The organism is Acetobacter sacchari (assembly GCF_017377715.1).
Classification (GTDB): domain Bacteria; phylum Pseudomonadota; class Alphaproteobacteria; order Acetobacterales; family Acetobacteraceae; genus Acetobacter; species Acetobacter sacchari.
Genome location: NZ_JAFVMF010000001.1, coordinates 115,344 through 230,686, shown reverse-complemented (window position 1 = coordinate 230,686; position 115,343 = coordinate 115,344). Strand labels below are relative to the sequence as shown.

The window sequence follows — 115,343 nt, the reverse complement described above, 5'->3', positions numbered from 1 at the left end:
AAGTGCTGGGTCTTGAGGACGGCGGCGGCGCCACGCTGCGCTTCAGCGCCGAAGGCGACGCCTTCGACGCCTTCCTTCAGGCCGCAGGAGCACTGGCGCTTCCGCCCTATATCCACCGCCCGGCAGGTCCGACCTCCGAGGACGAGCGCGACTACACGACGATTTTCTCCGCTCACAAAGGCGCGGTCGCCGCCCCGACCGCAGGGCTGCATTTCACGCCGGACCTACTGCGACGTATCGACGCCGCCGGGATCGAGCGCCGGACTCTCACGCTGCATGTCGGCGCGGGCACGTTCCTGCCGGTGCGGGCCGAGACGTTGACGGGTCACAAAATGCACGCGGAACGGGGCGTCGTGACGGCGGAAACGGCGGACGCGATCAACGCCGCGCGCACGCGCGGCGGTCGGATCGTCGCGGTCGGCACAACGACATTGCGTCTGCTGGAAAGCGCCGTGGATGAGCACGGGGTGGTCCGCCCCTTCGATGGGGAGACCTCGATCTTCATCACGCCGGGCTTCACGTTCCGGGCGGTGGATATGCTGCTCACCAATTTTCATCTGCCGCGCTCGACACTGTTCATGCTTGTCAGCGCCTTCGCCGGGACCGAACGCATGCGCGGGGCCTATGCGCACGCAGTGCGGGAAGGCTACCGTTTCTATTCCTATGGCGACGCGAGCCTTCTGCGACGCGAGGACAACCGATGATTGGCGACCGATGACCAAGGCCTGCCCCCTGCCTGCGACCCGCACGACCGCCCCGCTTCGTCTTGAGCGCTCTGCCGGGAGGCCCATATGACCGCTTTCAACTGGCGGTGCGAGGCGGTTGACGGCCGCGCCCGCGCAGGCGTTCTAGAAACCGCTCATGGGCCGGTGGCGACGCCGACCTTCATGCCCGTCGGCACGGTCGGCACGGTGAAGGCAATGACCATGGACGCCGTGCGCTCCACGGGCGCGGGGATCGTGCTGGGCAATACCTATCACCTGATGCTGCGACCCGGCGCCGAGCGGGTCCGCGCCCTGGGCGGACTGCACCGGATGATGGACTGGCCGGGTCCGATCCTGACCGATTCGGGCGGGTTTCAGGTCATGTCGCTGGGCGCGCTGCGCAAGCTCGATCAAGACGGGGTGACGTTCCAGTCGCATATCGACGGCTCGAAGCACCGCCTCGATCCGGAACGCTCGACGGCGATCCAGCATGCGCTCGACGCGACCATCACCATGTGTTTCGACGAATGTCCCGCCCTGCCAGCCGAGGCCGCCGCCATCGCCGCCTCGATGCGGCTGTCAATGCGTTGGGCGGCGCGGTCGCGCGAGGCGTTCGTGCAACGCGAGGGGTACGGGCAGTTCGGCATCGTGCAGGGCGGCGTCGAGCCGGAGCTGCGCGCCGAGAGTGCGAAGGCGCTGTGCGAGATCGGATTCGAGGGGTATGCGATCGGCGGTCTGGCCGTCGGCGAGGGACAGGAACTGATGTTCGCGACGCTGGACGTCACGACGCCGCTGCTGCCGGGCGACAAGCCACGCTATCTGATGGGCGTCGGCACGCCAGACGATCTTCTTGGCGGCGTCGAGCGCGGCGTGGACATGTTCGACTGCGTCATGCCGACGCGCGCTGGCCGCACGGCCCGCGCTTACACCGAACGCGGCACGCTGAACCTGCGCAACGCCCGCTTCGCCACCGACGCACGGCCGATCTCGCCAGATTGCGACTGCCTCGCCTGCTCGCGGCATTCCCGCGCCTACCTGCACCATCTGTTCCGCGCCGACGAGATTCTCGGGCCGATGCTGCTGACCTGGCACAACCTTGCTTATTACCAACGCATGATGCGCGGTCTGCGCGCCGCGATCGTCGCGGGCGACCTCGCAGCGCACGGCGCGGCACTGCGCGCGGCGTGGGCGCAGGGCGACTGGACGGAGGACGAATGGCCGCAGCCTTCGATCCCGCCGGTTCCCTGAGCGGAGACGCCAAAGGGAACAATCCGCACACGGCCGCTTTGGCGGACCGTCTGCGCGACAAGGCTTTCGCGCTGGGTTTCGACGCGTTCGGCATATGCGACACAGCTCTGGGGGGCGAAGCGCGGGAGCGGTTGCGCGCCTTCCTCGAGGCCGGACGTCACGGCGCGATGACGTGGATGACCGAACGGACGGAAGCGCGGTCGCATCCGAACGGATTATGGCCCGAGGCGCGAAGCGTCGTCGCGCTCGGCCTGAATTACGGCCCGGATGGCGACGCACTCGCCACACTGGATCGTCCTGATCGCGGCAACATCTCCGTTTACGCCCGCAACCGGGATTATCACGACATCATCAAGGGGCTTCTCAAGCACCTGGCGCAGTTTCTGGTCGCCGAGGCGCGCAGGCGCGACCTTCCCGCCGAGGTCAAGGTGTTCGTCGACACGGCGCCCGTGCCGGAAAAACCTCTGGCGGAACGGGCGGGACTTGGCTGGCAGGGCAAGCACACCAATCTGGTGTCGCGCACGCATGGAAGCTGGCTGCTGCTGGGCGAAATTTACACGACGCTGGACCTGCCGCCGTCGTCGCTTTCGGGTGGACGATGCGGCAGCTGCACGCGGTGCCTCACAGCCTGCCCGACAGACGCGTTTCCAGCGCCATATCAACTGGATGCGCGGCGATGCGTATCTTATCTCACCATCGAACACCCGGGGCCGATACCGCATGAATTTCGCGAGGCCATGGGCAACCGGGTTTACGGTTGCGACGATTGCCTCGCCGTCTGTCCGTGGAACCGGTTCGCCTCGGCGTCTCGTCAGGCGAAGCTTCAGGCCCGCGAAGATCTGACCGCGCCGCGCCTCGCGGAACTCGCCGCTCTGAACGACGCCGGGTTTCGGGCGCTGTTTTCAGGATCTCCTATCAAGCGAATCGGGCGAAACCGCTTTGTCCGCAACGTCATGATCGCAATCGGCAATTCGGCCGAAGCTTCGCTGCTGCCCGTGGCGCAGATGGGATGCGACGATGGAGATCCCGTCGTGGCCGAAGCCGCGCGCTGGGCCTGCGTTCGGCTGGAGGAACAGGTATGAGCCGCCATCTTGTAAAGCGGAGTCTGGTTCTTTCGGGACATGGAACCAGCGTGGCTCTGGAGCCCGAATTCTGGCGGGCGATCGACGCCATCGCGATGGAGAATAAGCTCGGGATATCTCAGGTGGTGGAGGCGATCGACGCCACGCGCGACCCACAGCGACCTTTGGCGTCCGCCTTGCGGGTGGCGGCGCTGCATCATGCATCCGGCGAAGGCGGAGCGATCTGGAGACAGATTACAGTAGGAGCGCCATCGGCCAGCGCTCCTGACGCGGCGGTGGATGGCGATCCGGATCTGGCTGACGCGTGATCGACACGTCTGGGGCGGCCTGATCTTCCCATGCCCCCAATCGGGGGCGTCACCGCTGGCGATACGAAATCTGACTAACAAAATGACAATTTCTGCAAGTTTAACCAAAGCCATTAACCTATCGGAAACATCAAACCCTCTAGCGTCGGAAGGATCGCGGGCACACGCCGCCCCGCCCCCAAGCCCAGGCAGGAACTCCATGGCCGCCAACGTCCTTCGTCTCCCGCACTGTCCGCAGACCAGCCCCCTGCTCATCTCCCATTCGTTGCTGCAAATGGCCGACGTGGTCTGGGAGGCCGGAATGACCAACATCGCCAACGAGTTGATCGCTCTGGCGCATTCGGCCTTCGACCGCGCGCCGGACCTGACGACGAGCTGACGCCGACGTGGCCCCTTGGGAGCGTCGCTTTCCGGTGCTAGGCTTTTCACATGGCGATATGGGGCAAACTGTTTGGTGGAGTGGCCGGGTTCGCGGTCGGCGGTCCGATGGGCGCCGTCGTTGGCGCGGCGCTGGGGCATGCGGCCGACAACGGCGCGATCCTCGAGGGTCCCGGAACAGGGTGGAGCGACAATTGGGGCGCCCGCATAGCCCCGGACCCCAACGGGGCGGCGACGTTTGTGGCGGCGAAAGTCGCATCGGTGGCGGGGCGCAAGGATCAGCTCTACGCCCTGTGTACGGTGATCCTGTCCGCCAAGGTCGCCAAGTGCGACGCCCCCGTTAACCGGGCGGAGATCGACGCCTTCAAGAGCCGTTTCCGCGCTCCGCCCGAGAGCATGACGGAAATTGGTCGCCTGTTCGACATGGCGCGACAAAGGACGGACGACTACGAATATTTCGCCCGCGAACTGGGGCACGCCTTTCGCGACGACAAGGCGCAGCTTGAGGATCTTCTGGCGGCGCTCTTCACGATCGCGCGCGCCGACGCTCGCAAGGGAGAGTCTCTGCACCCGGCGGAACTGCGCTTTCTGACCCGAACGCATCAGGCGTTTGGCCTCGGTCGCGGCGCGTGGGACCGGGCGGAGAACGGGCGCTCACGTCCCGCGTTGGGCGAGGACGACGCCTATACGATTCTCGGCGTATCCGTTGAAGCTTCGGACGACGAAGTTCGTACGACGTGGCGTCAGCTCGTTCGCACCCATCACCCGGACGTTCTTTCGGCGCGCAACGCTTCTCCCAAGGAAATGGAAGTCGCGGCGGCGACGATCGCGCGGATCAACGCTGCGTGGGACGTGGTGAAACGTGAACGCGGCCTGTAGGGCAAATTCCGCGTTATGCCTGAACCGCGCATTGAGCAGACGGGTCGTCACGGGGCCGCAAGATTGCATCACCGACGCGACATGCTAGAGAGTGGCGACGTCCGGAGGTCTTGACGCGTTGTAACGGCGCTTTCCTGCCCTGCCCCTTCGGCTGTGCAGGGAGACGCGGGCAGCATTGGGGAAGTCTTAGGTATGAGTTCAGAAACAGGCGATCAGCAGCGGATCCTTCACTCGCGGACGCGCCGGCTTCTGAGCGATGGCCCCGAACACACGAGCCGGCGCACGGGTCCGACAGGACGAATCGGCTCGCTGCTCATCGCCACGCTGACCCTCGCCGGATGTGGGTCTCTGACCACGCCCAAGCCGAAAGACCCGGAAGCGCTCGCGGAATACAACGAGGCGAACGACAAGTTCGAACCGATGAACCGCAAGATGTACAACCTGTCGATGACCGTCGACAAATACACGCTCAAGCCGGTCGCCAAGGCTTATGTCTGGGCCGTTCCCCGTCCCGTGCGCTCGTCGCTGGCCAATATGGCGCAGACGATGAACGAGCCGATCGTGTTCTTTAACGACGTCGGCGCGGGCAAACCTCGCCGTGCGGGCGACGCGTTCGTGCGCTGGTGCATCAACATGACGGCAGGCGTCGGCGGGTTGATCGACGTGGCGAAATACGCGGGTTACCCGCATCATGATAATGACGCCGGCCTGACGCTTGCGACGTGGGGCGTGCCTTCCGGCCCCTATCTGTTCCTGCCCATGATGGGCCCGTCCTCCGTGCGCGACGGCATCGGCTATGGTATCGATACGGGCCTGATGCCGCTGAACTACGTTCCGCGCGGGTATGGCCTGCTGACCTTCAACTGGGCTTACAACATCGTCAACACCATCAACTCCCGCGCAGATCGTATCGACGATCTGGACAATCTGGAGAAAGATGCGCTTGACCCCTACGCCACGATCCGAAGCGCTTACCAGCAGCAGCGGAAGGCGTTGGCGGACTCGATCAAGAACGATCATCGGGCGACTGTGCCTGATTGGTACAACTGAACCGATGCAATAAAAAAGGGCAGACCAGAATGATCATCAGCCTCGGCCGTCGGCGTCTGTTTGGCGCTCTTGCAGCGCTTGCGCTCGGCGTTACGCTTTCCCGACCCGCCGCAGCCGCCGAAAAACCTGCGGATTTCGTGCGTCAGCTCGGCTCCCAGCTTGTCGCCATCGTCAACAGCAATCTGTCGCCCGCAGAGAAGAAGCAGAAAGTCCTGCCGTTGCTGCAGCAGGACGTCGACGTGGATGCGATCGCCCGCTTCTGCCTCGGTCGTTACTGGAATGTGGCCACCGACGCGCAGAAGACGCGCTATCTCGGGCTGTTTCATCAGGTCCTGGTCAACGCCATCACCGACAAGCTGGGCGATTATCGCGGCGTCAGCTTCACCATCGGCGCCACCTCCCCCGTCGGCGAAGACAAGGCGGTCGACGCCATCCTGATGCGGCCAGGACAGCCTGACGCGAACATGCAGTGGGTCGTCAGCTCGGCCTCCGGCGCACCGAAGGTTGTGGACGTGGTCGGCGAAGGCGCCAGCCTGCGTCTGACGCAGCGTCAGGACTACGCCTCCTACATCTCCCGCTCCGGCGGCACTGTCGAAGCGCTGCTCAACGCCCTGCAGCGTCAGATCGACAAGCACAACACCGTGGCGAGCCACTGATCCACTATACAGGTTGAGCAAACCTCGGCCGTTTCTGAGAAAGCCGTCGCGTGACAACACGCGGCGGCTTTTTTACGTCCAGCCGCCTTCTGTCATGCATGTCGTGTCGAAACCACGTGCTTCCATGGCGACTGAACACTCCCCGCGGGCATAATCACTCCACACACGGGCCACGAGAGGCAGCGCCCTCCCCGACCGATAAGCCGCGCACGGCAGAAAGCGCGGAGCTTGATGCTTACAAACGCCTTCATTGTTTTCCCTGACCCGCGCTGCGGGTAACGTCGCGGACTGAACACGAGGACGAAACACGATGCTGACCATCTGGGGAAGGAGCAATTCCTCCAACGTGCAGGCGGTGATGTGGTGCGTAGGCGAACTCGGGCTGCCCCATGTGCGTCACGACGCGGGACATCGATACGGTGGCCTCGACGCGCCCGAGTTTCTGGCGATGAACCCCAACGGAACGATACCCGTGTTGCGTGACGGCGACGACGAACCGCTTTGGGAGACCGGCGCCATTCTGCGCTACCTGGCGTCACGTTATAGCGCTGCGCCGTTCTGGCCGACCGACGTCGCCGCGCGGGCGCAAGTCGACAAATGGGCGGAATGGGCGAAGATCAACGTCGCGCTGAATTTCACGTCGGCGATTTTCTGGCCCGTGGTCAGAACAGCGCCCAAGGATCAGGATCCGGCCGCAATCGAACGCGCCATTGCGATACTGGATCGTTTTCTGTCAATCGCTGACGCACGCTTGTCGCGCCACGCCTATCTGGCGGGCGACGACTTCACGCTCGCCGACATCCAGTTCGGCCACACGTTGTTCCGCTACTACGACATCGCTATTTCCCGCGCCGAGCGACCCGCTCTGCGCCGTTATTACGATGCGCTCGTCGCCCGGCCCGCGTTCCGGGAACACGTCATGGTCTCTTACGATGAGCTCAGAGCCGTCGGGTAGGAGCCTTCGGTTCAGCGCCTTGCCCTGTCGTCGTTCTCATGCCGGATCATACGATACGAAACCGACCACATACGCGTGATTGAAATGGCTGCTCGGCGCAACGTTACCGACTGACGGGTGGTCGGGGGGGATAACGGGCGCTAAGGTTCCCGCCAACTAGTACCGGACTGTGAGCGCGCCGTGCATCCGAGCCTTCTCTCTCTTGTCACCTACCTCCCTCTGGCTGGCGCACTCGCCATCCTCCTGACGCGCAACGCGGGGGAAGCCGCAGACCGCGCCGCGCGGTGGATCGCATTGTGGACCAGCCTGCTGGTTCTGGCGCTGAGCGTGGTGATCTGGAGCGAGTTCGATCCGCTGCAGGCAGGTGCGCAGTTCGAGCAGCAACTGATGTGGATGCCCAGTTTCGGCGTGTCCTATCACGCGGGACTGGACGGAATCAGCCTCGTCTTCGTTCTGTTGACGGCGTTCCTCACGCCGCTGTCCATCGGCGCCGCGTGGCGCTCGGTCAGCGGTCGCGCCTGCGACTTCATGGCGGCGATGCTGCTGCTGGAGACGGCGTTGATGGGCCTGTTTTCGGCGCTCGATCTGGTGCTGTTCTATGTGTTCTACGAAGCGACGCTGATCCCGGCCAGCCTGATGATCGGCGTCTGGGGCGGACCCAGGCGCATCTGGGCTTCGCTGCAGTTCTTCCTGTTCACGTTCGGCGGCTCGCTGTTCATGCTGGTGGCGCTGGTCGCCATGTGGAGCGCGGCCGGCACCACCGACATTCCGTTTCTGGCGCAGACGCATTTCTCTCCGGAAATGCAGTGCTGGCTGCTGATGGGCTTCGTGCTCGCCTTCGGCGTGAAGCTGCCGCTGTTTCCGCTGCACGCCTGGCTGCCCGACGCCTATACCGAGGCGCCGACGGCTGCGTCCGCCATGCTGTCGGGCGTGCTGTCCAAGACCGGCGCCTATGGTCTGCTGCGCTTCGGCGTCCTGATGTTCCCCGATGCGGTGCATCGTTTCGCGCCGTATATCCTGCCGCTGGGCGTCATCGCTATCGTCTACGCAGCCTTCGTCGCCTTCGCACAGAAGGACGCCAAGCGGGTCATCGCGTATTCCTCCTTCTCTCACATGGGCATGATCGCGGTCGGTCTGTTCACCCTCAATCCGGAGGGCGTGGACGGCGCGATCTATCAGATGCTGTCGCACGGCGTGGTCATCGCGGCCCTGTTCTTCTGCGTCGCCGCCATCGCATGGCGCGCCGAGACGCGCGACATGTCGGCTCTTGGCGGTGTGGCCATGCGGATGCCTGCGCTGGCGACGCTCGCCATGCTGTTCACCATGGCGAATGTCGGTCTTCCGGGCACCGGCTCTTTCGTCGGTGAATTGCTGATCCTGATGGGCGCCGTGCATGTCTCCCTGTGGCTTGCGCTGCTGGCGGGAACGACGATGATCATGGGCGCGGTTTACATGCTGGTCCTGTATCGCGAGGTGCTGTTCGGGCACGTGCGCGGCGCGGTCGGGCTGCTGCGCGACCTGACGGCTGCTGAAATCGCCGTGCTGGCGCCGCTGGCGATCGTCACGCTGTGGATGGGCGTGCACCCCGGTTCGTTCACGCGGCTGTTCGATCCGGCGATCACGCACATGCTGTCGTCCGACGGCGGTCCCGCCACAGCTTCCGCCGCGCACGCCGCCGTAAAACTGGCGGCGCGCTGAGCGGACCTCCGCCGGTCTTCGGCGCCGTCAGGAGAGCGTGTTACCCTCCCCCGCTGCGGCTCGCCCGCGGCGGGTTTTTTGTATCGAGAGGCAGACATGAACGACGTGACGGGCGTTAAGCTCGACGAGCGGTGGAAGACCGCTCTGAAGGATGAGTTCGAAGCGCCTTACATGACGGCGCTGAAGAGCTTTCTCCTTGAGGAAAAGCGTCTCGGAAAAGCGATCTTCCCCAAAGGCTCCGAGTATTTCCGGGCGCTGGATCTGACGCCGCTGGGATCGGTGAAAGTCGTCATTCTCGGCCAGGACCCGTATCACGGCGAAGGGCAGGCGCACGGGCTTTGCTTCTCGGTCCGCGAAGGCGTGCGCGTGCCGCCGTCGCTGGTCAATATCTATAAGGAAATGAACACCGACCTCGGCATTACGCCCGCGCGACACGGCAATCTGGAGGGCTGGGCGCGACAGGGCGTTCTGCTTCTCAACAGCGTGCTGACCGTCGAACAGGCGCGCGCAGCGTCGCATCAGGGCAAAGGGTGGGAGAAGTTCACAGACGCGGTGATCGCGCGAGTGAACGAGCAGGAACAGCCCGCGGTGTTCATCCTGTGGGGCGCGTATGCGCAACGAAAGGCTGCGTTCGTCGACGCCACAAAGCATCTGGTTCTCAAGGCGCCGCACCCGTCGCCGCTATCCGCACATAACGGCTTCTTTGGCGGTCGGTATTTTTCGAAGGCGAACGCATTTCTTGAAGAGCATGGAATCGCGCCGGTGAACTGGGCCCTGGGATAAGGGACCGGTGCGGCACGGAGGTGCGTGCTTAGGCTCCGAGCAGGAATCTGGTTTCGACGCACAGGTGGAACGAAGCCGGATTGTCGCCCCTGGTTTTGCCGCCTCCCACGAGAAGACGCGCGATCAAGTGGGGAGTTGTCGATAGATCATCTTCGATAAGCCACGCCGCAGGGACGCCAACGTCTGCGGTCTGTTCGGCTGTGGGATCGTAACGTTACAGCCGCACTGACATGAAATCGCATGAGGTCACCCGCGCCGCCTCCCGCCATATTCCACAGATCGCATAAAGGCAGAAAAACCGCCGACCCGACAATGAGGAATAGCCTGTGTTGCGAATTTCCATGTGTCACCAGCGGCGCATCATAACGACCGGCGCAAGATCGCCTCTAAAGCGGGAACAACTGAGCACGCCATCCGAATGCGGCGAAAACGCATAACTGTTTCGGGAGCAATTATTTAGCCCGTGAGCGTTTCCGTTTAGGTGCCTTGCACTTTGACGTTGGAGTCTTCTTTTACAATTGACGGACCTGTCGGACGTCACTCAGCGCGGGAAGAAATTCACCCTGCTCAGCGCGTCGGCAGAGGGCGCGCCCATGGCGCTTCCCTGAAACGTTCGGCCAGAAAATCGAGCAATACGGACACGCGCGTTGGCCGCAACGGGCTCGGAGGCGTCAGAAGATGCAGTGCGATCGGCGGGATGTTCCAATCGGGCAGAACGTGGACCAGTTGGCCCGATTGCAGTTCATTCCAGACCATGAACTCGGGCAGAAACGCCAGCCCAAGGCCACGTAGCAGCGCTGGCGCAAAGGCTTCCGCGTTGTTCGCGCTGAGGCGCGCCGATTGCTGGACTACAAATTCCTCGCCATCGACATGGCGCATCTTGAACACGCCGGGCGCTGCGACATTGGTGTAGACCATTCCCTGGATGTCAGAGAGTTGAGCCGGATGGGTCGGTCCGCCCTGGCGATCCAGAAAATCGGGCGCTGCGACCAGCAGCAGTCTGACGGCGCAAAGCCTGCGCGCCCGCAATGAGGAGTCAGTCAGAGACGCAATTCGCACCGCGACATCGTAGCCGCCGCCGACGAGGTCGATCAGGGAATCGCTGAAATCGACCGCCACGTCGATTTCCGGATAAGCCTCCAGAAAATCAGGAAGAATGGGCGCCAGATGCTGGACGCCAAACGTCATGGGCGCCGCGATCCTGACCAGTCCGCGCGGCGCCGAGGCGCCTTCCCGCGCCTCCATTTCCGCCCGCTCTCCCTCGGCCAGAATGCGGTTGGCGTGCTCCAGAGCATGGCGTCCGGCCTCGGTCAGCGCCAGTTGTCGAGACGTCCGGTTCAACAGGGAGACGTTCAGGTCCCGCTCCAGCCTCGACACCGCTTTCGAGACGGTCGGCTTGGAGAGACGCAGTTCGTTCGCGGCACGGGCGAAGGAACCGAACTCCACGACTTTCGCGAAAATCGCCCAGGCTTCGAAATCAGGCAGCTTCATCGTTTGGCCTCCGGCGAATGCAACGTCCGGGAGCCCCACACGCCAAAATTCATTATCCCATCTTCGTCGCCGCACCAATGCAGCCACCGTCGCGGGGTTGCGCGCTGCGACACGATGGGCGAGCTTCGCCGGGATACCGAGGCTCTGTCGGCAGCCCCGTTGGACCAGGGAGAAAACCCATGACCCGCCGGGCCGGAAGCGCCGATTTGCCGCTGCACGGGGGGCGCGTTCCAGCGTGGCTCGGCGCGCGAATGAGCAAGCTCGGCGCCGTGATCGCACAGGCGATCATCCACCACTACGGTCGGGACGAATTCCTTCGACGACTCGCGCACCCCTTCTGGTTCCAGTCCTTCGGAGCCGTGATGGGCATGGACTGGCACTCCTCCGGCATCACCACCAGCGTCATGGGCGCGCTCAAGCGCGGCCTTGAGCCGCTGTCCGAGGAACTCGGGCTCCATGTATGCGGCGGCCGAGGACGGCATTCGCGGCGAACTCCCGACGAACTCGCCGCCGTTGGCGAGCGAACCGGGTTGGACGGGGGCGCGCTGGCTCGCGCAAGCAGGCTGGTGGCGAAGGTGGACAGCGCCGCCCTGCAGGATGGTTTCGAGCTATATCTGCACAGTTTTGTCGTGGCGGATGACGGGCGCTGGGTCGTGATCCAGCAGGGCATGAACGACGCGACCCGCTATGCACGCCGCTATCACTGGCTTTCAGAGGGTTTGAGCAGTTTTCTGGATGACCCGCACGCCGCGATCGATGGTCCCTCGCGCGGCGCGATCGTCAACCTTGCTGACAGGCGCGCCGACGCATCCCGCAACGCACAACTTTCACTGTTGTCCGACCTCGGCCCCGACGGACTGACGCGAGAGGTCGCCTTGCTGCGCGGAGAAACCGGCGCGACGACAGCGCGCCACGATGAACCGCAGCTTCTGCTGCCGCACCTGACGATGCCGGAGCGCCACGACGTCAGGGAGACGGACGTGGTCATGCGCCGCCTTCACGGTGCGCTGGCTGCAGCCGCCGACAGGGGGCCTCAGGATTTCCAGGAACTGCTGCTGACCCCCGGCGTCGGCGCACGAACGGTGAACGCGCTCGCCGCAGTGGCGGAGGTGATCCACGGCGCGCCCTGCCGCTTTTCCGACCCTGCCCGCTTCTCGCTCGCACATGGTGGGAAAGATCGCGATCCTTATCCTGTTCCGACCAGAGTCTACGATCACACGCTTGCGGTTCTGAAAGCCGCAATGGAATCGGCGAAGCTTGGGCAGGACGAGCGTCTGGAGGCCCTCCGGAGGCTGGATGAACAAGCGCGACGACTGGAGCGGCGCGCATCGGGACCGGACTTCAACACATTCGTGCGAGCCGAACGCGCAGCGTCGCATGAATACGGCGGCCGCAGCGTGTTCGGATGGGAGCCGGCTCAGGAAAAAGGCCGTGATTCGACTGCGATTGAACCTCGCACGATGGCGTCGGGTTCAAACTCTTCGAGAACGGGTAATTAACTGTCTATTATCTGGTCCAGAATAAGATACAGTCATCAAAATTCATTTCTCATCGGGGCCGGAATGACAGGCCAGAACGTTCGTTTCCGTAACGTATTGTCGCAACGCGCCTCTCCCGCGAGACGCGGATGAGACTGATCGCCATAACTGCAGACCAGATCGCCAACGAAGATCGCGCCCGCGATTTCGTCATGAATTTTGAGGCGAATTCCGAAATATCGGAATTTTTTTCAGAAAACGACGCAATTTCTCATTTTAGGGATACAGAAAACCTCAACCTCCTGCTTGTAAACTTGCGTTCTCCCCATCTGGATGGGGCCGCAGTTATCGCTCGCATCCGGGCCCAGGCCTGGGGAGAAGGAATACCCATCATCGTCATTTCCGGCCGTCAGGACCGAGAGATGCGACTGAACGTGCTTCGCGCCGAAACCACGGATTTCTTACATTCGCCCGTAGACCCAGAAGAATTCCTCATACGCGCCCGCAATCTCATTACGCTCGTCGCCTGCCGGAATGAGGCGCGACGAAGCACCGATGCGCTGGAGCGTGAGAAGAAGGCGAACCACCGCGCCCGAGATGAATTGCTGCGTGCAAGCCATGAGCGACTGTTGCAGGTCATCGATACGGCGCCGATCATGATCAGCGCCGTGGACGCCGAGGGACGATATGTCCTCGTAAACCGCCGTCATGCGGAAATGGTGGGGGCGCCCGCATCCGCCCTGATGGGCACAATCGCCCGGTCATGGGGCGACGATGAACAGCGGTCCGAGCAACAGGCGCGTCTGGTGATTGAAACCGGACGAGCCGGCCCGCACTACGAGGAGACTTTCGTCGACGCTGAAGGCGTGGAGCGCACGCTCATGACGACCAAGGCGCCGCTGCACCTTACGCCTCCCGGAGAATCCTCCAGTAAACCACTCGTTTTGATAACATCGCTTGACATCACCAAGCGCAAGGCGGCGGAGCGAGAGCTGCATGTCCTCGCATACTACGACCAGATCACGCGCCTCCCCAATCGGCTGAAGCTGGAGATCGACCTCCTGCGGCTGAATCGTAAGAATCAGCATCAATCGTTTGCTTTGTACGCAGTCGATCTCGACCGCTTCAAGGCTATTAACGAAACGTTGGGCCATCAGGCTGGCGATGGTCTGCTGCGGGCGGTCGCAGAACGCCTTGTCGCGACTCTTCCCGCCGCCATTGTGAGCCACATCGGCGGCGACAGATTTGCGATCGTCAGCCCGCTCGACATCGGCGCGTCCAGAGACGCTGTGGAGCACAAGGCGAAACAGATACTCAGCGCTTTCAACGAACCGTTCGAGCTGGCCGTCTCTCATCCTGAGCGTGAGGAACCTGGCACCGTCCTTTCTACGTGCAGCCTCGGCGTCGTGATTTATCGGGGGGGCGCTCTCCGCTTTGAAACTCTTCTGAAGCGCGCCGATATGGCGATGTATCGCGCCAAGGCGCGAGGCGGCAGGGGCTATGCTTTCTTCCAGCACAACATGGAAGACGCGCAGGCCGCGTCCATGCGTATCGAGCTCGATCTGCACAGTGCGGTGCGACGCAACGAACTCCGGTTGCATTATCAACCGGAATTCGACCTCAAATCCGGAAAAATTTTCGCTGTAGAGGCACTCCTCCGCTGGGAACGTCGCGACGGAACCCTTCTTTCCCCCGGCTATTTTCTGACCGTCGCCGAAGAAACGGGCCTGATAGCACCCATCACAGCATGGGTTCTCGACGAAGTCTGTCGTCAGATTGGCGTCTGGCGCGCACAGGGGCTAACCCCCCGGGTCGCGGTGAATATTTCCGGCGTCCTGTTCCGCCTTGCGGACGTGCACCAGATGGTTACCTCCGCCATCGAAAAATCGGGCGTGGATCCGGCGTCTCTGGAACTCGAATTGACGGAATCGGTGCTCATCGAAAACGTGGACTCCACCAACAGACAACTGGCGGCCCTGCGCGATCTTGGCGTGTCCATCGCAGTGGACGATTTCGGCACGGGCTATGCTTCGCTCAGCTACCTGACCAAATTCGCCGTGGATAGAATAAAAATCGACGCCTCTTTTCTCAGGCAGATTGAGGAATCCACCAACGACCAGTTCGTGGTGCGCTCGATACTAAGCCTGTGTCGTAATCTTCGCCTGAAAGTTTTGGCCGAAGGCATAGAACGCGGCGAACAGGCTCTCTGGCTTGCACGCCACGGCTGCCGCGAGGGACAGGGATTTTATTTTGCGCGCCCGAGATCTGCTGAAGACATCACGAACCTGCTTAACGCCCCCGCGATGCAGCCGCCCCGCATAATAACGCGTATATTGACGACCGAACGGACGGAACACGAAAGAACACTGCGAACAGCAGAGTCATAAAGAAACAATGCGAATTTCACTCAGCGATCAAGCGCCTTCCAAACCAGTGTCGGGCGGGCGTTGAAAACGTCTTTTCAACGATTGAACCTAGCCGTAACGACACAAAGAGGGCGAGAGCCGTCCACAGCCACACATATCGGAGCCCGCAGCCGCTCCATGCGTAAACACGAATCAGCGTGTAGACGACGAACATATGCGTCAAATAAATCTCATAACTCAGCACGCCGCATCTGCGGACCCAACCTGTCCAGGGCGTAAGCACAGCATTCCCCCAGCCCCCCTGAAACGCAATGAGGAGCAGTGCGACGCCCGTCGTCAGGACCAACATGCAGCCCGCACCGAGATACGCGCTCAGGATATCGTCAGCCAGGAACATCAGGATTGTCATGCAAAGTCCTGCCCATCCCGCGAGATGGAACAAGGCGCTGCTTTTCATACCGGGACATTTCCGCGCCAGAAGCGCAGCGCTCACTCCCATGGCGATAGCGGACATTCCCGGCGCATAGGCCTTGTGTCGCCATATACGCGGTTCATGTGAAAGCGCGTCGAGCAGAAGCGGAAGCGACAACGCGAACGCTCCGACAAGCACAGCAAAGATCGCCGGGCGTTTGCCGACCGTCAGGCAGATCAACGGAAAAAACAGATAGAACGCTTCTTCGATCGACAATGACCACAAAACGTCCCAATTCCCCGGAAGATAACCGGTATGCCCCTCGTACCAGTTCATGTGCATGAACAGGGCTGCGAAAATAGCGCGAGGCAAGCTCTGATCTGGTCGTGTGATGACGTAATCCGGCTCACCCATCAGATCCAGCAAGGCCAGCACGGCGACGAGCGCGACAAGGCACGGCAGTATCCGTGCGGCGCGGAGCGCGTAGAACTGGGCGAGACGAACGCCACCCAGACTCTTCCAACGGCCCAGCACGGTTTGGGTGATCAGAAAACCGGAGATAACAAAGAACGCGAACACGGCGGCATGGCCGCTCGACCCGACCGCCTCCAGCAAGCGGGAGGGCAGAATCGATGCAAGATTTGTACGGGCGAGAGGGATACGCAATGCCATGTGATTAATCACCACAAGAATGATCGATAAGCCGCGAATCACGTCAACGCCCTGATTCCGCCTTTTGTTTCCAGTGGCCGGCGCACTGCTGACAGTCTCGAACCGGCGAATGGTTTTCAGCATTGCGGCATCCGTATCCCCGCGCGCGGGAGCGAAAAGTCCTCAACCGTCCAGAGGGACGATGCTCATCGTTACGGAACTGCATCTGTCAGAGCATTTCGTCATTTTCATGACGCGCCTGAAACGTCGGAGGCGCTCGCCAGCTTGACGCGTATCCGTTATCCGCGCTGTTCCAGGCGCGTGACCAGAAGCTGGTTGATACGGAAGCCCTCGACGTCGACCACCTCGAACCGGAAGCCAACCGCGTCGATGCGATCAGCCTTGCGGGCCATGCGGCGAAGACGGTGGGTCACGAAACCGCCGATCGTGTCGAAGATGTCGCTGTCTGGAAGATCGAGCGCGCCAAGTTCGCGGATGACGTCGCCGATCGGCGCCGCGCCGTCGATAAGCCACGAATTCTCATCGCGCCGGACGATCGCCTGCTCATCGAACGGGTTGGCGAGCCCATCCATGAGTGCGCCCATGATATCCTTGAATGTGATCAACCCGACCACGAGCCCGTATTCGTTCACCACGATGGCGAAGCCCGCCCCGTGCGTGTCGAACTGGGCCAGCGTGTCCCACAGATTCAGCGTCTCCGGCACGGAGAGGACGTCGCGGCGAAGCCGCGATATCGGACTCACCGCCTGTTCGCCGGTCTGTATGATTGTCTTCGGTTCATCAACGACCGTGACCAGCACATCCTCTGCGCGGATCGAGCCAATCACCCTGTCGAGGCCGCCATTGCACAGCGGATAGCGGGAATAGGGTCGGACGCGAACTTTGTCGCGCTGCGCCTCGAGCGTTTCCTGTACGTCCAGAAAGACGATTTCGTCACGGGGCGTCATTGCGGACGTGACGGAGCGGTCCTGCAGGCCCAGCACGTTCTGGATCATCTGATGTTCCTGCTCGAGCAGGACGCCGGACGCCGTTCCGGCGGCGAGGATGGCTCTGAGATCTTCGGGCGTCACCGGCTCGACAGCGGAGGCGGCGGGTATTTTCAGGGCGCGCAGCAACGCGTCGGAGATTTTCGAGAACACCCAGACGACCGGATAGAGCGCCCGCAGAGCGCCTGCCGGAAACCAGCCGATCGCAAGCGCGATCCTGTCTGGCGCGTTCATCGCGATCCGCTTTGGTAGCAGGTCGGCGAACACGACAAACAGACCCGTGGTTGCGACGAACCCGATCGCAGAAGCGATGCTGCTGGCGGACGCTTCGACGAATCCCCAGCGCATAAGCATGTCGGTCAACGGCGGCGCGAGCATTCCCGAACTGATCATGCCGCCAAGCACGCCGACCGAATTGAGCAGGATCTGCAGGACCGTCATCACCTGCCCGCTGTTGCGACGCAGGGCGAGGAACGCTGTCGCACGTTCATCGCCCGCGTCAGCCCGGGCGCGCAGCCGCACATCACGCGCGGCGGCGAACGATATTTCCGACATCGAGATCAGGATGCTGACAGCGATGAGCAGAACGAGGGCGATCAGGCCCAGAAACAGGAGAATCACAAGAACGACCGTCGGTTTAGCTGCTCGACGCGTCGAATGACGTACGCCGCCGGGCAAGCATACCCCGTCCGCGCGGTCAAAGGCCAGCGTTCAGGTATTTTACCGGGTCCCGGGGATCCCGTTCCCGGCGACGCTGATTGAGGTTATGTTCAACAATCTGTGAATTGCGCCATGTCGTTTCTCCATGCGGAGGTAAGAGCCATGTATATCGGACTCGATCTCGGAACCTCCGGCGTCAAAGCCATTATCGTCGATGACGAACAGGCAGTGGTCGCGACCCGTACGGAGCCTCTGACAGTGTCCCGGCCCCGCCCGGGCTGGAGCGAACAGTATCCCGAGGCATGGTGGACGGCCACGCAGGCTGCGCTTGCCGCTCTCCGGCGCGAGGCGCCGGAGGCCATGGCGAAAGTTCGCGGCCTCGGGCTTTCAGGGCAACAGCACGGCGCTGTCCTGCTGGGTGCGAATGGCGAGGTCCTGCGGCCGTGCATCCTTTGGAACGATACGCGCTCCACGGAAGAATGCGCCGAGTTCGAACGACGCTTTCCGGAAAGCCGCTCGGTCTGCGCCAACATCGCGATGCCGGGCTTCACTGCGCCCAAGTTGATCTGGGTCGCAAGGCACGAGCCTGAAATCTTCGCGGCGACCCGTCATGTGCTGCTGCCCAAGGCATGGCTGCGCTATCGCCTGACCGGCGAGATGATCGAAGACATGTCGGACGCCTCAGGTTCGCTCTGGTTGGACGTCGGCGCCCGTCGCTGGTCGGACGAGGCGCTGGCGGCCTGCGAATTGCGTGAGACGGCAATGCCCGCGCTTTTCGAAGGAAACGCCCCCGCCGGGCGCGTCAAGGCCGACCTTGCGCGTGAGTGGGGCATGACGGATCAGCCTGTGGTCGCAGGCGGCGCGGGCGACAACGCCGGTGGGGCTGTGGGGCTTGGCGCGATCCGGTCCGGAAACTCATTCCTTTCGCTCGGCACCTCCGGCGTGTTGTGGACGACCACGGACGGTCTTCGCGTGGGAACGGAACGCGGCGTTCACGCTTTCTGCCACGCAGTGCCCGACATGTGGCACCAGATGGGCGTCACCATGTCGGCGGCGGCGTCACTGGCGTGGTGGTCGCGCGTGTGCGGGATTGACGAGCCAGACCTTCTTGCCGAGTTGCCCGAACGGATCGAAGAACCGTCAAAAGCTGTCTTTCTGCCCTATCTGTCCGGAGAACGGACGCCCCACAACGACGCAGACATCCGGGGCGGTTTTCTCGGACTGTCGCAAGATTCCGATCGCGCAGCCATGACGCAGGCAGTGCTCGAAGGCGTTGCGTTTTCTTTCCGCGACGCCCTGGACGGTTTGCGGGCGTCAGGCTCTGTGGTGAGCGAGGCCGACGTGATCGGCGGCGGCTCGCGCAGTCCGCGCTGGGTACGCATCCTGGCGGCGGCGCTAGACATTCCATTGCACCGGCTAAAGAACGGTGAGCTTGGCGGCTCCTTCGGGGCAGCGCGACTGGCGCGCATGGCGGTGACGGGCGAGGCGCCGGAAACCGTATGCCTCCCGGCGGAACGTTCCGAAACCGTGAATCCCGACGCCGCTCTTCGGGACGCCTACGCTGAGCGTGTAAAAATCTATCGAGCACTCTATCCGGCGGTCAAGGCGATGTCCGGACGGGCGTAGTAAGTGTGACACACTCACTCCGCTGAAAGACTGCATGTTGTCCATCCCCGCGCATCGTCAGTCGACATATCTGCATTGCTCCGGTTTTTAAGCCCGGAAGATTGTCTTCCGGACTTTTCTTCCCCAGGAGCGTCGCCCTTACGCCGTTGTTTTCAGATACAGTCGCCTGTCGTAAGTGATGTTTCTTAAAAAATACGCTCTCCGATCGGCGTGGGCGGTCTTTTGGGCGTTGCCGCCGACCATCCGCCGCCGAGCGCCTTGTACAAGGTCACGCTGTTCGACATCATCTGTAGCCGCGCAGTTATTCCGCCCAACTGTGCCTCATAAAGCGAACGTTGCGCGACGAGCGTGTCCAGGTACGGATCGTAACCAGCATCAAAACGTTGCCGCGCGAGCGAGTATTGCCGCGCATTGGCGCCAATCAGATTGTCCTGCGCCTCAAGCTGCAGGCGATAGGTGTCACGCCCGACCAAAGCGTCAGCCACTTCCTTGAAGGCCGTCTGGATGGTTTTCTCGTAGCGCGCAATTTCCTCCTGCTTGCGCGCTTTCGCCTGCTTGAGCGCGGCGGTAAGGCGTCCCGCGTCAAACAACGGCAGCGTGATCTGCGGCGCCACGTTCCATGCGCCCATGCCGCTCTGGAACAGCCGCGTGATATTGTTGCTCGCCGTTCCGTTGGTCGCCGTAATTTGAATCTTCGGGAAAAACTCGGCTCGTGCAGCGCCAATATCGTCGTTGGCCGAACGAAGCGTGTCCTCCGCCGACAGGATGTCCGGACGACGCCCGATCAGGTCGGACGGAAGGCCAGCCGGCACGTTCGGAAAGTCCACGACATCGCCCAGCTTCGTCTTCGCTTGCAGCGCCTGTGTCGTTGACGCGTCCAACGGCGTGCCGATCAGAAGCGTCAACTGGTCGAACGCCTCCGCGCGTTGTCTTATGTAGACTTGCAGATTCGCTTCGGCCTCGTGCACCGGAGCTTCCGCCTGCGCCAGATCCAGTTGCGTGCCGGTTCCGCGCGCAACCGTCTGGCGGACGAGATCGTATGTGTTCCGGCGGCTTTCCAGCACATGCTGCGTCACCAGAGTAGCCTCGTTGTTGGCGACCCAACTCAACATCGACGACGCGACGCCAGCGATGACGCTGAGGCGCATGCTTTCGCGGCTGAACGCGCCGGCCATGTAACGGTCGAACGCAGATTGGGAAGCGCTGCGGATACGGCCCCAGAGATCCACCTCATACGCCGACAGGCCGAAACCCACGGCGTACTGGCGTGTGTAAAATGGCCCATCCGTCGTCGCCAGACTCAGAATTTTCGAATATTCTTTCTGGATATTCGCCCCGGCGCTGCCGTTAAGCATCGGGAACAGCGCAGCGTTCTCGATGTCGAACTGCGCGCTCGCCGCTGAAACCTGCTGTCTGGCTATACGCAGGTCACGATTGTTCTCCAAAGCCAAAGCGATCAGGCGTTGCATCAGCGGGTCGCGATAGAACGTCGTCCAGTCGCGCATATCCGCTGCGGCTGAGGGGTCCGTCCCGGAAGCCCCCGGCCAGGTAGCCGCCACCGGCGCCGCAGGACGATGATAGTTCGGGATCATCGTGCAGCCCGAAAGCGCCAGCGCGACCGCGCTGACGGCATTTCTCATGACAACCCGCATTTTACGCACCTTTCGCCGGGGCGTCGGCGACCGGTTTCACGTGGCTGCCTTCGCCCAGAAAGGATGGCGGGCGAACGATCAGGCGGCTGCCGTCCGGCAACCCGGACAGAACCTCCAGACGGTCTCCAAAATCGCGCCCCACCTTGATGCTGTGCAGACGCACTTTGTCGTCGCTATCAACTGTCGCGAGGGAAAGACCATCCGCTTCGTAAATCAATGCTTCCGAAGGGATGACAATCGTTGGCGTGGGGCGCGGCAACGCGAACCGCGCCGCGACGTACAGACCGGAGGCAAGCTTTCCGTCGCGGTTGTCCAGCTCAACCTCCACAGGCAACATCCTGCTGCCCCGCTCAAGCGCGAAGCCCGTACGCGTGACGACGCCCGAAAAAATTTCCCCCGGCCGGTCCGGCGTCGTCACCGTCACCGGTGCGCCCATCGCAACCCCCGCCGCATCTGTCTGCGGCACGTGGACGCGCACACGCAGCCGGTCCGTACGCGCCACGACGAACAGCGGCGTCGCCTGTGCGTTGTCCGCGCTGACCAGATCGCCAGCTTCGACGTTGCGAACAGTCACGACGCCGTCGAACGGCGCCACGACCGTCGTGTAAGCCTTGCGTTGCGCCGTTTCGGCCAGCGCCGCGTCCGCCGCCGCCTGCTCCGCCGCCCGCGCATCCTGTGTAATGCGGTCAACATCGAAATTCTGGCGGCTGACGGCGCCGCCGCTGACCAGTCCGCCTGAACGTTGCGCCGTCACCTTGGCGAGCGCGAGGTTAGCCCGCGTTTGCGCAAGGGACGCCTGCGCACGTGCGACCTGCCGGTCGAGTTCCGGCGCGCGGATGATCGCCAGGACGTCGCCCGCTTTCACCACGCTGCCGATATCGACGTTTCTTTTCTCGATATAGCCGGAAGCGCGGGCCCCGATCGCCGCAGTCTCCAGCGGAGCGGTCTCGCCGGGCAGCTCCAGCGTCACGGGCTTTTCGTCAAAATGCACCGTCATGACACGCACGTCCGGTGCCTGTGTCGCCCGCGTATTGGCCAGCGCGCGAACGCTGACGGAACGTTCAACATGCCCGTAAACGCCATAGGCGAGCAGGACCAGAACCCCGACCCCGACCAGCGGCGCTATGCGGGAGCCACCAACGGGAGCCTCAGAAGAATGTTTAACCGGCTCAGACATTCTCATAATCCTCAAGAATGCGGCTCTCACGCCGACGTAAACGGCTATATAGCCAGGGAACCACAAACAGCGTGGCGCAAGTTCCGGCGAGAAGGCCGCCGATCACCGCGCGGCCGAGCGGCGCATTCTGTTCACCGCCGTCGCCCAGCCCGAGCGACATCGGCAACATGCCGATCACCATCGCCATGGATGTCATCAGAATGGGGCGCAGACGCGCGCGCCCCGCTTCGAGCGCCGCCGCCGTCGCATCCAGCCCTTCCGCCCGCCGTTCTTTTGCAAAGGTGACAAGAAGGATCGAATTGGCGCTGGCGACGCCGACGCTCATGATCGCACCCATCAGCGAGGGCACCGAAAAAGTCGTTCCTGTGACGAAGAGCATGAACACGATGCCACACATTCCTCCGGGAAGGCCAAGAACGATCACGAAAGGATCGGTAAAAGACTGGAAGTTGACAACCATCAGCAGATAGACCGCGATCGCCGCCACCAGCAGACCTATGCCGAGCCTGCCGAACGCCGAGTGCATGCTTTCGATCTGCCCCTGCACCACAACCGTATTTCCCGCCGACAGCTCATGACGGTGCCGGGAAACGACACGATCTATCTCTCGCGCTATGGAACCGAGATCCCGACCTTCCACGCTTGCGTCGATATCCAGCGTCGGCTGGATGTTGCTGTGCGAAATCACGTTCTGCGCCACGCCGCGTTCGATGGAGGCGACATTGCCGAGCAGGGCCGACGTCTTGTCCGCCCCGACTGCCGACGCGATGACGGTGTTTTGCAGATCCCTGACGTCTCCGACTTTATATTGCGGCGTCTGTACCGCGAGCGGATACTGGATGCCGGTCTTCGGATCGACCCAGAAATTGGGCGTGACCGTGTTCGAGGACGCCAGCGACACCATTACGTTGCGCGCGACGTCGTCCATCGTCAGGCCAAGATCTTCCGCGCGCTGCCTGTCGATCGCAACCTTGAGTTCCGGCGCGGAAAGCTGCTGATGCAACCGCACGTCCACAAGACCCGGGATGGTCGCAACCTCCTTGCGGATTTCCTGCATGACTTTGCTGTTATTGACTGCGTCGTAACCGGCGATACGGATATCGACCTGCGCAGGAACGCCGAAATTCAGAATCTGCGTGACGATGTCGGCTGGCTGGAAATAGAAGACGCAATCCGGAAACCGGCGGGCAAGTTCCGTCCGCAGCTTACGGACATACTCCGCCGTGGGACGGTGATCCTTCGCCAGTTCCACCATGACCTGTCCATCGTTCGTGCCAACAGTGGAGCCGTCGTCGAACGGCATCGAGTAACGGAAGGGAATGCCGATATTGTCCAGAAGCAGGACGCGTTCTTCAGCCGGAACGACCTCCCGAATAACGTTCTCGACCTGATCGAACAGTTTCTCCGTCGTCTCGATCCGCGTGCCCTCCGGCGCGCGGATGTGCAGCTTGAACTCCCCGGCGTCGATGGACGGGAAAAAATCCTGCCCGACCTGAGTCGCCAGCACGCCAGCAGCGACAAGCGCTACACCGCCAATTGCCGGCACTTTCCAGGAGCTTGTGATCAGAAGCTCCAGTGTCGCCAGATAGCGTGCCCTCAACCGTTCGAAACGGGCGTCGAACCAGACGCCAAATCGCGCGAAACGATCGGGCGGCAAGCCCTTTTCGCGTCTGCGTTCCGCCGCTTCCTCCTCTGATCGCAGCAGCAGGGCTGCGAAGATCGGCGCGAGCGTGCGGCTGACCGCGTATGAGGCGAGCATGGCGTAAACCACCGCCAGAGCCATCGGCGTGAACAGAAATTTTGAGGGTCCAGTCAGGAACTCGACCGAGATGAACACGCAGGAGATCGCGAGAGTCGAGACCAGGGTAGGCAACGCGATTCCTGCCGCGCCTTCAAGGACTGCCTGCTGAAGGGCCAATCCCTCGTGTCGCAGGCGATGAATATTCTCGATCGTCACCGTCGCGTCGTCGACCAGAATGCCGACCGCAAGAGCAAGCCCGCCCAGCGTCATCAGATTCAGCGTCTGGCCTGTCCATGACAGCACCGCGATGGACGACAGGATCGACAGCGGAATGGAGATCGCAACGATCAATGTCGAACGCCAGCTGGCCAAGAAGGCCAGGATCATTGCGGCCGTCAGGAGCCCCGCGATCACCGCCTCCGAAGCGACGCCCGTGATGGCCGCCTTCACAAACACGGACTGGTCAAACATCTCGTCGATAGCCATGCCTTTCGGCGCGGCGGCACGCGTGACCGGAAGCACCTTGTCACGGATCGCGTTCACGACGTCGAGCGTCGAGGCGTTGCCCGCCTTCATGATCGACAGCAGGACCGAGCGTCGCCCCTCTTTCCGGACCACGTTCTGCTGCACGGCCCATCCGTCACGCACCGTCGCCACATCAGCGATACGGGTCAGTGCGCCCGTCGACAGATCCCGCCTGAGCGGCACGTCGTTCAGGCGCGCGGCGGCGTCGGGCATCCCATTCACGTGAATATCGTATTGCGTCGCACCGAACTTCACTGTTCCACCCGGCAGGGTAAGATTCTGCGCCATGATCGCGTTCGACACGTCGAGCGGGGTCAGCCCGAGACCGGCGAGACGCATGGAGTCGATATCGACCATGACCTGCCTGATCTTTCCGCCATAGGGCGGCGGCAGCAGGGTTCCCGGAATTGGCGCAAGTTGCTGCCTGACGCGATAGATGCCGTAATCGTACAATTCGCTCTCGGTCAGCTTGTCAGATGACAAGGACAACTGGAGCACCGGCACGCTGGACGCGCTGTATTGCATGATGATCGGCGGCTGAACCCCCGGCGGCAGGAACGCCCGGATAGAGTTCGTCGCCGACACGGTCTGCGCCACGGCCAGATCGACATTCACGCCAGGCTGAAAATACAGCTTTTCCAGAACGAGACCCGGAGTCGTCTGGCTTTCGATCGTGCGCAGATTGTTGACGAAGAAACTCTCGGAAAACTCTGTATATGTCGTAAGTCTTTTTTCCGTCTCCGTCGCGTCGAGCCCATCGTAGTACCAGACCACGGTCACGACGGGGATATCAATGTTGGGGAACACGTCAGTCGGCGTACGGAAAACCGCCGTCACACCGAGAAGGACGACCAGCACTCCGGCAACAAGAAACGTGTACGGCCGTCGGAGCGCGAAGGCGACTATACCCATGAAACTCTCTGTCTGGCAGGCTCGAAAGGACGGCGACGTCCTTCCTGCCGTCGGATTGCACGACGGTGGCTAGCGCTTCGCCATAACTGCGGAACGTGACGGCTCACGCCCGACCAGCACGCATGGCGTCAGTTCGGGCGGGCGGTCAGTGTCTGCGCGGATTATGCAAAAACCCTCGCAACAGGCGGTAGCGCGATCCGACCAGATGCTTGCACGATTCTTCCATCCACATGAAAAAATCTCTCATCAGGAGTCTCAACTCGACTGAAATACTCGCTGTTTAATGGGCGATTCAGGTATATTTTCTATCACCATGCTTTTCCAGATAGCCTAATGCGCCCAAATAATTGCACGATCCGATCAATTGCTGATTTTTCACCTCTGAGCGAATCGAGCATACGGCTATACTCTTCGGCCAACAGGCTAAGGTCCGGTGCGCCAACCATTGGGGAGACGGTCATGCAGAATACGCTGGAACATTTGCGCGCCTCCATCGCGCGCCATTGTCCGGATGCAATATGCCGGTCGATCGTGCCGGGACTGCTGCTATTTCGCGCGGAAGCTCCCACCACGCCGATGGACGCGGTCTACGAACCCCGGTTCTGTGTGATCGTTCAGGGCGCCAAGCAGGTCATGCTGTGCGACCAGACATTCGAATATGACTCAAGCAAGTTCATGGTCACCGCCGTCGACCTTCCCGTCACCAGTCAGGTCGTCCGCGCCTCGCAAGAAGAGCCTTATCTCGCCCTGTGCTTCACGCTCGATCCCGTGCAGATCGCAGACCTGCTTGTCGACATGCGGCATGACGAAGCGCTGTCAGGGCCATTGTGCCCTTCGTGCATGCGCTTCAGCGATCTGACACACGACATTCTCGATCCGGTTACACGAATAGTCGATCTTCTGGACCGCCCTCAGGATATCCCGATCCTGTTCCCGCTCTACACGCGCGAGTTGCTGTATCGTATTCTGATGGGACCACAGGGGCAGGTGCTACGCCAGATCGCGACGGCAGGAAGCAGTCTTTCGCAACTCAATCGCGCCATTGGCTGGATTCGCGAGCATTACGCGAGCTCTTTTGAAATCGCGTCTCTCGCCCGGCGCGCCGGCATGAGTCCTTCTTCCTTCCATCGCCATTTCCGGGCGGCGACCATGATGAGTCCGCTGCAGTACAGAACCCGCCTGCGGTTGCAGGAAGCGCGACGTTTGCTGCTTATTCCCGGCGCAGACGCTGCTGAAGTCGGCTTTGCAGTCGGCTACGACAGCCCCTCACAGTTTAGCCGTGAATACCGCCGCATGTTCGGAAGCCCCCCGGCGCGAGACACTCGGGAGTTGCGTCTCCAGGCTGGCGCCATGCCGGAAATGACGATGGCGAACTGAAAGTTCGTTCGATCCGGTCGTTACACGTCGGCGCACAGGAGCCCTAGTCCAGAGAGCAACCGACAACTCATGCGAACGGGCGCTGCTACAGGCGAGCCCGACGCTACAGAGATCGCCTCAACGGGGCGTCAGAAGCCAGGACGTCTCCGTCGCCGGACCGGCTTTCCTGAAGCCGCCGGGAATGTCGGTCCACTCAATCGTTTTGATCTCATACCGGTCTCCATAGCGGCTCCGGATTTCCTCTTCTCCTACCGAGAACGGCGGCCCGGAGGCCATCGCCTGATCATAGGAGATCGTCACCAGAAACTGTGGCGCGTGACCCGCCAGCGCCAGCAGCCGGTCGGCGTATCGTGCACGCATCGGCTCCGGCAGAGCGATCAGCGCAGCGCGGTCGTAAGTCGCATCCACCCGCCCCAGCGTCAGCGCGTCGAGGTCGAAGATATCCCCGACAAGAAGCGCCAGCCCCTCGACTTCGAACCGCTCGAACACGCCACACATGGAGACGACGGGCGTCAGTCCGCTCTCTTCGAAGAACTGCTCTACGGCGTTGCGCGCCAGTTCGACGCCGACGACCGACATTCCCTGCGCACGTAGCCAAAGCATGTCATGGCTTTTACCGCACAGCGGCGCAAAAACGCGGGCGCCGGGACGCAGGCGCATTTTGGTCCAATGCCTGCGCAAAAACGCGTTGGTGTCCGGCTGATGAAAACCGATCTGGTTTTCACGCCATTTTTTCAACCAGAATTCACGATCCACGGCGGCGGCCTTCGTCAGTGCGCGGGACGGTCGGAGATAAATCCGGCGGCTGGGCGGCGCAAGCGGAACAGTCCCTTTCGCCTTGCTGATCGTCGCCGGAGCATGATAGCAGCTCAATGCTACAGCGTATCGAAGTGAGATCCAGCACAGCGATGCGCGTCCACAACCGGAAGGCATACGGGACGCATGTCAGGTACGACACGCCGACAAATCCTCACTTCGATCGGCCTTATGGGCGGCGCGGCCGCGCTGTATCAGGCGATGACCGTGCTGGGGCACGCAGCGGAATCCCGGTTCACCGGACCGCCCAACCTGCAAACCCACCGCAAGGGCCAGACAGTGCTGGTGCTCGGCGCGGGACTCGCCGGAATGCTCGCCGCCTACGAACTCCGCAAGGCGGGGTACTCCGTCCGGATTCTCGAGTATCAGGCGCGCACGGGCGGCCGGAACTGGACCCTTCGCGGCGGCGACCGTGTCGCGGAAATGGGCGGCGCGGTTCAGGACGTGAAATTCGCGGCCGGGAACTACATCAACCCCGGACCGTGGCGCGTCCCCTACCACCATCGCGCGCTTCTGCACTATTGCCGCGCTTTCGGCGTCAGTCTGGAGCCGTTCATTCAGCTGAACTACAATGCGCTCGTTCACAGCAGCGACACGTTCGGCGGCAAACCCCAGCGCTACAGGGACGTGGCCGCCGATTTTACCGGCAACGTCGCGGAACTGCTCGCGAAATCCATTGATGCGCACACGCTGGACAAGGAGTTGACGCAGGAGGATCGCGCGCGCGTCCGCGAAGCGATGCGCGGCTGGGGCGTTCTTGACGCCGACATGCGCTACACCAGCACCCTGCATCTCGGCTCCCGGCGCGGCTGGGACCAGCGCCCGGGCGGCGGTCCTGACGGCGCGCCTGTCCCGGTTTCCACGTCTTCCCTGCTCGACCGGCACGATCTGTTCGCGCCGCCAGTCTGGCAGGCGCTTTCCTATTTCATGAATTATGAGATGCAGACGACGATGTTCCAGCCCGTCGGCGGCGTGGATATGATCGGCAAGGGATTCGCAGCACAGGTGTCCGACCTGTTCACGATGAACGCCCGCGTCACGCGCATCGCCCAGGATGATCACGGCGTGAGCGTGTCATGGACGCACACCGAGACCGGGGCGACGTCGGTCGAGAAAGCCGACTGGTGCGTCTGCACCATACCGCTTTCAATCCTCAGCCAGATCGACGTGCAGGTCTCCCCCGCCATGCGTGCTGCGATCGGCGCTGTTCCCTACACCTCCCACATCAAGATGGGGCTGGAGTTCAAGCGGCGCTTCTGGGAGGAAGATGAAGGGATTTATGGCGGCATCAGCTTTACAAGCCAGGAAATTTCCCAGATCTCATATCCAAGTTACGGGTTCCACAAGCCCGGACCGGCCGTATTGCTTGGCGCCTACACGAAGAACATGGCCGGGCTCGACATCGCGGGCATGACGCCCGCGGAACGCATCGAACTCGGACTCAGGCAGGGCGAGGTCTTTCACTCGCAATATCGCAAGGAATTCAGCAACGGCGTCGCCGTCGCATGGAGCCGGATGCCGGGTTCGCTTGGCTGCTGCGCGATGTGGAGCGAGGAAAGCCGCAAACAGCACTACCGCAATCTGACGACAATGGACGGGCGCGTCGTGCTGGCGGGCGAACACGCGTCCTATCTGGGTTGCTGGCAGGAAGGCGCACTTCTGTCGTCGCTCGACGCCATTTCCCAACTCAACAAACGCGCGCAGGCGAATTGAAGGCGGTCCCATGAAAACCCTCAGATCGACGCTTTCAATTCTCGCCCTGTTGTCCACCCTTCCCTCTGTCGCTGCACGCGCTGACTCTCCCGGCGCGGGCGGAGACCGGGACGCGACGATGACCTCCGGGGCCGAGACGTATAAACATGTGTGTCAGGCCTGCCATATGGCGAATGGCAAAGGCGGCGTCGGCGCCGCCGTGATCCCGGCGCTTGCCGGCAACCCGAAGCTGGCGTCACCGATCTATCCCGCTACCGTCGTGCTTAACGGTTATGGCGCAATGCCATGGTTCAACGGCGTTCTGACGCCGCAACAGATCGCGGACGTCGTGAACTACGTCCGGACGCATTTTGGAAATTCCTACAAGGATACGATTACTGTCGACACTGTGAAGGCGATGGCGGGGCCGCCGCCGCACCCCATGCACTGAAGTTTGCCGCGCGCTCAGGCCAGAAGAAGCGAAGGGCGTTCGCGCGCTTCGCGCCGCCCTGAGCGCGCTGGAAGCCACACCATACAACGGGTGCCGACTCCCGGTTCGCTCTCGATGCTGAACCGTCCTTCGTGCCGGTCGACGACATGACGCACGATGGCGAGGCCCAGTCCATAACCGCTGGCGTCCGTGACAGCCGGACCATTTTCGACGCGATAAAAGCGTTCGGTAAGACGCGGCAGATGACGCGCCTCGATCCCCGGCCCGTTATCGGCGACGATGAACGACACGCCCGCCTTTCCGCCCACTGCGACCTCAGCGACGGACAGCGTGACGCGCGGTGCGCGTCCCTTGACCGTGCTTGCGTATTTCACCGCATTTTCAACCAGATTCAACAGAATCTGTACAATCTGGTCCTCGTCTCCGGGACAGACGAAGGGGGTCGGCTCCGTCTCCATCGTCATCCCCCGCGCGGCGAGCAAGGGCGCTGACTCGTCGCGGACGCGGGCGACCACGTCCTCCGCGTTCACTTCGCCCCGCGGCTTGCGGTGCTCCATCATCTCGACCCGGGAAAGCGCCAGAAGCTGGTCGATCAGGCGCTGCATACGCCCGGCCTGTCCCGCCATGATCCCGAGGAACTGCTGTTGCGCCTCCGGATCGTCCGCGGCTGGTCCGCGCAAGGTTTCGATGAAACCGATCAGCGCCGCCAAAGGCGTGCGCAGCTCATGGCTGGCGTAGGCGACGAAATCCGATCGAACCCGCTCGACCGCATCCTGCTCCGAGTGGTCGAACAGCATCGCCAGCACGCGCCCCGAACCGCCGGGCAGCAACCTGAACGCGCCCCGCACCACACGCCTGACCGGAACGTCGATCACGATGTCCGCAGCAGCCTCGATCGTTTCCGAGTCCAGGCGCCGCAACGCCGCATAAACGTCCGGGTGACGGATAATGGTGCCGATCACATCGCCAAAGGCCGCCAGCGCCTCCGTATTGGCGAATCTGAGCACGCCCTGGATGTCGAGGAGCAACGCTGGTTCAGGAAGGAGATCCAGCGTCTCCTCCAGGGTCGCACCCGCTGCGCCAACGCTCTCGACGCCCAGAACCGGTCCGAGAACACCGCGCACCGCTCGGCGCGAAGCGACAAGATACCCGGCGACAAAGCCCGCCAGCGTCCCGCCGCCAAGACAAAGCCCCAGCACGACATCCGTCATTTCGGGAGAACTCCCGTAAGGCCGGACGCCGCGGCCGCCGCTTTCGGGTCAGTCAGGCGTGTTGTCCAGCGCATACCCGGCCGAACGCACGGTGCGGATCAGATCGGCCTCGCCGGGCGCATTGATCTCGCGCCGGAGCCGACGGATGTGGACATCGACCGTGCGGATTTCGACGTGAATGTTCTCGCCCCAGATGGCCTTCAGAATATCCTCACGAGAAAACACCCTTCCCGGGCGGCGCATGAAGAATTCCAGCAATCTGTATTCAGTCGGACCAAGCTGGATCTTGCGCCCGCTCCGCTCTACCCGATGCTTGGTGGGGTCGAGCACGATGTCTTCGAAACGCAGTTCGTCATAGGTGACGTTCATGCGGCGAAGCATCGCCTTTATGCGCGCGTCCAGCGTCGCGATGCTGCATGGCTTGGTGAGGTAGTCGTCCGCCCCGTTCTCAAGCCCGCTGATCGCATCTGTCTCTTCGCTACGCGCCGTCAACATGATGACCGGAATGGCGTTGTCCCCGGGAAGCGCGCGCAGACGGCGGCAGACATCGAGCCCCGACATCCCGCCCGGCAGCATCCAGTCCAGCAGCACGAGGTCCGGCCGTGCAGCGGATACGGCGTTCAGGGCCGCAGCTCCGTCACTCGCCACGTCAACGGCGTAGCCGAGTTTCTCCAGATTGTAGCGCATCATCACCTGCAGGGACGGATCGTCCTCGACGACCAGAAGCCTTGCGCCCCTGCTGGCCCCACCTGCATCCTGCGTTTCCACGTTCATCGCCAGGTTTCCTTCAGGCGACGGTCGTCGGGCCGAGGCCGCCGCGGGGCCTAACCGACGGCAGCATCTCGCCGGTGGCGGCGTAGTAGACGCGTTCTGCGATATTGGTCGTGTGGTCGCCAATACGCTCGAGATTTTTCGCCACGAACAGAAGATGGATGCAGGCGCCAATATTGCGCGGATCCTCCATCATGTAGGTGACAAGTTCACGGAACATGGCGGTGTACAGTTCATCGACCGCTGTATCGGATTGCCATACCTCGATGGCGCGATCACGATCGCGCTGGGTCAGGGCGTCGATGCCGCGCCGCAGGTTCTCCTGCACCAGCCGACCCATGTTGCGCAGGCCGATCAGCGAGAGGTTGTTTTCCATCTCCAGCTTCATCGCCCGACGCGCGATAGACGAGGCATAGTCTCCGATCCGCTCCAGATCGCCGGTAATCTTCAGAGCCGCGACGATTTCGCGCAGATCCACAGCCATCGGCGACCGCAGGGCCAGAATACGGATGGCCAGCGCTTCCGCCTCCCGCTCCAGACTGTCAACTTCCGGGTCGAGTTCGGGCGCCTCGGCAGCCGCTTCTTCGTCCCGATCGACGATCGCGCTTACCGCGCGCGCCGTCTGGCGCTCGACCAGGCCGCCCATGCGAGCCATCAGGCCGCGCAGGCGCTCAAGCTCTTGCTCGTAACTTTTGACTGTGTGCGTGGCCTCGGTCATCGCAACGATCCTAACTTCGCCCCTTCGGGCTTAACTGCGCACAGCGACCGTTCGGGGCGCCGTCGTCCGAATTCAGCCGAACCGGCCGGTTATGTAATCCTGCGTCCGCTTCTCGCGCGGCGCGGTGAACATGCGGTCGGTGCTGTCGATCTCGACCAGCTCGCCCAGATAGAAGAACGCCACCTGATCGGCGCAGCGCGCCGCCTGCTGCATGTTGTGCGTCACGATGGCAATCGTGAATTCCTTTTTCAGCTCGTCGAGCAGTTCCTCGATACGCGCCGTCGAAACCGGATCGAGCGCACTGGTCGGCTCATCCAGAAGCACCACCTCGGGCCGCGTCGCGATAGTGCGCGCAATGCACAGACGCTGCTGCTGGCCGCCAGACAGCGCGGTGGCGGAAGATTTCAGGCGATCCTTCACTTCCGACCACAGGGCGACACGGTGCAGCACGTCCTCGACGCGCGCGTCCATTTCAGCGCGGGACAGCTTTTCGTGCAGCTTCACGCCAAAAGCGATGTTGTCATAGATCGACATAGGGAACGGGGTCGGCTTCTGAAACACCATGCCGACCCGGGCGCGTAGCCGGTTCATATCCATGCCGGGAGCGACGATGTTGCGTCCGTCGAACATCACTTCGCCAGTAGCGCGCTGCCCCGGATACAGGTCGTACATCCGGTTAAGGACGCGCAGCAGCGTCGATTTCCCGCACCCGGACGGGCCGATCATGCCCGTCACCTTGCGCTTCGGGAAATCCATGGTGATTCCGTGCAGCGCCTTGTGCTGTCCGTAATAGAAATCCAGATTCTTCACGGCGATCATGGCCGACGACGTCATGGCTTCCCGCAGATCGCCCGCAAGCACGCTCATAATTACGCTCCCTTACGGTCGAAACCGACGCGCACGATGATATTGATGGCGAGAACGCCCAGAGTGACCAGCAGGGCGCCGGTCCACGCCAGTTGCACCCAGTCTTCGTACGCAGAACCGGCGTACTGGTAGATCGTGACCGGCAGGCTCGCCATCGGATGAGCCGGATTGACCGACCACTCCTGATTGCCCAGCGACGTGAACAACAGCGGCGCTGTCTCGCCCGTCACGCGCGCGACGGCCAGCAAAATACCTGTGATCACGCCGGTGCGGGCGGCGCGCAGGCAGATGAACACGATCACACGCCATTTCCGCGCCCCAAGTGCGATCCCTGCCTCGACCAGCGCCGTCGGCACGAGGGCAAGCATGTCCTCGGTGGTGCGGACGACGATGGGTAGGGCGAGAATCGCCAAAGCGAGACCGCCAGCAAAACCGGAGAACTGCCCGGTCGGCGCCACGACGATTTGGTAGATGAACAGACCGATCAGAATGGACGGCGCTGACAGCAGCATGTCAGAGACGAAGCGCGTCGTGGACGCGACCCAACCGCGACCGTAATTGGCCAGAAATATCCCGCACAACATGCCGAGCGGCGCGCCAATCGCGATCGCGATCGCGGTCTGGATCAGGCTGCCCACAATCGCGTTCGCCAAGCCGCCGTTCAGGCCGGGAGAGGCCGTCGAATGCGTGAACGTGACCAGCGACAGCCCGGCGGCCCCACGCACAAGCAGGGTAAGCAGGATCGAGACCAGAGCCACAAGGGCGACTGAAGTGGCGCACAGGCTGAGCACCGTCGCCAACCGATCCATGAAGCGGCGTCGCGCAACAAGGGCGCTGCCGACACGCCACCTATCGGGTTCCGCTGCGACAGGCGTGGCCGAGGCCTGCTTCAAGGCATGATCGGCGCTCATCGACGCGCCTGCCGGGAAGATACGCCGAGCATCAACCGGGACGCGCAGAGCGCCAGAAAGGAGAGCGCCATCAGGATCGCACCCAAAGCCATCAGGGATGAGAGTTTCAGACTGCCTGCCGCGCTTTCCGGAAATTCGAGCGCAATCAGAGAGGCTATCGTGTTGCCCGGGGCGAAAAGGGACCAGCCGATGCGGTTGGCGTTGCCGATGACGAACGTCACGGCCATCGTCTCGCCCATGGCGCGCCCCATGCCGAGCACGACAGCGCCGACCACGGCCCTGCGCGACCACGGCAGGATCACCTGCCGCATGACCTCCCAGCGCGTCGCGCCGAGGCCAAAGGCGCTTTCCTTGAGCACCGGCGGGATAGACGAAAAGACGTCACGCATAACGGCCGTCACGAACGGCATGACCATGACGGCGAGAATGATGCCGCCGGTCATCAAACCTGTGCCGAACGGCGCGCCCTGCACCAGCGCCCCGAGCACGGGCACGTGGCCGATCGTATGCCGCAGGTTCGGCTGCACGTAATGAGCCATCAGTGGCCGCACCACGAAAAAGCCCCACATGCCGAAGATAATCGAGGGAACAGCAGCGAGAAGCTGCACGGCCATGCCTATAACGGCCGAGACCCGCGCCGGAGCGAGCTGCGTCAGCCAGAACGCTGCGCCGAAAGCCAGAGGAACGGCGATCAGCAGGCCGATCACGCTGGTGACCAGCGTGCCAAAGACCGGGGCCAGCGCGCCATAATGGTTGGAGACCGGATTCCACACATTCGAGACGAGGAAGGCCGGACCAAATGTGGAGAACGCCTGCACGCCGCCGAACAGCATAACGAGGATGATGGCGCCGAGCAGTGCGAGGACCGTAACCCCAGCGCCCGTGACCAGAACCCGGAAAACGGCGTCGCCATCCAGTCCACGCCTCGCGCCAGCGTCGCTACGGGCGTTATGCGTGGTCGGCGATCCAGCCGGCCCCGACGTTACATCCATGTTTGCGTCGCTCCCCTCAGCGAGGCTGACCAATACTTAACGGCCCTCCGCCCGGCAACCAGCTAATGACTGTAGGGCCGTGACATTTTTATTGCACGTACAGCCTGAATGAGGCCCACCGCAAACGCTTTGTCATGTTGCCCGAGCCAGCGCTTGCCTTATTGCAACCCGACAGCGCAGGCGCCCTTGGAGGGGCGTGCCCGCCATGAGGCGTGACTTTGCATGGCTGAAAGCTACGCTCGGGTGTTGCCTAGACCGCCCCCAAACGCCCGTGTCGTAGCGTCATCATAATATTATAGATTGGGCCAATCTTTGAGCCGAGCCCCGGCCTGTGACCCATCGGCGTCATTGCCCTGAACACAGCAACAGCGCCTCCCCCTTGATGGGCGAGGCGCTGCCGTACGGTTCGCGTCGCCCGGCGTCATCTGCCGGGCGGCTTACGATGTCAGCGAAGGCCGCCAGCTGCGATTAACGTCTCTCCCGTAAGCCATCCAGCGTCGTCGGAGGCCAGAAAAACGGCGAGCGGAGCAATATCGCTCACCTCCCCTGCGCGACCCAGAGGCGTTTGAGACACAATCGCCCGCTCCATATCCGAACCCGCGATGTTCGCCGTCTGAGTGCCTTCGGTGTTGATGATGCCCGGGTTGATGGCGTTGACCCGAATCTGCTTCGGTCCGAGTTCACGCGCCAGAGACCCCGTAACAGCGTCAAGCGCCCCCTTCGTCGCCGAGTAGACCGCCGCATTGGCTGGCGTGACGCGTGAGGCGACGGAGCTGATGTTGATGATGCTGCCACCAGCGCCAATATGCGCGGCGGCGGCCTGCGTCGTCAGCAGCGCGCCCAGCACGTTGATGTTGAACAGCTTATGGAAGTGTTCCTCGGTGATGTTCTCAAGCGGCGCGAATTCATACACGCCGGAATTGTTGACCAGAATGTCCAGGCGACCGAACTGATCGACCGCGGCGGCGACGATGGCTTCAGCATCCGCCTTGCGCGACACGTCGCCCTGCACAGCGACGGCTTTGCCGCCCGCGTCCGTGATCGCCGCGACTACGGCGTCCGCCCCTGATTTACTGGATGCGTAATTGACCACCACGGCGGCCCCTTCAGCCGCCAGAGCCTTGGCGATTCCAGCGCCGATGCCCTTGGACGCGCCTGTGACGACCGCAACTTTTCCTGAAAGCTTGCTCATTGACTTCTCGCCTTGTTCGCATGAGCAGGAAGCCCCGTGCTCCACATGCCCGATTTGCAGAAACGTATGGGTTTAAATGTGGAGCGTCCGCTCCAACATGAGGCATATGAGGTAGCGCGTTGCCGCGTTCAAGGATTTGTGGAGCGATGACACCAAAAAAAAACGACATCGGGCGGCGTGGCCGCGGTCGACCGCAATCTTTCGACAGGACGCAGGCGCTTTACGCCGCGATGCGCCTGTTCTGGGACCGGGGGTACGAAGGTACAAGTTTCGACGACCTGATAACGGCGATGGGAATCAGCCCCTCCAGCTTCTACAATGCTTTTAAAAGCAAAGAGGCGCTGTATCAGGAAGCGATCGAAGCATACGCCCAAGCCTCAGGCGCGTGGTTTTACGACATTCTGGGCGAACCTGCGGACACACGGACGACCCTTGAACGCCTGCTGACGTTCGCGGCCGCCGAATTTACGCGCGATGACCTGCCTGCCGGGTGCATGATCGCGGTGGCCGCCACCCAATGCTCCCCGTCCCAGGCGCGTCTGCGCGAACTGATGGCGACCCAGCGCACTCAGTATGAGACCGCGATGGCGAACCGCCTACGTCTGGGCGTCAACTTGGGCGACCTCCCCGCCACTACGGATATCGACGCCCTTGCCGCATTTTATATGTCGCTGATACGCGGAATGGTGGTGCAGGCCCGTGACGGTGCGGCAAGAGAGAGGCTTTTGGAAATCGCGCGTATCGGGATGCAGGCGTGGCCCACAAAGGATGGCGGTTCGAGCGCCGCGTAACGTCCGGGCCACGGCCCTCAATTGAAATTCGGGGTCCTATTTTTGGGGAATAGTCGCCTGCATCCGATCACATCCGTCGTGTGCTTACAGATCGAGAATATTGCGCAACGCGGCGCTCAGAATCCGTTCGTCACGCCAGATCGCCCAGAGAGGGGCGCTGATGTCGTCCGTCGGCGGGACGAAGACCACGCCGGGGACGCCCAGTCGTGCGAGTCCTTCCGGAACGAATCCCCACCCGATCCCTTCCGCGACAAGCCCCAGAAGGCTGGTCGCCGATGAAACGCGCCACCCGACCTGAAGAGTGACGCCGGATTTCGTCGCATAGTCATGGATGATGCGCTCCGTGCCGACGCCCGCATCGTCCTGGAAGCTGATCATCGGATCATCCGCCAGGTCAGCCAGCGACAGGGATGCTTTTTTTGAACTTGGATGCTGCTGCGGAAGAGCGATCATCAGCTTTTCCGTAATCGCTACGCGATGGGAAAGCCCCTCCCTGATCGGCAGCGGGCCCCGGACGAATGCAATATCAATCTCTCCGGCCTCAAGTGCGGAGACAATCTCTTCAATCCCGCCTTCGCGGAGAAGGATAGTCAGGTCGGGGTAACTGTCCCGCATCCGACGGATCAGCAGCGGCAGTTTGCCGCCGAACATCGCCGAAGTGATATATCCGACCGCCAGAGAACCAAGTTCCCCACGGGCAACCCGCCGCGCGACATCGGTCGCATGCTTGTGCGCAACAAGCAGCTTGCCTGCTTCCTCCCGATAAGCCGCCCCTGCTTCGGTCAGGTCGATCCCACGCTTCCGCCGATGAAACAGCCGGACGCCGAGTGCGCCCTCAAGGCTGCGAATCTGCTGGCTGAGCGCTGGTTGAGCGATCTGCAGGATCTGCGCGGCCTTCCCTATGTGAAGCGTGTCGCAGACGACCAGAAAGGCGCGAAGGCGCCGTAAAGAGAGCGATACGAGAAAATCCATAAGTTAAAACATATCAAAAATGGCACTTCGTGTGGATGGATTATCTGGACAGCAGTTGTCACCCTGCACCGCAAATCCGCAGGAGACTGACAATGCCCTCCCCCACGCAACATGACACGACCACTGATGCGCCCGTCGACGATCTTCGCTCGGCCATAGACCTGCTGTCCCGCCATCCCGGACAGATCATCAGCACGCAACGACCAGTGGACCCGAAAGGGGAACTGGCGGGCGTTTACAGGCATATCGGCGCCGGAGGCACCGTCATGCGGCCGACACGCATCGGTCCTGCAATGATGTTCGAATCGATCAAGGGATTTCCCGACTCCCGCGTCCTTGTCGGCGTCATGGCCAGTCGCGAGCGCGTGGCGCTGCTGCTTGGCGCAAAATCGGAGGATCTGGCGCGTCATATGGGGAAGGCGGTCGCCAACCCGGTTCAGCCCGTCGTCATCAAATCCGAACACGCACCCGTGCAGGAGGTCGTCCATCGCGCCGATGACGAGGGGTTTGACCTGCGAACGCTGCTCCCGGCTCCGACCAACACCCCGGAGGACGCAGGTCCTTTCTTCTGTCTCGGCCTCGTTCTGGGTACGGATCCTGACGAGGGACACAGCGACGTCACGATTCATCGTCTATGCGTACAGGGAAAAGACGAACTGTCGATTTTCTTTGCGCCGGGGCGGCATATCGACGTCTTCCGCCAGAAGGCCGAAGCGCGAGGAGAGGCGCTCCCCATCACCATCAACATGGGGCTCGATCCCGCGATCGCGATCGGCGCATGCTTCGAGGCGCCCACGACGCCATTCGGCTATGATGAACTGGCCGTCGCCGGGGCGCTCCGCGGCAAGGCGGTCGAACTGACGCCCGCGGTGACGGTCGATCAACACGCGATCGCCCGCGCGGAAATCGTCATAGAAGGCGTCATTCTGCCAAACAAACGCATTCGCGAAGACATCAACACCGACACCGGTCTGGCGATGCCGGAATTCCCCGGTTACACCGGCCCCGCCAATCCGTCCCTCCCCGTCATCAAGGTGACGGCAGTGACGATGCGCAAGGGCGCGATTCTGCAGACGCTCGTCGGCCCGGGGGAAGAACACGTCAATCTGGCGGGTATCCCGACGGAAGCCAGCATCCTCAACGCCTGCGAAGCCGCGCTCCCCGGATTTGTGAAGAATGTTTATGCGCATTCGGCAGGCGGCGGAAAACTGCTTGCGATCCTTCAGGTCAGCAAGCGCGGCGCATTCGATGACGGCAATGCCCGACAGGCGGCGATCATCGCGCTAGGCGCCTATCGCGAACTTAAAAATGTCTTCCTTGTCGATGACGATGTTGATCCGTTCGATACGAACGATGTGCTCTGGGCCATGCAGACCCGTTATCAGGGCGACATGGACACGATGTTTCTTCAGGGCGTGACAGGGCATGTGCTCGATCCTTCCCAGACGCCGGAATATAACCCGGCGCTAGCGTCAAAAGGCACCACCTGCAAGACAGTGTTCGACTGCACTGCGCCGTGGCATTTGCGCAAGGAATTCGTCCGTGCGCAGTTTCAGGACGTTGATCCCCGCCCCTTTGCGCCGGACCTGTTTCCCGGAGGCGACGCATGAGCGCCAACCGTCCGCTCATCATCGGCATAACGGGCGCCACGGGGATCGTTCTGGGCGTGCGCGCACTGGAAATGTGCCGTGAACTTGGCGTTGAAACCCATCTGGTCGTAAGCCAGGCCGGTGAAATGACCCGTGCCTACGAAACCGATCTGGACCGCGAGCAGCTTCACGCGCTTGCTGATCATGTGCATCCGGTCAAGGACGTTGCCGCCAGTATCGCCAGCGGCAGTTTCCGGACGATGGGCATGCTGATCGCGCCATGCTCGGTCCGAACACTCGCCGAAGTGGCGACGGGCGTCACCACGACGCTTCTTACGCGCGCCGCCGACGTCGTTCTGAAAGAACGCCGCCGGCTTGTCATGATGGTACGCGAAGCTCCGCTGCACGCGGGGCATATTCGCAACATGCTCGCCGTGACGGAGATGGGAGGCATTATCCAGCCTCCGGTGCCCGCTTTTTACACCAAACCTCAATCCGTCAGCGATATCGTCGACCACTGCGTCGCCCGCGCACTCGACTGCTTCGGCATCGACGTGCCCACGATGCAACGATGGGGCGAATAGACCGCCGAGGCGACCGCAAACGCTCCGCAGCGATAATCGTAGGGAAGAGCAGTCACATGTCGATTCTGTCGCGGTTACATATAAGCGAGATCAGCACGAAAAATCTGACGCTCCGTGAGGACGTGGAACTCTATCGGCGACATGGACTTGGGATCGAGCTTTGGGAATCAAAGTTCAGCCACGCTAATTTTGAAGCGGAGGTCGACTGGCTCGGCGAGCAGGACATTCACGTCAGCTCGCTGCAGCCCGATGTGATGACTGTTTTCCCATCCATGTCTGTGCTGGAGCCGCAGGATCCGGACGAACGCGTCAGGTTATTCTGTCGCGCAGTGGATCGCTTTTCGCGAATTTTGAAGGGAGGCGTCATGCCAACCCAGACAGGGGCCTTACCGACGGGCGACGAGGATCTGGTCTGGAGAACCTCTGTCGAAGCTTACAAGAAAATCGCAGACCATGCCGCAAGGCGGGACATAAAGATCGCGCTGGAGCCCCTTGGCGCGTCCCTGATGAACCGAAGCACCATCGTCTCGAATATTGTGACGGCGCTGGAAATGCTGGATGAAGTCAATCATCCGAATTTTGGCATCTGTGCAGACTCTTACAATCTTTGGGAAAGCACGGCACTCGATCAGGTTTCTCTCTGCGGTGAAAAACTCTTTCTGGTGCATCTCGCGGATTGGCGTCGCCCGCGTAATTTTCACGATCGCCATATCCCCGGCGACGGCCTCATACCCAACGATGAATTTCTCAAGCGTATTCAAGATATAGACTATACGGGCGACTATGTCGTCGAGCTCTTCTCCGATGGCGTCCCCAACTCTCTGTGGTCCCAAGATCCGGAGTCTGTTGTAAGACGCATCAGACGGGGGGTCGCAGCCGCAGCCGCAGTCGCCGAATCAGGAACGACGGAATAACCGCCGCCCTGTTCGCACAGCGCCAACGCTCAATGTGTTTTAACGCACTCCCTGCTCGACCGAACAACTCTCCATCCGACCGACCGACGCCCCCTGTTCTGGCCACCGTCCTCCGACGGAGACAGAACATAGCAGCATCGATCTCCATGTTACCTTTACGCCCAGCACTATGCATTTGACGTGACGGAAAACGATCCACCGACAAGTTCGAGCGGCGCACAGTGAAAACTTCTCCGCCCATGAGGCCGCCGAAGGCGTGCACGCCGTGGAAATCCGCCGAACGGCTGCTCTGCCGTCGCCCTCAATGGAACCGACGCGCCACAGCTGACATCACCCGCACATATGTGACGTCCATGCTTCAGCGAGCGCCAGGATCGCCAATGACTTCATTCAGGGCCTCAGCAACCTTGTCCATACCCGCCTGATTGGGATGATAAGCAACCGGCGCGGCCCAACCCGGGTTTTGCGGCGGATGATAACCCGCGACATAGGGGGCCTCTGAGCAGGCGTCGTGACCGGCGCCGATCACGGAACTGGGCACTACGTCGACGCCGTTGCGTCGGGTGGCCCCGCCGATGATCTGGGCCAGACGCACGTAGAGCGCACGCATCCGCGCGGCGTCGTCCGGCGCAAGAGGTAGAGCCGCGCAGGATACCGCGGCGTGGCCGGGAACCGCCGGTAGATAACCGAGCAACACAATGCGCGCCGCGGGCGCCCGACGGCGCACTTCCATTACGACCCTGTCCAGAGATTCCGGCAGGATCGCGAGCCGACGCTTCACCTCAACAGGATCCGTGACGCGGCAATTCGCGCCGCCAGTATCACGGCATGACAGCCCCAGCAGGTCGGCGACGTAATTGACGTCGTTTCCGCCAATGAGAATCGAAACAAGTCGCGCATCAGGAGTGACCGCTTCGATCTGGGCTGGCAGCCCATACTGGCCATGCTCAAGGATGTTCGCCGTAGTCGCGCCCGAACAGGAAACGTCGACAAGCTTCAGACCGCGCTCTCTGGCGACGATATCCGCGAAATTCGACTCCGAACGACGACACCCGCCAGAGGACGCGACGGGCGTGCCCACACCCGGGCCTGCGGCGTATGAACTGCCCATCGAGACATACAGATCGCCCTTGCGCGGCGCCGATGACCGGGCGGCGGCGGGCGCGAGCAAAACTGCGGACGCCAGAAGCGTCACGACGGTTTTCAGCCGCTGAGTAAAAAACGAACCGGAACTATACACATGACGCTTCATGGGCGGTCTCTCAGGAAAATCAGGCGAACCTGCGGCTGGCGGACGCCGATTGCAGAATTGCTTTTGAACGCGACGCCTGCGCCCCGTCTGGCGCAGGACGTATCCCCTCCGAACGGAAACACTGGGGCCCACGAGGGCGCACGGGACAATGGCGGCCTGAAGCATGGCCAACGACCCAATATTCGGTGCAAATGCCCCGGCAAGACAATGCTGACATGGCTATGAAAAAATACCGACGTTACGCCCCACCGCAGACAACAGGACACCCGGTATGACCGCCACCTCCTCCGCCGCGCCGGAAGCCGCCCACTCCCACGCCACGTTTGCTGGAGTTATTTGCGGCGCTGGGGCAGGCGCGCTTTGGGGGCTGGTGTTTCTTGCGCCCGAATTGGTCCGGACGTTCGATCCGCTGTTCCTGACGAGCGGACGTTACCTGTTTTACGGGCTGATCTCGGCGGCCATGCTCGCGACGCGGTGGCGCCACTTCGCGGCTACGGTCTCTGCTGGCGAGTGGCTGGCGCTTATGAAGCTCGGGTTCACCGGTAATATTCTCTACTATCTGCTGCTCTCGACCGCCGTTCAGAGTGGCGGCGTGGCCATGACGTCACTGGTCATCGGGTTCCTTCCCGTCGCGGTCACGATCGTCGGCAGCCGGGACAAGGGGGCGATTTCGCTGGCGAAACTGGCGCCATCGCTCCTGCTCTGCGCCGCCGGGGCGATCTGCATCGGCTGGCAGACTGTAGCTGCGCCGTCGCAAATACCAGCGTCCGCGCGCTTGGCCGGGCTGCTGAGCGCCATTGGAGCACTTGTGTCATGGACGATCTACGCCGTCAGCAACAGCCGCTGGCTACGACGCCTCGACCATATATCCGCCCATGACTGGAATTTTCTGACGGGCGTCGTCACCGGGGCGCAGAGCCTCGTGCTAATTCCGCTCGCATTCCTAATCGACCACGCCCATCACGACGCGACCGAATGGACGCAGCTTGGCCTCGTGTCTCTGGGCGTTGCGTTTCTGGCGTCCATCGTGGGCAACGCGCTGTGGAACCGCATGAGCCGCCTCCTGCCGCTCACGCTCACTGGCCAGATGATTCTCTTCGAGACGTTGTTCGCGCTGATCTACGGATTTCTGTGGGAGAGGCGGCTGCCACATGCACTTGAAACGGCTGCGTTTACTCTGGTCGCACTGAGTGTCGTCAGTTGCGTCGGGGCGCACCGGAACGCTGGAGCCCAGGCCCAAGCTGCGGACGCCGTGCATCCGGGATAGAAAGTCTCCGGTCCCGGACGTCAGTCATCACAACGGCGGCACAGTGTGAACTGACTCAAGCGAAGCCGCGCAATCAGTGGGTGCGCACGTCCACGACGCCGCCTACGTCGTCCGCCCGACGCCATGGTTACATGCCCCGATGTGAAGACGGTCTGCCGGGCAGCAAGTCTTACCCCCCCGCAGGAGCGCGGCGCATCGTGCGTCGGACAGACTCGGCCACGGTCGCCGCCAGCTTGCGATATGCTTGAGCGGCCTCACTCTCTGGCGCGGCCGCCACGATCGGCGCACCCGAATCAGCGCTGGATCGAATTTCGGCAAGCAGCGGGATTTCACCAAGGAACGGCGCGTCCAGTCGGGCCGCCTCCTCGCGCGCGCCGCCATGGCCGAACAGTTCGGTGCGATGTCCGCAATTGGGGCAACAGAAATAGGACATATTCTCGATCAGCCCGAGCACCGGCACGCGGGTCTTCTCAAACATCGCGATGCCGCGCCGCGCGTCGAGCAGCGCGATGTCCTGCGGCGTCGAGACGATGATCGCGCCGGTCAACGTCGCCTTCTGCGCGAGCGTCAGTTGCGCGTCGCCTGTGCCGGGCGGCATGTCGATAATCAGAACGTCGAGCCTGCCCCAGTCCACGTCATTGAGAAGCTGTCCAATCGCGCCCATCACCATCGGACCGCGCCAGATCATGGCCTGATTCTCATCGACCAGCATCCCGATCGACATGGCGGACACCCCCCATACGCGCGCAGGGATCAGCCGACCGTCGCGCACCTCCGGGCGTTCGGCGACGCCGAGCATCCGGGGGAGAGACGGGCCATGCACGTCCGCGTCCATCAGACCGACCGAAAGCCCCTCCAGCGCCAGTCCGACCGCAAGGTTGACGGCGGTCGTCGATTTTCCGACGCCGCCTTTGCCCGAGGCCACGGCGATGACCGCTCCGACATCGAGCGACGATGCGCCGCCGCCCACGCCGCCGAGCGGGCGATGTCCGCCACCGGACGCAACGGGACGCTGGGCGGGCGTCTGCTCGCGGTGGGCCGTCAACATGACCTGAGAACACACAGGCGCGAACGCCGCGTCCAGCGCGTGCTCTGCCGCGCCCGTGAGGCGATCCACAGCCGCAGCGTCGGCTGCAGCGACAGCGAGCACCACACGCAGGCGTCCGTCGACAATGGCGCATGACTCGACGCGCGCGATATCGAGAAGGCCGCGACCACTCGTCGCGTCAGCGACGTCGCGGAGGACAGCCTCGACCTCTGTTCGTTCAGGAACGCCACGCTGGGTCATAACACCACCTTAATTTCACCTTCAGATGCCCGCGTTCGAACGGACGCCGGAGCGGCAGGGCGTCCCCACGCGCCCGCGCTCTGTTATCCATGCTGTAAGAAAGCGCAACCAGACTGGCTTTCAAGTCGCCGATACCTTTTAATAGCACACGGCCCGGCCTAGATCCGGTCGATCTGCTGGGACGCGCCGCTCAGGACAGGATATGACGGACCAATCATCCACAGCCACACTGAGTCGCGACGTCCCCGCCACGCCCGGCCCGCAAGCCTCGCCGGGCGACGTGGCGGACGAAGCGCCACGCACGATCCATACGACGGAGGATGGCGCTCCGGGCAGCGCCCCGCAGCCGCTTTCCGTCCGGCCGCGGAGCAGTAGTCGCGACCACCGCATCGACGCCATGCGCGGCGCCGCATTGCTGATGATGTTCGTCGATCACATTCCCCAGAATCTTCTGAACCGGCTGACCATGCGGAACGTAGGTTTCGCCGACGCGGCCGAAATCTTCGTGCTGCTGGCCGGATACGCCTCCTGGCTCGCGTACGGGCGCGGGTTCGCCAGGAATGGCGTCAGGGACACGCTGATCCGCATCGCCCGCCGCTGCGGCAAGCTCTATGTGGCGCAGACGCTGATGCTGCTTGTGTCAGTTTTCACTATTCGCGAATGGCGCCGGTTCTCCCCGGTGCCGGTAGATTTTCTGGAGCCCGAACTTGCCCACGGGGTTTCGGATCTGTGGCGCGTGCTGCTGCTCGACGCCCTTCCGGCCAATCTCAACATCCTTCCGCTCTATATGGTGCTTCTCGGGGCGTTTCCGCTTATCTACCTGCTGATCCGGGTCAACCGCTTTCTCGCCCTCGGACTCAGCGCCGGGCTATGGCTGCTGATCAACGTCGACCCGACGGTGAATTTCCCTAACTGGCTCGATCCCGACGGGTGGTATTTCGACCCGCTGGCGTGGCAGTTCCTGTTCGTTCTCGGAGCCTCCGCAGCGATTGAGGCCGGGCGGCACGGGGGCGACCTGCCGTCGTATCGCTGGCTGAAGGTCGCCGCCGCGCTTTATCTGACGTTCTCACTGGTGGAGGCGTTTCCCTGGGCGCAATGGGGGCTGCCCGAATTGCGGCCGTTCGCATTGCCGTCCCCAGACAAAAGCACCCTCGCGCCGCTGCGCCTGCTCGACGTGATGGCGATTTTCTATCTTGTTCAGTCATCGTCCGTCGCACGGGCGCTCTCCCACTCACGTCTGGGGCAGGCGCTGGCGCTGGCGGGACGACACTCCCTCGAGATATTCACGGCTGGCACCGTCCTCGACCTGTTCGGCAGACTGGTCTTCACCACCTTCGGAGCCGGGTGGCCACTTCAGATTGTGGTGAACGGCGTGGGGCTGGGTCTTCTGTTCCTTGTCGCGCAGTTTTATGAACGTCGTCGCGTGCGGCAGCGCGCCGCCGCATCCGGCGGAGGCCCGGCCGTCGAGGCGTAAGGCGGGGCGTATCCGCCCTCAGCCTCTCCAATAAGTTCGGAGAGTTGTTCCCGATGACGTTCTTTCCTCGCCTGACCAGCCGTCTTGAAGCTGGCGAACCCGTGACTATCTGCCTGTTCGGTTCATCCACGACTGAAGGCGTGGGCGCCAGTTCACCGGAACATGGTTTCGCGCCGATCTTCGCCCGGACATTTGAGCCTTTTGCGAGAGGCGGACTGACGATCGTCAATCTGGGCATCGGCGGCAACGGCGCGCGCGAGATGCACGCGCGTCTGCAACCGGTTCTAAACGCCAACGCCGATCTCGTGATCTGGCAGGGCGGCACCAACGACGCGTGGCAGAACGTCCCTCTGATCGAGTTCGAGGACCTGACCCGCAAGGATCTGTCGACGTTGCGTGAGAGCGGCGCCGATCTGGCGATGATCGGGCCACAATGGAGCCGGATGATGGAGGAATGCGCCGCATTCCCGGCGTTTCGCGACGCGACCCCGGCGCTCGGGCGGGAACTGGGCGTGCCCGTGTTCGATCGTTATGGTCGCATGAAGTCGTGGTGCGCCGAATACGGGATGACGCGGGACGATCTGTCGCCTGACGGCCTGCATATGGGCGATTTCGGCTACCGCCTGCTCGGCGAAGCCGTCGCGAACTGGGTGATCGAACTTACAGGGGCTGCGCAGGCCTGGGGCAGACCTGCCGTGATGTCGTAAGGCCTGCTCTCTTCTGAGAAGGGAATGCAGTGCGGCTGTTGCCGCCACAGGTGAGATATGCGTTTCACGTTCCCCTCTTTAACCACTCTCGCCTGCCTCTATCCTCTGTCGGCGGTTGCATTCGCCCAAGTCATAACGCCAGCCGCGCAAGCGGGTGCGTTCTACCATTGGCATCTGGATCAATCTGGAGCAGCGCAACCCGCTTTGTTGGAATCGAAAATTACAGATTAGGTCAAACCAAATCTGATGAAGAGACTTCGTTCGACGTATCGAGCGAACGGTTTTGCAGAAAGCGCCGATTATTTTCTAAAAGTCCAGGATTATGATGAAACCGAATGGAGAAATCACATTTCTGCTTCGGTACTAACGGCGTCCGGCGCCCAGGCTATTGCATTGGTGACACTTGGATCCGTAGGGAAGGCATATCTTTGCGTTCACTTTCAGGAGAGTGGACCCATGTGGAAAATTTCCGATGTAGACGAGCCAGATATCAAAAATTCTCCAAAAAAACTGCCACACGCACATTGTCGAAGAACCATCGCCGGAATAAGCAACATGACGCCGGAACCCAGCGAGAATTCTGGAGATTTTCGTCCTCGACTCGCCTTGACTTACGTAGAGGCACATCCTCTGTAGTTGAGGGAATATTGCTACCCGATCAATTATTTCCGCCGCATACGGCCAAATACCGGGTCAGACGAAAAACGCAAACGCACGAAGAAGAAAATTTCATTTTCGGATTCGCACATTTTTTACATTAATATTTTCAGTATATTTTAAATACTTCAAAAAATTTATCCAACAGAAGACCAAAACCCCTCCTATACCACGACCACGGTCGTCAAACGTCCCACCCTGCCCTAAGCGTCGCCGAGCGTCCGCCGCGCCTGCTCCCGGTCCAGCGCGCCCTCCCATGCCGCGATGACTACAGGCGCGACGCAATTTCCAATCAGATTGCCGACGGATCGCGGAATGCCGACGAACCAGTCGACCGCCAGAAGCAGCACAAGACTCGCCACCGGGATGGAAGGCGCGGCGCCCAGCGTGGCCGCCAGCACCACGATGGCGACGCCCGGCACGCCATGCGCGCCTTTTGACGTGATAAGCGCCGTCGCGAGCATGGCGAACATCTGACCCCAGCCCAGAGGCGTGTGCGTCGCCTCCGCAAGAAACACGACCGCAAAGCCAAGATAAATCGACAGCGCGTCAAGATTGAAAGAATATCCGGCAGGCGTCACCAGTCCGACGACCTGACGCGACACGCCCATACGCTCCAGCTTGGCCATGACGCTGGGCAACACCGAATCCGAACTTGTCGTGGCGGCGACGATGACGATCTCTTCGCGCAGGTAACGCATGAAACGCAGAGGATTGATCCCGCAGGCAAGCAGACACCCGCCAAGCACGACAACCATGAACACTGTGATCGCAACACAATATATCAGCACGAACGCTGCAAGACTCTCGATCGCCTCGAGCCCGTACTGCGCGGTCGTGGACGCCACGGCGCCGAACACCCCCAAAGGCGCAGTCGCGATGATATAGCGCATCATCCGCGAAAAGAGCGCGGTGAGACTGTCTGTCAGCTTTATGAGCGGGGCTCCTGCTGGCCCGATCTGCGCGAGGCAGCAGCCGAACAGGATGGCGAAGACGAGAATCTGTAGAATATTCGCGTCAACGAAAGCCGAAACGGGTGAACGCGGCACAAGAGCCATCAGAAAACCGGTGACGCCGCCATTGTGCAACAGATGCGCATTGCCAGCGAACGACGCCACCGCCTGCGCGTCCGCTTCCGTCGCGTGAAAATCGACGCCTGCCCCGGGATGGATGAGCAACGCCGCGCCGACCGCAAGCAACAGGACCGCCGTCGTCATGACCTCGAAATAGAGCAGCGCACGCAAACCCAGCCGCCCGACGGTACGCAGCGAGCCCGCGCTGACGATGCCCGTTACGATAATGCAGAACAGCAACGGCCCGACCGCCATGACGATCAGGCGCAGGAACAGCGCGCTCAGCCAGCGCGTCTGCTCGGCGAAGGCCGGATCTAGCAGACCGGCCAGAAGTCCCAGCACCGTCGCCACCGCGACCTGAGAGAAAACGCCGAAGCGTGGCGACTTGCGTGCGGGTGGCGTTGCGTCCTGCGTAACAGTCATACGTATGGGCGTTCCTGAGTTTTCAACTGGCGCCCAGTATTTCACGATAGTTCTGCCCGCGAAATGGGGACGGATGCGCCCGGCAGCGTCCGAGGCATGTCAGGGCGCTTCAGATCGTCACGACATGTGTGAAGCAGCCGATCCTGTTCGCCTGGAGCCCCTCGGAGGTTTGGGGTCATCGCCTCGCTTCAGGCGGAACTGGCGCCCCTGTGACCCTGATACGGGGGCGCGAGCCAAAATCTGCCCGCCCCGTCGGTCCGGACGTGATGACAGCTATCCTCGCAATCGCGTCCCGCCCGGACGACCCCATCCCGTTGGCGACCAAATAACGCCCCGCGCAGCCGCGCTCCCTTCCCTCCATTGCCGGTCTTCCTGAATGCATTCTTCGCAACTGCACGTCGTCACTTCCCGCTCGAATCCACTACGCTGGCGAACCCCGGATCGCATTTATCGTGAGTGGGCACAGCACATTCTCGACAGCGGATCGCAACTCACCGTCGTCGAGTGCCAGTACGGCGACCGACCGTTCACCTGCGAGCTTCCCGGCGTCCGACATGTCGGCGTGCGCGCGAACTCCATGGTGTGGGAGAAGGAGCGCCTGCTGAATATCGGTATCGCCAGTCTTCCCCATGACTGGCGTACGGTCGCCTGGATCGACAGCGACGTATTTTTTCGCCAACCGGACTGGGCGCGCGAGACAGTGGAGGCGCTGCAACTTTTCGACGTGATCCAACCCTGGTCCGACTGCTACGATCTTGGCCCCAACCGCGAGCATATGCAGCTTCACCGCTCGTTCTGCCGTCTCTGGATGGACGGTGAACCGATCATGCAAGGGCCACGCGCGCACCGGTCGCCGTATCGCTTTGCGCATCCCGGCTATGCGTGGGCGGCCACGCGTTCGGCGCTTGAAGCCACAGGCGGCCTTCTCGACATGGCCGCGCTGGGTTCGGCGGATCACCATATGGCGTTGGGACTGATCGGCCGAGCGCAGGAATCCTATCCTGGCAATATTTCGGAGGGTTACAAGCGCCACGTCCTGCGCTGGCAGTCGCGGGCGATGCAGGCAATCAACGGAAATATCGGCGCGCTTGGCGGAGCGATCGAACACAGCTTCCATGGAGCCAAGCGCGATCGGGCCTATGAAAGTCGCTGGGACATTCTTGCGCGCAATCACTTCGACCCAGACGAGGATCTGAAGCGCAACGTTTGGCAGGCGTGGGAACTGGCCGGAAACAAACCTCGCCTACGCCGCGAGATCGAACGTTATTTTCGTGCGCGGAACGAAGACGCCAACGTGTTATGACAGGTGTTGGACACCAACGCTCCCACACGCTGCGTCCGTGCAAACGCGAATACGAAGAAGAAAATATCGATATGATTAAGGAATTTTATTATATTCCCATATCGAAATAATATTTAAAACTCCGTTCGAAAACGGCGGCTTCGTGCGTGAGGAAAGCGGCCTCAACGGTTGACGCACAAGCGCAGACACGGCGGCGGCAAGCGTCGCCCCCCTCCCTCGCCTTGCGGCGCGGGATCGGGCATGCTGGTCGGAATGACGCTCCGACCTCATCGGCCTTCCGATCATTCCGACGGATTGGCGTTCTTCAACCCTCCGCTCCCGCAGGATTGGGCGCCAGCGCCGCGACCCGACGCATGGCCGGAAGAGCCGGACGACCCGGAATTCATCGAACGTGGGTCGCCTGACGGACCGAGGCGCGTCAAACCTACGCGTTTCCTGCGCTGGGCGCTGTCTTCTCTGACCGACAAACCGGAACGGATCATCGATCCTCCGCCTCAGGGAGACCCGTTCACGACGCCGGAGCCGGGGCGGATCAGCATCACTTTCATCGGGCACTGCACGTTCCTGCTGCGGGCGCCGCTGCCCGGCGGACGCGTGCTGACGGTCATGACGGATCCGATCTTCTCGGAACGCTGCTCTCCGTTCTCTTTCATCGGTCCCCGCAGATTGCGTGCGCCGGGGCGGGCGCTGGCGGAATTGCCGAAGATCGACGTGCTGCTCATCTCTCACTGCCATTACGATCATCTCGACCTGCCCAGCCTTCGCGCCATCGCGCGTCGGGATGATCCGGCCGTGATCACGCCTCTGGGCAACAGCGACCTTTTGGCGAAGGCGGGGCTTCGGCGCGTATCCGAGCTGGACTGGTGGGACAGCATGCGCTTCGGCGACGTCGCCGTGACCTGCACGCCGGCGCGTCATTTCGCGCAGCGGACGCCCTTCGACGGCGGGCGACGCCTTTGGGGCGGGCTGACATTGAACCTGCCCGCTGTGGGCGACGTTGGTCCGCGCTCCATATTTTTCGCGGGTGACACAGCCCACGGCCCGCACTGGCGGGAAATCCGAGAAAGACTCGGCGCGCCCGATCTGGCGTTGCTGCCGATCGGCGCCTATTCGCCGCGTTCTTTCCTTCACAGGGTCCACGCCGACCCGGTGGAGGCGGTCGCGGCTTTTCTTACGCTGGAGGCGAAGAAGGCGGTCGCCATGCATTTCGGCACGTTTCCACTGTCACGGGAACCACTCGGGGAGCCCGAACGCTGCCTGGCGGACACGGCCGCCTGGGCTGGCTTACCCCCTGACGCATTCACGCCCCTGTCGTTCGGCGAGACACGCCTGATCTCGCTGACCTGAGTTCCCCGACGCAAGAGCAGCCTGGCGCCTCCCGAAAGCCGGACTCTTCGCAACTTGGCTGCGGATACGGTAAGATGGGCGCCTGTCGCCGCCGCGTTGCGGCGTCACAGTTTGCGAAGGAGAGCGCCCATGACAGGTCAGCACGACGCCGGGACAGGGAAGCCTGACGCCACTGCGTCCGAAGAACAGGCGTTCGATCTGGCCGAGGTCGAGGCGCTGTTTCTCAACGCGTCGCGCGACGGACAGGCCGATCTGGTGCAGGAATTCGTCGCGGCGGGATTGAGTCCAGACCTTTCCAACGAAAAAGGCCACTCGGCGCTGATCCTCGCCACCTACAACGGCCATGCGGAGGCCACGAAAGTCTTGCTCGACGCAGGAGCTACGATCGACCTGCGCGACGCCAAGGGCGCCACGGCCCTCGCAGGCGTGGCGTTCAAGGGCGAGATCGAGATCGCCCGCATGTTGCTGGAAGCGGGAGCGCAGGTCGACGCAGCGAACGAGGTCGGGCGTACGCCGCTCATGTTCGCGGTTATGTTCGGACGGCTGGACATGGCGAAGCTGCTGATCGAGGCGGGCGCGAACCCGACCCTGCGCGATGGAGAGGGGCGTGACGCCCGCGATATCGCCGTCGCTCTTGGATCCGAGCCGATGCAGGAATTGCTCGGCGACGGAACCGCGCGATGAGCGAACTCTGGAGCCCTCTGGTACGTCGCCTGACGCCCTACGTTCCCGGCGAGCAGCCAAAGATCGCCGACCTGATCAAGCTGAACACGAACGAAAGCCCTTACGGCCCCTCCCCGCGCGCAATCGCGGCGATCCGGGAGGCTGCTGGCGACGACCTGCGCCTGTACCCGGATCCTGAAGCCACAGCTCTGCGCGATGCTATCGCCCACCGCGTCGGATTGACTGCCGCGCACGTGTTCGTCGGCAACGGCTCGGACGAAGTTCTCGCGCACGCCTTCCAGGCGTTTTTCGATCACGGCGACCCGGTGCTGTTTGCTGACGTCACCTACAGCTTCTACCCGGTGTATTGCGGTCTTTACGACCTGCCGTTCGAACAGATCCCGCTCGACGAGGCCATGCGTGTGCGCGTGGAAGATTACGCCCGCCCGTGCAGCGGCGTGATCGTCGCCAACCCCAACGCACCGACCGGAATTGCTTTGCCGCTCACGGCCATCGAGACGCTGCTGACGGCCCATCCGTCACGTGTCGTGCTGGTGGACGAGGCATATGTTGATTTCGGCGCGGAATCTGCAGTCTCGCTCATCAGTCGGCATCCAAACCTGCTGGTGGTGCAGACCCTGTCGAAGTCGCGCGCGCTCGCCGGACTGCGTGTAGGATTCGCTCTGGGCGATCCTGCGCTGATCGAGGCGCTCGTCCGGGTCAAGGACAGCTTCAACTCCTATCCGCTGGATCGCCTCGCACAGGTCGGCGCGCAGGCTGCGATAGAAGACGAGAACTGGTTCAGCGAATCGGTCGCGCGGGTGATTACGACACGTGAGCAGTTGTCCGGCGGATTGCGAGAGCTCGGGTTCGAGGTCTTGCCTTCGTCCGCCAACTTTGTGTACGCTCGACACCCGGACCGTGACGCAGCCCATCTGGCTGCCGCGTTGAGAGAAAGGGCGATTATCGTGCGCCATCTGAAAGGCCCGCGCACTGCCCCCTGGCTCAGGGTGACGGTCGGCGCCGACGAGCAATGCGCCACATTGCTCGATTCGCTCAGGGGCATACTGCTCAGCAACTCCTGAGCGCGGACGCCCGGCTGATGAAAGTCGGGCGCATACCAGGGACCAGACCGGAGGCGTCGTCTTTCGAGGCGCCGATCGGCAGGGTCGGTTATCGTAAAACGCTCCCGGCGATCCCTGTTTCTTAAATTGTTGTTCGTCGTTTTGTCCCCACTCTGCGGGACGTCATCCTTTTGTCCTGCCTGATAGGTTATTCAGTCATGCGTTCTTTTCATGGTCAGCTTTCGGATAATCAGCCGATCCGCCGTACGCTCGAGGAAAAACAGAAGCAACTTCGCGATCTCAAGGAAACGCTGGCGTCGATGAAGTCGCACACGGCCCCCGCCCTGCGGGAAAGCGTGCGCAAGCGCATCGCCCAGCTTGAAGCTGAAGTGTCCGCCGCTCCGGCGTTGAAAACTGCCGCTGGCGCCGCGCGCGCTCCGCGCGCGGCTGACGCGCCGCGTCGTCGCCAGAGCCGCATTCGCTCCGATCTGACCGGCTGACAGATCAACATGTTGCGGCGCGCGGAAACAAGCCCGCGCGCCGCAATCCATCACGCTGCATCGTCAATTTTCGCACACAGCGGAATGTTCCGAGCGCATCCGCTCCGGCACCTCCCCATAGCGGCGGATTTCGACCGCTAGCAGGCATATTCCACGCCAGAAGCGTGATGCTATGCGTCGACGGAACTGCGCCCCACACGCGTAAATCAAGACTCTTCGCAATCGAGATGTTACCGTCTTCGCCTTGTTCCGTCGGCGCCGGCTTCCGCAGACGAACGTCCATCAGGCGAGGAATAATCAATGAACAATGCCACCGCCCCCCAGAATGCATGCGACGTATTGGCTGGAACCGGCCTGAAGAACGTTCCTGAAGTTTTCGCCAACCTGAAAGCTGCGGAGCTGGTCGAGCATTCCGTCAGACGCGGCGAAGCCCGTCTTTCCGCCGACGGCGCGCTGGTGGCCCACACCGGCGAACACACAGGACGATCAGTCAAAGACAAGTTCGTCGTCGACGAACCCGCCTCGACCGACGAGGTCTGGTGGGGCGATATCAACCAGAAACTTGCGCCGGCGCAATTTCAGCGCCTCGCCGATCAGGTGCGGGGATATCTGGCCGGCCAGCCCCTGTTCACGCAGGATCTCTACGCAGGCGCGGACCCAGCCCACCGGATTCGCGTGCGTCTGGTGACGACGAACGCCTGGCAGGCCCTGTTCGCCCGCAACATGTTCATCCGCCCGTCCGACGCCGAACTTGAAGGCTTCGAGCCCGACTGGGTGATCCTGCATGCGCCGGGGTTCGAAGTCGACGCCGCGACATGCGGGGTGCGCAGTTCCACGGCCGTCACTCTCTCCCTCGACCAGCGACTGGTCGTCATCGCCGGGACGCAGTACGCCGGCGAAATCAAGAAATCGATCTTCACCGTCATGAACTGGCTGCTTCCCGCCAAGGGCGTCATGCCCATGCACTGCTCGGCGAATGTCGGCGTCGATGGCGACGTTGCGCTGTTCTTTGGGCTGTCGGGAACGGGCAAGACGACCCTGTCCTCCGATCGTGCACGTCCACTGATTGGCGATGACGAGCACGGCTGGTCGGACGAGGGCGTCTTCAACTTCGAAGGCGGCTGCTACGCCAAGGTCATTGACCTCAATCAGGAAGCCGAGCCCGATATCTGGGCGGCGTCTCACCGCTTCGGCGTTGTGCTGGAGAACGTCGCCATCGGCTCCGGCGGCGCGCTCGACCTCACCGACTCTTCCCAGACGGAGAACACCCGGTCGTGCTACCCGCTCGACTTCGTGCCGAATATCTGCCTCGGCAGCCGCGCCGGACAACCACGCAACGTCATCATGTTGACGGCGGACGCATTCGGGGTGCTGCCGCCGGTGGCGAAGCTTACGCCTGATCAGGCGATGTACCACTTCATCTCTGGATACACCGCCAGAATCGCAGGCACCGAAAAGGGGCTGGGGCGCGAGCCGCAGGCGACCTTCTCCCCCTGCTTCGGCGGGCCGTTCCTGCCGCGCCCGCCTCAGGTGTATGGCGAATTGCTCAAGCAGCGCCTGTCCAGCGGGGACGTGACATGCTGGCTGGTGAACACCGGCTGGACCGGGGGCGCATACGGCGTCGGCAAGCGGATGTCGCTGGCACATACGCGGGCAATCCTCGCCGCGATTCTTGGCGGGGGTCTGACCGGTGGAGAGTTCGAGGCGGAGCCGCTCTTTGGTCTCTCGCTTCCGAAAGCTGTAGAAGGAGTTCCAGCAGAGGTGCTCGACCCCGTCCGAAGCTGGTCTGACAGCGCGGAATACGAACGCACCGCGCGCCATCTGCTCGCCCTGTTCGAGAAAAACTACGAGGCCCTGAAAGCTGGTGGAACGGCAGGCTGAATCGCAACCGCCCGTCGTCAGGACGAAGACCTGACCGCCGGGTCGGAGCGCGCAGCCGCATGCGCCCTGACACCTGAGGAGAGGTCGTATGAAAGTTCAGTCGGGATCCACTTTAGCAATCGCCTCGGCGGGACTCTTCGGGGCCAGCACGCCGCTCGCCAAGATGCTCCTCGGCGCCGGCGTGAATCCGTGGCTTCTCGCCGGATTGCTGTATCTCGGCTCGGGGATCGGCCTCGCCGCGCTTCACCTCATTCTGCGCGCCAGAGGCGATGCGCCCGCCGAGGCGCCGCTGGAGCGCCGCGACGCGCCATGGCTCGCACTGGTCATTCTCTGTGGCGGCGTAGCAGGCCCACTGTTGCTGATGCTGGGGCTTTCGCATACGCCCGCCTCCAGCGCCGCCCTGCTCCTCAACGTCGAAGGTCTTGCGACGATGGGGATCGCCTGGCTCGCCTTCCGGGAGAACGTTGACCGACGCCTGCTGCTCGGCGCTCTCGCAATTCTTTCCGGCGCGGCGCTTCTTTCGTGGCAGGGCGCGGGCGGCGCAGGGACAGAAGACGGTCTGGGATTGGGCGCCCTCGCCATCGTCGGCGCGTGCGTCGCCTGGGGCCTCGACAACAATCTGACCCGCAAACTGTCCTCATCTGACCCTGTGCAGATCGCCATGCTCAAAGGACTGGTCGCTGGCGCCGTGAATCTGTCTCTTGCGCTGTCGAGCGGAGCGCGCCTGCCTCCGCTCCCCCAGTTGGCGGCAGCCGGAACGATTGGCTTCCTCGGATACGGCGTTAGCCTTGTGCTCTTCGTACTGGCGCTACGCCATCTCGGCGCAGCGCGGACCGGCGCCTATTTCTCCGCAGCGCCGTTTATCGGCGTAATTCTGGCGATTGCGCTTTTCGACGAGCCCATGACATGGCGGCTTGGCGCCGCGGCCCTTCTAATGGGCGTCGGATTGTATCTGCATCTCGTCGAGCGGCACGACCACGAACACACCCATGAGGCGCTGGAGCATAGCCACCGCCACGTTCACGACGAGCACCACCAGCATACGCATGGACCAAACGATCCACCGGGGGAGCCACATACGCACTGGCACCGCCACCAGCCCATGACCCACCGGCACCCTCACTACCCGGACCTGCATCACCGGCACGCACATTGAAGGCAAAACGGCGCAGCGGTAGACGCGCCGGGCGCCAGCGCACGTTTTCCTGGCTTTGCAACGACAGGGAAGACGAAGGCCAGGACGCGTGCGAACCTCACCCGTAATCTCGGGTCAGGCGGCCTCAGCGGCCATCAACGCTTTCACTAGTTCGAGATCTGCGGGTTTGTCCACGTCCACGGCGGCGCGACCGTCCGGAATGAACACAAGGCGAGCCTCCGCCCCGGTCAGACGTCCGATCCGCTCGCACAGCGCACGCACGGTCAGGCGTCTGGTCAACACCCGCAGCAGAACGCCGGGACCAAGAAGCCAGCCCATCCGCAACGGGTGCTTGCGCTCGCGTTCAATCCGCCGCCACAGCGCCGCCGCGCGCGCAGCGCCCGGCGTGCGGAACAGAAACAGATTGCAGCCGGAGAACGCTGCGTCCGACAAGCGTATAAAAGTTCGCTTAGTGCCGGGCACGTCCCGCATTACAGCCGCCTCGCCCGCGACGCCGGCCGCAACGTCCGCGCCCGCAGCCCCGTCCAGAAACGCCTGCACCCAGGCCGGACGCAACAGCGGATTGTCGGCCGTGGTCACCAGCAATGGCGCGCCGTAAGCCGCCAGAGCAGACAGAACGCTAGCGCTTGGCCCGGCCGCCGCCGTCATGGTCTCGACGCCCGGCGGCAGAACCCCGGTCAACGCCTCCGGAGTCTCGATGCACACGACCACGCGACCCACGCCGGGCGTGGCGAGAAGCGTGTCGATGACGTGAGAGATCATGGGCCGTCCGGCGATGGGAATCAGCGCCTTGTGCGAAAGCCCCGCCGCCACAGCCATGGGGTCGGCCGCGCCAGCGCGTGAACCGGCCAGAACGAGCGCGGTAAGCGGCTCTGCGGCGCGCGGCGGCGCAGTCACGCGAAGCGCCTCACGCGTGTTTTCCCGCGCCGCGCGGCGCATCACTGTCGCCACGCGCTCCATCCGGACGGTCTTTCGGCGCGGAGCCCGTCAGACGCATGACCCACGGATAACGTTTGGCTTCGTCCACGTTGTAGCCGAGGTTGAAGACGCTCGGGCTGCGGGTTCGGGCGCGGGCGTCAACGTAGTAGGTGCCCAGCGCGCGATCGACCACATAGCTCGTGATGCCGAAATTGCCGTCTTCGTCATGGAAGTGATGCAGGACGTGGCGCGCCTTCATGCGCTGTATCCACGCGGCTTTCGGCTTGTAGTTCAGATGCTGGATGCAGTGAAAAAATTCATAGACGCAGGTGATCACGACCCCTGTTCCGAACGCTGTGGCCGCCGCGCCGGGACCGCCGATCATCCAGCCGACCGGAATCGTGATCACGGCGATGGTCGGAAGAGTGGTCGCCGGCGCTCCGAACAGCACGTCCAGAAGATGCGGATCCTGATGGTGGTCGAAGTGAATCCGCTTCCAGAACCCCGCCGTCCAGCGCGATTTGTAGAGATACTGCCCATGCAGCACATAGCGGTGCAGCAGATACCAGACGACCGGATAGATCAGCACGACCGCCAGAATCGAAACGCAGGTAGCCCCCCACCCGGCGAAGTTGCGCGCCGCCAGAATCAGACTCGCAAGCGCAAGCGCGAAATACAGAAGGATGGTCGGGTAGGTGAGATACGCGACCCAAAGCTGCCGCAGGTTCATCTTACCCAGATCGAAGCTGCGCCCGGACCGGATGGTCGAGTTGCGCAAGGTCCCGCTCATTGCTCTTCGTTCCTCAAAAGCACGGCGCCCGCCGCCATGGTGAAGATCAGCAGTCCGGGAACGGTCGCGACCGGGGCAGGAAGAAGCCCCGCATTGCCCATCGCGCGGAACATGCCCTGCACGATGATGAAGAGCAGTCCGCCCCCCAGACACCAGACGGGCAGCCAGCTGCGCATCCCGGTACGCGGAGGGATATAGACCACCGGCGTCGCAAGCAAAAGCATGACCAGCAATGCAAGCGGACGCAGCAGACGTTCGATGAGCGCGGCGCGCAGGTAACCGGGAGCCAGACTGGTCGCCACCCGACCGTCCAGCGCCCGCCAGATGTCGAGCGACGACAACGGCGCGGTGTCCATGGACAGGCGCAGCATGTCGCTGGCGCGGAAGGTATTGCCCCAGCGCGCCTGTGGCTCTGTGCTCACCTGCACCCGCGCGGCGTCGCCGTCGGGCGCGACGACGGAACGCTTCACCTCCCACAACGTCCAGCCGTTCTCGCCAAACGTCGCACGCGCGGCGTGGGTCATGCCAAGAAGTCTGCCCTCCGCGTCCCTGTCGTACAAGTCGACGCCAAACGCACTGTTACCCACGTCCTTGACATACCCGACATGCGCCAGCTCGCTGGCCACGCCTCCACTTCGCGATGCGTCTCCGGGAACAGCGAACCAGAAAGAGCGTCCGTCTTCCGGGTGCGGGTCGCTGTGACTCCACCACGCCGCCAAAGCCAGTTCGGACCGGGGCGTAAGCTGGTCCTCCACCACCACGCCAAACAGGCCAAGCGCCAGCGTGGCTGGCGCCAGACGCAAGACAAGACCCAGAGTGGAAAGCCCGGAGGCGCGCAGGATCGCCGTCTCATTGCTGACGGTCATCTGGGTCAACATCAGCAACGCTCCGACGAGCACGCTGAGCGGCAGCGCCGTCTGGAGCATGAGCGGCAGATGCAGCGTCATGTAGGTCAGCACGCCTGTCACGCCGAGATGACGACGCAGGATCGGCGTCATCTGCTCCAGCAACCCGAGCAGTTCCATCAGCGCGATCAGAATCGCGCAGCACATGGCCACGCGGGTCGTAAGCAGAAGGGAGAGATACCGCAGCAACACATGGCGCGGCCCGCCTGACCGGGGTCGCGGGGCGTTCATCGAGCCTCGCCCGACAACCGTCGTCGGAATAGACGCATCCGGGCGACGTCCTGCAGGGCCGCCCGAAGATTCGCCGGCGCGATCATGTCCGCCCGCGCCAGAATCAACGCCGTGCAGGCGCCACAGAACAGAAGCGTCGGCGCCCAGATGACGAGGAGCGGCGAGTTGCGTCCCGTCGCCACCAGACTTTCTCCGAATTGCAGCGCGTGGTCATACGTCACAAGGATGACGACCGCGACGGCCAGCCCGGCGCTGCCCCGCTTGCGTTTGCCAAGGACGGCCAGCGAGGCGGCGAGGATCGGGATGAAGGGAATGGACAGGCTGCGAGCCAGTCGGAAATTCAGCTCCGCCCGCAGGCTTTGCGGCGGGATGTCTTCCGAAGCGAACTGTTGCTGTGAAGCGGATGGCGGCGGGACTGTGTCCACGAGGCCCCTGGCGGCGCGGGCGTCACGATGCAACTCCCGCGACAGCTCGCCCGACGTCAACTCACGCTCGTCATCGCCTCGATTGCGGAACTGCGATTGCTGGGCATGACTGATCAGGCGGGTCGCGTGATCGAAATATGTGACGCTCGGCTCGCCTTTTGGCGGGATGGTCAGGATGGAGCCATCCGTCAGATCGATCTGGGCTTCGGCCTTCGCCGTGTTTACGCGGACGTGGCCGCGCTTCGCGACGATATCACGCTCACGCCCGTCGCCCGTATCGCGGATGAACACGCCTGTCAGATCCGTGCCGTCGTGACTGACGCCATCGGCTCTCAACGAAATGGTGGGAGACGGCGTTGCGAAGACGCCCGGCTGCAACACGGGCGCCCATCCCGCGTGGCTGGCCAGATAGAACCCCTCCCGGAACTGGTACCGCGCGTGCGGCTGGATATAGCCGTAGAGCAACATGGACATCACCCCGAGCGCAGCCCCCGCGACGGCGAACGGGCGACAGACACGCAGGAGCGATACGCCGCTGCTCATCAGGGAGTCGAGTTCGTTCGTGTCGCTCATCCGGCGCACGACTGCGAAGATCGACACGCAAAGCGCAGCGGGAAGCGCCAGTCCCATATAGTGGGGCAACAGATCGGCGAGCAGCCGAAGCAGCGTCGAGAACGGGCTCGCCTCCGCCGCCAGAAGGTTCAGCAGGACCAGCAAACGCTCCAGCAATAACGCGATAAGCACGACCGACAAGGCGATCGTGAACGGAGGCACGGCCTGTGCGAGCAGGTATGAATCGAGCGTGTTCGGACGGATCAGCGCTGGAACGCGCGCGAAAGGCGGCTCGTAAAGACGCGATTGGCGCGTCACGATATGCCGCTTTCGACGCATGGGCGAAGAAATTCAAGAAGGGGCAGCACGTGAAGCTGGCCGTCGGTCCCAAGTCTCCGTCGCTCCACGCCAATCCGCCATGCGGCGAGACCCGAACCGGCAGGAGAAGACGCAGGCCGACCGCTTGGGAGCGACGCGTCAGCGACGCCCGAGACATCGGCGCGACGCTCCACTGGCTCGACGACGATCCGATTCCAGCCAGCCGCCCGATCCAGCCTACCGGGGCTATGCGACGCCGACGTTACGCCGATCAGCGGCGTGTCGGAACCGGGCACGACGCTGTCGGTGCCGCGATGAGAGTGGCCGTGCAGCACAAGCTCCGCCCCCGCCTCCGCTATCGCCTCCGCGAACATCCCCGCATCCCACAAAGCCTTGCGCGGAACCACCAGACCGGGGCGCGGCGGATGGTGGATCATCACGATCCGGCACAACCCCTCGGTCCGAAGACGGTGCAATGTCGCGATCAGCCGCTCCGCCTGATCCCGGCCGATTCGTCCTCCGGCCATAAAGGGCGGAGTCGGAATAGCGGAGTTGATGCCGACCAGCGCCACGCGGCCGACCGTCATGACGGCTGGTTCGCCGGGATCGGCCATGCCTCCCAGATCCGCCCACAAACCCGGCCCCTCATTCCATGCAATCGGCGCCATCGCATCATGATTGCCCGGGATGACCGCGACAGGTCGGTCGAAGCGTCGCAGCCATGCCGCGGCGGCGCGAAATTCGGACCCCGTGCCCAGATTGGTCAGGTCGCCGGTCACGGCCAGAGCGTCGACCGCGCTCGCCTCGATATCCGCCAGCACGGCGGCCAGCGGTCCTTCGCGGTGTACGAACCGTCTGCGCAACCCCCACGACAGCAGGCTCAGGGCGCGCTTGCTCATCAATTCACGTACGCCGGGATATGTCCGTAACGGCAGATGCGGATCGGAGAGATGCGCCAGAACGGCTGACAAAGCGGTGTTTCCTGACCTCTTCATGCGACCCTGTTCCCCGAAGCGCTTTTATAGCGGGTCGAAGCACGGTCCACGCACACTAGCATACGTTCCGGGTTTTCGTCCGGCCGCAGGACGTCAACACCGCCATCGATCCCTTAAACTCGCCAACGGATCAAGTGCGGAGCACGTATCGCCGCAGCGCACGACAGCTGGCGGAGAATTAGCGGGACGGACGGCGTGTGACAATTGCGGCCAGCCTGTCTATATCAGCCGACCAGCCGGGGAGACCCGCCTGCCCCGACACTGAGACGTCCCCTCACGACGCCTCGCACGACGAGCAAGATTTGCGGAATATCCAGTGACGTCACGCCTCGCCCTGATTCATAACCCGCGGAGCCGCCGCAACGCGCGCGACGGCGACGGCGAGTTCGAACGGGAAGCTGCGCGTCAGCTCGGTCCGATGTTCCTCACCCCGTCCGACCGGGACGAGCTGTTCACGGAGATCAAGGCGCTGGCCGCTCAGGGCGTTCGCTGCATCGTCGTGAACGGCGGCGACGGCACGGTCAGCGACGTGATGAGCGCCATTATCGCCGTCTATCCTCCCGGCGAGCTGCCCACCCTCGCGATTCTGCCGTCCGGAAACACGAATCTGATCGCCGAGGACGTCGGTCTGAAGAATCGCGGCGTCGCCGCGCTGACGACGCTGCTCGAGCGCGAGCGGAACGGCACGCTGTTCTCCAACACGCAGACCCGACGCCCCATCCTGGTGTCCTGGCCGGGTTCGAACCGCGCGCCGATCGCAGGAATGTTCTGCGGCCTGGCAGCTTTCACGCGCGGGATCGAACTGGCCCATCAGCCTGCGATCCTCAATCGTTACTCTCATGACATGGCGGTGCTGGCGACGGTGATCTGGGCAGTGCGCCAGTTGCTCCGAAAGGAGACCCGGCGTCGCTGGATGAACGGTGAAGTGATGTCGCTGGCGATCGACGAGGACGCGCCGGAAGACGCCGCCCGATTTCTGTTTCTCTGCTCCGCCCTGCACCGACTGGGCCACGGCATATGGCCGTTCTGGAACAACGCGACGCCTGCGAACGGCGGTTTCTTCTACCTCGATATTCTCGCCAATCCGAAAAAACTGCCCCGCGCCCTCGCATCGCTCATGCGCCGCGAGAAGCCCGGCTGGCTCCGGTCATCATCAACCTACCGCAGCGGTCAGGCAGGGTCGGTCCGGATCGAGACGCGCGATCGGCTCGTGCTCGACGGCGAAGAGCTGGACACAGGTCCGGATGGCTGCATCCTGCTCGCACAAGGGCCGGGCATCGCTTTCGTCAACGCCTGAGCGAACGGACTATGAAGGCGGCTCTCAATTGCGTCGCCCTTAACGCGTTTGCGCCGCCTCAGACGACTCACAGGCGTTATCGTCGGGCTTGAGGTCCGGGAAACACGACAATCCAGAAGCAGGGTCTTTCCATGATCAACTCCACCCGCGCCGGCTTGTCATTGAGCGCAGCTGGCGCTGTTGCGGATACGTTGGTGACGGAGCTGACGCGGCCCACACCGCCATCGGTCGCACGTTTCGCCGCCGCGATCGTCGGTGCGGCGCGGCCGCTGGGCGTGCTGTTCTATGGGTCCGCAGCCCGTTTACTCGACAATACACCCCCGGAACAGGACTCTGGCGCAACTGCCGGATCCAGTTCCGGGGCGGACGACGCTGACCTTTCTGACAGCGTGCTGGATTTTTACGTGATCGTGGAGCGTCAGCGCGACTGGCCGCGCGGACGCGTCGCGCGCATCGCAAATGCCCTACTGCCGCCAAACGTCGAATATCACGAGCGATCAATCGACGGGCGCGTGATGCGCGCCAAAGTCGCTATCCTGTCTCTGGCGCAGTTCCGCCGCCTGACGCGCCCGGACGCCTTCGACACGACGGTTTGGGCGCGTTTTTCGCAACCCGCGCGCCTTGTCTGGGTCAGGGACACGACGGCGGCCGACGCGATTCTGCGTTGCGTGGTGCGGGCCGTCGCCACGGCGGCCCTTTGGGCTGCAAAACTCGGGCCGGAACGCGGAGATGCGGAGCAGTATTGGCTCGGGCTGTTCGAACGCACCTACGCAGCGGAATTGCGAGTGGAATCGTCGCGGCGCCCGGCCAGCCTGCTTGGCGGGGCGGAAGCGCGGTACCGCAGGCTGCTGCCGCTGTGCTGGCTGGCCGGAAATCTGCCTGCTTCGGCGGACGGGGCAATGCTCGATCCCGGCCTGCCGACGACCATGCGCGTCCCCGCGTCTCGCCGCTGGCGCGTCCGGGCCGGAATGGGCCGGCCGCTAAACGTCGCACGGCTGATCAAGGCGTCTTTCACCTTTGCGGGCGGAGCCAGATATCTGGTCTGGAAGATATCGCGCCACACTGGCGTAGCGCTGACGCTGACGCCATTCGCCGAACGCCACCCGTTGCTGGCCGCGCCGGGGATCGTGAGCAGGCTGATGCGCGCGGGCGTTTTCCGCCGCAAGGCTTGAATTACGATGGTGCGGGGCGTCCTCCGCACGCCGATGGCCCCGACGCCGCAATACAGGTAGACTCAGCGCAATGAGCCTCGACCCATCCGCCTTTCCTATTCTGCGAGATCCCCCGACCCGGCTCTGTTTTCTGGCGACGCAGACGCCTGTCGCGCAGGAGGCCTATCAGCGCCTTGTCGATCGCTACGGTGATTGCGCGTTTGACGATGCGGAGGCGGTGATCTGCCTTGGCGGCGACGGCTTCATGCTGGAGACGCTGCGGCGGGCGACCGGGCGGTGCATCCCTGTTTACGGCATGAACTGCGGGTCGGTCGGCTTTCTGATGAATCCGTTCGACGAAGATGATCTTCCGGCTCGTCTGTCCGTCGCCCAGCTTGCAATGTTGCACCCGCTCATCATGCGTGCGGTCTGCGCCGATGGAACCGAGCACGAGGCCTATGCGCTGAACGATGTCTTCCTGTTCCGGCAAACGCGGCAGGCAGCCAAGATCCGCATCGACATCGACGGGCGCGAACGTATGCCGGAACTGATCTGCGACGGCGTGCTGGTCTCCACGCCCGCGGGCTCAACAGCCTACAATCTTTCGGCGCACGGCCCCATCGTCCCGCTGTCGGGCAACCTGCTGCCCCTCACGCCGATCAGCGCCTTCCGGCCCAGGCGATGGCGTGGAGCGCTTCTGCCGTCGACGGCGGAGGTCACGTTCACGGTGCTTGAGGCGGAAAAACGGCCGGTGGCGGCCGTGGCGGATTTTACCGAGGTGCGTGACGTCGTCTCGGTGACGGTGCGAGAAAATCGCGAACAATCCGCAACGGTGCTGTTCGACCCGGGGCAGAATCTCTCCGAACGCATCATCACCGAACAGTTCTCCGCGTGATCGTCGACACACGAACGATTGCTCACAAAATGTGTTGCTGAGCACACGTAGCAAGCAGGCAACTGCCGCCACCGTATCCGCGTTAGGGCATATGAGGATGCGTGGCGGCGGCGTTTCTTCAGACGAACAGCCGAATCGAAATGTTGCGCCGGACGCCCTGCAAGCGACCGGTTTGAGTCGTGGGTAGAACGGTTGTCAAAGTGCACAGCGGATGCTTGAGTTATAGCCTCTTCCGGTCAAAACAATCATGACGAACGGCCGGGTTCGCGATTCATTGCTGAAGAGCACACGGTGATTATCGGGATAGACCTCGGAACGACCAACAGCCTGGCCAGCGTCTGGAAGGACGGCAGGCCTGTGCTCGTGCCTCAGGCGCATGGCGGCCATCTTACGCCATCGGTCGTCAGCGTCGACAGGAACGGTGAGATACTGGTCGGGCAGACCGCGCGCGAACGGTTGACGACGCATCCCGACCGCACCGCTGCGGCGTTCAAGCGCATCATGGGAACGGCACGCACGGTGACGCTTGGCGGACAGACATTCCGCCCGGAGGAACTGTCGTCTTTTGTTCTCCGCTCCCTGAAAGCCGATGCGGAGGCTTTTCTGGGCGAGCGGGTGACCGAGGCAGTCATCACCGTGCCCGCGTATTTCAACGACACGCAACGCAACGCAACGCGGGCCGCAGGAAGGCTCGCAGGTTTGAAGGTCGAACGCCTGCTCAACGAACCGACTGCGGCCGCCCTTGCCTACGGGCTGCAGGAGCAGGAGGAGGACGGGAGCATCCTCGTCTTCGATCTTGGCGGCGGCACGTTCGATGTTTCGGTTCTCGAACTGTTCGACGGCGTCATGGAGGTTCGCGCAACGGCCGGGGACAATTTCCTCGGCGGCGAGGACTTCGACGACGCGCTGATCGGCTGGTTTCGGGGTGAGACCGGCTGGCGGGCCGATCCGCTGTCCGCCACGGGGATCGTAGAAATCGCACGGCTGCGGGCAGCTGTGGAGCAGGCTCGTCATCGGCTCAACACCGAGAGTTCCGTTGAGATTGCTCTTCGCAGCGACGCCGGAAATTTCGACGCCACCCTGACGGCGAACGAATTCGCGGTCATCACCGCCCCCCTGCTGGAACAATTGCGCCGCCCTGTGGAGCGCGCCTTGCGCGACAGCCGCATACAGCCGAGGGAACTCAGCCGCGTCGTGCTGGTGGGCGGAGCGACACGCATGAAGCTCGTGCGCAGCCTCGCCGCCACCATGTTCGGACAGTTTCCATTGCAACAGATCAACCCGGACGAAGTGGTGGCCTGCGGCGCCGCGGTGCAGGCGGGCCTGAAAATGCGCGACGCCGCGCTGGACGACGTGGTGCTGACCGACGTCGCGCCCTACACCCTTGGCATCGAAGTCTCTGAAACCGGCGCCTCCGGTTCCGCCGCCGGACGATTGTTGCCGATCATTGAACGCAACACCGTCGTGCCCGTAAGCCGCGTGCAACGCGTAACGCCGACCAAGGACTATCAGGGCGGTGTCGAGGTCAGGGTGTTCCAGGGCGAGAGTCGCCTGGTCAAGGACAACATTCTTCTCGGCAAGCTTCAGATGATGCTTCAGCCCCGCCCGGCGGCGCAGCAGGCCATCGACGTTCGTTTCACCTATGACATAAACGGCATTCTTGAAGTAACTGCGCAGGACGTCGAAACCCAGTCGATCGAACGGCTGGTGATCGAGGAAAACCCAGGTCTTCTCAGCCAGGAAGAAATCGAGGAGCGGCTGGAGGCGTTGGCGGAGATCAAGATTCATCCGCGCGAGGAAGTGCCAACCCGCCTGCTGCTGGCACGGGCGGAAAGGCTCTATGAAGAAACGCTCGGCGCGACGCGCGCGTCTCTGGCGACCGAAATCGGCCTGTTCGAGCGCGCCTTGACGGCGCAGGATCGTCAGTCGATCAACGACGCGGCGGACCGGCTGAAAGCGGCGCTCGAATCTCTCGCAGCGACACCCCTGTGACTGGCGAGCGACACGCGCCGGGCGGACGCGACTGCTGGTCAATCCTTGGCATTGACGCCACCCGGGACGAACGGGCGATCAAGCGAGCCTACGCCCGGCTTTTGCGATCAACCAACCCGGAAGACGATCAGGAAGCGTTCCAGCTTCTGCGCGCCGCTTACGAGTCCGCCTGCGTTCTCGCGCGCCTGCCGAACGCAACGCCTGAGCCCGAAAAACTCCCCGGCGAACCGCCGATCGAGGAATTTCTCGAGAGTTTTGACTCCTTACGCCGAACTGGCAATGCCCAGGTTGCAATGGCGTTGCTGGAGCAGACCATTCGCGACATCCCCCCCCGGCCCGGCCGGAGCGACGGGCTCGAATGGGCGTTGTTCGGGCGGCTTCACCCATTCCTGACGATCTCAGCCGGACTAATTCGCGCTCTTGCGGATCGTTTCGACTGGCGCGACCCAGCATCGCTACCCGCACGACGTGAGCCCGAATGGCACAGGGCGCTCCTCGACCGTCTCGAGGCGGAAGATTGGCTGGACTTGCTCCAAGATCCAAAGCGCCACCCTTATGGGCAGGCCGCCGCGATTGCGCTCGCCACGTCGGAGAACCTGTCGAAGCTGCTGCCGTCTGGCGGGCGACTGGATGGCGCAGAGCGCGCCCGCGCTCAAGCGCTGTTGCGCGACGCCTGGGACCGCCGCCGCTTTCTACATGGCCGCCTTTCGCCGGCGGCGCTTGCCGCTCTGCGAACCGCCGTGGAAGGGCCGCCGGTGCTTGCAGCGCCCCTCAATGTCGGGCGCGGCCATCTGATCGACGCCGAGACTACCGCAGGCTCTCTGGAGAACCGGCGGCGCCTCGTCCTTCCGCCGATACCGATAGCCGCTGCGGCGGCCTGCGTGTTTCTTGTCGCCTCATCATTTTTCGGCGCATTTCTGCTGCACAGAGCACCCGAGGCCCGGCATACGACCGTCGTCGCCAACATCGCCCCTCCTGCTGCCTTTGCAGTAGATGCACCGGCGCGCGCTCGCGCGGCTCTCGAGCGCCAGAACGTGCGATGGACCACGGTGACACGTCGGTTTGACAGGACAACGGTCTGGTTTGCGACGCTGGTCGCCAATCGGGCCGCTCTTTCAGAAGTGCGGTATGGATTCGATACGGAAGCGCCCAATCTTCTTTTTCCACTGCCCGCGGGCGGCAAGGACCAGTGGCCGCAACCGCTGGCGCCTGGGGCCGAGCTATCGGCTCGCGGTCCTGCATCAGCGAAAAGCGTCTCGGTTCAGCTGAAATTTCGTGACGGGACGCTGTCCGAAGTGCGAACCTATCTCGTAAGCAACGAGATCTGACGGGAAAACGCGATGCTGCTCAGAACCGCGACCCCGAAGCTGCGCTTCGCCCTTCCCACCGGTCACCCGGAGAACGCGCAACGCGCATGGGCGCTCGCCATGGGAGCGCCGCTCGTCGCGAGCGAAGGGTATGCGCTGGACGCGCTGACACAACCCGAGGCGCCGGGGGCCGCCACGTTGAAGGCGCGCGTCGCCGCCCGGATGAAGACATTCTGGAGCGTGCAGGATCGCCGGACGCTGATCGCCACACTCAACTGGCTGGGACGGGAGGGACATCGCGTCGGACACATGGCCCGGTTGACCGATTACAGCGTCAGCCCTCTGCAGAACATCGCTGAGCGGCGCAAGGAACTGGGGAAAACTGCTGATTACGACGAAGACGCCCGCGCCGAACTATACCGGATCGACGCGCTTCTCAGCGATCATCTCGGAATGCTGAAAGCCAAATTCCTCGCCTTCGACACGGCCCGCGCCGTCATGCTGGTCTATGGCGGCCGACTGCATGACTGGCTGAGCGAAGACGAATGCTGGCCATATCTTTTCGACATGGCCCGTGACGTCCAGCGCACCTACGAATCATGGAGCGATTACGCCGAAGATTTCCTTCGCGGCAGAAGTTTCTGGAAAGGCGCTGAGTTCAGCGAACGCAATGTGGTCGACCGGCTGACCCAGAAACTGCTTTCGACCCAGCACAGCCCCTGGCGCCTGATGTGGGAGCAACCGTTGCCGCCGCAGGTCGCGTCGGCACGCCTGCGGGACGTATCGGAGCCTATTTCACAGGGCCCCGTCTGGTGGCTGGAGAGGGCTGGCGACGCCCTCTGAAGTCATCGCCTGTAATACTCGACGGCGATATCGACGCCATAATACGCAGCGTGATCAGATACTTTTTTTAACAAAAAACCGAAAATCGATTCATCAGGCCAATTCATCGGCCGCCCTGAGCAAATCCGGCACCGCTAATCGAAAGGCTAGGCTCCAATTCAGGTTTTCGGAAAATTTTTTCTGGATTCCCCTTTTGATGGCTACGCATGGACCCCACGCATCGTCCGTTACGACGGAGCTCTTGACCCAAACCCGCGGGCTCCAAGCTAAGGAGCGAACTTCTTACAACGTCGAGATTTTTCACTCACGTAATCAGCCAAATCTGTTCGCGTGACGCTTCCAGGCCACAAATCGTAAGCCTCATATCGCTTTAGTTGCGCACGTATTGCAAATGACTCGCACTATCGTTAGAACCCCTGCGAAATCAGGCAGGAGCCAGTCATGATATCCGGCGGACACCGCGCACGAGTTCTTTTTCTCATCTCCCTGTCGCTGTGCGTAGGCGGCAAGGTTCGTGCTGCGGACCAGAAATCACCGCTGCCTGTAACAAAAACGACCGCCGACGGCGGAAAGTCCGCGCGAAAGCCTACAACGTCCGGCGCTCAGGCGACGACAGTCGAACAGGTAAAAATCCGTGGAAAAAGGTCCGCTACTGTCGCGTCCTCCGCCACCAAGACGGACACTCCCCTCGTAGACACAGCACAGTCCGTAACTGTCATCTCTCGTGATGAGATGGATGTGCGGGGCGTCCTGTCCCTCAATCAGGCCGTGCGTTACGCGGCGGGAATCACCCCGGATCTGCGCGGCGGCATCGGCACGCGTTACGATCAATACCTGTTACGTGGCTTCAGCATACCCAGTTTTCTCGACGGACTGAAGCTGCAGGACAGTCCGACGGGTTATGCGGTTGCTCAAACCGATACGTCTCGTCTCGATCGTGTGGAGATTCTCAAGGGACCGGCCTCTGCGCTCTATGGACAGTCCAGCCCCGGCGGTTTGGCCGCGCTATCGAGCAAGCTTCCGACGGACCAGCGGTTTTATGGCGGCGTAAACGCCACTGGCGGCATGTTCGACCTCTATCGCGTCGACGCCGACGTGGGGGGCTACGCTACCGATAACGGCTTTGTACGCTACCGGCTTTATGGAACGGTGAACGGACAGCACACCCAGTTGTCCAAAACAGGAAGCCGTCGTTTTTCCATCAGCCCGGCTTTCACGTTTGGCGGCGACGGGCCAACCACGCTGACACTGCTGGGGAATTACCAATACGACCCCGAAAGCGGCACGTATGGCGGCGTACCGCTGGTCGGGTCGCTCAAGCGGGCGTCCTTCGGCTATCTGCCGCGCAACTTCTATGACGGAGACGTCGGCGTAGAAAAATTCAACCGCAAGCACGGCTCCTTTACGTATATCTTCAATCACCGATTCAACGACGCGTGGAGCTTCAGTTCGCGTGGACGCTACGACGATATCAAAGTCATCAACCGCAGTGTCTATGACGCCGGATATTATGACACCCCGGACACCGTTCCCAGATACGCCTATGGTACGAACGAACACGTCCACAATCTGGCGTTCGACAGCCAGTTCAAAGGTCATGTGCGCACCGGCCCCCTGACGCACACTATGATGTTCGGCTTCGACTATATGTGGCAAAGCGCCTCCGAAACTTATACGTCCGGAGACGCCCCTGATCTGAACGTGCTGCATCCGGATTACCACATGGTTTTCCCGGCCCAACAGGTCGGCGCACGTTACACGGCTGATTCACATCAGATCGGCGCTTATGGTCAGGACGAGATTCACTGGCGTAACCTCATCCTGACAGGGAGTCTGCGAAACGACTGGTACCGCTCCCGGCAGATAGAGCATCTTTCAGGATCAGATACTCGCGAAAGCCCGAGTCAGATCACGTGGCGTGCGTCAGGTCTCTATCATTTCAATTTCGGTCTTTCTCCCTACATCAGCTATTCAACATCCTTCCAGCCACAATCAGGGCTGGTTTCTAACGACGGCGGAGCCACGCTCCGTCAGGCCGACCCGTCAATCGGCAAGCAACTTGAAGGCGGCGTCAAGTATCAGATTCCCGGAACGCAGGTTCTCTTGACGGCGGCGGGATTTCACATCGAGCAGACCAATGTTCTCGTCGCCGTCGGCAACCTTGGTTACAGCACCGAGAGCGGGAAGGTTCATTCCGATGGTTTCGAATTCGAAGCCCACGCGGATCTCTACAAGAACCTGTTAATCACGGCCGCTGTGAGCGTTCAGAAGGTTCGCGACGATTCAACGGGAAAACCTCTGATCCAATCTGGCAAGGGCAACGCGTCGTTGTTCGCGTTCTACACCATGCCATCCGGCCCAGCAAAGGGGCTGGGGTTTGGCGCCGGCATGCGTTACACCTCTAAAGCCTATGGCGGCGAAGCGACTTACGGAAGCGTCTGGGTTCCGCAATATGCCCTGTTCGACGGATCGCTACGTTACGATCTGTCGAATCTGTCCCGCTCGCTGCGAGGGTGGACTGTCGGCGCAAGCGTCCGCAATATTTTTGACAAACGGTTTGTCTCGAACTGCTTGGCCTACGCCTCTTACGGGCAGGAGTTCTGCTACTACGGCGAACGGCGGAACGCGCAGGCCACTATCGGATTCACGTGGTGAAGCCATCATTTTCGAAGCCCGCCTGACTGGACGCGGTTGCCAGTCGGGCATTTTTCTCGCTCGGCCAGAGCACAGCATCGTCCACGGATCAGCGTGGTCAGATAATGCTTTGCGCCCAGAACAAGACAAAAGGTTTTTGCGACACGAGGTGCAGCGGGATAGATTTTTCTTCTCAGCCGCGTGACGCCTCGCAACAAACATGTGGGATGGGAGCCAGTAGCTGTCTCCCGCTCTGTGAAAACAGAGTTTCCACAGAGCGCTGTGATGTAATGCTCACTACTCAGGACGCGAAGCCCTTCCGCTCAGATAGGCATGAAGTCAGGCTTGTTCGTCGGGAAGCGCTTGATCACATCCAAAGGTAGGTTGAGCGTCTGGGCGACCATTTCCGGCGGAACATGTGTCAACCAGTCGGTCAAGGTGACCTCGGCGAAGCGATCCGATTTGAAGACAGTCAAAACAACAAAGTCTTCGTTTCCAGTATTTTCTATATAATGTCCCAAGCTTTTCTTTATGTACCATATATCTCCCGGATTGAAGTCGGTCGTCTGAGCACGCGGCCCCGTGTTGAACACGGTCACCCTCGCCTTCCCCTTCAGGACGAGCGCCCATTCATCCGCATTGGGGTGCCAATGCATCTCTCGCAGAGCTCCGGGCTTTATGGTTTCCAGAGCCGACGCGATCGTCTTCGAAATCGGAAAATTGCGGCTATCGACAATCTGCGCTTGTCCGCCATTGCTCAGCGCAACCGGCTTGGAGCGCGACAGGCGATAGATAACCTTCTGTGCGCCCGGCTGAACGCGAGAGTTCTTCTGGTCAGTCGCAAGATCGCCGGGAACGTCCCCCTGGAAAATCCAAAGATTATCGAGCGGAATATTTTTGAAGGTGTCTGCTGGCACACCGAAATTTTTCGCCAGAACTTCCGGCGGCGTATGCGCCACCCAGTCGGTCAACAGCAATGTATTGAACTCGGACGACATGCCGTTATCGAAGGCAAGAACGAATTCAGCGCCGTCTGGCCCTAACCCTTGCAGAGAATGCGGGAGGCCGGGCGGAAAATACCAGATATCGCCTTGCTCGACGTCCTCGACGCTGGGCCGACCCTGCTCGTCCAGAGTGGTGATGCGGCATTTTCCGGCGATCATGAACGCCCATTCGGCCTGCTGATGCCAATGCATTTCGCGAATGCCACCCGCACTGAGGCGCATATTCACTCCGGATATGTCTTCCGAAATCGCGAAATCTTCCTGCGTCACCTCGCGCGCCCATCCGCCATTCTGGTAGCGTCTGTGTGCGTTGTTGAACGACGCCCAGAACAGGGGCATGCCGTTGACGTCCGTCGCGGGGGGATTCTGAAACGACGGGAATTGCGACGCGAGAGCCGGGTTCACAGGCCCCGGATCGGACAGGCTCGACGCCGTTTTGGCGTTGATTTTACCTTCCAGTGGACGATCGGGATTCCCGAAAGTGGCGGCGTTGGCGACGCCCGCCACACCGAGCAAACTGGCGGCGGACAGGAAACCGCGACGCTGTAAAGGATCCATGGGTCAATCCCCCAAATGTATTCAAGCACCTGAACCGTTAGCTGCGAAATTGACAGGGATCGATTATACTCAAGTATATGGGGCCGGGCGTTTACGCCGCTTTTCGCCACAAACTCGCCCCTAGAATGGGGGATGACGTAGCGACGACAGCAGTCGCCAACGCGATAAATTTTCCACAATTACAGTAATTTATCTATGATCGCGTCTGTGGTGTGAACCCGCAGCGTGCTCGCAGCGCGGTATTCTCGATCGGTCTCACGAACGTGATCTACGGCCGACAACGCCGCCGCCCGATGCCTGTTCCGACTGATAAATAAGAAACAGAAATTCTGAAAAATATCGGCCAATCGGATGTCCACCGAAGCATACCTTTGTGGACACACAGCGAAGACCACCGGGCCACCTCCGCAAGATAATCCACCCGAGCAGGCGTCAGACGTATCGAAATTACGCGGCGCCACGTTTCATGTGAGGTGCAGCCTCAAAGTTCATAAAATATCTGTGGACTCACGGATTTAGAGACAAAGCAGACCGTTTTCAATTTGCGAAGTCAAAACATCGAAGGACGAACAGTATTGTGAAAAAGCACTTCGATATTGGCTTACAAATAAAATCTCTTTTTCATTACGCAACACACATGCGCCCCGTAGCAATGCAGCCTCCGCTGACGGGCGGCGCCCCAGCGTGTTGCGGGTCCCCCACCTCGGCAGCCAAGCTGCGGCGCGGCCTGTCGCTATGCTACGGCGGACAGAGAGGCCAGCAACCCGTCAATATCGTCCGGCGTCGTGTCGTAACGCGTGACCAGCCGGATCAGCACGCCTTCGACGCCCGGCGGCGTCGTCCAGCGATAAAAATCGTATCCGGCCTGCTCCAGCCCCTGAACAAGGGGCTCAGGCAATACGACGAACACCTCGTTGCTCTCGATCGCATAGGGCAGCGTCGCGCCGGGCTGGCGCAACAGGCCTCGCGCCAGGCGCGAGGCCATCTCGTTGGCGTTGCGGGCGTTGCGCAGCCACAGATCGTCGGCGAACCATGCGAGCAACTGCGCGCTGAGGAAACGCTGCTTCGACCAGACATGGCCAGCGCGCTTGATCCGCCGCTCCATCTCCACTGCCCGAGCGGGATCGAAGACGATGAGCGCTTCAGCCGCCAGAGCTCCGTTTTTTGTGGCGCCCAGCGAGAGGATATCGACGCCCGCGCGCCACGTCATATCGGCGGGCGAGCAACCGAGATGCGCCAGCGCGTTCGAGAAGCGCGCGCCGTCCATATGCACGCCAAGGCCCGCTCCCCGCGCCAGATCGGTGACTTCGCGCAGGTGCTCCAGTGAGTATGTGGCTCCCCATTCCGTGGCCTGCGTGACGCTGAGAGCTGAGAGCTTGCTTAGATGGAAACCCCTGTCCGCGTGTCCATTGAGCGCACGCGCAAGCAACGCCGGATCGATGCGACCGTCAGCGGAAGGGAGCGGACGCAGCTTGGCGCCATGCGTGTAAAACTCTGGCGCGCCGCATTCCTCGTTGTCGATATGTGCGCTCTCGTCGCACAACACGGCGCCCCAGGGCGGACATAGAGCGGACAGGGCGAGCCCGTTGCTCGCCGTTCCCGTGGTCACAGGAAAGACGGCCGCGTCGGTTTCGAAAATCTCCGCAACCCGGGCCTTCAGACGCGTGGTCCAGGGGTCTGCGCCGTAAGAGGGCGTGGCCCCCACATTGGCCTCGTTGATCGCCGCCAGAATTTCCGGACAAACCGGCGCGACGTTGTCGCTGGCGAAGTTCTTGCGTATGTGTTCCCCAGCCTGACGGGCAGCCTGTGCGTCTGGGGCCGGGGCGTTGGCGGATATCTGTTCGCCGGTGTTCTGTTCCATCTCGCGCTTCCGCTTGTCCGTTCCATTTCCATGACCTGCCGCCTGAGCGAAAACCAGACCATGTCCGATTTCAGTTCGCCCGAATTTCCCCACGCCCGCAAGGCTGCGGAGCATCCCGAGGGCGGCGCCTCCGGCAGCGCCGCGGCAGGCCGTGAGAAACTGATAGATGGCAAAGCGTTCGCCACGGCGCTGACGAGGGAGACTGCCGAGCAGGTTCGCGCCTTCCACGCAGAGCACGGCGTCACCCCTGGACTGGCTGTGGTTCTGGTCGGCAACGATCCCGCCAGCGAAGTTTACGTGCGCAACAAGGCGCTGCAGACGCATCGCGCCGGTATGCGCTCATTCATGCACATGTTGCCGGAAACGACGTCCGAAGCCGCGTTGCTGACGCTGGTTGATCGGTTGAATCGCGACCCCGAGATTCACGGCATACTCGTGCAATTGCCTTTGCCCGCGGGAGTCGACGCCAGACGCGTGACCAATGCGATCGCGCCGGAGAAGGATGTAGACGGGCTGGGCGAGGTGAACGCCGGGCGGCTGGCGCTGGGACTGCCCGGACTGGTCCCCTGCACCCCTCTGGGCTGCATGATGCTGCTGAAATCTGCCGTCGGGAAATTACGCGGCCTGAACGCCGTTGTCGTCGGCGCATCGAATCTGGTCGGCAAACCGATGGCGTTGCTGTTGCTGAACGAGGGCTGCACGGTTTCCGTCGCCCATATCGATACGGTCGACCCGCAGGCGCTGGCGCGCACGGCGGACATTCTGGTCGTCGCGACCGGCCATCGTGCGCTCGTGACGAAAGACTGGGTGAAACCCGGTGCGACAGTTATCGACGTCGGCATTACGCGCATTCCAACGGACTCCGGGAAGACGAAGCTGGTTGGCGACGTCGCGTTCGACGAAGTGGCGCCAGTCGCTGGCCGGATCACCCCTGTGCCGGGCGGCGTCGGGCCGATGACGATCGCGTGCCTGCTTCGTAATACGTTGACGGCGGCGAAGATGTCCGTGGCGTCGCCCGACGTCTTCTAAGAGTTTTGGGCGCTGAAGCGGGGGGGCATTACCTGTCGGAATCCGGGGCCCTCATTCGCACTAAAAAAAACGGGCGGGACCGATTTTTTGGCATTCCGATCGCGCGCGCAGGCGTTAAGTTTACCTGTGAAGCTTCTTCGGTTTCGACCAGTTTTTCTGCAATACCTCCCGGATATTTTACTCGGACCGATTTATAGTGAAAAATATCGCAAGATATTATAGAGTTTTGTCATTATTATTTCCAAATAACGTCAAGAAACGTTCTCTGAAGGAAATATATCAGAGAATTTTTGGCATTTCGTTTTTCGGTAAAATTTTTTCCAAGACCTCGAAACAACCAAGGGTAACAGGATGTTTCAACACCACAAAGCGTGACGCGATACGCTGTCACATCCCCGGTGCTCGCTAAATCCGGCAATGGAGAAAGTTTCTACACACTGACGGAAACCATATCTGGCGGGCGATAGTTCCACTTGCGGAAAGCGCATACCGAGTCAAAACCGCTTTGTTTTCCGCATTTGGGACAGGCTGACCTTAATTTGCTCAGGTCGAGAAATACACACAAACGAAACGCCAATCACATCGGATAAGTCGGCGTGCAAAACACCCCTGAGGGGGAGTGCTCAAGGGTTGTTCCTGTGCCGATCAGCTGGGCGGCAGCCATCCAGTCGTCCGGTAGTATTCCACCATTTTCCTGACGATTGCCTTTACGCTCCGGTCCGCATCCTCGTGACTGTCGCTCAGCGCCTCCTTTGCGATGGCCCGCGCGCTGTGAACGCCAAGCCCGATCGGATTCCAGGCGCTGGCGATAACGCCGGGCATCGAGCCGCTATCCGCCCTGACGGTAAAGTCAAGGAGATCCGCCGATTGGGCGCCGCGTTCGTCATACAAGACGACGTGAGATTGCAGGAGGCTTTTACCTGTTCCGAACCCCACCAGTTCTCGCGTCCAGGCGTTGCCGGTCTGAAGCGAGCCAATATCGACGACAAGCGCAAGTCCATCGCCGTTCGGGTGAGGCGTGGCTTCTGGCGGATCGGCAACATATGCGACAATACAGGCCTCTTGCAGTTGTTTCGCCAATCCGGCTGCGAGAGCCTGCATATTGCGGTCTAGACGTGCTGCGTTCTGTGTTGTCTTGGGCATGGTCGTTGTCACGGTCACAGCGACCGGCGCAACAGGTCGCCCGTCGTTCACCGTCGCAGGATTCTGGACGTGGGCGCCGGCGCAGGATGTAAGAATCAGGACAATCCCGGCTACCGGAAATCGTCCAGAGCATGACAAGGAAAAGTTTTTCCGAAAAAGAGCGGTCATGGCAGCGGACGCGCCGGGTAAACATAGGAGGGAGCAGGCGCCACGATGATCGCCGGAGGATACACGACCGGCCTCGGCGCCACATAGACCGGATAAGGGTAGCCGTAAGGATAAGGCTGCGCCGCTGCGCGGATCGCCGCACCGGTCGCGACGCCCGCCGCGACAGCCGCTGCGCCACGCAGGGGCGCGTAACAACAGGATCCCCACATGGGATGTACATAGGGACCGGGCGAGTGCACCGTGGTCACGCCGCCGCGCGGCCCCCAATAGGTCGCAGTACCAGCCTTCGCCGGAGCCACAAACGCGATAGCGGCCACGATGCTTGCCACGGCGCCAAGGGCATGGGAGATTTTAGTCATTACTTCCTCTCAGGATTTAATTTTTTCTGTTTTGTCTTCAGGATTGAGGGCGCCAGTCCTCGAGGGTCAGATACCCTTTGCCGTTGACGTCCATTTGCGCGAATTTCTCGTCGAGGCGGGCTTTCTGTTCGTCCGGCGTAAGACGATTGAACATGACGGCGCGCATACCGCCGGAAGATCCCAGACGAATTTTCACGAATGCCTCGAACTCCTCTTCAGAAATTCGTCCATCGCGATTTGTGTCAGCGCTCCGAAAACTCTCCGTCCTCTGATCCCGAGGCCCGTCCTGGGCCTGAACGACGTCACTGAGGACGATCCCGGCCACACCCACGGCGAGAGACAGGAAAAGCACGCGGGCCGCCGCCGCCCGGTTGAAAAAGTCGGACATGGAAATCTCCGTTCGATTATCTGCTTGTGTTACGAACGGAGAGACGGAGTGCGACACTCCAGACGCAAATTTCATTAACCGGCGGGAACTGGGTACATGACGACTGGCGGTGGCCAGGCGACAATGGGTGGCGGCGCATAAGCCACCGGCGGCGACAGTTGTTCGCCGTGACCGACCATGCATTGGGCATACGTGCCGTCATAACGGTCCTGGAGCATCTGGCCGGTTTGCCGCGCGCGTCCCGCCCCTGTGAGCGCACCGAGCAGAAGACCGCTTCCTGCGCCGATCGCGGCGCCGTTGCCTGCATTACCGACGGCGCTTCCGATCAGGGCGCCCGACGCGGCGCCGACGCCTGTGCCGAGGATCGCGCTTTTCAGGCCGCTCCTCGTCGCGCCTCGTGACGGCGTCCCGCCGGTCTACGTCTGCGCGTAGAGCCGGCACCGGGCGTCATTTTTCTGGAATATGAAGAAGTTTTCCCCCGGGCGCGGCATGATCGTGATTCCTGGCGCGACGGGAGCAGGTGCGGCGCAGGCCATAAGCGCCAGAGCGCCGCACAGGGAAATAATGTTACGTCCGCTTGAGAAAAACGACGTCCGCGTCAAAGACTGTTTTCGAGGCATAAGGGCCGGCCACCAGAGCTGAAGAAGAAACGTGGTCGCGCTTGCGACCATGCGTTCTACGAATCACAGCAAGGGAGTCCCCCCGGGCAACCAGACCGTTCGATCTTTTTCCTGAAACGAGGTTTCAGAGATCCGGTCGCGGGTGTGGTGCGGCGTTGAGAAGCGCACGACGCCCCGCCGGAGACAATCGGCCCATAGCGTCAACAAGAACGTCGCTGAACGTACCGACGAATATATTCCATGCTGCCTGCCACTGTCGCATGGCCGTCCGTGTCGCGTCCGCGTCGAACGTCGGCGCCTGTAACTGCCGGTCGATTTCCTTGCGAGCCCGCGCGAGGTTTTCCTGCGCCTGCGCGTAATGTGGCGCTTCCTGACGGATTACTGTGCGAAAAGCCTCGGCGTCCCTGGCGTCGAGTTGGGCGGTCACATGCTGCAGGACACGCATGAGAATGGGCGCCCTGTCTTCACGATGGCGCAGATATTGCCCGCCGATGACGGCGACAAAAAAGAGATTCAGCAGAAGCGAACCGATGGCCAGCCAGCGGCGCGGTCTTCCGTTCGTGTTATAAAAGATCATCACCCGCCACCACTTACAGGAACGACAAGAAGCGCGTTGAGCAGATCGCCCGGACCACCGGACGACTGGATCCACCCCAGCCACAGGCCGCTCGTCACGGCGCACACGCAGCCGAGCGCCAGCCCTGCCCGGCGAAAGACAGCGAGCCCTCCTGATGTCGTCACCCAGACGGGCAGCACGACCAACCGATCGGGCGCGAAACTGCGCCATCCGCGCGATCGAATTTTTGTCGCGGGTTGCCCGGCGATGCGCCCCGCAACACCCGCGCGAAGGCGCGCCAGCGCGGCATATTCGTCTTCCCCGGCCCGCTGCGCGCCAAGCTCCACGTCCTGAGCGTCGAAAGCACGAGCGATGACCGTGTCGATGCTCCGCTGTTCTCTAAAGATGCCGCGAGCTTCGGCTGAATTCGCGAGAAGTTCTTCCGCCGGATCACGATCGACGGCAGGCCAGCGGGAAAGGTCCGCCCCGTAGCTACGCGCCAGATATCGAAATCTTGTCTGTGTCATCATGGGTTTCGTCCTCCTTCCACGCTCCCGTCTCTTCCCAGCCTGTCCCGCAAGAACGTCCGTCCGCGAGCAAGCAGCCGCTCCACCGCCTTGGCCGAAAGTCCCATGCGTCGCGCCGCTTCAGCGCCGGACAGACCTTCGTCATACACCAGCGTCATTGCGGCCCGCTGTCGCGACGGCACGGCCTGAAGCGCCGCGACGAGCGCATGCCGCTGCTGCGCCGCCTCCAGACGATTCTCGGCCGATGGCCCCTCATCGACCATGTCGAATTCGTCGGGAAGCGGCTCCAGCTGGCGCTTGCGGCTGAGATCGATGCTGAGATTGACGATGATCCGATAAAGCCATGTGGTGAACCGGGCGCGCGATCCATCGAACTCCCGGGCGTGACTCCACGCCCTTACGAAAGCGTCCTGCACCAGATCCTCCGCCGCCTCCGCGTTGCCGGTCAGGCGGCTGGCCATCCGCAGTGCATAAGGGCCATACCTGACCACGATCTGGTCGAAGGCGTCACGATCACCCAGCCCCGACCAGCGCAGGAGATCGTCATCGGACGCTTCCGCATGGCGCCGACGTTCAACGGTCATCGACCGGACTTCCGTTCTTACGCGGTGCGGGACGACACATTCGACAAGCCGCACGCCGACCATCCTGTTGAAGCGCCATCCCGTCATGCCATTCCGCCGTGTTCCGCTACTGGCGATGATACGGCGCGCGACCTGCCATCCCCCGGCGGCGACGCACAATTTTTCGTTGGCGTTCTGCTGCGGGAAAAGCGGGGGAACCGGCCTTACATGCCGTAACAATGACATGACCCATGCATATCCCGACGCGGCAATCCGTAGAAAGAAATTCGTCGAAACCGCCAGCCTGCTCGCATTGCTGACCCTTGGCGGCTGTGCGGGAACAACGGTAAGCCATCGCGAGCCCGGCGCGGTGGCTCCATTCGCGGCGCTCCATTCGCCGGATGTGGTGTTTGTGGAGGTGACGGGACCGGACGCCTCCGCCTCGCGTGCGGACGCCACCCTGGCCTCCAGCCTGATCCCGGCATTAAGACAGGCGGGCGTCCCTGCCGCATTGCAAATGCCTGGAGCCCCGGATCCGGGGTCTCCGATCCTGCGCGTCACACTTGCGCGCGTCGATGCCGGCAATGCGCTGGAACGCACGATGATCGGCTTCGGCGCTGGACGATCCTCGCTCTCCGCCCGTATCCGGCTCGACGATCCACGCCGCGTCGATCGCGCGCCTGCGACAGCGTTCGACGTCAACGCCGACAGCGGCCGCAGACCCGGATTGATCCTTCCTGCGGCTGTAACGCTTGGAACGGCGGTCCCGATCCATATGGCGATCGGAGGCGGCCTCGACCTGCTTCTCGGCCGTCGCCGGGGAACTGATGCAGATCTGCGCAATGCGGCGCGTGCTATCACGCGAGAAACGCTCGCCTGCTACAAGGCGATGGGCTGGAGCGTGGAGGCATGAAAGTTCCCCATCCGCGGTCGCTACGGGGACAGATGGCGCTTCTGCTCGGCGGAAGCTCGACCGCCATGCTCGGGGTGGCGCTGGCGGCGCTCCTGACGCTTCGCGCCGAAGAGCCTGCGCCGCCGCCCGGGGCGTGGCCCGACGCCATCGGCGTCGCCAACGCGCTGCGGGCGATCAAGGCCACTCGCGAAGCCGACCGACCCGCCATGGCCTCAGCACTCTCCACGCCCGACCTGCCCATTGTTCTGGACACAGACGCTCCTTGTCGACCGCAAGCGGAACATCTTGCGACACGAAGCTTGCGGCGCGCTCTTTATGCGCTGGAAATCCCCGACACCTGGGCGCCACTCGTCATGAATTGCGTGGCGGACGGCTGGCCGCCCGGGTTCACCCATGTCAGTTTCGAAAGTCTCCGCGCGACTTTTCTCGTGCGCAACTACGCCCGCGTCCACGGATCGGGCATGCTGCTGGCGACGTTGCCGATAATGCTCTGGATCGGGACGATCGCCGCTGGCGCGGCCGTGCTGCTGCTATGGCTGGCGTGGTATGTCCGCCGTCCGCTGGGCCTGCTGGCGGACGCCGTCGCGCAATACGAGGCCCTGGGCCGCTCCGCGCCGATCCGGGAAGCCGGGCCATCCGAAGTCCGGGGCGTCATTCACGCCTTCAACGCTCTCCAGGAGCGTCTTGCGCGATCGGCCGAAGCGCGTGTCTGCGCGCTCATGGGAGTCGCGCATGATCTTCGTACGCCTGTGACACGTCTTGCGTTGCGGGTGGAGATGGGCGGCGAATATGCGGACAGGGAGGGCATGAGCCGCGATATCGATTTGATGAAACGTATGCTGGACAACGCCATGTCGCTGTTTCGGGGGCATGACGAAACCGAGGCGTGGGAAATGGTGGATCTGGCTGCGATCGCACGGGAAGTCAGCGCAGACTTCGCCGCCGTGGGCCGGGCAGTACGGGCTAGGCCCGGACCGCCGGTGCTTTTGCGTTGCCAACCTGTGGCTATGACGCGGCTGTTCGGCAACCTTCTCGAAAACGGGCGCCGACACGCGAGCACCGTGTCCGTGGTTGTGGACGAGGAGGATGGCGAGGTCGTGATCGAGGTCAGCGACGATGGTCCGGGAATGTCGGTACGACAGCGCCGCTCCGCATTTATGGAAATGTCGCGGAAAATTCCGGAGTATGGCGATTTTGACGGACATCTGGGCCTTGGTCTGCCGATCGTCGCGAAGATCGTGCGCGAGCATCACGGACGCATGGCGCTTCTCGATGCGAAGCCCTGCGGTCTGGTCGTAAGGATTGTGCTGCCCTGCGCCGGAAGCGGTGGCGCGGGACAGCCCGACATGTCGCGCTCCGGCGTCATGTCTTGCTGATCGTGTCGGGAAAGTTTTTCGCGACCGGAGTTCTTTCGAAAATTCACAGCTGTTTTCTGGAAAATTTACCGAAAGATCTGGCGATGGCGCTCCACCGGATAGACTGCACTATGGCCTGACAAGAAGCGCGATATCCTGAATGCAACGGTCTTCTGAATGGACAGTCTGAAGGAGAAGTCGGGATCTTACTGTGCGGCTTGATATCCGAACGGCCTCTGCTCGCTGCATGAGAGCAGGGTGTTTGAAGACCAAAAATCTCAGATGTGCGGGACCGCGCTGCCGGAGGCAGCCCCCGTGCATTCACTGCCGCGTGGAATAGCCAGAATAGCGTCCCCACCAACAAACGCCGATCTGATGTGTTCGTGAATACGACCGAACCGCAGCCAGATACCTGTAGCGTGAGTTATAGTCACACCATCATTTGAGAAAAATAATGACTTCCCTTGAAAACGACTTACCCGCGCGGGGCGGGGCCTTATTCCGGCGCATTGCGCGAAAACGCCGCAGCGGTCCGCCAGACGCGCGATGAGCACACCCCTTGCAATCGTGAAATTTTATCCCTCATATAATTCCAGCGCCAGTCGGAAGGCTGGTTGCGGACGTTCTCAGGGCGGGGTGAAACTCCCCACCGGCGGTAAATCGAGCCGTGCGCAAGCACGACCGAAAGCCCGCGAGCGCCCGCCGTGTTTGCGGCGGGGTCAAGCAGATCCGGTGTGAATCCGGAGCCGACGGTCATAGTCCGGATGAGAGAGAACGGTGGATCGAAGCGCGTGCTCCGCAATGCGGGGGGCGTGCGCCCGTCCATATTCGCCCTGAGACGCCCGTGGTGTGTTGACCAGATGGCGGACGGGGATGACAGCGTTTCAGACCGGACAGCAGCGTGACGATACGGCGATTGCGGCGGGTTTCCGCGCTGCCATCGACGAAGCGCGCCGTTTTGTCGGCGCGACGGCGCCCAATCCGCCGGTCGGCTGCGCATTGCTTGATCGTGATGGTGCGATCCTCACGGTGGCCGCTCATCACAAGGCGGGCACATTTCACGCCGAAGCGCGTGCGCTGGCGCAATGCGCCGAACTGGGACTGACCGATCGTATCCACACGGCGGTCGTGACGCTCGAACCCTGCAACCATACCGGTCGCACCCCTCCGTGCTCCGAAGCGCTGCTTGCCACCCCGGTGGAGACCGTGTGGATCGGTTGCGCCGACCCCAATCCGCGCGTGGCGGGCGGCGGCGCGACGCGGCTAACGGCGGCTGGACGCACAGTGCGATGGCTGTCTGAAGCGACTGCGCTACCGGACCAGAGCGCATTGTTGGCGCAATGTCGGGGCTTGATCGCGCCGTTCGTGCACTGGGCGTCCAGTCGGAGAACATGGTTCACGGTGAAACAGGCCGTGGACTCTGCGGGTTCGATGATCCCTCCCGCCGGGAGCACAACATTCACCTCCCCCGCCGCGCTCGATCTGGCCCACGCGTTGCGTCGTGCGACCGACGCCGTGGTCACCGGGATCGGCACCGTGCGCGCCGACCTGCCCGGACTCGACGTCCGCAGGGTCGCGGATCACGAGGAGCGACGCCGCATCCTGCTGGTCTGCGGACGTCGCGACAATGCTCCCGTCGCATGGCTGGAGCAGGCCGAACGTCGTTTCGACGTGCGCTTCTGCGCCGCTGTCGATGACGCTCCGGCCATGCTGGCCGAGGCGGGCGCGCTTTGGGCGCTTGTCGAGGCAGGGCCGACGCTCCTCGCCGCGATGCGCGCCGGAGACGTTTGGGACGACTGGCTGCGCATCGAGCGACTGGCTGCGGGCGGCGAACGGCTGACGGTCGCAAGCCGCCATCGCGACACGCCGCTGGCGCTGTTCGCTGATCGCGGTCTCGATTTCGTCGAGCCCGCCGAGATCGATCAGGTTATCAAGGAAGAGGACGCCGCATGTTTTCCGGCATAATCGAGCATCTTGGCGGCGTGGCCGCCGTTCAGTCCGGCAACGCGTCGTGTCTGCTCGACATCGACACCGGCATCACCGACGTGGCTCTTGGCGAAAGCATCGCCGTGAACGGCGTGTGCCTGACCGCGACGGAGTACGACGCGAACGGCCGCGTGCGCTTCTTCGTCAGTTCCGAGACGCTGGCGCGCACCGCCCTGGGGCGGCTCTCCCAAGGAGGCCGGGTCAACATTGAACGCGCAGTGACGCCGTCGACGCGGCTCTCAGGTCATATCGTGCAGGGCCATGTGGACGGCGTCGCACGACTGGTCTCGGTCGAAGACTCCGGAGACGCCCGACGGATCGTCTTCGCCGTCCCGGCAGCCCTGCGCCGTTACATGGTCGAGAAAGGCTCCGTCACGCTGGACGGCATCAGCCTGACGCTCAACGAGGTCGGCGCTCCCGGAGAGGGCGGCGCCGAAGCCGATACGTTTCATATCGCCCTGATGATCATCCCTCACACCTGGGACCACACCACTCTGGGCGCGCTTTCATCGGGCGATCCGGTGAACGTCGAAGTGGACGTGATCGCGAAGTATGTGGAGACACTATGTCAGTATCGCTGAATTCCGCGTCGCGTCCCGAAATGCCGGAGACGCTGGCGCGTGCGGTCGAGGCCATCCGGGCCGGTCGCATGGTGGTGATGGTCGATGACGAGGATCGCGAGAACGAGGGCGATCTGGTCATGGCCGCCGAGTTCATGACGCCTGAAGCCATGAACTTCATGGTCACGCACGGGCGCGGGCTGGTCTGCCTGCCGATGACGCCCGAGCGTGTCGCGCATCTCGACCTGCCGATGATGACGCGCGTCAACACGGCGCCGCGCAGCACGGCGTTCACCGTGTCGATCGAGGCGCGAGAGGGCGTGACGACCGGCATCTCCGCGCATGACCGCTCCCGTACGGTGCTCGCCGCCGTAGCGCCTGACGCGCAGGCTGCGGACCTTGTCTCACCGGGACATATCTTTCCGCTGCGGGCGGCTCCCGGCGGCGTTCTGGAGCGTGACGGCCACACGGAAGGGTCGATCGATCTCGCCCGTCTCGCCGGATGCAGCCCCGCCGCCGTAATTTGCGAGATCATGAGCAAGGACGGCTCGATGGCCCGGCGTCCCGAGCTTGAGGACTACGCCGCCCTGCATGGGCTGGTGATCGTCTCCATCGCCGAACTGACCGCCTGGGTGCGCGAACACGGCACCACGCCAATCACCCCCGACGCCAGAACGTCGCTCGCTGCGGCGCTACGGTCGTCGCGGGCGGACGCTGTGACAGCCGAACTGGCTGAGGCAGCCCTGCCGAGCGCGTTCGGCGGAGAAAAGCTGGTCATCCACGCCTTCCGCGACACGGACGGCACGGAGCACGTGGCGCTGGTGAAGGGCGATTTGTCCGCGCCGGGAGCGGTGCCGCTGGTGCGGCTGCACTCCGAATGCGTAACCGGCGACGCGCTCGGTTCGCTGCGATGCGACTGCGGCCCGCAACTGCGGGGCGCACTGGAGGAGATCGGTCGTTCCGATTGCGGCGCGCTGCTCTACATTCGCGGGCATGAAGGACGCGGCATCGGACTGGGCAACAAGATCCGCGCCTACGCATTGCAGGACCAGGGGCTGGATACCGTCGACGCCAACCACAAGCTGGGCTTCGCGACAGACACGCGCGACTGGGCGGCGGCGGCGTCGATCCTGCGCGACCTTGGCGTCGACACGCTCGATCTGCTGACGAACAATCCGCAGAAGGTGACGGCGCTTGAAGAACGCGGCTTCACCGTGCGTCGACGCGTCGGGCTGGAGATCGCGGCGAACCCGTTCAACCGGGCTTATCTGGACGCCAAACGGCGACGTCTGGGTCATGTGCTGCGCGCTGAATCGGTCGGCGCGGCGGACTGACCGTCCGCACAAGGCTGGAACCCTTCTTCTTTCTCAGGCCGGCGGCCAGCGCGCCGTCGTCCAGTCGCGGGGAGCCTCACTCGGTCGACCATCAGCGCGTGACAGAATGACGCCCCAACCGTTGCAATTGTCTTAATTCACACACGACAGGAAAAGTTATGAGCACGCGTTCTCCCGCCTCCGTCCCCAACCTGAATTTGTCCCCGGCGCCTCGCCTCGCGCTGGTGGTCAGCCGTTTCAACGAGGACGTGACGGGCGGCTTGCGCAACGGTGCGATCGAATGGCTCGGCGAGCATGGGATCACGGTCGCCGACGACGATTTCTTCCCTGCGCCAGGCGCCTTCGAGCTTCCGCTTCTGGCGCAGGCCCTCGCCCGCACCGGGCGCTACGAGGGCGTGATCTGCCTCGGCTGCGTCATCAAGGGCGATACGGCGCATTTCGAGTTCATCAGCCTCGGCGCGACTGTCGGAATCATGCAGGCGTCACTCGCGACGGAAACTCCCGTCGCGTTCGGCGTTCTCACTACCTACACCGAACAGCAGGCCGTCGATCGCTCCCGTGAAGATATCCATAACAAGGGGCGCGAAGCGGCCGCTGCGTGCGTGGAATCGATTGCACTGTTGCGACGGATCGCCGGATAATCGGCATATCGAAAAGGATCGCCCCCCGGGTGGCATCGATCCTGCGCCGGTATCCGCTGCTAGTTAAGGGGGGAGGCCCACCTGACGATGAGGCGCTTGACGGTCCTGGCCGGAATTCTTGGCGTCGGACTGACCGCGTGGATGCTGGCCCAGTTCGGGGCGGCCGCCACATTGACCCTTGTCGCCGCCGGGGGCTGGGGCGTTCTCTTTGCGATCCTCTTCCATTCCGTTCAGGTCCTGCTTTCCGCCCATTCGTGGCGTGTCATCTCCGGGCGCCGGGGCGCTGACGTTCAACTGCGTGATTACGCCCTGCTCCGTTGCGTGCGGGAGGGTGTGAACAATTTGCTTCCCGTTGCGCAGATCGGAGGAGAAGTCGCATCGGCGCGCCTTCTTGGTCGTCGGGGACTTGGGCTTCGGCACGCGGCGGCAGCCACCATCTGCGATCTGACCATCGAGTTGCTCAGTCAGGTTGCGTTCACCGTCGTCGGCCTTCTGATCCTCTTTCTCCTCGTTAAACGCTCGACAATTACCGACGAGCTGATGGAGAGCGGCGGCGTTGCGCTTCTCATCGGAGTCGCCCTGTTCGGTAGTCAGTGGTTCGGCGCGATTTCCGTCGTCGAGAGACTTCTGGTGCGTATCGCAGCGCATCTGGGCTGGAGCGGCGTCGACGGCATCCGTGGCCTGCACGACGAAATCATGTCTCTCTACCGCGCGCCCCGCAGGGCGATAATCGCCGGGTGCGCGCAATTTGCCGGATGGTCACTGGGTGCGGTCGAGGTCTGCATCATCCTGCATTTTCTAGGCCATGACCGTTCTCTCGCCACCGGTTACGTGATTGAAAGCGTCGGACAGATCGCGAAATCCGTCGCCTTTGCCGTCCCTGGAGGGCTGGGCGTTTCCGAAGGCGGCTATGTGCTCGTCGGCGGTCTGTTCGGTCTGCCGCCGACCGTGTCCATCGCCCTTTCGTTGATCAAGCGACTGCGCGAGATCGCCTGGGGCCTGCCTTCGCTCGCGGCATGGCAATATCTGGAACACCGCTGGCGACCGGTGGGCGCCGCGCCGCCTGTAAGCGCGCGCGGCGGATAGGGTCGAGCCCATTTACGTCGATCAGTCTTCGCGTCAGGTGTGACGGCCTGATTTGTGACATCTTTTCGCAGACACGCCTGTCGATAATCCGTGGTCTCTGCGAGGGATGATTGCAGACCGGCCGACCGACGGACCCGCTTCGCCCACGGCGCGCCAACAGACGAGCGGAAGAGGACACAATGCTTCAACGCAACATACCACGTGCCGTCGAGCGCCACATGCAGTCTGAAACTTGCGTAATGCAGCGCATTCTCCGCCATCGCCCAATTTTGTAACGCATCGGACCACCGTATAGTCCCGGCATCGCGCCGTATGGAGATTATCGCGTTGACCACAGTCTCTCGTTCCCCGTCCTCACGCCTCACTTTTTCCGCTTCGCTGCTTGCGCTGCTCCTGTCGTCCACGACTTTTCCCGGATCGCGGGCGGTCGCGGCGGAAGACAAATCTTCGTCCGCAAGTTTCTCCCACGCCCAGCCGACGACCTCGCAGACGACCGACCGGCGGGAGAGCGCCGGAAGCGTCACGATCGGCGGTCAGAAAATCGACTATCGCGCCGTCGCCGGCACGCTGATCGTGCATCCCAAGGGATGGGATGATTCAACGTCGGTCGTGGAGACGCGCCTTGGTCTCCACACGGACAACAAGGGCGACGGAAGGGCAGACGACGGCAACCCAGACGCCGCAGCGGCAATGTTTTACGTCGCCTATTTCAAAAAAGACGCCAAACCGGAAGGGCGGCCGATCACCTTCGTCTATAACGGCGGCCCGGGATCAGCGAGCGTATGGCTGCATATGGGCGCTTTCGGGCCGCGTCGCATCGTCACAATGAACGACGCCCACGACCCTGCCGCGCCATATCAACTGGTCAATAACGAGGCCAGTCTGCTCGACGTGACGGATCTTGTGTTCATCGACGCTCCGGGCACCGGGTTCGGACGCATTGCGGGCAAGGATCGCGAAAAGTCCTTTTGGGGTGTAGACGCCGATGGGCACGCATTCGCCAACTTTATCACCCAATTCCTCGGCGAGTTCGGGCGCTACAACTCGCCGAAGTTCCTGTTCGGGGAAAGCTACGGCACGCTCCGTTCGGCCGTTCTGGTCAACGATTTGCAAAACGAGGATAATATCGACTTCAACGGAGTCATCCTTCTTTCCCAAATTCTCAGCTATGACAATGAAGGGGATGAACCAAAGCTCAACCCCGGGAATGACCTTCCATATGTTCTGGCGTTGCCAACCTACGCTGCGACCGCGTGGTACCACCATCGCCTGCCCGGCAATCCTCCCGACCTCAAGGCTTTGCTAAAGGAAGTCGAGCAATTCGCGTCCAACGATTATCTTCTGGCATTGCAGAAAGGCGCAGATCTGACTGCTGACAGCAAGCGTGCCGTCGCCGAGAAGCTGCATACCTATACCGGCCTGCCGGTGGATTACCTTCTGCGGGCCGATCTGCGTGTCGATGTAGGAGAGTTTGAAAAAACGCTTCAGGAAAATGATGACACCACCACGGGACGTCTCGATTCCCGCTTCTCCGGCCCAACGATCAATCCGCTGAGCGAAGAGGCGGACTACGATCCGCAGTCCGCAGCGATCAGTTCCGCCTATATCTCCGCGTTCAACGATTACACACGTAAAACGCTCGGGTACGGAAACGGACAGGACTACAGAGGGGGCATAGACACCCATTGGGATTTCCGGCACACGCCCCCCGGCGAAGGGCAGGCGTTCGACGGCTCCGCAAACGTGATGCCCGATCTCGCCTATGCGATGAAAACAAATCCAACTTTGAAAGTCATGTTGAACGCGGGGTATTTTGATCTTGCGACGCCATATTACGAAGGCGTCTACGAGATGAAGCACCTGCAGATTCCAAACCGTCTGCAATCGAACATCGAATATGCGCGGTACGAGTCCGGGCACATGGTGTATGCGAATGAGACGGCGTTGAAGCAGTTGCACGAGAACGTGGCTTCTTTCATCACGCGATCCAGCAATGTGAACCCCGCCCACACGGAGTAACCAAATGAAGCTTCGCCCCGGCTCGACGTCCGGGACGAAGCTTCACCATGGTCGCTTCTTCCCCTGCTCACCTGTGAAAAGTGGCGCGCTACGCGGATGGCGCCGCGTCACTCTCGTTTCAGCAGCTGTTGCAACCGTGACTTTACTCATTGTGAAACGCCTCGAACGCGCGTTCCTACTCGTGGAAGACATATACCGGCATAAAACCGACAACATTTTTGAAAATGATCATTCATAAGGCGGAAGCGACAGGGCTCTCATCAATCAACGGCACGAAACATGCCGAGAACCATCCGTCGTAAAATCTAGAACGCACGGGGCAGAGCTCGTATAGCGCGGCCATTCATCCGCGCCATCCGCAGAAGGATTTCCTGTCTTGATGAAATTCACGAGACGGATGTTCGCCTCGGCCGCCGCTTTTCGATCCCGCTGCGATGTCGCAGTTCCGTAACGAGTCTCTGCGGTTCCCATAAAGAACGGGATGTCGGTCGCATGGGCCGCTCCATGAACCCCGGCCGCTTCGGAAGATGATGAAACATAGGAAAATTTGTACTTATAAACGGGAACATTCTCTCTCGATAGCAAAGACGCCACTCTCTCCGCCCCAGCGATCATGAAGCCTTTCTGCCCACCCAGATCGGCGCTTGTCGCGCCGATCATCATTGGAATATGCCTGAACGCACCGGTCTTGTAGACATCGAGCGCTGGCGCGATCAGCTCTCCATCAGGAAATGGACTCGAAAATGTTTTGGGACCAGCAGGAGGATAAAACAGCGCCATCATGTTGAGATCGCCAAGTATGGCGGACGCCGGGAGCGCTTTCAGCTTTGCCAGTGCGTTCGGGTCATCCGGCAGAATCCCCTGCGCCTGAGCGAAAGCTTTCGCCTCGCTTCTGGCTGCGTCGGATGTTGCTCCCCGCATCACCCCTTCAGCGCCAGACTGGATCACCGCTTGACTGAAGAGGTCGCCGGCGTTCGGCGAGGTCAGCAACATGTGGACCGACACGCCCCCTGCACTCTCGCCGACCACTGTAACCCGCTGTGGATCTCCGCCGAATTCAGCAATATGACCCTTGACCCAGCGCAACGCCGCCAGTTGATCTTCAAATCCGTAATTGGCGGATTTTTCTGATTTCATGCCGCCGCTCCTGAAAGAACCTGTGTCAAATGTTCCGAAACGGCCGAGGCGATAGTTGAAACTGACGACGACAACGCCCTGCTTCGCAATCGGCGCTCCAGAGTAAACGGCAGGCGAGCTTCCTCCGTTCACGAATCCTCCTCCGTAAATCCAGACCATGACAGGTAGACCGGGCGATTGCGTTTTCACAGCTGATACGGGGCGCCAGATATTGAGATAGAGGCAGTCCTCTGACACCGGGCCGCCCAGCGGCGCCGCGTCACTGGGAAAGGGTTTTTGCATACAATCCGACCGAAAATGCGTCGCGTCCAAGACTCCGGCCCATCGGGACGCCGGTTGTGGCGCCGCCCACCGCAATGCCCCGATGGGGGGCTGAGCGAAGGGAATGCCCTTGAAGGCTTCGACTCCGTCCCGTTCCGTTCCCGCGATTTCGCCCAATGCCGTCGAAATTTTCACATCGTGCGAAAAATGAACCGCTTCGCGTGCAGGCGACGTCGAGCGCGCAGTTCCATGCGAGAGCAGAAGGGCAAGGGCAAGCCAACCCGGGCCAGAGAATTTCTTCTTTATCCGGGTTGCACTCACCTGCGTCTCCTGCCTGAATAATCACTTCCCAAAACATTCCGACGCTACGAGGATTGTTATCATCAGGCAACGTATGTTGGGCGATAGTATCCTGGTTCAGACGCAAGTCGCGAGGCGCGTCAAAATCGCGTCGTTCCGTCAGATCCGACGCGGCGGAAACACGAGGGTCACAACTTGTATTCGGCCGTAACGAAAATCGTGCGCGGGTCTGCGAACGCCGCCGCATAGTTCACGGGCGAATATACCCCGTGCGAAGCGGAGCCGAGCGTATACGACAAGGTCTGCGGATACCTGCGGTCAAGAATATTGCGGACCTGCCCCGTGATGGTCCATCGCTTGTCATCGCTTGTCCATGTCGCAATGGCGTTGAAATATGTCTGCGGTGACAGTCTTGTCTGCGCGTTTTCATTCCCGTCGAGATAGAGCGAAGACTGCCATGAAACGTCGGCGCCGATGCTGAACCGGCCCGGCGCACGGCGCAGCGGCACACGGTAGAAGACGGACGCGTTCATCTGCCAGCGTGGAGAATATGGAAGCCGTGCGCCCGTATGCGGCGCGTTATTGTATGCCCCTCCTTCGGCCAGTTTCAGGGGAGCCGTAGAGACGCCGTCGAAATGGTCCAACTGCGCATAGAGATAGGACGCGGTGTAGTGCATATCCCAGTTCGATCCGATATGCGCAGTGGCCTCCATCTCCGCGCCTGCCGAGTGCCCTTTGCCTGCATTGAACCTGTGGGAGAGCGCAGTCGTCGCGTCATAAGTCGTCATCTGGATGTTATTAAAATTGTTCCAGAATAGCGCGCCGTTTACTTCCAGAATATGGGCGAGCGGACTGGTCTTCGCGCCAATTTCGAACGTCGTCACCAGCTCAGGTTTATAAGGCAGTAAAGCTTGCGCCATATTGGCTGCGCCGGGCGTCTGAGCGCGATAATCGTATCCACCCGATTTACTTCCCTGCGAGATCGATACGTAGGGCATGACACTCGGCGTAATCTGCCAGGTCAAAGCGCCTTTCGGCAGCAATTGCGTCCAGTCGGCATGGGCTGCGGCGTGCCCCGGCCATGCCGAAGCGCCCGGGGCGCCGGAGTAAAGAGCGGCTATGACGCCCGGCCAGCCCACGGAATGATTGCCGCCAGCTACGAGGTAGTTCAGGTCTTCCGCGTTCGAATGAGATTCATGATTGAATCGCAACCCCACCGTCGCTGTCAAAGTCGGCGTAATTTTGTATTCCGCCTGCCCATATAAAGCCCAGATACGTGTCAACTGATCGATTTTGGCATATACTGGCGTGTAGCTCTGAAGAGAGGCGGCCTGTGAATCCGGGTACCAGGCTCCGGTCGTATTGTTCGCACGCCGTGCAGTATACCAATCTTCGTACATGAAATACGCGCCGACGGTGAAGGAGAGCCGCCCATAATCGCCGTGCAAATTTAAATCCTCGGAATACGCGCGGTCTTTATAATAAAGAAGTTGCGACCTCTGAATGTATTTCGTTCCGTAGTTGTCATAATATCCTGTGTCGTCATACCCCCGAACGGCCGTCGTCGAATGCAGCTGCAGGTGAGAGTTGACGACATAGTTGACGTTTCCTGTAAATCCGACCTGACTGTAATTATTTTTAGGATAAATCGAAGAATATAAACCATGGGTGTAGCCATTCAGCAAATTGCCATACCCCCGGTTGGTCGAGCCATCCACCGTTCCGTCAAACGCGAGCGTAATGTCCCAGCGGTCATTCGGCGTGAAGCGCAATTTTCCACGCGCCTGCGTGTAATCAATATTATTCTCGGTCTGGTTGAGCGTGTAGTTGCGATCAAAGCCGTCACGGCCATGACGATCGAAGGCGAGGCTCGCGTAAACACGATCCTTCACGAGCGCGCCACTCGCCAGAAACGCGGCCCGGTACTCATTATATGATCCATATCCAACCAGCGCGCGAAACTGCTTTGTGTTTCCTGGCGCCACGGTGTTGATGCGCACTGCGCCGCCTTCGGCCTGGTGCCCTGCAGTAAAGCCGACCGGCCCACGGTCGATCTGCACGTTATCCACGTCCAGCAATTCCTGCATCGTGCCTATAGTCCGCGGCAGATAAACGCCGTCGATATAGGTGCCGACTGACGGCTCTCCTTGCGGGTCAAGTTCTCCAATGCCACGAATGAAATAGTTGGTTGCCGAAAATCCCACCGTCGCACGTGGTTCGTACAAATTTGGCGTCAAGTTGGCCAGTTGTCGCACATCCGTCACCCCAAGTTGGCGCAGACGCTCTCCTGTCAGCAAAGAGATAGACGCTGGAGTGCGTTGCAACGCGGCATGCAGACGCGCGCCGTGCGTCTGTCCGGTAACTGCAATGCTTTCGGCCTTCCCCACGGACGCTCGGGGCGCCGGATGATGAACTTGCGCCGCATCGCGGGATTTATGCGCCCCCACAGATCGAGACTGCGACACGTCGGAAGACGCCGCCAAAGCCGTTGAGGATGTAAAGGCTGACACCAGCAGCATCAGTCGGCGGCCGTTTTTCAGGGCGCGTGAAGAATCAACACAAGCTAGCGTCATATCATGTCATTCCGAAGCAACGAGAACAACACAATTAATATCTATATTTTTTCCAAAATATACAATTTCTATATTGATTTATTTAAAGTAACTTCATTGCCAAATCAAATACAACACCGTAAATGGAATATATTTCAATAAAATTCATATTTAACATTATAACTATTCATGTTTATTTTTGAAAATCTGTCATTCGCTCGCCTCATGTATCCGCCACACCCATGGCCCGTGCGAATACGAACGGAATTTATGCCCGAACAGGCGCAAGGAAAACTGCAGATGTTTCACAAGCCATAAATTAAAAGACCATGACCACGGTATGATTTTCTATAAATCTCAGTAATTTAATTATCTATCGGAAATTCGTTTGCAGCATTACGCCAACTCGACTTACATTATTTCCGACATACGAATATCTGGGGCTACCCCAACAGACTCGCTTGTGCAGGGAATGTGCGGGTCATCTATAAGATATAGTCGCCCCAAAAAACATTTTCTGTATAAGAAAATTTTCCCCATACCTTCATTTATTCCAAGAAGGGCATGCTGCTTTCAAATTTCAATAACCAAAAACGACCAATCTGGAGCTTGGCATAACAATTGCCTCACTCCAGACATGATCACCCGACGCGCATCACCCTTTTAAAACACGAAATCCGTGCGTCCCGTCACGCTCAAGTTGAGCAATCAAACCAAATTCCCAGTCAAGGTAAGCCTGCATCGCCGCTGCAGAGTTATCGGCTCCCTCATACGGACGTTTGTAGACATCGTTCGGTTCAGACAGCGCAGCTTCCGGCGTCAACCCCGCCTCGATCGGCCGCTTCGCCGCAAGCCATGCGGCCAGTCCTCCCTCCAGAACCTCTACGTCAAAACCCTGGGCTTCAAATTCCGGCGCCGCCAGGCGTGCGGCAAGGCCATCTGGAGACGTCAGGACAATCTTGCGAGCGCCTAGTTTCCCGAAAATCTCTTCGACATCACTACGAATCGCAAAATGCGATCCAGGAATGTGTTTTTTTCGAAATTCTGGACTCGTGGCGAGGTCAATGACAAACGGAGCCACACGTTCAGACAAATCCTTCACCGAGACGAAGCGCACATCCGGCAACGGACCAGCGAGCGGCGTTTGCTCGACGCCGCTCTCGCGCGGCAGATCCGACCAGTCCGTCAGAACATAAACCTCATTCCAGCCAAGTTGCCGCAACCAGTGCCCCGTCATGCGGGCGCGCACGCCGTCATCATCGGTCAGGACGATCGTTCCATGTCGCACGCCGACCCATTCATCCGTGGCCTGCACCAACTGGCCGCCCGGCGCCGACCGAAAACCTGCAAGATGGGAGGCCTCGTATTCTTCCGGAGAGCGGACGTCCAGCCGGTACAGCGTACGCGCTGTGTCCGCCGCCAAATCGTCGACGCCTGCGGCGTCGATCAACCGCACCCCCGCTCGTTCCGCCAGAGAAATCGCCCCCTGCAACGCGGCTGCCCGGTCATTCTCCCGCACGTCGCCAGCGCGCTTTGTCTCTCCATGCGCGAGTTGTAATCCCTCAAGCGTCCAGCCAATCGTTCCGTTGCGCAACGCGAAGACAGGATTGGGAATACCTGCGTTGATCAGCGATTGCGCACCGATAATGGAGCGCGTGCGCCCCGCGCAATTCACGACAACGGTCGTCTGCGGCGATGGCGCCAGACCACGAACACGCAACGCCAGTTCCGCGCCAGGAACGGAACGGCCGCTCGGAATGGACATGGTCGTATATTCGCTGAACCGACGTGCATCGAGAACCACGAGGTCATCCCCACGCTCGAGACGTTCATACAGTTCCCGCGCCGGCAACGACGGCGTGCCGCGCTCGTGTTCGACCAGTTCGCCGAAAGATTTGGACGGCACATTGACGTCGATGAAAATTTCGCCGCCCGAATTACGCCACCCCTCCAGTCCGCCAGCGAGCGCCGAGACATTCGTGTAGCCCAGCCTACGAAAAATCGGCAGCGCCTTCGCAACGCGGCCTTCCCCCTCGTCATAGATCACAATGGGCGCGTCACGACGCGGCGCCAGCCCCGCAAGACGTTCCTCAATACGACCGAGCGGCAGGTTCACCGCGAACAGCGGATGCGCCGCCGCGAACGGACCTTCCTCGCGCAGATCAAACAGCGCAATCTCCTCGCCGTCGCGAAGTTTTTCGCGAACCACCGTTGAAGACACATGCGGAGAGGAAAATGCGTTCATGGATCAGGCCGCTTTCGCGTTGAGGGATCGATCCCAGAGATTGGGCGTAACGCCGCTTGAGTAACCAGAGATGAACGGACGTTCCTGGCCAGTCTCGATATCGTAAACCGCGCGCGAAACGCCGCCAATATTGCCGCCATAGACATGGATGGACACGGACGCCCTGTCCTCCAGCGCGTTCGCCACGACATGATAGTCGTTGACGTCCGGCTCCAGAGACGCAACCTCGCCCTCTTCAAGAAAACTTACGTCGACGCGCTCAAAGCCGCCATCAGAATTCCGCCGGAACTGCGTTTCGCTCTCCCGGCCCCGCAGCATCCCGATCAATCCCCAGACCCGGTGATCGTGCAATGGCGTCGTCTGCCCCGGCCCCCAGACGAAACTGACGACGGAAAACCGCTCCAGCGGATCGCAATGCAGAAGATACTGACTATAGCGATCCGGATTGGGAACTGCGAAGACGTCAGGCAGCCAGTCGTCCTTGCTGACCAGTGTCCGAAGAAGGGAACTCCCCTCCTGCTGCACAGCCGAAGGAGAGAGACCACGCTCGAACAGCGCAGTGAAACGGGTAACGAACTCCCGCAAGGGAACAATGCTGCTCATCGAATATCAGTCCAAAAGATCCGGCTCCTGTGCGACTATCCAGTCCCACAGCGGTTGGAAAGAATAGTAACCGCCCTGATGCGTGCCGACCTGACTGGCCGTCAGCTTCGCGATATCGGGCGCAATAGGCTTCAGCGGACCCGCCGCCTGCGCAAGCAACTGCGTCTGCGCGGCGTTGTCCATGGTGATGAACCACCATGCGGCGGCCTCTACGGTCGGGCCAACGGTAAGCAGCCCGTGATTTTGCAGGATCAACGCCTTGCGATCGCCGAGAGTCTGCGCGAGCCGCTCCCCCTCGCTGTCCTCCAGCACCACGCCGCTAAACGGGTCGAAAACGACGTGATCTTCATAAAAGGCACAAGAATCCTGCGTAATGGGCAGCAGTTCCGTTCCCAGCGCGGAAAACGCCTTTCCATAGGTCGAATGTGTATGCGCCGCCGCGATCACGTCGGGGCGCGCCCGGTGCAACGCAGAGTGAATGGTGAAGCCTGCAGTGTTGATCGGCCTGTCGCCGATCAGAATGGCGCCGTCATGATCGACGAGTTGCAGATCCGAAACCCTGATCTGGGAAAAATGCACAGCGAGCGGATTGATCCAGTATTGATCGGGAAATTCCGGATCGCGCGCGGTAACATGCCCAGCCAGCCCCTGATCGAAGCCGTAACGAGCAAAAAGCCGAAACGTCGCGGCAAGGCGCTGCTTGCGGTGAAGTCTTTCCTCCGCGAAAGACGCTGCGGGCTGACGCGGCTCCAGCTTTCGGGCGCGGGCCTGCTGATCATTATGGCGGAGCGGGGCTGCGATGACGTTCATTGGCCGTGACCCTTTTGCTTACCGGTTTGATTGACGCGACGATGGACAACCGCGCGGGCCATCCGATCAAGGAGGCGCGACACGGGAAAATTTCTTACGCAGCCTCACGCCCTGCACCTGAGCGCGCGTCCTCCGCTGCGATCAGACGTCGGGTGAGCGGGATAAGATCCCGTCCGTAGACATAGGCGTCCTGCAACGGATCGAAACCCCGGATCAGAATGTTGGTCACGCCCAGACGATAGTAATCGAGCAGCGCGTCCGCCACCTGTTCCGCGGTGCCGACCAGCGACGTGGAATTGCCCCGGGCGCCGGTCAACGCCGCCAGCCCCGTCCACAACCGCTTGTCCAGTCGGGCCCCCTGCGCCGCAGCCGCAAGCAGACGCCGCGACCCTTCGTTGGGCACAACCGAGGGGCGGGCGTAGCCGGTCTGCTCCTGCAAACCCCGCGCCGTCTCCAGAATCTGCTCGGCCTTCGCCCAGGCCGCCTCCTCCGTCTCGGCAAGAATGGGACGGAGGGACAGAGAGAACCTGACCGTGCGGCCATGCTGCGCCGCAGACGCCTTCACGCGCGCGATCGTCTCACGCACCTGATCGTATGTCTCGCCCCAGAGCGCGTAAATATCAGCGTGCTTGCCGGCGACCGCAATCGCCTCCTCCGATGATCCGCCGAAAAAGACGGGAATGGATGAGCCGTTCTGGGGGCGGATGGCCGAATGAGCGCCACGCACCTTGTAATATTTTCCATCATAGTCGAACGGCGCATCGCTGCTCCATTCGCGACGCACGATATCCAGGTATTCGCTCGTCCGGGCGTAACGCTCGGCCTTCGTCAGATGATCACCGTCGGCCTGCAACTCCCGATCATCGCCTCCTGTGATGATATGCACGGAAGCGCGGCCGCCGCTGATGGCGTCCAGCGTGGCGAACTGCCGCGCCGCAAGCGTCGGCGCAGTGAAACCCGGTCGATGGGCGACCATCAGGCCCAGCCGTCGGGTTACACTGGCGACGTGCTGGGAGATCAGAATGCTTTCCGGGGAATTCGAATGGAAGGCGACCAGAACCCGGTCAAACCCCCCGTTCTCATGGATTTTCGCGGCCGCCTCGACATGGTCGAGATTCACCACCGGCCCTTCCGCCGGGACAATCTCCGAATGGTTGCGGCCGTTGACGAAGCCAATGAAATCAACGGGCATGACGCGCTCCTGATGGCTATTTCACTACAATAAATGCCGTTGATGCCTAATCTACCGTTTTGTTCGTAATTTTTGCCATCAAAAAAACTCAAATCCACCATCAAGATTCGCTCAATAATTCTCCCCTCTCGCCAGAAGCCCGGATGGCGCGCCTGGCCGATTACAGAGCCGCAGCAGCTGTCTTTGGACGGCGTGGCTTTAATTCGCTGGCCACAACGCCCGCCACGATGAACGCCGCGCCCAGAATGGCGAGCGGAGGCAGATGCTCACCTGCGAACCATCCAACGAGACCCGCCCACACGGGCTCTCCGGCGTAAATGATGGTCGCCCGCGCGGGCGAAACCGCCTTCTGCGCCCAGTTCATGGTCAACTGGATGAGCGCGCTCGCCAGACCCAACCCCACAGCCGCCTCCAGCCACACCCATGAGAATGATGGCGCCTGCTCTCCGGCGACAGGCATGACGACGAATGACAGGACGCCAACAGTCAGAAGCTGCACGACAGTCACCCGGACACTGTCCACCTTCGATGCGAAACGTCCGATCAGAATGATTTCCGCCGCGATTGCGCAGGCCGAAGCGAAGGTCGCGATTTCTCCGCGCCCGAGCCCAACGGACATGGCGCCCGGTCCCGTCAGACACAGCAGCCCCGTGAACGCCAACCCTATGCCGACCCACGTCATCAGCTTAGGACGCCGCCTCATCACCGCCCATTGCAGCAGCGGCGTAATCGGCACGTACAGCGCCGTCAGAAATGCGGAAATACCGCCATCGAGCGTCTCCAGTCCGTACGTCTGAAGACTGTATCCCAGAAAAATCGAAACGCCGATCAAGGCTCCTGCGCCTATTTCCTTCGCGGTCACGGCGCGCATCGTTCGGAGGAACAGGAGCAGACTCACCCCTCCGGCGATGCTGAACCGGAGTCCAACGAAGAACAACGGTCCGCAATGTTGCATCGCCGTATGCACGATCAGAAAAGTCGCGCCCCACAGGACCGTAATGCCCAGCAACGCCATTTCCTCAGGCGAAAAGAACGTTTTGCGGGCGATTAAGGCGAACATGACGCTAGGTCTCTTCGGTTTGTTTCAGGAGCGTCGTCTCTGAAGCACGCCGGGAGATGGCCGTCTATGTGAATAACGGTCGAAGCGCCTGGAGGCACGATTGCATGATTTGCAGATACACGTGCTCATCCAGCCCTGAGCAGATTGATTGACAGTTTTTAGCCAGCGAGCAGCCTTCGCCTCAGGCACAGAAGGTTCCGCCCGCTCAGGCAGTGCGATTTCGACAAACCCCAACAGAGAAAATGAACCGCAATCGGTAATTTACGACCAATTCAAGAAAATAACAGAATTGCAGAATTAATTCTTCTTATGACAACATATGCCAATAATTCATCTAAATAATTGAAATTATACTTATACGACAACCAATTATTGCAGCATCTATCCGATATACGCGCCCAGAAAGAACCGTGCCATGACCGCCAAACGCCAGGATATGAAATCAACACAATATGTCCAACAGTGACAAACTATGACACTGTTTCATGATTGAGACTTGTGGCATTCCCTGCCGGACGCATTTGCGCCACGGGGAGTTTTTCATGAGTTCCAGACTACGTCACGCCATTGCAAAGATCGTTCCGCTTGGCGCCGCATGTGCGGCGGCGTCATTCGGCGCATTTGTGACAACGCCCAATGCGTTCGCGGATACGTCGCCCGTCGTTGCTGTCAACCGCGAGGTCGGCCTGTCGATCACCGGGAATTATGATGCGCTCGCTGGAGCAGCTGGCCTGAACACCGCGATCACGTCGCGCTACTTCGCACAAAACGACTGGAGCGACCGGACCTCTTCGCGCGCGCACCTGACAAGCTGGCGGCCAGGCTTCCGGGCCGATGCTCAATACATGTTCGATATCGGGCGGGTCAGAAACCTCTACGCCGCAGGCATATTCAACCTTGGTAGTGGGGATATGTCGGCGCAACAGGATTATGTCTGGACAAATGTATACGGCGGCAGACGTTCGGCAAGAGCAGCACGTTATCGCGACAACTTTACGCATAATACGATCAATGTCACCGGCGAGATCGGAAAGGGATTTCAACTTGCGCATGACAGGCTGATGCTTACCCCGGTATTTCAGGGTGGATACTCGGCCGGCGGCGGAAACTCGTTCACAACTCTGGGCCTAGGGTATGTTGGACTTGCCCTGCATGCGGATTATGCCCTCACGAAGCGACTGGTTATCCGTGGGCGCGCCGGCTGGGCGGAATATCTCGATGCGGGGAGTGCTGATCTGGTCTATGGCTCCAACGGAGCCCGACCGGAGTGGAGCGGGGACGTCGCGCTTGATTACCGGATGACTCGTCGGCTCCACCTGACCGGCGGTGTAAGATACGCGTACATGGATTATGGACATACCCACTCTCCCGATATCTGGAGGACAGCCAGCGGCGCGAGTTTTTCTGCAATTGGCGCCTTTGGAGGGGACACAACGTACACCTCAGCGTCGCGCGCCGGGACACGCTCAAACACTGTCCAACTACGCCTGGGGCTTGCTTACCAGCTCTAGGCCCGGGTCACCCTTCAAACAGGAAAGCAACTCCCCTGTTCACCGACGGCGCGTCAGTATCACGACGCGCCGCACGCTCCCACAACGTCAGGATCATCCGAAATCAAGGACGATCAGGCGCCTTCCGGTCCCAGACCAGCCAGCAGATCGCCATACATCCGCTGGTCAGAGCGAAAACCGCCAGCGACGCCGCGATCACGACCGGAAATCCCAAGATTGTCCCATGAACAAGGCCAACAACAGGAATAAGGGCCAACGTCGCGACGGCGGGGATTCCCAACCCGACGCCAAGACGGGCGGCGGCGCTCAAACCCCCGCCTCCCGCGCGTAAAGCTCAGGCCAGACCGGGCCGACGGCGCGTTCAATCGCCTCCCCCGCCATCAGGCAGAGATCTTCGCGGAAACGGTCCGCGGTTATCTGTACGCCCGTGGGCAAGCCACCAACGACGCCGGTGGGAACCGACAACGCAGGCAGACCGAAAAGCGCAGCCGGCAGCAACGGCGCCTGATCGCGCAGCGTCGCAACGCAATCCTCTTGCGAGCGCACGTCGAGATCGACGGGAAACGGCGGCGCAAAAGACACGGGAGTCAGCAGGACGTCATAGGCGTTGAGGAAGAGCGACCACTCGCGCGCCAACGTGAGCCGACGGGCGAAACACGCCGCCCAGGCCTCCCGGTCCAACGTTTTCGTCACGCCAACCGAATAGGCGAGCGTGCGCCGCAAAGCCTCATCCCCCAGTTCGCTCATTTTTTCGAAAGCGGCGCCGCTGAGATCGTTGAAAACCAGCGCAGCCCACAGAGCGGCGGAGTCCTCGAAGTGCGGCGGCGCGGCGTCTTCGATGACGTATCCCTCCTCGGAAAGCGCGGCGGCGGCCCTATCCAGTGCGGCGAGCGACGCCGGATCCGTCGCGCCGGGATCGGTCCCGCGGAACACGGCGACGCGCTTGCCCGAGCGAACAGACCCGACGTGATCCAAAGGCGCGGGCACATAGCCGGGGTCGCGCGGGTCTGGGCGCGCCATCGCCTGCAGGGCGAGGCGTAAGTCCGCAACACAGCGCGCCAGAGGCCCCTGCACCGACATCATCTGGCTGGTCAGGCTGCGTTCGACACTCGAAGAAGGGTTATACGCGGCTACGCGACCAGCAGACGGTCGCAACCCTGCAACCCCGCAGCAATAAGCCGGATATCGTATCGATCCGCCGTAATCGTTGCCGTGCCCGATCGCCCCCATGCCCGTCGCCACCGCGACCCCCGCCCCACCGCTTGAACCTCCCGGCGTCGCGGCCGAATTCCATGGGTTTACCGTGCGGCCATGCAAGGCGTTGTCGGTGAACCAGCGCATGGAAAATGCGGGCGTGTTCGTCCGCCCGATCACGATGGCGCCTGCCGCCTTCAACGATGCGACCTGAGGTGAGTCCTCCCGCGCAACTGCGTCCCGCAGCGCGACGACGCCGTTGGTGGTGGCGTAGCCTTTCTGGTCAACATTCACCTTGATGGTGATCGGCACGCCATGCAGCGGGCCGACCTCCGAACCCGAACGCGCCACACGGTCCGCATCGTCCGCCTGACGGAGGGCGTCCTCCGCCATGAACTGCACGACGGCGTTCAGGCCGGGATTGAGGCTTTCGACACGCGACAGAGCGGCCCGGACGCATTCGCGCGCGGAGACTTCGCCAGCGCGAATCGCTCCCGCCATGCGTGTCGCGGACCACAGAAACAGGGGCGTCGTCATCAAAAGCATCCTTTGCGGAAACGCGAGGCGGCATGGAGCGCGGCATATCGTTTCTATATCAATATAATATTCGACGTCATGAAATTCAGGCTCCGCCCCGCGCAGCAGCCCTTATGGCGCTCCCCCGTCATCGTGGAGCCTCAATTTACTGTCCGCAATGCGCAATCGAGCATTCGCGCTGAAGCGCGAACGTGCCATACTTGTGACAACGACAGTCGGAGCCGCTGCGGGACGCTCGCAGGCGGACGGGGTTTCAATGAGCGGAAAGACAGCGCCGGGACGCGGCGCATGCTTCGTCACCGGAAGCATCATGCGGCACGTAATGGTCATGGCGGGAACGGGCGCCATCGGCCTTATGGCCGTCTTCGCCGTCGATCTGCTGAACATGATCTATATCGCCCATCTCGGCGATCCGGCGCTGACCGCCGCGATCGGTTTCGCAAGCGCGATCGGCGGCGTGCAGATCGCGGTGTCCATCGGACTGACGATTGGTCTCGGCGCCTGCGTGGGGCGAGAGATCGGGTCAGGCCGGTTCGACGTTGCGCAACGCGTGGCCTCCTCCTTCATGACCACCACGTTCGTCCTGACGCTGCTGCTGGGCGTTGCGACGGCGCTTTTCGCAGACCCGATCCTGCGGCTTCTCGGCGCATCAGGAGAAGCGCTGACGCAGGCGGAGCGCTTCCTCTACATCGTTTCGCCATTCTTGCCGTTCGTAGCGCTCGGCATGTCCAGCTCCGCGCTTATGCGGTCCGTCGGCGACGCCAGACGCTCCATGAACGTGACGCTGGGCGGCGCCATCGTCGCAGCGATCCTCGACCCGGCGCTGATCCTTGGCATGCATGAGGGACTGACCGGAGCGGCCATAAGCTCCGTCCTTTCCCGCTTGGCGGTGCTCATGCTCGGCATGCGCGGTGCGGGGGCGCACGGATTGCTGCGGAGGCCGCAGCTGCATGCGATCCCGGGAGACACGAAACGCGTCGCCTCCATCGCCGGCCCCGCGATTCTCACTAACCTCGCCACGCCGGTCGGCTCTGCTTACGTGACGGGAAACATGGCGCGGTTCGGGCTCGATGCAGTCGGCGGACAGGCGTCCGTCGAGCGTATCGTCGTCGTGGCGTTCGCGTTCGTTTTCGCCTTGACCGGCGCGGTCGGGCCGATCATGGCGCAAAATCTCGGAGCGAAGAAACTCGACCGCGTGCGTGAAGTGCTACGGGCGTCGCTGACGCTGGTCGCTCTGTGCGTCGCGACAACCTGGATCGTGCTCGCGCTCATCCAGAACCTGCTGGTGGCGGGCTTCCACGCCACGGGCAACGGCGCGACGCTGATCCACCTGTTCTGTTCCTGGACGGTTTCTTCCTACCTGTTTGTCGGCATGTTGTTCGTGGCCAACTCCGCGTTCAACAATCTCGGCCACCCGATCTATTCGACGCTGTTCAACTGGGGACGCGCGACGCTCGGAACCATTCCGTTCGTCACAGTCGGCGCGCGTTACGGCGCGCCGGGCGTGCAGATCGGGCAATCGCTGGGATGCGTCCTGTTTGGCTCTCTGGCCGTGGTCGTGGCCTTTCGCGTGGTCGCAAATCTGAACGTCGGGCAGGCTACGCCTGAGGCCAACGCCTTCCCGTCGGCGTCGGACGTGCCGACGCTGAGCCCTGAAGCTGCGATGGCGGAACTCGACGCCATCGAAGAGGCCGCACTGTCCGAATCGAAATAGGACGGCTCAAACCTCCGGTCCTGAGGAGCAAGCTTGCCATGTCGAAATTGAGCAAGGCCGAGCGGGACGCATTGCCCGATGACGCATTTGCGCTGCCGGGAAGACGCTACCCCATACCGGACGCAAGTCATGCCCGTGACGCTTTGGCGCGCGCGAGCGAGTTCCATCGCCGGGGCGAACTGAGCGACGAGGAATACGAAACAGTGGTCCACCGCGCCCGCGCAGTGCTTGGCGAGTAACGGCGACAACCACTCTTCGCGAGAGCTATACATCCCGCTGTCCGAGCCACACGCGAGAGCTTGTGCTGCGTCCATCCGTCCGGTCAGCTGATTTTGTAACACCTTATCAATCACCCCGAAGCCGTCGACGCCCGGCGGCTTTGGTCACGCGCTGCAAGCATACGCCTTCGGACCTAATTTCCCTCCGAGGCCCCAGTCTCATGATGCTGCGGAGCTCGGCCTGCCTGACGGGCCAGGCATGATGACGCATGCACAGGTTTGCGTTTTATGTGGGGTGAACAGCGACATGCGTGGACGTGCCGACCCAACCGCCTGAACGCTGCTTGCCTGTCGCGCGCCACGGGAGCAGGATCGCGGCGTGGTCGCGCTTCGCGTTGTCGTGAGGCGCCACGCCGCTCTGCCACGCCGCCCCCTTGGCTACACGCCGGCGCCCACATTCCGGTCGCTGGGGCTGCACGGCGCGTGGCGAGCGAGTAAGGAAGACGACATGACGAACACAGACACAACGTCCGACGCGGCGCTTCTGACAAGTTTCAAGGATGCGCTCGCGGCTGCGACGGTCTCGACCCACCCGTTCCGCCACTGGACGATCGATAACGTTCTGCCGAAGCCCGCCTGTGACGCTCTGGTTGCCTGGGAGGCCGCCGCAGGCGAGACGGCGGGCGACACCGGCGGGCGACGGGAAACTCGCAACGGCGCGCGCGTGTTCGTCGAACCCGGCGCGCGGGCTCGCGATCAGCGCCTGAACGAAATGGCCGAGGTGCTGGACAGCGCAGAGGCCCGGCGTGCGATCTCTGCAATGTGCGGCGCGGACCTCGACCACACGGCGCTCAGGCTCGAACTGAGTCTGGACACCGACGGTTTCTGGCTGGAACCGCACACCGATATCGGCGCCAAGAAGCTCACCCTTCTTGTGTCCCTGTCCACCCACGCAGACGCGGAGCAGTGGGGCACAGACCTGATGACGCCCGATGGCGCTCCCGCCAAACGCAGTTCGGGACGCTTCAACACCGGCACACTGTTCGTACCGGGTGACGACACCTGGCACGGTTTCGCGGCGCGGCCGATCACAGGTCTGCGGCGCGGATTGATCGTCAATTATGTCGATTCGACGTGGCGGGCGACTCACGAACTCGCCTTCGGTCCGGCCTCCTGATCGCACGCACGGCCGAAAATTATCCGACAACGCCCGAACTGCGCGTCACGAGGTGACGTAGCGGCGGGCATGCGTCGTGCCGACGCCTGACGTCGGCGTATGCCGGTTTCTCATAACTTCCCCTACTGCCCCCTGTTTCCGCATTCGTCAGGTTGCAACCTGACGGTTGACCTGTCCGTTTTCTAACGCGAATCAGTCTTGTGTCTGGAGGCGTCTTGGTCTTCGACGTATCGACGAAGCGGTTGCCCTGTGTCAGAGGAACCGCGACAGAAGACTTTTGCGGCGAAAACGGGCTCCCAGGAGCGTGGGAGCCGACGAACCGCGCGGTGGGACCGCCTTGCACTGCGGAGGCGCCCGCCGGGCAACGGAGACGGAGTAAGGAAGCTATGAGCACACGCGAGGCGATGGATTTCGATGTCGTCGTCGTGGGTGGAGGGCCTGCGGGGCTGGCGGCTGCGATCCGCCTGCGGCAGGTCGCGCCGGACGCGACTGTCTGTCTGATCGAAAAAGGCAGCGAGATCGGCGCACATATTGTCTCCGGCGCGGTGATCGAGCCTCGGGCGCTGGAGGAACTTCTCCCCGACTGGCGTGATCTCGGGTCGCCGCTCAAGACCGAGGTGACGGGAGAGGAGATGTATTTCCTCACCGAATCGCGCGGCTTCAAGGTTCCGGCGCTTGAGAAGGTGATGCCGCACATCGCCAACCACGGAAATTACGTGGTCAGCCTGGGCGAGGTGTGCCGCTGGCTGGCGGAGCAGGCAGAGGCGCTCGGTGTCGAGATCTATCCCGGCTTCGCCGCCTCCGAAGTGCTGATCGAACAGAACCGTGTCGTCGGCGTCGCGACTGGCGACATGGGCGTGACGCGTGAAGGTGAGCACGGCCCCAACTATGCAGAGGGCATGGAGCTTCGCGGCAAATACACCCTGTTCGCCGAAGGCTGCCGTGGCTCACTGACCAAGCAGGTCATGGCGCATTACGACCTGCGCAAGGGCGTCGATCCGCAGACCTACGGGCTGGGGATCAAGGAAGTGTGGGAGATTCCCGCCGCGAACCACCGTCCCGGCCTCGTGCTGCACAGCTTCGGCTGGCCGCTCGACGACCATACCTATGGCGGCGCGTGGCTCTACCATTTCGGCGAAAACCTCGTCTCCTACGGCTTCGTCACCGGGCTGGACTACCAGAACACCTGGATCTCGCCGTATGACGAAATGCAGCGCACGAAGCTGCACCCTGTTTTCAAGCCGCATTTCGAGGGTGGACGTCGCCTGATCTACGGCGCGCGCGCCCTGTCGGAAGGCGGCTTTCAGTCGATTCCTCGCCTGACGTTCCCCGGCGGCGCGCTGATCGGCGACAGTGCGGGGTTCCTCAACACGCCCAAGATCAAGGGCACGCACACGGCGATGAAGTCCGGCATGCTGGCCGCCGAGGCCGTGGCCGATGCGCTGAAGACGGAGCAGGTCGAGCCCGCGTCCTTCACCAGCCGCGTGCGCGGATCGTGGCTGTATGACGAGCTGAAGACAGCCCGCAACGTGCGGCCCGCGTTCTCCCGCTGGGGCACGAAACTCGGCGCACTCTACTCTGGCTTCGACGCCATGGTGATGCGTGGCAAGGCTCCGTGGACGCTGCGCTTCAGGCACGCCGACAACGAGACCCTGACGCCAGCGAGCACGTCGCAGCCGATCTCCTATCCGAAGCCGGATGGAAAGATCACGTTCGATAAACCCTCGTCCGTTTTCCTTTCCAACACCAACCATGAGGAAAACCAGCCGGTTCACCTGAAGCTTCGCAACGCCGCGTTGTGGAAGACGGTGAACTGGGACGTCTTCCGCGCGCCGGAGAGCCGGTATTGCCCAGCGGGCGTTTACGAAGTCGGAGACGAGGCCAGCGATCCGCGTCTGGTGATCAACGCCCAGAACTGCGTGCATTGCAAAACCTGCGACATCAAGGATCCGGCGCAGAACATCGACTGGTGCACGCCCGAGGGCGGCGGCGGTCCGAACTATCCGGGCGGGATGTGATTTCCCGGCCGCCGTACGCTAGACCTTCTGTCGCTTAGGGCAGTCATTTTCTCAGGCGGCGCGATGCAGGGGCGTCCTCAGGACCCCGCTTCGCACCGCCGCCAACGGGTATCAGGCAAGAAGACCATGAAAATTCTCGTCCCGGTAAAACGTGTCGTCGATTACAACATCAAGGTCCGCCCGAAAGCAGACGGGACAGGCGTCGAGACCGCGGGTCTCAAGATGTCGATGAACCCGTTCGACGAAATCGCCGTCGAAGAGGCTCTGCGGCTGCGCGAGAAGGGCGCTGCGACAGAAGTCGTCGCCGTGTCGATCGGCGTGCAGCAGGCGCAGGATACGCTGCGCACGGCGATGGCGATGGGCGCGGACCGCGCCATTCTGGTGCTGACGGAAGAAAGCCCGGAGCCGCTTGCGGTCGCGAAGATCCTAAAGGCGATCGTCGAGCGCGAGACGCCCGATCTCTTGATCCTCGGCAAGCAGGCCATCGACGACGACATGAACGCCACCGGCCAGATGCTGGCCGGCCTGCTCGGCTGGCCGCAAGGCACGTTCGCCAGCAAGGTGGAACTGGCCGACGGCCGCGCCGAAGTCGCGCGTGAAGTCGACGGCGGTACGGAAGTCGTCTCCATCGCGCTGCCCGCCATCGTGACGGCCGACCTGCGCCTGAACGAGCCGCGCTATGCCTCCCTGCCCAACATCATGAAGGCGAAGAAGAAGCCGCTTGAGACGCTGCAGGCCAGCGACCTCGGCGTCGATACGACGCGGCGCCTGACCGTCGTCTCCGTCGCCGAACCGCCCGCCCGCAAGGCCGGCGTCAAGGTCGGCTCCGTCGAGGAGCTTGTCGAGAAGCTGCGTAACGAAGCCAAGGTGATCTGATCATGACCGTTCTTGTTTTTGTCGAGACCGAAGCCGGTCACGCTCGTCAGGCCTCCCGCAGCGCCATCGCCGCCGCGTCCAAACTGGGCGAGGTCCATGCCCTCGTGGTCGGCGACGCCGCATCCGTCGGCGCCAGCGCTGACGCAGCCGCGAAGATCCCCGGCGTGACGAAGGTCCTGAAGGCCGGGAACGACGCTCTGGCGCACACGCTGGCCGAACCTCTGGCCGATCTTCTCGTGTCGCTTGCTGGCGATTACTCGCACATCGTCGCCGCCGCATCGTCCGTGGGCAAGAACGTGCTGCCGCGCGCAGCCGCCCTGCTCGACGTGCAGCCGATCCCCGACGTGCTGGACATCGTCGACGCCGACACGTTCGTTCGTCCGATCTACGCGGGCAACGCACTCGCCACGGTCAAATCGGCCGACGCCAAAAAAGTGCTCACCATCCGCGCGACCAGCTTCGACCCTGCCCCGGCGGAAGGCGGTTCCGCCGCCATCGAAGACGCCGCCGCTCCTGCTGCGGGCGACACGTCGCGTTTCGTTTCCGCCGAAACGCCGACCAGCGACCGGCCGGAACTGGAGTCCGCTCGCGTGATCGTCTCGGGCGGCCGCGGGCTGCAGAACGGCGAGAACTTCAAGACCGTGCTTGAGCCTCTGGCCGACAAGCTGGGCGCCGCCATCGGCGCATCCCGCGTCGCGGTGGACTCAGGCTACGTGCCGAACGATTATCAGGTCGGCCAGACCGGCAAGATCGTCGCGCCGGAGCTGTACATCGCCGTCGGCATTTCCGGCGCGATCCAGCATCTGGCGGGCATGAAGGACAGCAAGGTCATCGTCGCCATCAACAAGGATGAAGACGCGCCGATTTTCCAGGTCGCGGATTACGGCCTTGTCGGAGACCTGTTCGACGTCGTTCCCAAGCTGGCCGCCGCTCTGTAAGCGCCACAGACGGCCATTTGCAGATCGCGTTTGATGAAAATCCCCGCTTTTGCGGGGATTTTTTATTGTCCGCTACGGTTTTCCAATACCCGGCGACGACCGATGCGCCACTTTCCGTTATCTCCCTGATGCGCCGGAGAGGCGCAGTCGCGTAGAATAGGCGCCTGACGCGCTTTTCGAACCGCGTCAGTTCCATTCCGAAACGTCGCCACATTCTCACACAGTGGCGCACCCACCTGCTACGGGCCGTAGTTCCCTCACAGCCCGCCTCTGCGTCGTCACCGGTTTGAACGACTATCCAAAGAAAAAACGGACAGCGGAAACACGCCTGAAACAGGGACGTGTTCATTCATGCTCCCGCTTCCTTGAATAGACGAAGTAAAACGCCAAAGCGTACTAAAGCGGATGCTCGACCCGTTCTCCGATATTGCGCCACGGTTCAGGATGACGGCGGTCTCTCCATGGCATAGGCTCCTGAGGTTTCGCGCCTCCGTTCAGACGTCTGAACTGACATCGTGGAAGAAGACAGGCCGGAAACAGGAAAAGCGCATCGCCATGACCCTGACACGATGGTTGATCGTTCTGATCCTGAGCATCGGCGTCTTTCTTTTCAGCACGGTCGTATCGACGCATGACGCGCTGGCGGTTCTGTATGTCCTGTGCATCCTGTTCATCGCCGAAGCTGGCAGCGCCCGCACTATCGTCGCCGCCGGAGCAACCTATTCAGCGCTGGCGGTGCTCTCCTTTCTGATCAAACATTACGGGGAGTCTTTCAACAGCGCCTATATCCGGCTCGGCATCAGCCTGATCGCGATTGCGGTCGCCACCTTCCTGTCACGTCGCGCACAGGCGGGACGTTCCCGGCTCTCGGAACAGAGCCTGTGGCTGGCTCTCACGCACGATACGGTCATCATCCGGGACAACGACGACAGGATCATCGACTGGAACGAAGGCGCGACCCGTCTTTATGGCTGGTCGAGAGACGAAGCTCTGGGCAAGAAAGTCCAGTCGCTGCTCAAGACGTCTTTCCCCGCGACAAGCGCCCCCCGCCTTGCGCCGGGCGCGCTGTGGTCCGGAGAAATTACGCGGCTGGACAGGGACGGCCGCCCCATGATCCTCACCAGCACATGGATGGGAAGAGTGGGCGAATATGGCGGCGAAGGCGGCGTGATCGAGCTTAGCGCCGATCTCACGCAGGAACGTCTCGCGCAGGCCGGGCGCATGGAATCGGAAAGTCGTTACAAGGCGATTTTCAACGGCGCAGGCGTACCGATTTTTGAATTGTCGACCGACTCCCGTGGAGCAGACGCCATCGTTATGGCGCAGAACGAAGCCGCCGACCGTCTTGTCGGCCCGAAAGAAGCCTACGCCGCCGATCTTACGAAGATCCTTGATGACGAAGGCCGCCGACTGTTCCGCGACGCGATTATTCGCGCGCTCGCCGAAGGCGTCCGGCAGGAACTGTCATGCAGGGTCATGCCAAGGGAATCCTGCCAGAGAGACGTTGCGTTCACCGTCAGCCATGGCGCGCAATACGGAGAAAGCCACACGATCCTCGTCACCGCAGTGGATATGACAGAACGCAATCAGGCGCGCATGAGGGTGGAACAGATGCAAACGGACCTCGCGCACGCATCGCGCATCTCCGCGCTTGGACAGATGACGGCGGTCGTGGCGCATGAAATCAATCAACCTCTTATGGCGACAGTGACTTTCGCCCGCTCCGGACGACGCTGGCTTCGCCGCGACGCGCCTGATCTGGATGAGGTCGGGCGGTGTCTGGACGGCATCGTCAGCACAGGTGAACGCGCGGCGCGCGTGGTCCAGCGTATCCGCGCCATGAGTCGCCGTCAGACGCCGGAACATGAAAAGCTCTCTCTTGCGAACGTCATTACGGAGACTGTCGAAATCCTTTCGTCCGAATTTCAGCGCTATGGCGTCCGCGTCGAGAACCACGTCACTGCGCCGGATCTGTATTTCGTCGGCGACAGGGTGCAGATTCATCAGGTGCTGGTGAACGTCATGCTGAACGCCGCCCAGGCCATGAGCACGGTCTCCGACCGTCCACGAAACCTTATACTGAGTGCGGCGAAGGATGTATCTCGAATGAGCCTGACGCTGACCGTTGAAGACAGCGGAACGGGTTTTCCGCCAGAACTTCTGGAGGACGGCGTCGCTCCGTTCATAAGCAGCAAGGAAGGCGGCGTGGGGTTGGGCCTGTCTGTGTCGAGAACAATCATGGAAACGCATGAAGGACGCCTTAACGTGAACAATCGTCCCGAGGGCGGAGCTTCCGTCGAACTCCAATGGCCTGTTCTGGAGGAATCACGATGACAATGCGTGGCCGGGTGCATGTCGTCGACGACGACGCGGATGTTCGCGGCTCCCTCGACAGCCTGCTTCGTTCGGAAAATTTCGAGATTTTTATTCACGAAAACTCTTCTGCTTTTCTCGACGCCTACGACCCGCTTACCCCCGCCTGCCTGCTGCTGGATATCAGGCTGGAAAAAGAAGACGGTCTGGAGGTGCAGGAGAGGCTTCTTGCGGAGGATATCCTTCTGCCGGTCGTCATCATGACCGGACATGGCGACGTTCCTTCCGCCGTGCGCAGTATGAAGCAGGGGGCTGTGGATTTTCTCAGCAAGCCGTTTTCCGACGACGCTCTCCTCGCAGCTTTGGACAAGGCGCTTTCCGCCGACCGGGAGAGACTGCGCGCCCAGAGCAGCCGCAGCGCCCTCGACGCGCTCTACGCGACGCTGACCCCCCGCGAAAAAGACGTGGCGACGCTGGCGGTTTCCGGCCTGATGAACAAGCAGATCGCGGCTGAACTCGGCATCGAGACCATCACAGTCAAGGTTCACCGGGGAAAGGTAATGCGCAAGATGGAGGCCAGATCGCTGGCCGATCTCGTGCGTATGCTGGAGGCGCTTGGAGTTCGCAGGTGATATGGGGCTTCGATGCGTCAGCGCCACACCGTGGCGAAGGGCATGACAGGCATTGGGTGGAAGCAGAACGCCGGCTATTGTGTAAAAATCATGAAAAGATCACCGGTCCCGCCTACCTTGGGGAAATCCATTCGCTTTTCTGACACGTCATAATATGCTCCGACCACTCAATGAATGCTCGAACACGTGGCGCAAGATGTCGACGGGCCGGATACATGATCGAAAGCGGTCGACGCAACTTCCGCTCTTCGGGCAAGACTTCGACAAGTTTTCCCGTTTCGAGGTGATCCGCCATGCAGGCGCCGGGACCTTGTGCAAGCCCCATTCCGGCCAGCGCGGAAGCAATGAACGCTTCTGTGTCGTTCACCAGCACGCCGCTTTTGAGCGTGATTTCGCGAACCCCATCGCGATCAGGTATCTGCCAAGGCATCGGTCGATGACCACGGCCAGAAAAATAATTAACTGCACGATGATTAACGAGATCAGAAAAGGTTTTAGGAAAACCATACCTTGCGAGATACTCTGGAGATCCACAAATCGCTATTGTCATCTGCGCGATAACTCGGCCTACCATACTAGATTCAGGTAATTTTCCGAGACGAATTACACAATCCACTCCGTCGACCAGTAAATCGACTGGCTGATCGCTAACTCCCAAAATAACTTCTATATCTGGATAAGATCGAATGAAGTCCGGGAGCGCAGGAATAATAAAAGGCTTAGCAATCGCGACAGGTATATCGACTCGCAACCTGCCGCGCGGGCGCTCGCCTGAGCCACCGAATAGACC

100 protein-coding genes and 1 riboswitch (2 of these 101 cut by a window edge) are annotated in these 115,343 nt (G+C 61.9%); of the genes, 57 read left to right on the top strand and 43 right to left on the bottom strand.

Annotation, left to right across the window (positions count from 1 at the left end):
* From queA to ung, 11 genes are all read left to right on the top strand, one after another.
* Window positions 1-704, top strand: partial view of a tRNA preQ1(34) S-adenosylmethionine ribosyltransferase-isomerase QueA gene (queA, locus tag J2D73_RS00995; protein ID WP_207878534.1) — the 3' portion only. The gene continues 352 nt to the left of window position 1, outside the view; 704 of the gene's 1,056 nt are visible here — the last part of the coding sequence; the start codon falls outside the window, past its left edge; the stop codon is at window positions 702-704.
* Between the two features lie 87 nt (window positions 705-791).
* Complete coding sequence (gene tgt / locus J2D73_RS00990; RefSeq protein WP_207878531.1) at window positions 792-1,952, top strand: tRNA guanosine(34) transglycosylase Tgt; 1,161 nt, start codon at window positions 792-794, stop codon at window positions 1,950-1,952.
* Complete coding sequence (gene queG, locus J2D73_RS00985; RefSeq protein WP_207878527.1) at window positions 1,919-3,034, top strand: tRNA epoxyqueuosine(34) reductase QueG; 1,116 nt, start codon at window positions 1,919-1,921, stop codon at window positions 3,032-3,034. Before tgt ends, queG begins: the two co-directional genes overlap by 34 nt.
* On the top strand, window positions 3,031-3,342 hold the full coding sequence (locus tag J2D73_RS00980) for a ribbon-helix-helix domain-containing protein (RefSeq protein WP_207878523.1): 312 nt from the start codon (window positions 3,031-3,033) through the stop codon (window positions 3,340-3,342). Before queG ends, J2D73_RS00980 begins: the two co-directional genes overlap by 4 nt.
* A gap of 199 nt (window positions 3,343-3,541) precedes the next feature.
* On the top strand, window positions 3,542-3,721 hold the full coding sequence (locus J2D73_RS00975) for a hypothetical protein (RefSeq protein ID WP_086644870.1): 180 nt from the start codon (window positions 3,542-3,544) through the stop codon (window positions 3,719-3,721).
* 50 nt (window positions 3,722-3,771) lie between these two features.
* Window positions 3,772-4,599 carry a TerB family tellurite resistance protein gene (locus J2D73_RS00970; protein ID WP_207878520.1) on the top strand — a complete coding sequence of 276 codons (828 nt, stop codon included), beginning with the start codon at window positions 3,772-3,774 and terminating at the stop codon, window positions 4,597-4,599.
* A 192-nt stretch (window positions 4,600-4,791) separates the two neighbouring features.
* Window positions 4,792-5,649 carry an MlaA family lipoprotein gene (locus tag J2D73_RS00965; protein WP_207878517.1) on the top strand — a complete coding sequence of 286 codons (858 nt, stop codon included), beginning with the start codon at window positions 4,792-4,794 and terminating at the stop codon, window positions 5,647-5,649.
* Window positions 5,650-5,678: 29 nt separating this feature from the next.
* On the top strand, window positions 5,679-6,305 hold the full coding sequence (locus J2D73_RS00960) for an MlaC/ttg2D family ABC transporter substrate-binding protein (RefSeq protein ID WP_207878514.1): 627 nt from the start codon (window positions 5,679-5,681) through the stop codon (window positions 6,303-6,305).
* 310 nt (window positions 6,306-6,615) lie between these two features.
* Window positions 6,616-7,260 carry a glutathione S-transferase family protein gene (locus tag J2D73_RS00955; protein ID WP_207878510.1) on the top strand — a complete coding sequence of 215 codons (645 nt, stop codon included), beginning with the start codon at window positions 6,616-6,618 and terminating at the stop codon, window positions 7,258-7,260.
* A gap of 180 nt (window positions 7,261-7,440) precedes the next feature.
* The gene (locus tag J2D73_RS00950) at window positions 7,441-8,958 is read left to right on the top strand and encodes an NADH-quinone oxidoreductase subunit M (protein ID WP_207878508.1); all 1,518 of its coding nucleotides are present in this window, start codon (window positions 7,441-7,443) and stop codon (window positions 8,956-8,958) included.
* A gap of 96 nt (window positions 8,959-9,054) precedes the next feature.
* Entirely contained in the window at window positions 9,055-9,741 is a 687-nt protein-coding gene (ung, locus tag J2D73_RS00945; protein WP_207878504.1) for a uracil-DNA glycosylase, read from the top strand.
* A 567-nt stretch (window positions 9,742-10,308) separates the two neighbouring features.
* On the opposite strand, the gene J2D73_RS00940 is transcribed toward ung, so the two are convergent.
* Window positions 10,309-11,232: a LysR family transcriptional regulator gene (locus tag J2D73_RS00940; RefSeq protein ID WP_207878501.1), complete on the bottom strand. Its 924-nt coding sequence runs from the start codon at window positions 11,230-11,232 to the stop codon at window positions 10,309-10,311.
* Between the two features lie 179 nt (window positions 11,233-11,411).
* On the opposite strand from J2D73_RS00940, the gene J2D73_RS00935 reads away from it, so the two are divergent.
* Together J2D73_RS00935 and J2D73_RS00930 are read left to right on the top strand one after the other, a co-directional pair.
* Window positions 11,412-12,731 carry a DUF763 domain-containing protein gene (locus J2D73_RS00935; RefSeq protein WP_207878498.1) on the top strand — a complete coding sequence of 440 codons (1,320 nt, stop codon included), beginning with the start codon at window positions 11,412-11,414 and terminating at the stop codon, window positions 12,729-12,731.
* A 128-nt stretch (window positions 12,732-12,859) separates the two neighbouring features.
* Entirely contained in the window at window positions 12,860-15,097 is a 2,238-nt protein-coding gene (locus tag J2D73_RS00930) for a putative bifunctional diguanylate cyclase/phosphodiesterase (protein WP_207878496.1), read from the top strand.
* Window positions 15,098-15,113: 16 nt separating this feature from the next.
* Here the strand turns inward: J2D73_RS00930 and J2D73_RS00925 are convergent, their stop codons facing one another.
* Together J2D73_RS00925 and J2D73_RS00920 are read right to left on the bottom strand one after the other, a co-directional pair.
* On the bottom strand, window positions 15,114-16,202 hold the full coding sequence (locus tag J2D73_RS00925) for an acyltransferase family protein (RefSeq protein ID WP_408736812.1): 1,089 nt from the start codon (window positions 16,200-16,202) through the stop codon (window positions 15,114-15,116).
* Window positions 16,203-16,438: 236 nt separating this feature from the next.
* Window positions 16,439-17,767 (bottom strand): CNNM domain-containing protein, encoded by a 1,329-nt coding sequence (locus tag J2D73_RS00920; RefSeq protein ID WP_207878789.1) that lies wholly within the window; start codon window positions 17,765-17,767, stop codon window positions 16,439-16,441.
* A 201-nt stretch (window positions 17,768-17,968) separates the two neighbouring features.
* On the opposite strand from J2D73_RS00920, the gene xylB reads away from it, so the two are divergent.
* Window positions 17,969-19,432, top strand: coding sequence for a xylulokinase (gene xylB, locus J2D73_RS00915; RefSeq protein WP_207878491.1), 1,464 nt, complete (start codon window positions 17,969-17,971; stop codon window positions 19,430-19,432).
* 185 nt (window positions 19,433-19,617) lie between these two features.
* Here the strand turns inward: xylB and J2D73_RS00910 are convergent, their stop codons facing one another.
* The 3 genes from J2D73_RS00910 to J2D73_RS00900 are packed head-to-tail and all read right to left on the bottom strand — an operon-like array spanning window position 19,618 to window position 25,439.
* Complete coding sequence (locus tag J2D73_RS00910; RefSeq protein WP_243429512.1) at window positions 19,618-21,072, bottom strand: efflux transporter outer membrane subunit; 1,455 nt, start codon at window positions 21,070-21,072, stop codon at window positions 19,618-19,620.
* Window positions 21,073-21,085: 13 nt separating this feature from the next.
* On the bottom strand, window positions 21,086-22,261 hold the full coding sequence (locus J2D73_RS00905) for an efflux RND transporter periplasmic adaptor subunit (RefSeq protein ID WP_207878487.1): 1,176 nt from the start codon (window positions 22,259-22,261) through the stop codon (window positions 21,086-21,088).
* Window positions 22,254-25,439: an efflux RND transporter permease subunit gene (locus J2D73_RS00900; protein WP_207878485.1), complete on the bottom strand. Its 3,186-nt coding sequence runs from the start codon at window positions 25,437-25,439 to the stop codon at window positions 22,254-22,256. The genes J2D73_RS00905 and J2D73_RS00900 overlap by 8 nt, the downstream gene beginning before the upstream one ends.
* Window positions 25,440-25,898: 459 nt before the next feature.
* Here J2D73_RS00900 and J2D73_RS00895 point away from each other — a divergent pair, with 459 nt between their 5' ends.
* Window positions 25,899-26,816, top strand: coding sequence for an AraC family transcriptional regulator (locus J2D73_RS00895; protein WP_207878483.1), 918 nt, complete (start codon window positions 25,899-25,901; stop codon window positions 26,814-26,816).
* A 117-nt stretch (window positions 26,817-26,933) separates the two neighbouring features.
* On the opposite strand, the gene tmpT is transcribed toward J2D73_RS00895, so the two are convergent.
* Complete coding sequence (gene tmpT / locus J2D73_RS00890) at window positions 26,934-27,689, bottom strand: thiopurine S-methyltransferase (protein WP_243429511.1); 756 nt, start codon at window positions 27,687-27,689, stop codon at window positions 26,934-26,936.
* A gap of 69 nt (window positions 27,690-27,758) precedes the next feature.
* Between tmpT and J2D73_RS00885 the strand changes: the two genes are divergently transcribed.
* A complete protein-coding gene (locus tag J2D73_RS00885; RefSeq protein WP_243429510.1) occupies window positions 27,759-29,345 on the top strand; it encodes a flavin monoamine oxidase family protein in 1,587 nt (528 codons plus the stop codon).
* 10 nt (window positions 29,346-29,355) lie between these two features.
* The gene (locus J2D73_RS00880; RefSeq protein WP_207878481.1) at window positions 29,356-29,775 is read left to right on the top strand and encodes a c-type cytochrome; all 420 of its coding nucleotides are present in this window, start codon (window positions 29,356-29,358) and stop codon (window positions 29,773-29,775) included.
* A 14-nt stretch (window positions 29,776-29,789) separates the two neighbouring features.
* On the opposite strand, the gene J2D73_RS00875 is transcribed toward J2D73_RS00880, so the two are convergent.
* The 7 genes from J2D73_RS00875 to J2D73_RS00845 all read right to left on the bottom strand — a co-directional run bounded on the left by J2D73_RS00875 (window position 29,790) and on the right by J2D73_RS00845 (window position 36,437).
* On the bottom strand, window positions 29,790-30,986 hold the full coding sequence (locus J2D73_RS00875) for an ATP-binding protein (protein ID WP_207878479.1): 1,197 nt from the start codon (window positions 30,984-30,986) through the stop codon (window positions 29,790-29,792).
* A gap of 48 nt (window positions 30,987-31,034) precedes the next feature.
* Window positions 31,035-31,760, bottom strand: coding sequence for a response regulator (locus tag J2D73_RS00870; protein ID WP_207878477.1), 726 nt, complete (start codon window positions 31,758-31,760; stop codon window positions 31,035-31,037).
* A 13-nt stretch (window positions 31,761-31,773) separates the two neighbouring features.
* Window positions 31,774-32,475: a phosphate signaling complex protein PhoU gene (gene phoU / locus J2D73_RS00865; RefSeq protein ID WP_086644267.1), complete on the bottom strand. Its 702-nt coding sequence runs from the start codon at window positions 32,473-32,475 to the stop codon at window positions 31,774-31,776.
* Window positions 32,476-32,547: 72 nt separating this feature from the next.
* Complete coding sequence (pstB, locus tag J2D73_RS00860; RefSeq protein ID WP_143217378.1) at window positions 32,548-33,309, bottom strand: phosphate ABC transporter ATP-binding protein PstB; 762 nt, start codon at window positions 33,307-33,309, stop codon at window positions 32,548-32,550.
* A 35-nt stretch (window positions 33,310-33,344) separates the two neighbouring features.
* Window positions 33,345-34,151 carry a phosphate ABC transporter permease PstA gene (gene pstA / locus J2D73_RS00855; RefSeq protein ID WP_408736811.1) on the bottom strand — a complete coding sequence of 269 codons (807 nt, stop codon included), beginning with the start codon at window positions 34,149-34,151 and terminating at the stop codon, window positions 33,345-33,347.
* 98 nt (window positions 34,152-34,249) lie between these two features.
* A complete protein-coding gene (gene pstC / locus J2D73_RS00850; protein ID WP_086644264.1) occupies window positions 34,250-35,245 on the bottom strand; it encodes a phosphate ABC transporter permease subunit PstC in 996 nt (331 codons plus the stop codon).
* 445 nt (window positions 35,246-35,690) lie between these two features.
* The gene (locus J2D73_RS00845; protein WP_207878473.1) at window positions 35,691-36,437 is read right to left on the bottom strand and encodes a glucose 1-dehydrogenase; all 747 of its coding nucleotides are present in this window, start codon (window positions 36,435-36,437) and stop codon (window positions 35,691-35,693) included.
* A gap of 146 nt (window positions 36,438-36,583) precedes the next feature.
* Here J2D73_RS00845 and J2D73_RS00840 point away from each other — a divergent pair, with 146 nt between their 5' ends.
* On the top strand, window positions 36,584-37,228 hold the full coding sequence (locus J2D73_RS00840) for a TetR/AcrR family transcriptional regulator (RefSeq protein WP_243429509.1): 645 nt from the start codon (window positions 36,584-36,586) through the stop codon (window positions 37,226-37,228).
* Between the two features lie 84 nt (window positions 37,229-37,312).
* On the opposite strand, the gene J2D73_RS00835 is transcribed toward J2D73_RS00840, so the two are convergent.
* Window positions 37,313-38,200: a LysR substrate-binding domain-containing protein gene (locus J2D73_RS00835; RefSeq protein ID WP_207878471.1), complete on the bottom strand. Its 888-nt coding sequence runs from the start codon at window positions 38,198-38,200 to the stop codon at window positions 37,313-37,315.
* A 92-nt stretch (window positions 38,201-38,292) separates the two neighbouring features.
* Between J2D73_RS00835 and J2D73_RS00830 the strand changes: the two genes are divergently transcribed.
* The 3 genes from J2D73_RS00830 to J2D73_RS00820 are packed head-to-tail and all read left to right on the top strand — an operon-like array spanning window position 38,293 to window position 41,287.
* Window positions 38,293-39,810, top strand: a complete 1,518-nt coding sequence (locus J2D73_RS00830; protein ID WP_207878468.1) for a UbiD family decarboxylase — start codon at window positions 38,293-38,295, stop codon at window positions 39,808-39,810.
* Window positions 39,807-40,373, top strand: a complete 567-nt coding sequence (locus tag J2D73_RS00825; protein WP_207878466.1) for a UbiX family flavin prenyltransferase — start codon at window positions 39,807-39,809, stop codon at window positions 40,371-40,373. Before J2D73_RS00830 ends, J2D73_RS00825 begins: the two co-directional genes overlap by 4 nt.
* Window positions 40,374-40,429: 56 nt before the next feature.
* Window positions 40,430-41,287 (top strand): sugar phosphate isomerase/epimerase family protein, encoded by an 858-nt coding sequence (locus J2D73_RS00820; RefSeq protein WP_207878464.1) that lies wholly within the window; start codon window positions 40,430-40,432, stop codon window positions 41,285-41,287.
* A 358-nt stretch (window positions 41,288-41,645) separates the two neighbouring features.
* Here the strand turns inward: J2D73_RS00820 and J2D73_RS00815 are convergent, their stop codons facing one another.
* Window positions 41,646-42,539: an SGNH/GDSL hydrolase family protein gene (locus J2D73_RS00815; RefSeq protein WP_207878462.1), complete on the bottom strand. Its 894-nt coding sequence runs from the start codon at window positions 42,537-42,539 to the stop codon at window positions 41,646-41,648.
* 271 nt (window positions 42,540-42,810) lie between these two features.
* On the opposite strand from J2D73_RS00815, the gene J2D73_RS00810 reads away from it, so the two are divergent.
* Complete coding sequence (locus J2D73_RS00810; protein ID WP_207878460.1) at window positions 42,811-43,806, top strand: DMT family transporter; 996 nt, start codon at window positions 42,811-42,813, stop codon at window positions 43,804-43,806.
* Between the two features lie 169 nt (window positions 43,807-43,975).
* On the opposite strand, the gene J2D73_RS00805 is transcribed toward J2D73_RS00810, so the two are convergent.
* Window positions 43,976-45,094 (bottom strand): Mrp/NBP35 family ATP-binding protein, encoded by a 1,119-nt coding sequence (locus J2D73_RS00805; protein ID WP_207878458.1) that lies wholly within the window; start codon window positions 45,092-45,094, stop codon window positions 43,976-43,978.
* Between the two features lie 202 nt (window positions 45,095-45,296).
* Here J2D73_RS00805 and J2D73_RS00800 point away from each other — a divergent pair, with 202 nt between their 5' ends.
* Both J2D73_RS00800 and J2D73_RS00795 read left to right on the top strand, forming a co-directional pair.
* On the top strand, window positions 45,297-46,568 hold the full coding sequence (locus J2D73_RS00800; RefSeq protein WP_207878456.1) for an OpgC family protein: 1,272 nt from the start codon (window positions 45,297-45,299) through the stop codon (window positions 46,566-46,568).
* 53 nt (window positions 46,569-46,621) lie between these two features.
* On the top strand, window positions 46,622-47,275 hold the full coding sequence (locus J2D73_RS00795) for an SGNH/GDSL hydrolase family protein (protein WP_207878454.1): 654 nt from the start codon (window positions 46,622-46,624) through the stop codon (window positions 47,273-47,275).
* 860 nt (window positions 47,276-48,135) lie between these two features.
* Here the strand turns inward: J2D73_RS00795 and J2D73_RS00790 are convergent.
* The gene (locus tag J2D73_RS00790; RefSeq protein ID WP_207878452.1) at window positions 48,136-49,428 is read right to left on the bottom strand and encodes a cation:dicarboxylate symporter family transporter; all 1,293 of its coding nucleotides are present in this window, start codon (window positions 49,426-49,428) and stop codon (window positions 48,136-48,138) included.
* Between the two features lie 376 nt (window positions 49,429-49,804).
* Between J2D73_RS00790 and J2D73_RS00785 the strand changes: the two genes are divergently transcribed.
* The 7 genes from J2D73_RS00785 to J2D73_RS00755 all read left to right on the top strand — a co-directional run bounded on the left by J2D73_RS00785 (window position 49,805) and on the right by J2D73_RS00755 (window position 57,342).
* Window positions 49,805-50,731 carry a hypothetical protein gene (locus J2D73_RS00785; protein ID WP_207878450.1) on the top strand — a complete coding sequence of 309 codons (927 nt, stop codon included), beginning with the start codon at window positions 49,805-49,807 and terminating at the stop codon, window positions 50,729-50,731.
* 168 nt (window positions 50,732-50,899) lie between these two features.
* Window positions 50,900-52,078: an MBL fold metallo-hydrolase gene (locus J2D73_RS00780; RefSeq protein ID WP_243429508.1), complete on the top strand. Its 1,179-nt coding sequence runs from the start codon at window positions 50,900-50,902 to the stop codon at window positions 52,076-52,078.
* Window positions 52,079-52,207: 129 nt separating this feature from the next.
* Window positions 52,208-52,762: an ankyrin repeat domain-containing protein gene (locus J2D73_RS00775; protein WP_207878448.1), complete on the top strand. Its 555-nt coding sequence runs from the start codon at window positions 52,208-52,210 to the stop codon at window positions 52,760-52,762.
* Window positions 52,759-53,826, top strand: a complete 1,068-nt coding sequence (gene hisC, locus J2D73_RS00770) for a histidinol-phosphate transaminase (RefSeq protein WP_207878447.1) — start codon at window positions 52,759-52,761, stop codon at window positions 53,824-53,826. Before J2D73_RS00775 ends, hisC begins: the two co-directional genes overlap by 4 nt.
* Window positions 53,827-54,023: 197 nt before the next feature.
* On the top strand, window positions 54,024-54,305 hold the full coding sequence (locus J2D73_RS00765) for a hypothetical protein (RefSeq protein WP_086644098.1): 282 nt from the start codon (window positions 54,024-54,026) through the stop codon (window positions 54,303-54,305).
* A 300-nt stretch (window positions 54,306-54,605) separates the two neighbouring features.
* Complete coding sequence (gene pckA / locus J2D73_RS00760) at window positions 54,606-56,186, top strand: phosphoenolpyruvate carboxykinase (ATP) (RefSeq protein WP_207878445.1); 1,581 nt, start codon at window positions 54,606-54,608, stop codon at window positions 56,184-56,186.
* 88 nt (window positions 56,187-56,274) lie between these two features.
* Window positions 56,275-57,342, top strand: coding sequence for a DMT family transporter (locus tag J2D73_RS00755; protein ID WP_207878443.1), 1,068 nt, complete (start codon window positions 56,275-56,277; stop codon window positions 57,340-57,342).
* A 114-nt stretch (window positions 57,343-57,456) separates the two neighbouring features.
* Here J2D73_RS00755 and J2D73_RS00750 read toward each other — a convergent pair whose 3' ends face one another.
* The 5 genes from J2D73_RS00750 to J2D73_RS00730 are packed head-to-tail and all read right to left on the bottom strand — an operon-like array spanning window position 57,457 to window position 62,476.
* Window positions 57,457-58,281: a nucleotidyltransferase family protein gene (locus J2D73_RS00750; protein WP_207878779.1), complete on the bottom strand. Its 825-nt coding sequence runs from the start codon at window positions 58,279-58,281 to the stop codon at window positions 57,457-57,459.
* Window positions 58,250-59,050, bottom strand: coding sequence for a sterol desaturase family protein (locus tag J2D73_RS00745; protein WP_207878441.1), 801 nt, complete (start codon window positions 59,048-59,050; stop codon window positions 58,250-58,252). Before J2D73_RS00745 ends, J2D73_RS00750 begins: the two co-directional genes overlap by 32 nt.
* A complete protein-coding gene (locus J2D73_RS00740) occupies window positions 59,047-60,186 on the bottom strand; it encodes an LptF/LptG family permease (RefSeq protein WP_207878439.1) in 1,140 nt (379 codons plus the stop codon). Before J2D73_RS00740 ends, J2D73_RS00745 begins: the two co-directional genes overlap by 4 nt.
* Window positions 60,183-61,481, bottom strand: a complete 1,299-nt coding sequence (locus tag J2D73_RS00735; RefSeq protein ID WP_341534994.1) for an LptF/LptG family permease — start codon at window positions 61,479-61,481, stop codon at window positions 60,183-60,185. Before J2D73_RS00735 ends, J2D73_RS00740 begins: the two co-directional genes overlap by 4 nt.
* A complete protein-coding gene (locus tag J2D73_RS00730) occupies window positions 61,478-62,476 on the bottom strand; it encodes a metallophosphoesterase family protein (protein WP_207878437.1) in 999 nt (332 codons plus the stop codon). Before J2D73_RS00730 ends, J2D73_RS00735 begins: the two co-directional genes overlap by 4 nt.
* Before the next feature lie 316 nt (window positions 62,477-62,792).
* Here J2D73_RS00730 and J2D73_RS00725 point away from each other — a divergent pair, with 316 nt between their 5' ends.
* From J2D73_RS00725 to J2D73_RS00695, 7 genes are all read left to right on the top strand, one after another.
* Window positions 62,793-63,773, top strand: a complete 981-nt coding sequence (locus J2D73_RS00725) for an acylglycerol kinase family protein (RefSeq protein WP_207878435.1) — start codon at window positions 62,793-62,795, stop codon at window positions 63,771-63,773.
* Window positions 63,774-63,904: 131 nt separating this feature from the next.
* Window positions 63,905-64,945 (top strand): hypothetical protein, encoded by a 1,041-nt coding sequence (locus J2D73_RS00720; protein ID WP_207878433.1) that lies wholly within the window; start codon window positions 63,905-63,907, stop codon window positions 64,943-64,945.
* A 70-nt stretch (window positions 64,946-65,015) separates the two neighbouring features.
* A complete protein-coding gene (locus tag J2D73_RS00715; RefSeq protein WP_207878431.1) occupies window positions 65,016-65,819 on the top strand; it encodes an NAD kinase in 804 nt (267 codons plus the stop codon).
* Window positions 65,820-66,110: 291 nt separating this feature from the next.
* Window positions 66,111-67,811, top strand: a complete 1,701-nt coding sequence (locus tag J2D73_RS00710; protein WP_207878429.1) for an Hsp70 family protein — start codon at window positions 66,111-66,113, stop codon at window positions 67,809-67,811.
* Window positions 67,808-69,139, top strand: a complete 1,332-nt coding sequence (locus J2D73_RS00705) for a J domain-containing protein (protein ID WP_207878427.1) — start codon at window positions 67,808-67,810, stop codon at window positions 69,137-69,139. The genes J2D73_RS00710 and J2D73_RS00705 overlap by 4 nt, the downstream gene beginning before the upstream one ends.
* Window positions 69,140-69,151: 12 nt before the next feature.
* Window positions 69,152-69,961, top strand: coding sequence for a DUF1266 domain-containing protein (locus J2D73_RS00700; protein ID WP_207878425.1), 810 nt, complete (start codon window positions 69,152-69,154; stop codon window positions 69,959-69,961).
* A 441-nt stretch (window positions 69,962-70,402) separates the two neighbouring features.
* Complete coding sequence (locus tag J2D73_RS00695) at window positions 70,403-72,616, top strand: TonB-dependent siderophore receptor (protein ID WP_207878423.1); 2,214 nt, start codon at window positions 70,403-70,405, stop codon at window positions 72,614-72,616.
* 302 nt (window positions 72,617-72,918) lie between these two features.
* Here J2D73_RS00695 and J2D73_RS00690 read toward each other — a convergent pair whose 3' ends face one another.
* Window positions 72,919-74,157: a cupin domain-containing protein gene (locus J2D73_RS00690; RefSeq protein WP_207878421.1), complete on the bottom strand. Its 1,239-nt coding sequence runs from the start codon at window positions 74,155-74,157 to the stop codon at window positions 72,919-72,921.
* A gap of 733 nt (window positions 74,158-74,890) precedes the next feature.
* On the bottom strand, window positions 74,891-76,018 hold the full coding sequence (locus tag J2D73_RS00685) for a threonine aldolase family protein (protein ID WP_207878419.1): 1,128 nt from the start codon (window positions 76,016-76,018) through the stop codon (window positions 74,891-74,893).
* Between the two features lie 60 nt (window positions 76,019-76,078).
* Here J2D73_RS00685 and folD point away from each other — a divergent pair, with 60 nt between their 5' ends.
* Entirely contained in the window at window positions 76,079-77,047 is a 969-nt protein-coding gene (gene folD / locus J2D73_RS00680) for a bifunctional methylenetetrahydrofolate dehydrogenase/methenyltetrahydrofolate cyclohydrolase FolD (RefSeq protein WP_207878417.1), read from the top strand.
* A 645-nt stretch (window positions 77,048-77,692) separates the two neighbouring features.
* Here the strand turns inward: folD and J2D73_RS00675 are convergent.
* The 7 genes from J2D73_RS00675 to J2D73_RS00645 form a co-directional block, all read right to left on the bottom strand.
* A complete protein-coding gene (locus J2D73_RS00675) occupies window positions 77,693-78,358 on the bottom strand; it encodes a DUF4410 domain-containing protein (protein WP_207878415.1) in 666 nt (221 codons plus the stop codon).
* Window positions 78,355-78,717: a hypothetical protein gene (locus J2D73_RS00670; protein ID WP_207878413.1), complete on the bottom strand. Its 363-nt coding sequence runs from the start codon at window positions 78,715-78,717 to the stop codon at window positions 78,355-78,357. Before J2D73_RS00670 ends, J2D73_RS00675 begins: the two co-directional genes overlap by 4 nt.
* A gap of 37 nt (window positions 78,718-78,754) precedes the next feature.
* Window positions 78,755-79,105 (bottom strand): EF-hand domain-containing protein, encoded by a 351-nt coding sequence (locus J2D73_RS00665; RefSeq protein ID WP_207878411.1) that lies wholly within the window; start codon window positions 79,103-79,105, stop codon window positions 78,755-78,757.
* A gap of 74 nt (window positions 79,106-79,179) precedes the next feature.
* Window positions 79,180-79,431 (bottom strand): hypothetical protein, encoded by a 252-nt coding sequence (locus tag J2D73_RS20610; protein WP_341534998.1) that lies wholly within the window; start codon window positions 79,429-79,431, stop codon window positions 79,180-79,182.
* Window positions 79,432-79,849: 418 nt separating this feature from the next.
* Window positions 79,850-80,302, bottom strand: coding sequence for a periplasmic heavy metal sensor (locus tag J2D73_RS00655; protein ID WP_207878409.1), 453 nt, complete (start codon window positions 80,300-80,302; stop codon window positions 79,850-79,852).
* A complete protein-coding gene (locus J2D73_RS00650; RefSeq protein WP_207878407.1) occupies window positions 80,302-80,811 on the bottom strand; it encodes a hypothetical protein in 510 nt (169 codons plus the stop codon). Before J2D73_RS00650 ends, J2D73_RS00655 begins: the two co-directional genes overlap by 1 nt.
* The gene (locus J2D73_RS00645) at window positions 80,808-81,617 is read right to left on the bottom strand and encodes a sigma-70 family RNA polymerase sigma factor (protein ID WP_243429506.1); all 810 of its coding nucleotides are present in this window, start codon (window positions 81,615-81,617) and stop codon (window positions 80,808-80,810) included. The genes J2D73_RS00650 and J2D73_RS00645 overlap by 4 nt, the downstream gene beginning before the upstream one ends.
* Between J2D73_RS00645 and J2D73_RS00640 the strand changes: the two genes are divergently transcribed.
* The 9 genes from J2D73_RS00640 (at window position 81,616) to J2D73_RS00600 (ending at window position 91,503) form a co-directional block, all read left to right on the top strand.
* The gene (locus J2D73_RS00640) at window positions 81,616-82,284 is read left to right on the top strand and encodes a DUF4410 domain-containing protein (protein ID WP_207878406.1); all 669 of its coding nucleotides are present in this window, start codon (window positions 81,616-81,618) and stop codon (window positions 82,282-82,284) included. The genes J2D73_RS00645 and J2D73_RS00640 overlap by 2 nt on opposite strands.
* On the top strand, window positions 82,281-83,660 hold the full coding sequence (locus J2D73_RS00635; protein ID WP_243429505.1) for an ATP-binding protein: 1,380 nt from the start codon (window positions 82,281-82,283) through the stop codon (window positions 83,658-83,660). Before J2D73_RS00640 ends, J2D73_RS00635 begins: the two co-directional genes overlap by 4 nt.
* A 597-nt stretch (window positions 83,661-84,257) precedes the next feature.
* A riboswitch (FMN riboswitch) is annotated at window positions 84,258-84,419 on the top strand.
* Between the two features lie 93 nt (window positions 84,420-84,512).
* Window positions 84,513-85,604: a bifunctional diaminohydroxyphosphoribosylaminopyrimidine deaminase/5-amino-6-(5-phosphoribosylamino)uracil reductase RibD gene (gene ribD / locus J2D73_RS00630; RefSeq protein ID WP_207878405.1), complete on the top strand. Its 1,092-nt coding sequence runs from the start codon at window positions 84,513-84,515 to the stop codon at window positions 85,602-85,604.
* Window positions 85,589-86,206 carry a riboflavin synthase gene (locus J2D73_RS00625; protein WP_207878404.1) on the top strand — a complete coding sequence of 206 codons (618 nt, stop codon included), beginning with the start codon at window positions 85,589-85,591 and terminating at the stop codon, window positions 86,204-86,206. Before ribD ends, J2D73_RS00625 begins: the two co-directional genes overlap by 16 nt.
* Window positions 86,207-86,226: 20 nt before the next feature.
* Window positions 86,227-87,519: a 3,4-dihydroxy-2-butanone-4-phosphate synthase gene (gene ribB / locus J2D73_RS00620; protein WP_207878773.1), complete on the top strand. Its 1,293-nt coding sequence runs from the start codon at window positions 86,227-86,229 to the stop codon at window positions 87,517-87,519.
* 158 nt (window positions 87,520-87,677) lie between these two features.
* Complete coding sequence (gene ribH, locus J2D73_RS00615; protein ID WP_207878403.1) at window positions 87,678-88,160, top strand: 6,7-dimethyl-8-ribityllumazine synthase; 483 nt, start codon at window positions 87,678-87,680, stop codon at window positions 88,158-88,160.
* 87 nt (window positions 88,161-88,247) lie between these two features.
* Window positions 88,248-89,246 (top strand): lysylphosphatidylglycerol synthase domain-containing protein, encoded by a 999-nt coding sequence (locus tag J2D73_RS00610; RefSeq protein ID WP_207878402.1) that lies wholly within the window; start codon window positions 88,248-88,250, stop codon window positions 89,244-89,246.
* Window positions 89,247-89,573: 327 nt separating this feature from the next.
* The gene (locus tag J2D73_RS00605) at window positions 89,574-91,265 is read left to right on the top strand and encodes a S10 family peptidase (RefSeq protein ID WP_243429504.1); all 1,692 of its coding nucleotides are present in this window, start codon (window positions 89,574-89,576) and stop codon (window positions 91,263-91,265) included.
* Between the two features lie 4 nt (window positions 91,266-91,269).
* Window positions 91,270-91,503, top strand: coding sequence for a hypothetical protein (locus J2D73_RS00600; RefSeq protein WP_207878400.1), 234 nt, complete (start codon window positions 91,270-91,272; stop codon window positions 91,501-91,503).
* A 26-nt stretch (window positions 91,504-91,529) separates the two neighbouring features.
* Here J2D73_RS00600 and J2D73_RS00595 read toward each other — a convergent pair whose 3' ends face one another.
* From J2D73_RS00595 to J2D73_RS00565, 7 genes are all read right to left on the bottom strand, one after another.
* On the bottom strand, window positions 91,530-92,984 hold the full coding sequence (locus J2D73_RS00595) for a carboxylesterase family protein (protein WP_207878398.1): 1,455 nt from the start codon (window positions 92,982-92,984) through the stop codon (window positions 91,530-91,532).
* A gap of 167 nt (window positions 92,985-93,151) precedes the next feature.
* Complete coding sequence (locus J2D73_RS00590; protein WP_207878397.1) at window positions 93,152-95,536, bottom strand: TonB-dependent receptor; 2,385 nt, start codon at window positions 95,534-95,536, stop codon at window positions 93,152-93,154.
* Between the two features lie 634 nt (window positions 95,537-96,170).
* Window positions 96,171-97,760: a rhodanese-like domain-containing protein gene (locus J2D73_RS00585; protein ID WP_207878395.1), complete on the bottom strand. Its 1,590-nt coding sequence runs from the start codon at window positions 97,758-97,760 to the stop codon at window positions 96,171-96,173.
* Window positions 97,761-97,763: 3 nt separating this feature from the next.
* Complete coding sequence (locus J2D73_RS00580) at window positions 97,764-98,363, bottom strand: cysteine dioxygenase family protein (RefSeq protein WP_207878393.1); 600 nt, start codon at window positions 98,361-98,363, stop codon at window positions 97,764-97,766.
* Between the two features lie 6 nt (window positions 98,364-98,369).
* A complete protein-coding gene (locus tag J2D73_RS00575) occupies window positions 98,370-99,173 on the bottom strand; it encodes a class II aldolase/adducin family protein (RefSeq protein WP_207878391.1) in 804 nt (267 codons plus the stop codon).
* 94 nt (window positions 99,174-99,267) lie between these two features.
* Window positions 99,268-100,365 (bottom strand): LLM class flavin-dependent oxidoreductase, encoded by a 1,098-nt coding sequence (locus tag J2D73_RS00570; RefSeq protein ID WP_207878389.1) that lies wholly within the window; start codon window positions 100,363-100,365, stop codon window positions 99,268-99,270.
* A 160-nt stretch (window positions 100,366-100,525) separates the two neighbouring features.
* Window positions 100,526-101,425: a DMT family transporter gene (locus tag J2D73_RS00565; RefSeq protein ID WP_207878387.1), complete on the bottom strand. Its 900-nt coding sequence runs from the start codon at window positions 101,423-101,425 to the stop codon at window positions 100,526-100,528.
* Between the two features lie 542 nt (window positions 101,426-101,967).
* Between J2D73_RS00565 and J2D73_RS00560 the strand changes: the two genes are divergently transcribed.
* Window positions 101,968-102,936, top strand: coding sequence for a hypothetical protein (locus tag J2D73_RS00560; protein WP_207878385.1), 969 nt, complete (start codon window positions 101,968-101,970; stop codon window positions 102,934-102,936).
* A gap of 103 nt (window positions 102,937-103,039) precedes the next feature.
* Here the strand turns inward: J2D73_RS00560 and J2D73_RS00555 are convergent, their stop codons facing one another.
* On the bottom strand, window positions 103,040-103,246 hold the full coding sequence (locus J2D73_RS00555) for a DUF3311 domain-containing protein (RefSeq protein ID WP_207878383.1): 207 nt from the start codon (window positions 103,244-103,246) through the stop codon (window positions 103,040-103,042).
* The gene (locus J2D73_RS00550) at window positions 103,243-104,667 is read right to left on the bottom strand and encodes an amidase (protein WP_207878381.1); all 1,425 of its coding nucleotides are present in this window, start codon (window positions 104,665-104,667) and stop codon (window positions 103,243-103,245) included. The genes J2D73_RS00555 and J2D73_RS00550 overlap by 4 nt, the downstream gene beginning before the upstream one ends.
* Before the next feature lie 256 nt (window positions 104,668-104,923).
* Here J2D73_RS00550 and J2D73_RS00545 point away from each other — a divergent pair, with 256 nt between their 5' ends.
* Window positions 104,924-106,381 carry an MATE family efflux transporter gene (locus J2D73_RS00545; protein ID WP_243429503.1) on the top strand — a complete coding sequence of 486 codons (1,458 nt, stop codon included), beginning with the start codon at window positions 104,924-104,926 and terminating at the stop codon, window positions 106,379-106,381.
* A gap of 38 nt (window positions 106,382-106,419) precedes the next feature.
* Complete coding sequence (locus tag J2D73_RS00540) at window positions 106,420-106,620, top strand: hypothetical protein (RefSeq protein WP_086644505.1); 201 nt, start codon at window positions 106,420-106,422, stop codon at window positions 106,618-106,620.
* A gap of 265 nt (window positions 106,621-106,885) precedes the next feature.
* Here the strand turns inward: J2D73_RS00540 and J2D73_RS20965 are convergent, their stop codons facing one another.
* Window positions 106,886-107,011 (bottom strand): hypothetical protein, encoded by a 126-nt coding sequence (locus tag J2D73_RS20965; protein ID WP_279380870.1) that lies wholly within the window; start codon window positions 107,009-107,011, stop codon window positions 106,886-106,888.
* 96 nt (window positions 107,012-107,107) lie between these two features.
* Here J2D73_RS20965 and J2D73_RS00535 point away from each other — a divergent pair, with 96 nt between their 5' ends.
* The 6 genes from J2D73_RS00535 (at window position 107,108) to J2D73_RS00510 (ending at window position 114,553) form a co-directional block, all read left to right on the top strand.
* Window positions 107,108-107,776, top strand: a complete 669-nt coding sequence (locus J2D73_RS00535) for a 2OG-Fe(II) oxygenase family protein (RefSeq protein WP_207878379.1) — start codon at window positions 107,108-107,110, stop codon at window positions 107,774-107,776.
* A 386-nt stretch (window positions 107,777-108,162) separates the two neighbouring features.
* On the top strand, window positions 108,163-109,794 hold the full coding sequence (locus J2D73_RS00530) for an electron transfer flavoprotein-ubiquinone oxidoreductase (RefSeq protein ID WP_243429502.1): 1,632 nt from the start codon (window positions 108,163-108,165) through the stop codon (window positions 109,792-109,794).
* Window positions 109,795-109,920: 126 nt separating this feature from the next.
* A complete protein-coding gene (locus tag J2D73_RS00525; RefSeq protein ID WP_207878377.1) occupies window positions 109,921-110,670 on the top strand; it encodes an electron transfer flavoprotein subunit beta/FixA family protein in 750 nt (249 codons plus the stop codon).
* A gap of 2 nt (window positions 110,671-110,672) precedes the next feature.
* Entirely contained in the window at window positions 110,673-111,608 is a 936-nt protein-coding gene (locus J2D73_RS00520) for an FAD-binding protein (protein WP_207878375.1), read from the top strand.
* Window positions 111,609-112,163: 555 nt separating this feature from the next.
* The gene (locus J2D73_RS00515) at window positions 112,164-113,942 is read left to right on the top strand and encodes a PAS domain-containing sensor histidine kinase (RefSeq protein ID WP_207878373.1); all 1,779 of its coding nucleotides are present in this window, start codon (window positions 112,164-112,166) and stop codon (window positions 113,940-113,942) included.
* Window positions 113,939-114,553, top strand: a complete 615-nt coding sequence (locus J2D73_RS00510) for a response regulator transcription factor (protein WP_207878371.1) — start codon at window positions 113,939-113,941, stop codon at window positions 114,551-114,553. Before J2D73_RS00515 ends, J2D73_RS00510 begins: the two co-directional genes overlap by 4 nt.
* 112 nt (window positions 114,554-114,665) lie before the next feature.
* Here J2D73_RS00510 and J2D73_RS00505 read toward each other — a convergent pair whose 3' ends face one another.
* Window positions 114,666-115,343, bottom strand: the 3' portion of a protein-coding gene (locus J2D73_RS00505) for a LysR family transcriptional regulator (RefSeq protein ID WP_207878369.1). Its footprint extends 240 nt past the window's final position; the window shows 678 of its 918 coding nt (coding positions 241-918); its start codon lies off the right edge, out of view; its stop codon occupies window positions 114,666-114,668.

Bases quoted from the DNA above. Each gene is read 5' to 3' on its own strand.
- tgt (WP_207878531.1), top strand. From the start codon at position 792: ATGACCGCTTTCAACTGGCGGTGCGAGGCGGTTGACGGCCGCGCCCGC.
- queG (WP_207878527.1), top strand. From the start codon at position 1,919: ATGGCCGCAGCCTTCGATCCCGCCGGTTCCCTGAGCGGAGACGCCAAA.
- J2D73_RS00980 (WP_207878523.1), top strand. From the start codon at position 3,031: ATGAGCCGCCATCTTGTAAAGCGGAGTCTGGTTCTTTCGGGACATGGA.
- J2D73_RS00975 (WP_086644870.1), top strand. From the start codon at position 3,542: ATGGCCGCCAACGTCCTTCGTCTCCCGCACTGTCCGCAGACCAGCCCC.
- J2D73_RS00970 (WP_207878520.1), top strand. From the start codon at position 3,772: ATGGCGATATGGGGCAAACTGTTTGGTGGAGTGGCCGGGTTCGCGGTC.
- J2D73_RS00965 (WP_207878517.1), top strand. From the start codon at position 4,792: ATGAGTTCAGAAACAGGCGATCAGCAGCGGATCCTTCACTCGCGGACG.
- J2D73_RS00960 (WP_207878514.1), top strand. From the start codon at position 5,679: ATGATCATCAGCCTCGGCCGTCGGCGTCTGTTTGGCGCTCTTGCAGCG.
- J2D73_RS00955 (WP_207878510.1), top strand. From the start codon at position 6,616: ATGCTGACCATCTGGGGAAGGAGCAATTCCTCCAACGTGCAGGCGGTG.
- ung (WP_207878504.1), top strand. From the start codon at position 9,055: ATGAACGACGTGACGGGCGTTAAGCTCGACGAGCGGTGGAAGACCGCT.
- J2D73_RS00940 (WP_207878501.1), bottom strand. From the start codon at position 11,232: ATGAAGCTGCCTGATTTCGAAGCCTGGGCGATTTTCGCGAAAGTCGTG.
- J2D73_RS00935 (WP_207878498.1), top strand. From the start codon at position 11,412: ATGACCCGCCGGGCCGGAAGCGCCGATTTGCCGCTGCACGGGGGGCGC.
- J2D73_RS00930 (WP_207878496.1), top strand. From the start codon at position 12,860: ATGAGACTGATCGCCATAACTGCAGACCAGATCGCCAACGAAGATCGC.
- xylB (WP_207878491.1), top strand. From the start codon at position 17,969: ATGTATATCGGACTCGATCTCGGAACCTCCGGCGTCAAAGCCATTATC.
- J2D73_RS00910 (WP_243429512.1), bottom strand. From the start codon at position 21,072: ATGAGAAATGCCGTCAGCGCGGTCGCGCTGGCGCTTTCGGGCTGCACG.
- J2D73_RS00905 (WP_207878487.1), bottom strand. From the start codon at position 22,261: ATGTCTGAGCCGGTTAAACATTCTTCTGAGGCTCCCGTTGGTGGCTCC.
- J2D73_RS00900 (WP_207878485.1), bottom strand. From the start codon at position 25,439: ATGGGTATAGTCGCCTTCGCGCTCCGACGGCCGTACACGTTTCTTGTT.
- J2D73_RS00895 (WP_207878483.1), top strand. From the start codon at position 25,899: ATGCAGAATACGCTGGAACATTTGCGCGCCTCCATCGCGCGCCATTGT.
- J2D73_RS00885 (WP_243429510.1), top strand. From the start codon at position 27,759: ATGTCAGGTACGACACGCCGACAAATCCTCACTTCGATCGGCCTTATG.
- J2D73_RS00880 (WP_207878481.1), top strand. From the start codon at position 29,356: ATGAAAACCCTCAGATCGACGCTTTCAATTCTCGCCCTGTTGTCCACC.
- J2D73_RS00875 (WP_207878479.1), bottom strand. From the start codon at position 30,986: ATGACGGATGTCGTGCTGGGGCTTTGTCTTGGCGGCGGGACGCTGGCG.
- J2D73_RS00870 (WP_207878477.1), bottom strand. From the start codon at position 31,760: ATGAACGTGGAAACGCAGGATGCAGGTGGGGCCAGCAGGGGCGCAAGG.
- phoU (WP_086644267.1), bottom strand. From the start codon at position 32,475: ATGACCGAGGCCACGCACACAGTCAAAAGTTACGAGCAAGAGCTTGAG.
- pstB (WP_143217378.1), bottom strand. From the start codon at position 33,309: ATGACGTCGTCGGCCATGATCGCCGTGAAGAATCTGGATTTCTATTAC.
- pstA (WP_408736811.1), bottom strand. From the start codon at position 34,151: ATGGATCGGTTGGCGACGGTGCTCAGCCTGTGCGCCACTTCAGTCGCC.
- pstC (WP_086644264.1), bottom strand. From the start codon at position 35,245: ATGGATGTAACGTCGGGGCCGGCTGGATCGCCGACCACGCATAACGCC.
- J2D73_RS00845 (WP_207878473.1), bottom strand. From the start codon at position 36,437: ATGAGCAAGCTTTCAGGAAAAGTTGCGGTCGTCACAGGCGCGTCCAAG.
- J2D73_RS00840 (WP_243429509.1), top strand. From the start codon at position 36,584: ATGACACCAAAAAAAAACGACATCGGGCGGCGTGGCCGCGGTCGACCG.
- J2D73_RS00835 (WP_207878471.1), bottom strand. From the start codon at position 38,200: ATGGATTTTCTCGTATCGCTCTCTTTACGGCGCCTTCGCGCCTTTCTG.
- J2D73_RS00830 (WP_207878468.1), top strand. From the start codon at position 38,293: ATGCCCTCCCCCACGCAACATGACACGACCACTGATGCGCCCGTCGAC.
- J2D73_RS00825 (WP_207878466.1), top strand. From the start codon at position 39,807: ATGAGCGCCAACCGTCCGCTCATCATCGGCATAACGGGCGCCACGGGG.
- J2D73_RS00820 (WP_207878464.1), top strand. From the start codon at position 40,430: ATGTCGATTCTGTCGCGGTTACATATAAGCGAGATCAGCACGAAAAAT.
- J2D73_RS00815 (WP_207878462.1), bottom strand. From the start codon at position 42,539: ATGAAGCGTCATGTGTATAGTTCCGGTTCGTTTTTTACTCAGCGGCTG.
- J2D73_RS00810 (WP_207878460.1), top strand. From the start codon at position 42,811: ATGACCGCCACCTCCTCCGCCGCGCCGGAAGCCGCCCACTCCCACGCC.
- J2D73_RS00805 (WP_207878458.1), bottom strand. From the start codon at position 45,094: ATGACCCAGCGTGGCGTTCCTGAACGAACAGAGGTCGAGGCTGTCCTC.
- J2D73_RS00800 (WP_207878456.1), top strand. From the start codon at position 45,297: ATGACGGACCAATCATCCACAGCCACACTGAGTCGCGACGTCCCCGCC.
- J2D73_RS00795 (WP_207878454.1), top strand. From the start codon at position 46,622: ATGACGTTCTTTCCTCGCCTGACCAGCCGTCTTGAAGCTGGCGAACCC.
- J2D73_RS00790 (WP_207878452.1), bottom strand. From the start codon at position 49,428: ATGACTGTTACGCAGGACGCAACGCCACCCGCACGCAAGTCGCCACGC.
- J2D73_RS00785 (WP_207878450.1), top strand. From the start codon at position 49,805: ATGCATTCTTCGCAACTGCACGTCGTCACTTCCCGCTCGAATCCACTA.
- J2D73_RS00775 (WP_207878448.1), top strand. From the start codon at position 52,208: ATGACAGGTCAGCACGACGCCGGGACAGGGAAGCCTGACGCCACTGCG.
- hisC (WP_207878447.1), top strand. From the start codon at position 52,759: ATGAGCGAACTCTGGAGCCCTCTGGTACGTCGCCTGACGCCCTACGTT.
- J2D73_RS00765 (WP_086644098.1), top strand. From the start codon at position 54,024: ATGCGTTCTTTTCATGGTCAGCTTTCGGATAATCAGCCGATCCGCCGT.
- pckA (WP_207878445.1), top strand. From the start codon at position 54,606: ATGAACAATGCCACCGCCCCCCAGAATGCATGCGACGTATTGGCTGGA.
- J2D73_RS00755 (WP_207878443.1), top strand. From the start codon at position 56,275: ATGAAAGTTCAGTCGGGATCCACTTTAGCAATCGCCTCGGCGGGACTC.
- J2D73_RS00750 (WP_207878779.1), bottom strand. From the start codon at position 58,281: ATGCGCCGCGCGGCGCGGGAAAACACGCGTGAGGCGCTTCGCGTGACT.
- J2D73_RS00745 (WP_207878441.1), bottom strand. From the start codon at position 59,050: ATGAGCGGGACCTTGCGCAACTCGACCATCCGGTCCGGGCGCAGCTTC.
- J2D73_RS00740 (WP_207878439.1), bottom strand. From the start codon at position 60,186: ATGAACGCCCCGCGACCCCGGTCAGGCGGGCCGCGCCATGTGTTGCTG.
- J2D73_RS00730 (WP_207878437.1), bottom strand. From the start codon at position 62,476: ATGAAGAGGTCAGGAAACACCGCTTTGTCAGCCGTTCTGGCGCATCTC.
- J2D73_RS00720 (WP_207878433.1), top strand. From the start codon at position 63,905: ATGATCAACTCCACCCGCGCCGGCTTGTCATTGAGCGCAGCTGGCGCT.
- J2D73_RS00715 (WP_207878431.1), top strand. From the start codon at position 65,016: ATGAGCCTCGACCCATCCGCCTTTCCTATTCTGCGAGATCCCCCGACC.
- J2D73_RS00700 (WP_207878425.1), top strand. From the start codon at position 69,152: ATGCTGCTCAGAACCGCGACCCCGAAGCTGCGCTTCGCCCTTCCCACC.
- J2D73_RS00695 (WP_207878423.1), top strand. From the start codon at position 70,403: ATGATATCCGGCGGACACCGCGCACGAGTTCTTTTTCTCATCTCCCTG.
- J2D73_RS00690 (WP_207878421.1), bottom strand. From the start codon at position 74,157: ATGGATCCTTTACAGCGTCGCGGTTTCCTGTCCGCCGCCAGTTTGCTC.
- J2D73_RS00685 (WP_207878419.1), bottom strand. From the start codon at position 76,018: ATGGAACAGAACACCGGCGAACAGATATCCGCCAACGCCCCGGCCCCA.
- folD (WP_207878417.1), top strand. From the start codon at position 76,079: ATGTCCGATTTCAGTTCGCCCGAATTTCCCCACGCCCGCAAGGCTGCG.
- J2D73_RS00675 (WP_207878415.1), bottom strand. From the start codon at position 78,358: ATGACCGCTCTTTTTCGGAAAAACTTTTCCTTGTCATGCTCTGGACGA.
- J2D73_RS00670 (WP_207878413.1), bottom strand. From the start codon at position 78,717: ATGACTAAAATCTCCCATGCCCTTGGCGCCGTGGCAAGCATCGTGGCC.
- J2D73_RS00665 (WP_207878411.1), bottom strand. From the start codon at position 79,105: ATGTCCGACTTTTTCAACCGGGCGGCGGCGGCCCGCGTGCTTTTCCTG.
- J2D73_RS00655 (WP_207878409.1), bottom strand. From the start codon at position 80,302: ATGATCTTTTATAACACGAACGGAAGACCGCGCCGCTGGCTGGCCATC.
- J2D73_RS00650 (WP_207878407.1), bottom strand. From the start codon at position 80,811: ATGATGACACAGACAAGATTTCGATATCTGGCGCGTAGCTACGGGGCG.
- J2D73_RS00640 (WP_207878406.1), top strand. From the start codon at position 81,616: ATGACCCATGCATATCCCGACGCGGCAATCCGTAGAAAGAAATTCGTC.
- J2D73_RS00645 (WP_243429506.1), bottom strand. From the start codon at position 81,617: ATGTCATTGTTACGGCATGTAAGGCCGGTTCCCCCGCTTTTCCCGCAG.
- J2D73_RS00635 (WP_243429505.1), top strand. From the start codon at position 82,281: ATGAAAGTTCCCCATCCGCGGTCGCTACGGGGACAGATGGCGCTTCTG.
- ribD (WP_207878405.1), top strand. From the start codon at position 84,513: ATGACAGCGTTTCAGACCGGACAGCAGCGTGACGATACGGCGATTGCG.
- J2D73_RS00625 (WP_207878404.1), top strand. From the start codon at position 85,589: ATGTTTTCCGGCATAATCGAGCATCTTGGCGGCGTGGCCGCCGTTCAG.
- ribB (WP_207878773.1), top strand. From the start codon at position 86,227: ATGCCGGAGACGCTGGCGCGTGCGGTCGAGGCCATCCGGGCCGGTCGC.
- ribH (WP_207878403.1), top strand. From the start codon at position 87,678: ATGAGCACGCGTTCTCCCGCCTCCGTCCCCAACCTGAATTTGTCCCCG.
- J2D73_RS00610 (WP_207878402.1), top strand. From the start codon at position 88,248: ATGAGGCGCTTGACGGTCCTGGCCGGAATTCTTGGCGTCGGACTGACC.
- J2D73_RS00600 (WP_207878400.1), top strand. From the start codon at position 91,270: ATGAAGCTTCGCCCCGGCTCGACGTCCGGGACGAAGCTTCACCATGGT.
- J2D73_RS00590 (WP_207878397.1), bottom strand. From the start codon at position 95,536: ATGACGCTAGCTTGTGTTGATTCTTCACGCGCCCTGAAAAACGGCCGC.
- J2D73_RS00585 (WP_207878395.1), bottom strand. From the start codon at position 97,760: ATGAACGCATTTTCCTCTCCGCATGTGTCTTCAACGGTGGTTCGCGAA.
- J2D73_RS00580 (WP_207878393.1), bottom strand. From the start codon at position 98,363: ATGAGCAGCATTGTTCCCTTGCGGGAGTTCGTTACCCGTTTCACTGCG.
- J2D73_RS00575 (WP_207878391.1), bottom strand. From the start codon at position 99,173: ATGAACGTCATCGCAGCCCCGCTCCGCCATAATGATCAGCAGGCCCGC.
- J2D73_RS00570 (WP_207878389.1), bottom strand. From the start codon at position 100,365: ATGCCCGTTGATTTCATTGGCTTCGTCAACGGCCGCAACCATTCGGAG.
- J2D73_RS00565 (WP_207878387.1), bottom strand. From the start codon at position 101,425: ATGTTCGCCTTAATCGCCCGCAAAACGTTCTTTTCGCCTGAGGAAATG.
- J2D73_RS00560 (WP_207878385.1), top strand. From the start codon at position 101,968: ATGAGTTCCAGACTACGTCACGCCATTGCAAAGATCGTTCCGCTTGGC.
- J2D73_RS00550 (WP_207878381.1), bottom strand. From the start codon at position 104,667: ATGACGACGCCCCTGTTTCTGTGGTCCGCGACACGCATGGCGGGAGCG.
- J2D73_RS00545 (WP_243429503.1), top strand. From the start codon at position 104,924: ATGAGCGGAAAGACAGCGCCGGGACGCGGCGCATGCTTCGTCACCGGA.
- J2D73_RS00540 (WP_086644505.1), top strand. From the start codon at position 106,420: ATGTCGAAATTGAGCAAGGCCGAGCGGGACGCATTGCCCGATGACGCA.
- J2D73_RS00535 (WP_207878379.1), top strand. From the start codon at position 107,108: ATGACGAACACAGACACAACGTCCGACGCGGCGCTTCTGACAAGTTTC.
- J2D73_RS00530 (WP_243429502.1), top strand. From the start codon at position 108,163: ATGAGCACACGCGAGGCGATGGATTTCGATGTCGTCGTCGTGGGTGGA.
- J2D73_RS00525 (WP_207878377.1), top strand. From the start codon at position 109,921: ATGAAAATTCTCGTCCCGGTAAAACGTGTCGTCGATTACAACATCAAG.
- J2D73_RS00520 (WP_207878375.1), top strand. From the start codon at position 110,673: ATGACCGTTCTTGTTTTTGTCGAGACCGAAGCCGGTCACGCTCGTCAG.
- J2D73_RS00515 (WP_207878373.1), top strand. From the start codon at position 112,164: ATGACCCTGACACGATGGTTGATCGTTCTGATCCTGAGCATCGGCGTC.
- J2D73_RS00510 (WP_207878371.1), top strand. From the start codon at position 113,939: ATGACAATGCGTGGCCGGGTGCATGTCGTCGACGACGACGCGGATGTT.